The sequence below is a fragment of the Komagataeibacter xylinus genome (genome assembly GCF_009834365.1).
Lineage (GTDB): Bacteria > Pseudomonadota > Alphaproteobacteria > Acetobacterales > Acetobacteraceae > Komagataeibacter > Komagataeibacter xylinus_D.
Genome location: NZ_CP041348.1, coordinates 2,118,955 through 2,232,630 on the forward strand (window position 1 = coordinate 2,118,955; position 113,676 = coordinate 2,232,630).

General features: G+C 65.0%; 102 protein-coding genes and 1 pseudogene (1 of these 103 only partly in view). 57 read left to right on the plus strand and 46 right to left on the minus strand.

What is annotated here, in order from left to right:
- Positions 1–2 precede the first annotated feature (2 nt).
- From FMA36_RS10100 to FMA36_RS10110, 3 genes are all read left to right on the plus strand, one after another.
- Positions 3–818, plus strand: coding sequence for an ABC transporter ATP-binding protein (locus tag FMA36_RS10100; RefSeq protein ID WP_408885614.1), 816 nt, complete (start codon positions 3–5; stop codon positions 816–818).
- Between the two features lie 99 nt (positions 819–917).
- On the plus strand, positions 918–1,178 hold the full coding sequence (locus FMA36_RS10105; protein ID WP_078524547.1) for a hypothetical protein: 261 nt from the start codon (positions 918–920) through the stop codon (positions 1,176–1,178).
- A gap of 61 nt (positions 1,179–1,239) precedes the next feature.
- The gene (locus FMA36_RS10110) at positions 1,240–1,416 is read left to right on the plus strand and encodes a DUF1328 domain-containing protein (RefSeq protein ID WP_159262194.1); all 177 of its coding nucleotides are present in this window, start codon (positions 1,240–1,242) and stop codon (positions 1,414–1,416) included.
- Between the two features lie 63 nt (positions 1,417–1,479).
- On the opposite strand, the gene FMA36_RS10115 is transcribed toward FMA36_RS10110, so the two are convergent.
- The 5 genes from FMA36_RS10115 to FMA36_RS10135 form a co-directional block, all read right to left on the minus strand.
- Complete coding sequence (locus FMA36_RS10115) at positions 1,480–3,048, minus strand: efflux transporter outer membrane subunit (RefSeq protein ID WP_159262195.1); 1,569 nt, start codon at positions 3,046–3,048, stop codon at positions 1,480–1,482.
- 5 nt (positions 3,049–3,053) lie between these two features.
- On the minus strand, positions 3,054–6,353 hold the full coding sequence (locus tag FMA36_RS10120; RefSeq protein WP_159262196.1) for an efflux RND transporter permease subunit: 3,300 nt from the start codon (positions 6,351–6,353) through the stop codon (positions 3,054–3,056).
- Positions 6,350–9,526, minus strand: coding sequence for an efflux RND transporter permease subunit (locus tag FMA36_RS10125; RefSeq protein WP_159262197.1), 3,177 nt, complete (start codon positions 9,524–9,526; stop codon positions 6,350–6,352). Before FMA36_RS10125 ends, FMA36_RS10120 begins: the two co-directional genes overlap by 4 nt.
- Before the next feature lie 63 nt (positions 9,527–9,589).
- Positions 9,590–10,813, minus strand: a complete 1,224-nt coding sequence (locus FMA36_RS10130; RefSeq protein WP_159262198.1) for an efflux RND transporter periplasmic adaptor subunit — start codon at positions 10,811–10,813, stop codon at positions 9,590–9,592.
- A 181-nt stretch (positions 10,814–10,994) separates the two neighbouring features.
- Positions 10,995–12,383, minus strand: a complete 1,389-nt coding sequence (locus FMA36_RS10135; protein WP_159262199.1) for an MFS transporter — start codon at positions 12,381–12,383, stop codon at positions 10,995–10,997.
- Between the two features lie 178 nt (positions 12,384–12,561).
- On the opposite strand from FMA36_RS10135, the gene FMA36_RS10140 reads away from it, so the two are divergent.
- The 4 genes from FMA36_RS10140 to FMA36_RS10155 all read left to right on the plus strand — a co-directional run bounded on the left by FMA36_RS10140 (position 12,562) and on the right by FMA36_RS10155 (position 16,082).
- Positions 12,562–12,864, plus strand: coding sequence for a CsbD family protein (locus FMA36_RS10140; RefSeq protein WP_159263844.1), 303 nt, complete (start codon positions 12,562–12,564; stop codon positions 12,862–12,864).
- Positions 12,865–13,020: 156 nt separating this feature from the next.
- Positions 13,021–13,674 (plus strand): ribonuclease HII, encoded by a 654-nt coding sequence (locus FMA36_RS10145; protein ID WP_159262200.1) that lies wholly within the window; start codon positions 13,021–13,023, stop codon positions 13,672–13,674.
- 7 nt (positions 13,675–13,681) lie between these two features.
- A complete protein-coding gene (locus FMA36_RS10150) occupies positions 13,682–14,785 on the plus strand; it encodes a site-specific DNA-methyltransferase (protein ID WP_159262201.1) in 1,104 nt (367 codons plus the stop codon).
- Between the two features lie 22 nt (positions 14,786–14,807).
- A complete protein-coding gene (locus FMA36_RS10155; protein ID WP_159262202.1) occupies positions 14,808–16,082 on the plus strand; it encodes a DNA adenine methylase in 1,275 nt (424 codons plus the stop codon).
- An 82-nt stretch (positions 16,083–16,164) separates the two neighbouring features.
- On the opposite strand, the gene FMA36_RS10160 is transcribed toward FMA36_RS10155, so the two are convergent.
- Positions 16,165–16,761, minus strand: a complete 597-nt coding sequence (locus FMA36_RS10160) for an ankyrin repeat domain-containing protein (protein ID WP_159262203.1) — start codon at positions 16,759–16,761, stop codon at positions 16,165–16,167.
- Positions 16,762–16,839: 78 nt separating this feature from the next.
- On the opposite strand from FMA36_RS10160, the gene FMA36_RS10165 reads away from it, so the two are divergent.
- Entirely contained in the window at positions 16,840–17,052 is a 213-nt protein-coding gene (locus tag FMA36_RS10165) for a hypothetical protein (protein ID WP_159262204.1), read from the plus strand.
- On the opposite strand, the gene FMA36_RS10170 is transcribed toward FMA36_RS10165, so the two are convergent.
- From FMA36_RS10170 to FMA36_RS10185, 4 genes are read right to left on the minus strand one after another with little or no spacing between them, the layout of a single operon-like run.
- Positions 17,021–19,156, minus strand: coding sequence for a VWA domain-containing protein (locus tag FMA36_RS10170; RefSeq protein ID WP_159262205.1), 2,136 nt, complete (start codon positions 19,154–19,156; stop codon positions 17,021–17,023). The two genes, FMA36_RS10165 and FMA36_RS10170, sit on opposite strands and share 32 nt — an antisense overlap.
- A 5-nt stretch (positions 19,157–19,161) precedes the next feature.
- On the minus strand, positions 19,162–21,903 hold the full coding sequence (locus FMA36_RS10175) for a DUF4159 domain-containing protein (protein WP_159262206.1): 2,742 nt from the start codon (positions 21,901–21,903) through the stop codon (positions 19,162–19,164).
- On the minus strand, positions 21,900–22,901 hold the full coding sequence (locus tag FMA36_RS10180; protein WP_159262207.1) for a DUF58 domain-containing protein: 1,002 nt from the start codon (positions 22,899–22,901) through the stop codon (positions 21,900–21,902). The genes FMA36_RS10175 and FMA36_RS10180 overlap by 4 nt, the downstream gene beginning before the upstream one ends.
- 2 nt (positions 22,902–22,903) lie before the next feature.
- Positions 22,904–23,956 (minus strand): AAA family ATPase, encoded by a 1,053-nt coding sequence (locus FMA36_RS10185; protein WP_159262208.1) that lies wholly within the window; start codon positions 23,954–23,956, stop codon positions 22,904–22,906.
- A gap of 94 nt (positions 23,957–24,050) precedes the next feature.
- Here FMA36_RS10185 and FMA36_RS10190 point away from each other — a divergent pair, with 94 nt between their 5' ends.
- The 6 genes from FMA36_RS10190 to FMA36_RS10215 all read left to right on the plus strand — a co-directional run bounded on the left by FMA36_RS10190 (position 24,051) and on the right by FMA36_RS10215 (position 31,016).
- Positions 24,051–24,620: a DUF1285 domain-containing protein gene (locus tag FMA36_RS10190; RefSeq protein ID WP_159262209.1), complete on the plus strand. Its 570-nt coding sequence runs from the start codon at positions 24,051–24,053 to the stop codon at positions 24,618–24,620.
- Positions 24,617–25,840, plus strand: coding sequence for a CCA tRNA nucleotidyltransferase (locus FMA36_RS10195; RefSeq protein WP_159262210.1), 1,224 nt, complete (start codon positions 24,617–24,619; stop codon positions 25,838–25,840). Before FMA36_RS10190 ends, FMA36_RS10195 begins: the two co-directional genes overlap by 4 nt.
- A gap of 59 nt (positions 25,841–25,899) precedes the next feature.
- Positions 25,900–27,684 (plus strand): ABC transporter ATP-binding protein, encoded by a 1,785-nt coding sequence (locus tag FMA36_RS10200; protein WP_408885615.1) that lies wholly within the window; start codon positions 25,900–25,902, stop codon positions 27,682–27,684.
- Positions 27,685–27,826: 142 nt separating this feature from the next.
- Positions 27,827–28,915: an HlyD family secretion protein gene (locus FMA36_RS10205; protein WP_159262212.1), complete on the plus strand. Its 1,089-nt coding sequence runs from the start codon at positions 27,827–27,829 to the stop codon at positions 28,913–28,915.
- A complete protein-coding gene (locus FMA36_RS10210; RefSeq protein WP_159262213.1) occupies positions 28,912–30,486 on the plus strand; it encodes a DHA2 family efflux MFS transporter permease subunit in 1,575 nt (524 codons plus the stop codon). Before FMA36_RS10205 ends, FMA36_RS10210 begins: the two co-directional genes overlap by 4 nt.
- 110 nt (positions 30,487–30,596) lie before the next feature.
- A complete protein-coding gene (locus FMA36_RS10215; RefSeq protein ID WP_159262214.1) occupies positions 30,597–31,016 on the plus strand; it encodes an NUDIX hydrolase in 420 nt (139 codons plus the stop codon).
- Here the strand turns inward: FMA36_RS10215 and FMA36_RS10220 are convergent.
- From FMA36_RS10220 to gpmI, 4 genes are all read right to left on the minus strand, one after another.
- Positions 30,998–31,501: an RNA pyrophosphohydrolase gene (locus FMA36_RS10220; protein WP_159262215.1), complete on the minus strand. Its 504-nt coding sequence runs from the start codon at positions 31,499–31,501 to the stop codon at positions 30,998–31,000. The two genes, FMA36_RS10215 and FMA36_RS10220, sit on opposite strands and share 19 nt — an antisense overlap.
- A 22-nt stretch (positions 31,502–31,523) precedes the next feature.
- Positions 31,524–33,134 carry a S41 family peptidase gene (locus tag FMA36_RS10225; RefSeq protein WP_159262216.1) on the minus strand — a complete coding sequence of 537 codons (1,611 nt, stop codon included), beginning with the start codon at positions 33,132–33,134 and terminating at the stop codon, positions 31,524–31,526.
- Between the two features lie 148 nt (positions 33,135–33,282).
- Entirely contained in the window at positions 33,283–34,608 is a 1,326-nt protein-coding gene (locus FMA36_RS10230; RefSeq protein ID WP_475704534.1) for a peptidoglycan DD-metalloendopeptidase family protein, read from the minus strand.
- 38 nt (positions 34,609–34,646) lie between these two features.
- Complete coding sequence (gene gpmI / locus FMA36_RS10235; RefSeq protein ID WP_159262217.1) at positions 34,647–36,203, minus strand: 2,3-bisphosphoglycerate-independent phosphoglycerate mutase; 1,557 nt, start codon at positions 36,201–36,203, stop codon at positions 34,647–34,649.
- Between the two features lie 92 nt (positions 36,204–36,295).
- Here gpmI and msrB point away from each other — a divergent pair, with 92 nt between their 5' ends.
- From msrB to FMA36_RS10250, 3 genes are all read left to right on the plus strand, one after another.
- A complete protein-coding gene (msrB, locus tag FMA36_RS10240) occupies positions 36,296–36,697 on the plus strand; it encodes a peptide-methionine (R)-S-oxide reductase MsrB (protein ID WP_159262218.1) in 402 nt (133 codons plus the stop codon).
- 98 nt (positions 36,698–36,795) lie between these two features.
- Positions 36,796–37,449: a uracil phosphoribosyltransferase gene (upp, locus tag FMA36_RS10245; RefSeq protein ID WP_159262219.1), complete on the plus strand. Its 654-nt coding sequence runs from the start codon at positions 36,796–36,798 to the stop codon at positions 37,447–37,449.
- A gap of 146 nt (positions 37,450–37,595) precedes the next feature.
- A protein-coding gene (locus FMA36_RS10250) for an IS630 family transposase (protein WP_159260215.1) occupies positions 37,596–38,544 on the plus strand; the annotation gives its coding sequence in 2 pieces (ribosomal slippage) (positions 37,596–37,958 and positions 37,960–38,544; 948 coding nt in all).
- A gap of 62 nt (positions 38,545–38,606) precedes the next feature.
- Here FMA36_RS10250 and FMA36_RS10255 read toward each other — a convergent pair.
- The 4 genes from FMA36_RS10255 to carA form a co-directional block, all read right to left on the minus strand.
- On the minus strand, positions 38,607–39,803 hold the full coding sequence (locus FMA36_RS10255) for a threonine ammonia-lyase (protein WP_159262220.1): 1,197 nt from the start codon (positions 39,801–39,803) through the stop codon (positions 38,607–38,609).
- Positions 39,804–39,814: 11 nt separating this feature from the next.
- Complete coding sequence (gene greA, locus FMA36_RS10260; protein ID WP_061271302.1) at positions 39,815–40,288, minus strand: transcription elongation factor GreA; 474 nt, start codon at positions 40,286–40,288, stop codon at positions 39,815–39,817.
- 135 nt (positions 40,289–40,423) lie between these two features.
- On the minus strand, positions 40,424–43,678 hold the full coding sequence (carB, locus tag FMA36_RS10265) for a carbamoyl-phosphate synthase large subunit (protein WP_159262221.1): 3,255 nt from the start codon (positions 43,676–43,678) through the stop codon (positions 40,424–40,426).
- Between the two features lie 13 nt (positions 43,679–43,691).
- The gene (gene carA / locus FMA36_RS10270; protein ID WP_159262222.1) at positions 43,692–45,089 is read right to left on the minus strand and encodes a glutamine-hydrolyzing carbamoyl-phosphate synthase small subunit; all 1,398 of its coding nucleotides are present in this window, start codon (positions 45,087–45,089) and stop codon (positions 43,692–43,694) included.
- A 153-nt stretch (positions 45,090–45,242) separates the two neighbouring features.
- Here carA and FMA36_RS10275 point away from each other — a divergent pair, with 153 nt between their 5' ends.
- The 9 genes from FMA36_RS10275 to FMA36_RS10315 all read left to right on the plus strand — a co-directional run bounded on the left by FMA36_RS10275 (position 45,243) and on the right by FMA36_RS10315 (position 53,830).
- On the plus strand, positions 45,243–45,701 hold the full coding sequence (locus tag FMA36_RS10275) for a GatB/YqeY domain-containing protein (protein WP_159262223.1): 459 nt from the start codon (positions 45,243–45,245) through the stop codon (positions 45,699–45,701).
- A gap of 21 nt (positions 45,702–45,722) precedes the next feature.
- A complete protein-coding gene (gene dnaG / locus FMA36_RS10280) occupies positions 45,723–47,516 on the plus strand; it encodes a DNA primase (RefSeq protein WP_159262224.1) in 1,794 nt (597 codons plus the stop codon).
- Between the two features lie 220 nt (positions 47,517–47,736).
- Positions 47,737–49,716, plus strand: a complete 1,980-nt coding sequence (gene rpoD, locus FMA36_RS10285; protein ID WP_159262225.1) for an RNA polymerase sigma factor RpoD — start codon at positions 47,737–47,739, stop codon at positions 49,714–49,716.
- Positions 49,706–50,308 carry a GNAT family N-acetyltransferase gene (locus FMA36_RS10290; RefSeq protein ID WP_159263848.1) on the plus strand — a complete coding sequence of 201 codons (603 nt, stop codon included), beginning with the start codon at positions 49,706–49,708 and terminating at the stop codon, positions 50,306–50,308. Before rpoD ends, FMA36_RS10290 begins: the two co-directional genes overlap by 11 nt.
- A 92-nt stretch (positions 50,309–50,400) precedes the next feature.
- Positions 50,401–50,955: a hypothetical protein gene (locus tag FMA36_RS10295; protein ID WP_159262226.1), complete on the plus strand. Its 555-nt coding sequence runs from the start codon at positions 50,401–50,403 to the stop codon at positions 50,953–50,955.
- Positions 50,956–51,114: 159 nt separating this feature from the next.
- On the plus strand, positions 51,115–51,600 hold the full coding sequence (rpsF, locus tag FMA36_RS10300; RefSeq protein WP_110567293.1) for a 30S ribosomal protein S6: 486 nt from the start codon (positions 51,115–51,117) through the stop codon (positions 51,598–51,600).
- A gap of 6 nt (positions 51,601–51,606) precedes the next feature.
- A complete protein-coding gene (gene rpsR, locus FMA36_RS10305; protein WP_061271282.1) occupies positions 51,607–51,882 on the plus strand; it encodes a 30S ribosomal protein S18 in 276 nt (91 codons plus the stop codon).
- 13 nt (positions 51,883–51,895) lie between these two features.
- Complete coding sequence (gene rplI / locus FMA36_RS10310; RefSeq protein ID WP_159262227.1) at positions 51,896–52,486, plus strand: 50S ribosomal protein L9; 591 nt, start codon at positions 51,896–51,898, stop codon at positions 52,484–52,486.
- 120 nt (positions 52,487–52,606) lie between these two features.
- On the plus strand, positions 52,607–53,830 hold the full coding sequence (locus tag FMA36_RS10315; protein WP_159262228.1) for an SAM-dependent methyltransferase: 1,224 nt from the start codon (positions 52,607–52,609) through the stop codon (positions 53,828–53,830).
- Positions 53,831–53,911: 81 nt separating this feature from the next.
- Here FMA36_RS10315 and rsmA read toward each other — a convergent pair whose 3' ends face one another.
- The 9 genes from rsmA to cysQ all read right to left on the minus strand — a co-directional run bounded on the left by rsmA (position 53,912) and on the right by cysQ (position 64,850).
- Positions 53,912–54,763, minus strand: a complete 852-nt coding sequence (gene rsmA, locus FMA36_RS10320; RefSeq protein ID WP_159262229.1) for a 16S rRNA (adenine(1518)-N(6)/adenine(1519)-N(6))-dimethyltransferase RsmA — start codon at positions 54,761–54,763, stop codon at positions 53,912–53,914.
- A gap of 8 nt (positions 54,764–54,771) precedes the next feature.
- Entirely contained in the window at positions 54,772–56,148 is a 1,377-nt protein-coding gene (locus FMA36_RS10325) for a peptidylprolyl isomerase (protein ID WP_206065077.1), read from the minus strand.
- A gap of 25 nt (positions 56,149–56,173) precedes the next feature.
- Positions 56,174–58,552, minus strand: coding sequence for an LPS-assembly protein LptD (locus FMA36_RS10330; RefSeq protein WP_240906327.1), 2,379 nt, complete (start codon positions 58,550–58,552; stop codon positions 56,174–56,176).
- Positions 58,552–59,667 carry an LPS export ABC transporter permease LptG gene (gene lptG / locus FMA36_RS10335; protein WP_159262231.1) on the minus strand — a complete coding sequence of 372 codons (1,116 nt, stop codon included), beginning with the start codon at positions 59,665–59,667 and terminating at the stop codon, positions 58,552–58,554. The genes FMA36_RS10330 and lptG overlap by 1 nt, the downstream gene beginning before the upstream one ends.
- Positions 59,664–60,830 (minus strand): LPS export ABC transporter permease LptF, encoded by a 1,167-nt coding sequence (gene lptF, locus FMA36_RS10340; protein WP_159262232.1) that lies wholly within the window; start codon positions 60,828–60,830, stop codon positions 59,664–59,666. Before lptF ends, lptG begins: the two co-directional genes overlap by 4 nt.
- A 100-nt stretch (positions 60,831–60,930) precedes the next feature.
- Positions 60,931–62,388, minus strand: a complete 1,458-nt coding sequence (locus tag FMA36_RS10345) for an FAD-binding oxidoreductase (RefSeq protein WP_159262233.1) — start codon at positions 62,386–62,388, stop codon at positions 60,931–60,933.
- Positions 62,385–63,038: a hypothetical protein gene (locus tag FMA36_RS10350; protein WP_159262234.1), complete on the minus strand. Its 654-nt coding sequence runs from the start codon at positions 63,036–63,038 to the stop codon at positions 62,385–62,387. The genes FMA36_RS10345 and FMA36_RS10350 overlap by 4 nt, the downstream gene beginning before the upstream one ends.
- A gap of 38 nt (positions 63,039–63,076) precedes the next feature.
- Positions 63,077–64,054, minus strand: coding sequence for an L-threonylcarbamoyladenylate synthase (locus FMA36_RS10355; protein WP_159262235.1), 978 nt, complete (start codon positions 64,052–64,054; stop codon positions 63,077–63,079).
- Positions 64,055–64,064: 10 nt separating this feature from the next.
- The gene (gene cysQ, locus FMA36_RS10360) at positions 64,065–64,850 is read right to left on the minus strand and encodes a 3'(2'),5'-bisphosphate nucleotidase CysQ (RefSeq protein ID WP_159262236.1); all 786 of its coding nucleotides are present in this window, start codon (positions 64,848–64,850) and stop codon (positions 64,065–64,067) included.
- Between the two features lie 153 nt (positions 64,851–65,003).
- On the opposite strand from cysQ, the gene FMA36_RS10365 reads away from it, so the two are divergent.
- Genes FMA36_RS10365 through FMA36_RS10375 form a run of 3 tightly spaced genes read left to right on the plus strand, consistent with a single transcriptional unit; the run spans position 65,004 to position 67,865 of the window.
- Complete coding sequence (locus FMA36_RS10365) at positions 65,004–66,473, plus strand: leucyl aminopeptidase (RefSeq protein ID WP_167518057.1); 1,470 nt, start codon at positions 65,004–65,006, stop codon at positions 66,471–66,473.
- A gap of 42 nt (positions 66,474–66,515) precedes the next feature.
- Positions 66,516–66,962 (plus strand): DNA polymerase III subunit chi, encoded by a 447-nt coding sequence (locus FMA36_RS10370; RefSeq protein WP_159262238.1) that lies wholly within the window; start codon positions 66,516–66,518, stop codon positions 66,960–66,962.
- A gap of 51 nt (positions 66,963–67,013) precedes the next feature.
- Complete coding sequence (locus FMA36_RS10375; RefSeq protein ID WP_159262239.1) at positions 67,014–67,865, plus strand: aldo/keto reductase; 852 nt, start codon at positions 67,014–67,016, stop codon at positions 67,863–67,865.
- Positions 67,866–67,983: 118 nt separating this feature from the next.
- Here the strand turns inward: FMA36_RS10375 and FMA36_RS10380 are convergent.
- Positions 67,984–68,596 (minus strand): annotated as a pseudogene (locus tag FMA36_RS10380) (IS5 family transposase); the annotation flags it as partial.
- Between the two features lie 273 nt (positions 68,597–68,869).
- Here FMA36_RS10380 and FMA36_RS10385 point away from each other — a divergent pair.
- From FMA36_RS10385 to FMA36_RS10410, 6 genes are read left to right on the plus strand one after another with little or no spacing between them, the layout of a single operon-like run.
- Complete coding sequence (locus FMA36_RS10385) at positions 68,870–70,609, plus strand: proton-conducting transporter transmembrane domain-containing protein (RefSeq protein ID WP_240906328.1); 1,740 nt, start codon at positions 68,870–68,872, stop codon at positions 70,607–70,609.
- 4 nt (positions 70,610–70,613) lie between these two features.
- On the plus strand, positions 70,614–71,579 hold the full coding sequence (locus tag FMA36_RS10390; protein WP_159262240.1) for a hypothetical protein: 966 nt from the start codon (positions 70,614–70,616) through the stop codon (positions 71,577–71,579).
- 2 nt (positions 71,580–71,581) lie between these two features.
- Positions 71,582–72,127, plus strand: a complete 546-nt coding sequence (locus FMA36_RS10395) for a hypothetical protein (protein ID WP_159262241.1) — start codon at positions 71,582–71,584, stop codon at positions 72,125–72,127.
- On the plus strand, positions 72,124–73,179 hold the full coding sequence (locus FMA36_RS10400; RefSeq protein WP_159262242.1) for a hypothetical protein: 1,056 nt from the start codon (positions 72,124–72,126) through the stop codon (positions 73,177–73,179). Before FMA36_RS10395 ends, FMA36_RS10400 begins: the two co-directional genes overlap by 4 nt.
- Complete coding sequence (locus tag FMA36_RS10405) at positions 73,176–74,576, plus strand: NADH-quinone oxidoreductase (protein WP_159262243.1); 1,401 nt, start codon at positions 73,176–73,178, stop codon at positions 74,574–74,576. Before FMA36_RS10400 ends, FMA36_RS10405 begins: the two co-directional genes overlap by 4 nt.
- The gene (locus tag FMA36_RS10410; protein ID WP_159262244.1) at positions 74,576–75,019 is read left to right on the plus strand and encodes an NADH-quinone oxidoreductase subunit B family protein; all 444 of its coding nucleotides are present in this window, start codon (positions 74,576–74,578) and stop codon (positions 75,017–75,019) included. Before FMA36_RS10405 ends, FMA36_RS10410 begins: the two co-directional genes overlap by 1 nt.
- A 58-nt stretch (positions 75,020–75,077) precedes the next feature.
- Here FMA36_RS10410 and FMA36_RS10415 read toward each other — a convergent pair whose 3' ends face one another.
- From FMA36_RS10415 to FMA36_RS10425, 3 genes are read right to left on the minus strand one after another with little or no spacing between them, the layout of a single operon-like run.
- The gene (locus FMA36_RS10415) at positions 75,078–75,944 is read right to left on the minus strand and encodes a CDP-alcohol phosphatidyltransferase family protein (RefSeq protein WP_206065079.1); all 867 of its coding nucleotides are present in this window, start codon (positions 75,942–75,944) and stop codon (positions 75,078–75,080) included.
- Between the two features lie 6 nt (positions 75,945–75,950).
- Positions 75,951–76,628: a phosphatidylserine decarboxylase gene (locus FMA36_RS10420; RefSeq protein ID WP_159262245.1), complete on the minus strand. Its 678-nt coding sequence runs from the start codon at positions 76,626–76,628 to the stop codon at positions 75,951–75,953.
- A 34-nt stretch (positions 76,629–76,662) separates the two neighbouring features.
- Positions 76,663–77,415, minus strand: coding sequence for a methyltransferase domain-containing protein (locus FMA36_RS10425; RefSeq protein WP_159263856.1), 753 nt, complete (start codon positions 77,413–77,415; stop codon positions 76,663–76,665).
- Between the two features lie 93 nt (positions 77,416–77,508).
- Here FMA36_RS10425 and gloB point away from each other — a divergent pair, with 93 nt between their 5' ends.
- Complete coding sequence (gloB, locus tag FMA36_RS10430; protein ID WP_159262246.1) at positions 77,509–78,240, plus strand: hydroxyacylglutathione hydrolase; 732 nt, start codon at positions 77,509–77,511, stop codon at positions 78,238–78,240.
- A gap of 230 nt (positions 78,241–78,470) precedes the next feature.
- Positions 78,471–79,004: a polyhydroxyalkanoate synthesis repressor PhaR gene (phaR, locus tag FMA36_RS10435; RefSeq protein WP_159262247.1), complete on the plus strand. Its 534-nt coding sequence runs from the start codon at positions 78,471–78,473 to the stop codon at positions 79,002–79,004.
- A gap of 12 nt (positions 79,005–79,016) precedes the next feature.
- Here phaR and pdxR read toward each other — a convergent pair whose 3' ends face one another.
- Positions 79,017–80,567, minus strand: coding sequence for a MocR-like pyridoxine biosynthesis transcription factor PdxR (pdxR, locus tag FMA36_RS10440; protein WP_159262248.1), 1,551 nt, complete (start codon positions 80,565–80,567; stop codon positions 79,017–79,019).
- 94 nt (positions 80,568–80,661) lie between these two features.
- Between pdxR and FMA36_RS10445 the strand changes: the two genes are divergently transcribed.
- Positions 80,662–81,402 carry a pyridoxamine 5'-phosphate oxidase family protein gene (locus FMA36_RS10445; RefSeq protein WP_240906330.1) on the plus strand — a complete coding sequence of 247 codons (741 nt, stop codon included), beginning with the start codon at positions 80,662–80,664 and terminating at the stop codon, positions 81,400–81,402.
- 148 nt (positions 81,403–81,550) lie between these two features.
- Here FMA36_RS10445 and FMA36_RS10450 read toward each other — a convergent pair whose 3' ends face one another.
- The 5 genes from FMA36_RS10450 to FMA36_RS10470 form a co-directional block, all read right to left on the minus strand.
- The gene (locus FMA36_RS10450) at positions 81,551–82,300 is read right to left on the minus strand and encodes a lysophospholipid acyltransferase family protein (RefSeq protein ID WP_159262249.1); all 750 of its coding nucleotides are present in this window, start codon (positions 82,298–82,300) and stop codon (positions 81,551–81,553) included.
- 75 nt (positions 82,301–82,375) lie between these two features.
- On the minus strand, positions 82,376–83,008 hold the full coding sequence (locus FMA36_RS10455; protein WP_159262250.1) for a YdcF family protein: 633 nt from the start codon (positions 83,006–83,008) through the stop codon (positions 82,376–82,378).
- Positions 83,005–83,949, minus strand: a complete 945-nt coding sequence (locus tag FMA36_RS10460) for a cell division protein FtsX (protein WP_159262251.1) — start codon at positions 83,947–83,949, stop codon at positions 83,005–83,007. Before FMA36_RS10460 ends, FMA36_RS10455 begins: the two co-directional genes overlap by 4 nt.
- The gene (locus tag FMA36_RS10465) at positions 83,949–84,620 is read right to left on the minus strand and encodes a cell division ATP-binding protein FtsE (RefSeq protein WP_159262252.1); all 672 of its coding nucleotides are present in this window, start codon (positions 84,618–84,620) and stop codon (positions 83,949–83,951) included. The genes FMA36_RS10460 and FMA36_RS10465 overlap by 1 nt, the downstream gene beginning before the upstream one ends.
- A 23-nt stretch (positions 84,621–84,643) precedes the next feature.
- Positions 84,644–85,051 carry a hypothetical protein gene (locus tag FMA36_RS10470; RefSeq protein WP_159262253.1) on the minus strand — a complete coding sequence of 136 codons (408 nt, stop codon included), beginning with the start codon at positions 85,049–85,051 and terminating at the stop codon, positions 84,644–84,646.
- Positions 85,052–85,184: 133 nt separating this feature from the next.
- Between FMA36_RS10470 and FMA36_RS10475 the strand changes: the two genes are divergently transcribed.
- From FMA36_RS10475 to FMA36_RS10525, 11 genes are all read left to right on the plus strand, one after another.
- On the plus strand, positions 85,185–85,778 hold the full coding sequence (locus tag FMA36_RS10475) for a chemotaxis protein CheW (protein ID WP_159262254.1): 594 nt from the start codon (positions 85,185–85,187) through the stop codon (positions 85,776–85,778).
- Entirely contained in the window at positions 85,775–87,157 is a 1,383-nt protein-coding gene (locus tag FMA36_RS10480; RefSeq protein ID WP_159262255.1) for a CheR family methyltransferase, read from the plus strand. Before FMA36_RS10475 ends, FMA36_RS10480 begins: the two co-directional genes overlap by 4 nt.
- Complete coding sequence (locus tag FMA36_RS10485; protein WP_159262256.1) at positions 87,157–87,708, plus strand: chemotaxis protein CheW; 552 nt, start codon at positions 87,157–87,159, stop codon at positions 87,706–87,708. Before FMA36_RS10480 ends, FMA36_RS10485 begins: the two co-directional genes overlap by 1 nt.
- A 6-nt stretch (positions 87,709–87,714) precedes the next feature.
- A complete protein-coding gene (locus FMA36_RS10490; protein ID WP_159262257.1) occupies positions 87,715–89,397 on the plus strand; it encodes a methyl-accepting chemotaxis protein in 1,683 nt (560 codons plus the stop codon).
- Positions 89,398–89,407: 10 nt separating this feature from the next.
- The gene (locus FMA36_RS10495) at positions 89,408–91,510 is read left to right on the plus strand and encodes a hybrid sensor histidine kinase/response regulator (RefSeq protein ID WP_159262258.1); all 2,103 of its coding nucleotides are present in this window, start codon (positions 89,408–89,410) and stop codon (positions 91,508–91,510) included.
- On the plus strand, positions 91,507–92,607 hold the full coding sequence (gene cheB / locus FMA36_RS10500; RefSeq protein WP_276612578.1) for a chemotaxis-specific protein-glutamate methyltransferase CheB: 1,101 nt from the start codon (positions 91,507–91,509) through the stop codon (positions 92,605–92,607). The genes FMA36_RS10495 and cheB overlap by 4 nt, the downstream gene beginning before the upstream one ends.
- A 9-nt stretch (positions 92,608–92,616) precedes the next feature.
- On the plus strand, positions 92,617–94,491 hold the full coding sequence (locus FMA36_RS10505) for a response regulator (RefSeq protein ID WP_159262259.1): 1,875 nt from the start codon (positions 92,617–92,619) through the stop codon (positions 94,489–94,491).
- Positions 94,488–96,449: a response regulator gene (locus FMA36_RS10510; RefSeq protein ID WP_159262260.1), complete on the plus strand. Its 1,962-nt coding sequence runs from the start codon at positions 94,488–94,490 to the stop codon at positions 96,447–96,449. The genes FMA36_RS10505 and FMA36_RS10510 overlap by 4 nt, the downstream gene beginning before the upstream one ends.
- A gap of 71 nt (positions 96,450–96,520) precedes the next feature.
- A complete protein-coding gene (hslV, locus tag FMA36_RS10515; RefSeq protein ID WP_110568921.1) occupies positions 96,521–97,114 on the plus strand; it encodes an ATP-dependent protease subunit HslV in 594 nt (197 codons plus the stop codon).
- A complete protein-coding gene (gene hslU / locus FMA36_RS10520; RefSeq protein WP_159262261.1) occupies positions 97,114–98,427 on the plus strand; it encodes an ATP-dependent protease ATPase subunit HslU in 1,314 nt (437 codons plus the stop codon). The genes hslV and hslU overlap by 1 nt, the downstream gene beginning before the upstream one ends.
- A gap of 88 nt (positions 98,428–98,515) precedes the next feature.
- Positions 98,516–98,959, plus strand: a complete 444-nt coding sequence (locus FMA36_RS10525) for a SufE family protein (RefSeq protein ID WP_159262262.1) — start codon at positions 98,516–98,518, stop codon at positions 98,957–98,959.
- A gap of 69 nt (positions 98,960–99,028) precedes the next feature.
- Here FMA36_RS10525 and FMA36_RS10530 read toward each other — a convergent pair whose 3' ends face one another.
- Positions 99,029–99,238 (minus strand): heavy-metal-associated domain-containing protein, encoded by a 210-nt coding sequence (locus FMA36_RS10530; RefSeq protein ID WP_159262263.1) that lies wholly within the window; start codon positions 99,236–99,238, stop codon positions 99,029–99,031.
- 235 nt (positions 99,239–99,473) lie between these two features.
- On the opposite strand from FMA36_RS10530, the gene FMA36_RS10535 reads away from it, so the two are divergent.
- A complete protein-coding gene (locus tag FMA36_RS10535; RefSeq protein WP_159262264.1) occupies positions 99,474–99,827 on the plus strand; it encodes a hypothetical protein in 354 nt (117 codons plus the stop codon).
- 474 nt (positions 99,828–100,301) lie between these two features.
- Here the strand turns inward: FMA36_RS10535 and hpnR are convergent, their stop codons facing one another.
- Positions 100,302–101,846 (minus strand): hopanoid C-3 methylase HpnR, encoded by a 1,545-nt coding sequence (gene hpnR / locus FMA36_RS10540; protein WP_159262265.1) that lies wholly within the window; start codon positions 101,844–101,846, stop codon positions 100,302–100,304.
- Positions 101,847–102,230: 384 nt separating this feature from the next.
- On the opposite strand from hpnR, the gene FMA36_RS10545 reads away from it, so the two are divergent.
- Positions 102,231–102,545 (plus strand): hypothetical protein, encoded by a 315-nt coding sequence (locus tag FMA36_RS10545; protein ID WP_078524471.1) that lies wholly within the window; start codon positions 102,231–102,233, stop codon positions 102,543–102,545.
- A gap of 60 nt (positions 102,546–102,605) precedes the next feature.
- Here FMA36_RS10545 and FMA36_RS10550 read toward each other — a convergent pair whose 3' ends face one another.
- Complete coding sequence (locus tag FMA36_RS10550; protein WP_078524470.1) at positions 102,606–103,166, minus strand: HNH endonuclease; 561 nt, start codon at positions 103,164–103,166, stop codon at positions 102,606–102,608.
- A 223-nt stretch (positions 103,167–103,389) separates the two neighbouring features.
- Here FMA36_RS10550 and gluQRS point away from each other — a divergent pair, with 223 nt between their 5' ends.
- The 3 genes from gluQRS (at position 103,390) to FMA36_RS10565 (ending at position 106,772) form a co-directional block, all read left to right on the plus strand.
- Positions 103,390–104,268, plus strand: coding sequence for a tRNA glutamyl-Q(34) synthetase GluQRS (gluQRS, locus tag FMA36_RS10555; RefSeq protein WP_159262266.1), 879 nt, complete (start codon positions 103,390–103,392; stop codon positions 104,266–104,268).
- 61 nt (positions 104,269–104,329) lie between these two features.
- Complete coding sequence (locus FMA36_RS10560; protein ID WP_159262267.1) at positions 104,330–105,532, plus strand: pyridoxal phosphate-dependent aminotransferase; 1,203 nt, start codon at positions 104,330–104,332, stop codon at positions 105,530–105,532.
- 13 nt (positions 105,533–105,545) lie between these two features.
- The gene (locus tag FMA36_RS10565) at positions 105,546–106,772 is read left to right on the plus strand and encodes a pyridoxal phosphate-dependent aminotransferase (protein WP_159262268.1); all 1,227 of its coding nucleotides are present in this window, start codon (positions 105,546–105,548) and stop codon (positions 106,770–106,772) included.
- 107 nt (positions 106,773–106,879) lie between these two features.
- Here FMA36_RS10565 and FMA36_RS10570 read toward each other — a convergent pair whose 3' ends face one another.
- Positions 106,880–107,362 (minus strand): hypothetical protein, encoded by a 483-nt coding sequence (locus tag FMA36_RS10570; RefSeq protein WP_159262269.1) that lies wholly within the window; start codon positions 107,360–107,362, stop codon positions 106,880–106,882.
- Between the two features lie 24 nt (positions 107,363–107,386).
- Positions 107,387–108,037, minus strand: a complete 651-nt coding sequence (locus FMA36_RS10575; protein WP_159262270.1) for a DUF334 domain-containing protein — start codon at positions 108,035–108,037, stop codon at positions 107,387–107,389.
- A 404-nt stretch (positions 108,038–108,441) separates the two neighbouring features.
- Between FMA36_RS10575 and FMA36_RS10580 the strand changes: the two genes are divergently transcribed.
- Positions 108,442–109,017 carry a gluconokinase gene (locus FMA36_RS10580; RefSeq protein WP_159262271.1) on the plus strand — a complete coding sequence of 192 codons (576 nt, stop codon included), beginning with the start codon at positions 108,442–108,444 and terminating at the stop codon, positions 109,015–109,017.
- A gap of 6 nt (positions 109,018–109,023) precedes the next feature.
- Here FMA36_RS10580 and FMA36_RS10585 read toward each other — a convergent pair whose 3' ends face one another.
- Both FMA36_RS10585 and FMA36_RS10590 read right to left on the minus strand, forming a co-directional pair.
- On the minus strand, positions 109,024–109,596 hold the full coding sequence (locus FMA36_RS10585) for a cob(I)yrinic acid a,c-diamide adenosyltransferase (protein WP_159262272.1): 573 nt from the start codon (positions 109,594–109,596) through the stop codon (positions 109,024–109,026).
- Between the two features lie 207 nt (positions 109,597–109,803).
- Positions 109,804–110,376: a DUF4142 domain-containing protein gene (locus FMA36_RS10590; RefSeq protein WP_159262273.1), complete on the minus strand. Its 573-nt coding sequence runs from the start codon at positions 110,374–110,376 to the stop codon at positions 109,804–109,806.
- A 287-nt stretch (positions 110,377–110,663) separates the two neighbouring features.
- On the opposite strand from FMA36_RS10590, the gene FMA36_RS10595 reads away from it, so the two are divergent.
- Both FMA36_RS10595 and FMA36_RS10600 read left to right on the plus strand, forming a co-directional pair.
- Positions 110,664–111,041, plus strand: a complete 378-nt coding sequence (locus FMA36_RS10595) for a DUF423 domain-containing protein (protein WP_159262274.1) — start codon at positions 110,664–110,666, stop codon at positions 111,039–111,041.
- Entirely contained in the window at positions 111,038–111,994 is a 957-nt protein-coding gene (locus tag FMA36_RS10600; protein WP_159262275.1) for an SAM-dependent methyltransferase, read from the plus strand. The genes FMA36_RS10595 and FMA36_RS10600 overlap by 4 nt, the downstream gene beginning before the upstream one ends.
- Here FMA36_RS10600 and FMA36_RS10605 read toward each other — a convergent pair.
- Both FMA36_RS10605 and FMA36_RS10610 read right to left on the minus strand, forming a co-directional pair.
- On the minus strand, positions 111,963–112,262 hold the full coding sequence (locus FMA36_RS10605; RefSeq protein WP_159262276.1) for a hypothetical protein: 300 nt from the start codon (positions 112,260–112,262) through the stop codon (positions 111,963–111,965). The two genes, FMA36_RS10600 and FMA36_RS10605, sit on opposite strands and share 32 nt — an antisense overlap.
- A 102-nt stretch (positions 112,263–112,364) precedes the next feature.
- A protein-coding gene (locus FMA36_RS10610; RefSeq protein ID WP_159262277.1) for a M3 family oligoendopeptidase crosses the window boundary here: on the minus strand, positions 112,365–113,676 show its 3' portion. The gene runs 362 nt beyond the window's last position; 1,312 of the gene's 1,674 nt are visible here — the last part of the coding sequence; the start codon falls outside the window, past its right edge — the gene reads right to left on this strand; it ends in the stop codon at positions 112,365–112,367.

The following is a 113,676-nucleotide window of genomic DNA, read 5'->3' on the forward strand; positions in this document are numbered from 1 at the left end:
CGATGCCAATACGCGAGACAGATCCCGCCAGTGCCGCGGACGTTGTGGTGCGGCTGGAGAATATCGGCCTGTCACACGACCACGGGCGCAGTTTCATCCTGCGCCATGTCGATCTTGAAATCCGCTCAGGCGAGTTCGTGGCGCTGCTCGGCCCCTCGGGCGTGGGTAAGTCCACGCTGCTGCGCGTCATCATGGGGCTTGTGCCGCCCAGCGAGGGGCAGGTGACGCTGCAATCGCGCCCGGTACAGGCGCACCGGCCCGCGGCCATGGTGTTTCAGGATGCCAAGCTCATGCCGTGGCGCAGCGTGCGGCGCAATGTGGCACTCGGGCTTGAGGGGCTGGGGCTGAACCGTGCCGAGCGGCAGGCCCGCGCCATGGCCGCTCTTGAACTGGTGGGACTGGCCGACCGGGCGCAGCGCTGGCCACGCCAGCTTTCGGGCGGGCAACGTCAGCGCGTGGGAGTTGCGCGCGCGCTGACGGTGGAGCCTGACCTGCTGCTGATGGATGAGCCCTTTGGCGCGCTCGATGCCATTACACGTGCCAGCCTGCAGCGCGAACTGCTCGACATTCATGCCCGCAGGCAGGGCACGGTGCTGTTCGTGACCCATGACCTTGACGAGGCCCTGCTGCTGGCTGACCGGATCATCATCCTGCAGGGTCACCCGGCAGGCGTGAAGGGTGACTTCATGGTGGGGCCGCGCCCGCGCGAGCACGAGAGTGCTGCCATGCGCGCCATGGCCGGGCGGATGAAGCGGCTCATCGCCGGTGAAGCCGACCCCGGCGCGGATGCGGCCTATTGGCAGGCATCGGAGATATGATAAGTCTCGGCACTCACCCTGCCTGGCGCAGGTGGGCATGAAGGCATGGGGGCAGGGCGGTCGGGCCTGTGCCCCTGGCAAGCATAGGGAAGACAGAACATGACAAATCCCCCCAATCTTGAAGCGCATCTCGAGGAAGGCATTGGCCGCCTTCAGGATGGGCTGGATGGTTTTGTCGGTGATTCCGGCATGCCGCTGTCAGCCCGCATGCAGGGTGCGGGAGGTGCCGCACAGCAGGGCATGGGCGAGATCTGCGACAGCCTGCGCGACGTGACCGCCGACCGTCCGCTCGTGGCGCTGCTCGGCGCATCCTTTCTGGGCTTTATCGTAACCGCGTTCCTGCGCCGCAGGCGCGGTTGAGGCAACATATGCAGTGCTGCCGCGTTGAATGTGGCATGACTGATTTGCAAGGAAATAAGCCATGCTGAAACTGGCGCTGTTTTTTCTTATTGTCTCGCTGGTGGCCGGCGTGTTCGGCTTCAGTGGCATTTCCGCCGTTTCGGCAGGGATGGCGAAGATCCTGTTTTTCATCGCCATTATCTGCTTCGTGGTCGTGGTGCTGCTGGTGCTGTTCTCGGCCAATACATTATTCCGGTAGCAACCTGCCCGGCTCTATTGCAAAAACCCCCTGCGGCACGTGGCGCAGGGGGTTTTTTCATGCTTACTGGTTGGTGTCCTTCTGGATGAAGGCGGGCAGGAGCGGGTTGTCCTTCTGCAGCGAGTGCTTGCTGGGCAGGCGGGAAGTGTCCCACCCGCCGCCAAGCGCCTGCACCAGGCTCACGCTGTCGACCATGCGCTGCTGCTGGATGCCAAGCAGCGTCTCGGCATCGCTCAGGGCCGAATTCTCGTTGGTGATGACGGTGGTATAGATCGCGGTTCCGGCCTGGTACTGGTTGAGCGAGACCTCGACCGTGCGGTTGGCCAGGTCGAGTGCCTTCTGCTGCTGGGCGCCCTGCTCGGCCAGAATGCGCAGGTTAGAGAGCTGATCTTCCGTATTCTGCAGCGCCGTCAGCACGGTCTGGCGGTAGGTGGCCACCGCGCTGTCATACTGGGCGTTGGCCTCATGCACGGCGGCCGTGCGCGAGCCACCTTCAAACAGCACTTCGGTGGCCGAGGCGCCGAGCGACCACACCCGGTTCATGGCCTGCATCAGCGAGGTCACCGGGTCGCCGCCACTTTGTGAATAGCTGGCATTGATGGTGATGTCGGGGAAGAAGGCCGCCATGTCGGCACCGATCATGGCGTTGTATTCCTCCATCGTGCGCTCGGCGGCGGCAATGTCGGGGCGGCGTTGCAGCAGGTCGGCCGGCACGCTGACCGGAATAGGCGGCACGGTGCGCGACAGTTCAGCCGGGGCGATCGTGACATCGGCAGGCGGCTTGCCCACCAGCACGGCAATGGCGTGCTCATACTGCGCGCGGTTGATGCCTGCCTGCACCAGCGAGGCCCGGTTCTGCTCCAGCGTGGTGCGGGCCTGCAGCACGGCGGTGGGGTCTGCCGTGCCCGCCTCGAACTGGTTCTGGGTAATCTGCAGTGCCTGTTCATTGAAGTGGACATAGCGCCGCAAGAGGTCGGTCAGGCTGTCCTGATAGCGCAGGTTGAAATAGGCCGTGGCCAACTGCGCCTGATAGGACAGCGTGGCATTGGCAAGGTCGGCCGCACTTGCCTGCGCTGCTGTCACCTGTTCTTGCACCTGCCGGCGGATCTTGCCCCAGATGTCGAGATCCCAGCTGGCGCTGGGGCCGATATCATAGGTGTTGTAGGTCGAACCTTCCTTGGCGTAATTGCTGCCGGTGGACGAAAGCGACCCCGCCCCATGCCCCGCGCGGTTGAAGCCAAGGCTGCCGCTGATGGTGGGGAAAAGCTGGGCGCGCACGCTGTCGATCATGGCGCGCGCGTTACGGTAATTGGCCTCGTACTGCTTCACGTTCTGGTTGGAGATCGCAACCTGCGCCTCCAGCGCGTTCAGCACGGGGTCGTTATAGATTGTCCACCAGTCATGCTTGGGCAGTTCCGCAAGCTTGGGGTTGGCGGTTTCCCAACCGGGTTCGGGCCGCAATTCCTTGAAGTGGGCCGAGACGATGGCGGCGGGGCGATGGTATTTCGGCCCGATCATGCACCCGCTCAGCGCCGCGAGCGGCACGATGGCCCAGGCAAGGCGCCCTGCGCGGCGCATGCGGCGGACAGGCGCGTGGCTGGCATGGATGGGGGATGGCGAGGGACGTGTCATCCGGTTCAGGAATCCTGCTGGTGGGAAAGACGATGGCGTCGGGACAGCCGTCCATACAGCCGGTTGAAAAGGTCGCGGCAGGCTACCCCCATATGGTCGAGATAGAGATAGACAACCGGCGTGGTATAAAGCGTGAGCGCCTGGCTGACGAGCAGCCCCCCCACGATGGCGATGCCCAGCGGGCGGCGCAGTTCCGAGCCATATCCATGCCCGAAGATGAGTGGCAGCGCGCCCAGGGCTGCGGCAAACGTGGTCATCATGATCGGGCGGAAGCGCAGCAGGCAGGCGGTGCGGATGGCCTCGAGCGCAGTATGGCCTTCATCGCGCTCGGCGGTGATGGCGAAATCGACCAGCATGATGGCGTTCTTCTTCACGATGCCGATCAGAAGGATCACCCCGATCATGGCAATCAGCGAGAACGCCTCGCCAAACACCTGCAGCGCCAGCAGCGCCCCTACCCCGGCGGAGGGCAGGGTGGAGAGAATGGTTAGCGGGTGCACGTAGCTTTCATACAGAATGCCCAGCACCATGTACACCGCCGCCAGCGCCGCCAGGATCAGCAGCGGCTCGTTATTGACCGATTTCTGGAACTGCGCGGCATTGCCTGCAAACGCGCCCTGTATGTTATCGGGCATGTGCAGGCGCACCATTTCCTCATTGATGATCTGCACGGCCTGGCTGAGCGAGACGCCATTGCTCAGGTTGAACGAGACCGTGCTCGAGACCGTCTGCCCGTCATGATTGATGCTGAGCGCGGTCTTGGTGGGCTTGAGGGTGGAGACCAGCGTGAGCGGTACCATGGATTCCGAACTGGTGGAAACCGCCGACCCGGTCGAGGCGCTGTTGCCCCCCGCAAGCTTGTTGGCAACCTGGTTGCGGAAGGACTGGGCACTGAGCTGCGAGGCGGTGGTGCCAGTATCGGTCTTGACACGGATGGTGTTGGACTGCGTGCCACCACCCGCCGTGCCGCCCGCAACACTGACCCAGACCTGCTTGAGCGTGGTCGGGTCCGCCCAGAAGCGGGGCTCGATCTCCATCACCACGCGGTACTGGTTCAGCGCGTTATAGATGACCGAGGCCGAGCGCTGGCCATACGCATCGTATAGCGTGTTCGATACAAGTTGCGGCGTGATGTTGAGGCGGCTTGCCGTGTCGCGGTCGATCTGTACGTCAAGCGCCGAGCCGCCCTGGAGCACATCCGATGAAATATCGGACAGCTCATGATGTTTCTGCAACGCCGAGACGAGCAGCGGCGTCCATTTGTACAGATCCTTCGAGGAATCGGAATGCAGCGAATACTGGTAGGCCGCATTGCTCTGCCGCCCGCCAATGCGTAGCTGGCCCGGAGCCGAGGCATAGAATGTTGCCCCCACCATGTTGCGCAGCCGGCGCGAGATGCGGGCGATGGTCTGGGCGGGTGTATCGTTACGCTCCGATTTGTCCTTGAGGGTTACGAACATGTTGGCCTGGTTGGAGCTGCCGCGCCCGCCCATGAAGCCCATGACATGCGCCACGTCCCGGTCCGCCATGATGGCGGACTGCACGGTATGCACCTGCGCCTGCATGGCCTGGAACGAAATCGACTGATCGCCCATCAGGTGGCCCATCAGCATGCCGGTATCCGATTCAGGGAACAGGCTCTTGGGCATCTTGATGAACAGCCCCACCATGATGGCAATGGTGACGGGCAGCGACAGGATGGTGATGCGCCGGTGCGTGATCGCCCATTCCAGCGAGTGGGCATAACCCTGCTGGGCAGCGTTCAGCCCGGCTTCCAGCCACAGGCCGACTCGCCCGAACATGCCCTTGCCTGTGGTGGGTTTTTCATACTGCCTGAGCAGGCGCGAGGTCATCATGGGGGTGAGCGAGAGCGACAGCACCATGGAGATGACGATGGTGAGCGACATCGTCATGGCAAATTCATGGAACAGACGCCCCGCCACTCCGCTGAGCAGAAGGATGGGCAGGAACACCGCAATCAGCGACACCGTGATCGACAGCACCGTAAACGCCACCTCGCGCGTGCCGAGAAGTGTGGCCTGCAGCCGGTCCATGCCCGCCTCCATGTGGCGGCTGATGTTCTCCACCACCACGATGGCGTCATCCACCACGAAGCCGGTGGAAATGGTCAGCGCCATGAGCGAGAGGTTGTCGATCGAATACCCCATCAGCTTCATTGCGCCGAAGGTGGTGATGATGGATGTGGGCACGACAATGGCGGGGATGACGGTGATGCGCGGCGAGCGCAGGAACAAAAGCACCACCAGCACGACGAGCACCACCGACAGCACCAGCGTGAACTGCGTATCGGCCAGGGCGGCGCGGATGGTGGTGGAGCGGTCCATGAAGTTGCCAAGATCCACATCCGCGGGCAGGGCCGCGCGCAGCATGGGCAGTTGCGCGCGGATCTGGTCGTTGGTGTTGATGATGTTGGCCCCGGCCTGCGCGAAGATGATGGCCAGCACGCCGGACTTGCCATCCACATAGCCCGCGTTGCGCACGTCCTCCACGCTGTCATGCACGTAGGCCACGTCCTCGAGCCGCACGGGGCGGCTGTCATGGTAGGCCACGATCAGGTCGCGATAGGCCTGGGCGTTATGCGCCTGATCATTGGTGGACAGCACGAAGCGGCTGTCGCCCTGGTCGATGAAGCCCTTGGGCGTATGCGCGTTGGCCGAGGCGAGGGCTGCGCGGATATCTTCAAACCCGATGCCGAATTTGTACAGCGCCAGCGGGTTCATCTCCACCCGCACGGCGGGCAGCGAGCTGCCGCCGATCTCGACCTGGCCTACGCCCTGAATCTGCGAAAGGTGCTGCTGCAGCACGTTCGAGGCCAGGTCATAAAGCTGCGGCGGCGTGCGCGTGCGTGAGGTCAGCGCCAGGATCATGACCGGCGCGCCGTTGGGGTTGGCCTTGAAGTAGCTCGGGTTCTGCCGCAGCGAGGAGGGCAGGTCGGCATGGGCGGCCTGCAACGCCGCCTCCACGTCGCGCGCGGCGCCGTTGATGTCGCGGTCAAGTGAGAACTGTAGCGTGATCCGCGCCTGATTGGCCGATGACTGCGAAGTCATTTCCGTCAGGTCGGCAATGGCGCCGAGATGCCGCTCGAGCGGGGCGGCCACCGAGCTTGCAATTTCCTCGGGCGAGCCACCAGCCTGCTGCGCCTGCACCTGTATGACCGGAAAGTCCACATTGGGCATGTCCGCCACCGGCAGGGTGGTATAGCCGATAACGCCGCCCAGGATCAGCGCCACCGTCAGCAATACGGTGGCGACCGGCCTGCGCACGAAGATGGCAAGCGGGTTCATGCAGAAGCCTGCGGGCCGGGCTGGCCGTCAGGTTTGGCTGCATCCGTTGTGCCAAAGCGGCGGCCGAGCTTCTGGCTGATCCCGTCCATGAGCAGGTAGATGACCGGGGTGGTGAACAGCGTGAGCAGCTGGCTCACCGCAAGCCCGCCCACGATGGCGATGCCCAGCGGGCGGCGCAGTTCCGAGCCGGTGCCGGTGCCCAGCATCATCGGCACGGCACCCAGCATGGCGGCCAGCGTGGTCATGAGGATGGGGCGGAAGCGCAGCAGGGCGGCATGGCGGATGGAATGGATCGGGCTCATGCCCTCCACCCGCTCGGCCTCAAGCGCGAAGTCGATCATCATGATGGCGTTTTTCTTGACAATGCCGATCAGCAGCACCAGCCCGATGATGCCCATCACATCCAGTCCCGACCCCGTCAGCCACAGCGCCAGCAGCGCGCCGATGCCAGCCGAGGGCAGGGTGGAGAGAATGGTGATGGGATGGACAAAGCTTTCATACAGAATGCCCAGCACGATATACACCGCAACCAGCGCCGCCAGCACCAGCCACGCCTCGTTTGACAGCGAACTGCGGAAGGCGGCCGCCGTGCCCTGGAACGAGGTCTGGAAGCTTGAGGGCAGGTGGATGTCCTTCGCCGCGCGTTCGATCGCATCCGTCGCATCGCCCAGCGCATAACCGGGCCTGACGTTGAACGAGACGGTCGTGGCCGGGAACTGCCCCACATGCGTGATCAGCAGCGGCGCGGTATCCTGCGTGACCGTGGTGACAGAGGAGAGCGGCACCAGCCCCGAGGTGGGCGAGCGGGTGGGGCCCGAGGTGCTCTCGCCCGCATTGCCGCTGATGCCCGGCAGGTAGATCTGGCTCAGCGAGCCCATGTCCTGCTGGAAGGTGGGGGTGGCCTCAAGGATCACGCGGTACTGGTTGGACTGGGTGAAGATGGTCGAGATCTGGCGCTGGCCAAAACTGTCATACAGCACGTTGTCGATGGTCTGCGGCGTAATCGAGTAGCGCGCGCCTGTGGTGCGGTCGAGATCGACATGCGCCACAAGCCCCGATGCCTGCAGGTCCGATGTCACGTCGGACAGCGCCTTTTCCTGCTGCAGCCGGGCAATGAATTTCGGCACCCAGGTGGTGAACTGGCTGTAGTCGGGGTTTTCGAGCAGGAACTGGTACTGCGTGGCGGCGACCGAGGTATCGAGCGAGAGGTCCTGCACCGGCTGCACGTACAGTTCAGCCCCGGGTATGTCGGCGGTTTCCGCGCGCAGGCGGGTCGCGACCTGCTGCGCGGTGGAGGAGCGCTTGTCCACCGGCTTGAGGTTGATGAGGAAGCGCCCCTGATTGAGAGTGACGTTCTGCCCGTCCACCCCCACGAAGGAGGACAGGCTGGCTACGTCCTCATCATGCAAAATCCGGTCGGCGAGTTCCTGCTGGTGGCGCTTCATGGCGGTAAACGAGGTGGACTGCGCCATGACCGATATGCCCTGGATCACGCCCGTATCCTGCACGGGGAAGAACCCCTTGGGAATGATCACCGCCAGCACGCCGGTCAGCATCAGCGTTGCGCCAAACACGCCCAGCGTGAGCCTGCGGTGGCGCAGCACCACATCGAGCGCGCGGCCATAGCCCTCGATCGTGGCTACCGTCCAGCGCTCGATGGCGGCCGACCACGCGGGCTCGGCATGCTTGGTGTCGTGTTCATGCAAAAGGCGGGCGCACATCATGGGCACCAGCGTGAGCGAGACCACGGCGGAGAGAATGATGGTGACCGCCAGCGTCATGGCGAATTCATGGAACAGGCGGCCCACCACATCCCCCATGAACAGGAGCGGGATCAGCACCGCGATCAGCGATACGGTCAGCGAGATGATGGTGAACCCAATCTCGCCCGCGCCCTTCAGCGCCGCCTGCATGCGTGTGTCGCCCATCTCGATATAGCGGGCGATGTTCTCGATCATGACGATGGCGTCATCCACCACGAAGCCCGTGGCGATGGTGAGCGACATGAGCGAGAGGTTGTCGAGCGAGAAGCCGAACAGGTACATCACCGCCAGTGTGCCCACCAGCGACAGCGGCACCGACAGGCTGGGGATCAGCGTTGCGGGCACGTTGCGCAGGAACACGAAGATCACGCCCACAACCAGCACCAGTGCCAGGCCAAGTTCGAACTCCACATCCTCCACCGAGGCGCGGATGGTCGTGGTCCGGTCGGTCAGCGGCGTGATGGTGATGCCCGGCGGCAGCGCCTCCTGCAGGCGGGGCAGGGCGTATTTGATGTTGTCCACCACCGCAATCACGTTGGCACCCGGCTGGCGCTGCACGTTCATGACCAGGGCTGGCGTGCGGTTGGCCCAGGCGGCAAGCTCCGTGTTTTCGGGGCCGATCACTACGCTGGCTACGTCGCGGATGCGCACGGGGCCGTTGTTCTGGTAGGCGATGACCTGGTCAAGCAACTGCTGCACCCCGGTGATCTGGCCATCAATGCGCAGCGTGGTCGCGCGCTTGGGGCCATCGAACGTGCCGGTGGGAGAGTTGATGTTCACATTGCCAATGGTGGTGCGCAGCGTATCAAGATCGATGCCGAACGAGGTCAGCTTGGGGATGTTGACGCGCACCCGCAGCGCCTTGCGGTTGCCGCCCGAAAGCGTCACCAGCCCCACGCCCGAGATCTGGCTGATCTTCTCGGCCAGGCGGGTATCGACGTAATCCTCCACCTCCGTCAGCGGCATGGTCTTTGACGAGATGCCAAGGGTCACGACCGGCGTATCGGCGGGGTTGACCTTGGCATAGACCGGGGGCGCGGGCAGGTCGGTTGGCAGCAGGGAATTGGCCTGGTTGATCGCGGCCTGCACTTCCTGCTCGGCAATGTCCATGGTCATGGTCAGGCCAAAGCGCAGGGTAATGACCGATGAGCCGCCCGATGAGCGCGATGTCATCTGCTCCAGCCCCGACATCTCGCCCAGTTGTGTTTCAAGCGGGGCGGTGACGGAGGTGGCCATTACATCGGGGCTGGCGCCGGGGTAGAAGGTCTGCACCGTGATGGTGGGGTATTCCACCTCCGGCAGGGCCGATACGGGCAGGAAGTGATAGCCCAGCAGCCCCGCCAGCAGGATGGCCAGCATGAGCAGCGTGGTCGCGACCGGACGGTGTATGAAAAGGCGGGAGGGATTCACGCGGCAATCTCCGGCAACGCGCAGGGCAGGTCAGGCAGGGGGGCGGGCAGGCGGGCGCGCACCCTACTCCTTGCCCTTCTGCGGGGCAGTGGTGCTGTCGGTGGCCTGGGGAATGCTGACCTTTACGCCATCACGCAGGTGGTCCACGCCATCGGTCACCACGCGCTCGCCTTCCTTCACGCCATCACTCACCACGGTCATGGTGTTGTTGGCATGGCCGGTCTTGACGTTGCGTACTTCCACCGTGCTGTCCGCCTTCACAACGTAAACGAACTGGCCGTTGGGGCCATTCTGCAGGGCATTGGTGGGCACGAGCAGGGCATCATGGTCGGTGCTGACCAGCATGCGGGCGTTGACGAACTGGTTGGGGAAAAGCTCTTCCTGCGTGTTGGGGAAGATCGCGCGCATGCGCACCGTGCCGGTCGAGGTATCGATCTGGCTGTCGAGCACGCTGGCCTGGCCGGCCGCGATCTTGTTGAGGTTGGCGCTGTCCCATGCATCGACCTCGAGCGGCGTGCCTTCGCGCAGGCGGGTGGCCACGGGGCCGATATCGTTTTCGGGCAGGGTGAAGATGACCGAGATCGGCTGCATCTGTGTCAGGATCACGAGGCCATTGGTCTGGCCTGCGGTGATGTAGTTGCCCATGTCCACTTCACGGATGCCCACGCGCCCGTCAACGGGGGCCAGGATATGGCAGTAGGTGATCTGGAGCTTCTCGTTATCGACGAGCGCCTGGTCGGCTTTCACCGTGCCTTCGAGCTGCTCGACCTTGTACTGCTGGTCCTTGGCCGTCATGGCGGCAACGCTGTTCTGCTGGATCAGGCGCTGGTAGCGGGCGTTATCCACCTGGGCGGCCTTGAGCTGGGCCACATCCTGCGCCAGCTGGCCTTCGTACTGCGCCAGCAGCACCTCATAGGGGCGGGTATCGATCAGGGCCAGCAGGTCGCCCTTGTGCACATGCTGCCCCTCGGTAAAGAGCACCTGCATCAGGTAGCCATCAATGCGTGACTGCACCGTAACGTTGGTGATGGGCACCACCGTGCCCAGCTCCGTCAGCACCACGGGCATGTCGCCCCGGCTTACGGCGGTGACCGCCACGGGCTGGTCGCCGCTTGCGGCGTGCTTCTTGCTGGTGCTGGCATGGGGGCGCAGGAAAGCGACCGCAAGGACCACCGCCAGCGCCCCGCCCGCCAGGTAGAGCATGCGCCGCCCACGGCGCGGCCGGTCGGTCGGGGGCGTAGGTGTGGGTGTGGCGGCGGCGCGGGGCGGGGGGGGCGTTGTATCCATGCGGTCGGGTTTCTGCCTGTTTGCTGTCGGATGGGGGCCAGTGTGAATAACCGGGCCGTTATGAAAAAAGCGTAAGGTCGAACCGGGGAGCGCCCCAGTATTAACATGGCGCGTGAATGGAATAAGTTAGGGAATGTAACATCCTGTGCGGCGGGTGGAAGGGCCAAAACCTTCCCATGTTTCATGGCCGGTTCTTTTGTGCGGCGGTGTGGTCATGACCACTCACTGCCGCTCCTGCATTGGGTGAAAGCCGTAGCAGCACGGGCAGCGCGATCATGGCGACAAGGCCGCACAGGATAAAGGTCAGGCGGTAGTCCTGTATCTGCAGCGATGGCGGGAGCACCAGCCGCGCGGAGGTCAGCACGCCTGCCGAAAAGCATATGCCCAGAGTGAGCATGACCTGCTGGATGGTTGAATACAGGCTTGTCGCCGCCCCCATGCGCGCGGGCGGCATGTCGGCATAGGCGATGGTGTTGTAGCCGGTATAGACCGTGGTCTGCCCCACGCCATGCCCGGCCAGCAGCGCGAGCAGCGCAACCGTGCCCATGGCAGGGTTGTACAGCGCCAGCAGCAGGCACACGCCTGGCACGCTCAGGCTGCTCGCGCACATGACGGCACGGTAGCCCCGGGCGCGGTACAGCCGGGGTGCTGCAAAGCGCATGGCCAGCGCGCCTATGGGGGCGATGAAGGTGATCAGCCCGCTCTGCACGGCGCTCGCGCCAAAGCGGGTCTGGAGCATGGAGGGCACGAGAAAGATGATGCTCCCGGTGGCGATGCGCGTGCAGGCACCCGCAATGACCGAGATGCGAAAGGTGTTCACCCGCAGCAGCGACAGGTCAAGCAACGGGTGCGTCACCCGGCCCGCGTGGCGGATATAAGCCACGCTGCATACCAGCGGCAGGACAAGCAGCGCGCAGGCCACGATGCGGGCCGTGCCGGAATGGGTCAGCAGTTCCAGCCCGAAGATCAGCCCCGCCAGCCCCAGCGCGCACCACACGTTGCCCTTGAGGTCAAACGGTGGGGGATGGGACACGCGTACCTGCGGAATGAACCGCCCGATCAACCCGATGGCCAGAAGCCCGAGCGGTATGTTGATGTAGAAGACCCATCGCCACGACAGCAGCGAGGTCAGCACGCCGCCCAGCACGGGGCCAACCATGGGGCCGATGGTGGCGGTGAGCATGACCCACGCCATGGCCGACATCAGCTCCGACTTGGGCACGTTCTGCAGGATCACGAGCCGGCCCACCGGCACCATCATCGCCCCGCCCAGCCCCTGCACCAGCCGTGCGAGCGCCAGCACGGGCAGGTTGGGCGCAAGCCCGCCAAGCAGCGAGCCGCCAAGGAACACAATGATGGCCCAGCACAGCGTGACCCGGTTGCCAAACCGCTCGGCAATGCGGCCCGAGGCCGGGATCAGGGCCGCAAGCCCCAGCATGTAGACCGTAAGCGTGATGCTGGTCTGGGGAATATCGACATGGAAGTCCGTTGCCATGGCAGGCAGCGCCGTGGTCAGCGCCGTGCCATCGATCTGTTCCATCATCATCAGGCTCGATACGATCATCGCCATGAGCCTTTTGCGCCTGGGCGAAAGAGCAGGCGGGTGGGAAGCGGGCGCAGGCTGTTTGGTCTGGGTTGTCGTCAAGGGCGGCATCATCATGCATGATAGTATGGAGTACGGAACTGCAAGCGCCATCGCGGCGTTATGGGTTCACGCTACAGAGCAGCGATATTACGGAGTGTGAATGATGTCGGAAGACAAGGCAAAAAACATCGAGACCAAGGGCGAAGGCATGGTTGATGAAGGCATTGGCCGCCTGAAGGACGCCGCCGGCGGCCTTACGGGCAATCTGGGCATGCAGGCCGAAGGCAAGGTTGACCAGCTTTCGGGCATGGCGCGGCAGGAATTTGCCGATCTTTATGATGAAGGCGAAGGCAAGCTTGAGCGCGCCGTGACCTTCGTGCGCGAACGCCCGCTGTTTTCCCTCGGTATCGCGGCGGTGCTCGGCACCATCATGGGGCTGATTTTCATCCCCCGCCGCAAGGGCTGATCACGGGTCGAGTCGTTTTTTTTTCATTTTAAGGGACTCGATGAGTCCACAGCATCTTGCACAACCGTGCATAAAAATGGTTTCCATCCTTCCAGAACATGAATCTGGTGCGAATCGGGCCTGAACCCCGATTCGCACCATGACGGGAAGGACTGGATGCCGGATTACACGCTTGAGCATGCCCATGGGGGACGGGTCGCCGGTGTCGATGAAGTCGGTCGCGGCCCGCTTGCGGGTCCGGTCGTGGCAGCGGCGGTCATGTTCCTCTCGGGCGTGCCGGGCAATCTGGCCGACACGCTTGATGATTCAAAAAAGCTCAGGCCAAAGGTCCGGCAGCAGCTTTACGATACGCTGCACGCCACCCCCGACGTCCTGATCGGGGTGGGGGCGGCCTCCGTGGCCGAAATCGAACAGCACAACATCCTGCGCGCGTCATGGATCGCCATGCAGCGTGCGGTCGGCCGCCTGCCGCAATGGCCCGAACTGGTTCTGGTTGATGGTAACGCCGCGCCCGATTTCGGGTGCCCGGCGCAATGCGTCGTGGGTGGCGATGCGGTCAGCCTGTCCATTGCCGCGGCATCGGTCGTAGCCAAGGTCGTGCGCGACCGGGCCATGGAGCGGCTGGCCCAGCGCTGGCCCGCCTATGGCTGGGAGCGCAATGCCGGTTACGGCACCCCCATCCACCGCGCGGGCCTGATGGCCCACGGTGTCAGCCCCCATCATCGGGCAGCGTTCGGCACGGTGCGCCGCATCATGCAGGCTTCCGGTCCTTCTTCCTTACATTCAAGCGCGGAGCAGCCATCATGCTGAACAATTCATGAGCGGTGCGGTAATGATGGAATTGCCCCTTGACCAGGTGTTGCGTGGCGACTGTGTCGAGATGATGCAGACCCTGCCCACGGGGTCGATCGACTGCGTGTTCGCCGATCCGCCATACAACCTCCAGCTCAAGGGCGAACTGCGCCGCCCGGATGACAGTGTGGTCGATGGCGTGGATGACGACTGGGACAAATTTGCCGACCTGCGGGCCTATGACGAGTTCACCCGCGCCTGGCTGACCGAGGCGCGGCGCGTGCTGCGCAAGGATGGCACGATCTGGGTCATCGGATCGTATCACAACATCTTCCGCATCGGGGCGATCCTGCAGGATCTGGGGTTCTGGATCCTCAATGACGTGATCTGGCGCAAGTCCAACCCCATGCCCAACTTCCGTGGGCGGCGCTTCACCAACGCGCATGAAACGCTGATCTGGGCGGCGCGGGGGCCGGACAGCCGCTACCGCTTCAACTACCAGGCCATGAAGGCACTCAATGACGATGTGCAGATGCGCTCGGACTGGTACCTGCCGCTATGCACCGGCGGCGAGCGGCTGCGTAACGAACATGGCCTTAAACTGCACCCCACCCAGAAGCCCGAAAGCCTGCTGCACCGCGTGCTCGTGGCCTCGACCAATGTGGATGACGTGGTGCTCGACCCCTTTACCGGCACCGGTACCACCACGGCCATGGCGCGCAGGCTGCGCCGCCGCTTTATCGGCATCGAGCGCCACCCCGATTATGCCGAGGCCGCGATTGGCCGCGCCCGCCGCGAAAAACCCGTGCCGCTGGACAGCGTGCTGACCACGCCTGCCCGGCGTGAAAGCCCGCGCGTGCCCTTTGGCGTGCTGGTCGAGCGTGGCATGGTGCCTGCGGGCACCGTGCTCATGGATCGGCAGAAGCGGGTGCGCGCCACCGTCTCGCCCGATGGCACGCTGGTCAGCGGGCGGCACCGGGGCTCCATTCACAAGATGGGGGCAACGCTGACCAACGCGCCCTCGTGTAATGGCTGGACATTCTGGTATTTCGAGCACGAAGGCGAACTGGTGCAACTCGATACGCTGCGCAGCGAGATCCGGGCGGAGCAGGCAGCCGTCGCGTCCTGATGGCGGGGGAAGGCAGGGTGGCATGAACCGGCGCCCCGATCCAGACGGACCATATGGCCCGTCTGGCATGGAATGGAGCCCGAACCGCCATTCGGCGCTATTGACCGGGGATTACCTGTTCAGCCAGCTCATTCCCTATATCGGCAACAAGCGCAAGCTGCTCGGCCTGATAGCGCAGGCCATCGCGGCCACGGGCGAGGCGCCGCAGCGTACCGACTTCATCGACCTGTTTGCCGGCACCGGCGTGGTCTCAAGGCTGGCCAAGCGGCTTGGCTTTCGCGTGTTGTGCAATGACTGGGAGCCCTATAGCGAGCAGATCAATCGGTGTTATGTGGCCCAGTCTCGCGCGCCGGTCTTTCATGGCGGGCGCGATTACGCGCAGGTCATGGCGGAACTCAACGCCCTGCCGCCGCTTGAGGGCTGGATCACCCGCCATCTGTGCCCCGATGATGACGTGCATTACGATACCACGCGCGACCGGATGTTCTACATGCGCAAGAACGGCATGCGCATCGACGCCATCCGCGCCCAGATCGCCCGGTGGGAGCATGACGGCCTGCTGGATGCAGGACAGAAAGCCTGCCTGCTGGCACCGCTGCTGTACAGCGCCAGTTACAACAGCAATACCAGCGGGCTGTTCAAGGGGTTTCACCGTGGCTGGGGCGGGCGCACGGGCACCGCGTTGTATCGCATTGCGGCTGACCTGACGCTGCGCCCGGCGAGTTTTATTGATAACGGGCATGAGCACAGGGTGCTGCGCATGGATGCCCACGCCCTGGCTGCCAACCTGGCAGGAGAGGTGGGGGAGGCGGCCATCGCCTATATCGATCCGCCCTACAACCAGCACCCCTACGGCGCCAATTACCACGTGCTCAACACCATTGCCCTGTGGGACAGCCCGCCCGTTGCCCCCAAGATTACCGGGCGCGACAAGTCGGCCATACGCCAGGACTGGCGCACCGAGCGGCGCAGCCCCTACAACCACCGCAGGCAGGCGCTTGCGGCCTACCGGCACCTGCTATCAGTGCTCGATACGCGGTGGATCGCCACGAGCTACAGTACCGATGGCTTCATTGCGCTGAAAGACATGCTGCGGGCCAATTGCGAGCGCGGGGCGGTGCAGGTCTTTACCCGCCCCTACAAGCGCTACCGCGTCAGCCGCCAGCGCTATTCCGCCCGCCCCATGACGCTGGAATTCGTCGTGCTGACCAATACCCATCGCCCGCCGCAGCGCACGGCCGATGAGATCTGGCACGAGATCATGACCCTTGAGGCCAGCCTGAACAAGGCACCCTGAATAAAGAAGGTTTTGGTGAAGCTCTTTTCACAAAGCTTCGGAAGGGCTGCCGTGACTTAAAATAAAGACAGCCCCGATGGGTCTAGCTGCCGCCAAAGCCCAGGAACCCGATCGACGGATCAGCATGGCCGCCGGAGGCGTCGTAGCGCCGGTCAGGCGAGGCAGTGGTCGAGGCATGCTGGGGCATGGTGAGCGGCGGGGTGTCGTCCTCGCCGCTTTCAAGGTTGTTGGAGGCGAAATGCGGGTCGGCATCCGAGAAAGTGCGCATCGACAGCAGCAGGAAGGTGATGTCGTTGCGGTTGAGGTCGATCGCCATGTCAAGCGGCGTCTGGCCAAGCTGGTTCTGGGCCGTCATGTCAGCGCCGCGGTTCAGCGCTTCCTTCGCCGCGCCAAGGCTGCCACGGTTGATGGCATCGAACAGCGCATTGGTCGGGTTCATGTCGGAATTGGCGTGGCCGTGCTCTTCCTCGCGCGATTCAGCGCCAGGCAGGGCGGCTGGAGGCGCTGCAGCCTTGGCTGCGCGGCGGGCTTCGGCCTTTTTGGCTGCTTCAGCGGCTTCGGCCTCGGCTTCAGGGTCTTCGGCATCCTGCGCATGCGCCACGTGCAGCGGCATGCACACGGCAGGAAGGCCCGCAAACAGGGCGGCGACAAGAAGATATATACCGGATCTGGAAATCATGTCCTGTCCCGAGAGTGAGCGTTCAGCCAGCCGCGCAACAGCCCTACGCCGCCTGCCGGTTCTGCTGATTACCGCAAAATGATGGTTGATGCGACGATTAATCCACTTTCCCGTCACGGCGGCCTGAAAAGCCAGCCTGCTCAACATCGTGCAGCCATGAAGGTGCTGTATGGACGAAGCGTATGCCAGAACGCCGACTTTTTGAAAAAAGGCGGCCCCCCAAAGCCTTTATTCTTTTTTATCAATTATTTGCATGATTTCAGGATCGACTCTCCCGCCACCATGCCATGAACACCATCAGCAGCACGAACAGCCCCATGGCCCAGGCCGGGAGCATGGCACTTGCCTGCTGCCCCGATACGCTGTGGGCATTGCGGGCGGGGAAGGCAAAGCGGTTGGCTGATGACGCGTGGCTCCCGCCTGCCATCACCATCTCCGGCAGGGATGGCGCCTGCGCATCCGCGCCCAGCCAGTGCACGCCGCCGCCGGTCGCCGCCGCCATGGGGTCAAGCACGGATGAAGTGGCGCGCAGATCGGCAAACTCCAGCGGGTCTTCCGCGCGCGGGGCTGCGAAGGCTTCATGCCCGGCATCATCGCGCACGGTCCATATGCCTTCCTGTGTTGCGGGCAGGCGGGCGCGGGCGAGGCCGGTATTGCCGGCGGGCTCGAGTGTGACCTGCTGGCTGGTGCCATCAGGTGCCGTGACATGCACCACCGGCGCGGGCCCGGTGGTGACCGAGCGGCGGGTGATGGTCATCTGCCCTGCCGTAATGCTGGCCTCAAGCTGGTTTTCCTCAAGTTCCGGCTCTTTCATCAGCCAGTGCGAGATGCGGCGCAGCAACTCGGATTGCGGGCCGCCACCGCCTTCGCCATGCGACCACAGCCAGGCCTGATCGGACATGAGAAAGGCCACGCGCCCCTTGTCCGCATGGTCGAGCACCAGCAGGGGCTGGTGATCGGGGCCGGTCATCAGCACCTGACCCCGGGCGGAATCGCTGCGCAGGCTGCGATACCACGGCCCCCAGCCCGGCTTGCTCCCCGCATGATCGGGCGCGCCCGGCAGGCCGGAGGTGACCGGGTGGCGCATGCCGGTCTCGGTCAGGTCGGGCTGGAAGCGCTGGATGGCCATGCCATCGGCCGTGGTCACATGCGCGGGCAGGATATCGGAAAGCGGGGTATCCTGCAGCGATCCGGCGGTGAGGAATTCCGGCCCGCCAATCAGCAGCAGCCCGCCGCCTTCACGGATGTGATTGACGATGTTGCGCAGATAGGCCTCGGGCAGGATACCGCGATTTTCAAACCCGTCGAGAATGATGAGGTCGAACTGCCCCACCTTCTGCTGGAACAGTTCATTGACGGGGAAGGCGATCAGCGCCAGATCGGAAAGCGGGGTGCCGTCATCGCGGTCGGGTGGCCGCAGGATGGTAAAGTGCACGAGGTCAACCGAAGGGTCGGCCTTGAGCAGCCGCCGCCACACGCGCTCGCCCTGGTTGGGCGTGCCTGACACCAGCAGCACGCGCAGCCGGTCGCGCACGCCGTTGATGCGGATGACATCGCGGTTGTTGCGCGTCGAGACCTCGCCGGGCAGTTCCGGAGCCGACAGGCCGATAAGCATCTCGCCCGGATGGGTGACGGGCAGGGTAATGTCCTGCGGCTCGCCAATCTTTACGGGTCGGGTAAAGGTCGCGCCATCGCCCTGCGTGAGCGTGAGCTGGGTGGTCCCGCCCGGCTGGGGGGACGCGCCCTGGTCATCGATCTGCACGCGGATGGTCACGTCCTTGCCCACGATGGCAAAAGGCGGGGCCTGCAGCACGCGCAGGTGGCGGTCGGTTTCCTCGCCCTTGCCGGTCAGCAGTACATGCAGTGGCAGGAGCGTGCGGTGGCCGTGGCCATCATCGGGGTTGAGCGTGTCGGGCACGGTGGCGGGCACGTCATGGTCCTCGCCATCGGTGATCAGCACCGCACCCGCCAGGCGGGAGGGGGGAATGTCAGCCGCCGCCTGCTGCAATGCCGCAAACAGGCGCGTGCCGCCATGGGCGGCTTCGCGCACGGTCACGATGCGTGGCACAAGGCCGGGCACACGGTTCATGTCGGCCTGCACGCGGGCCGCCGCATTGCGCGCCATCTCGCCCCGGTTGCGCTCGTTCATCGAGGCCGACTGGTCCACCACCACAAGTGCTGTTTCAGGCAGGGGGTGCCATGTCTCGGTAATGCGCTGGGGGTTGTACAGCCACGCGGCAACACCCAGCCCGGCCAGCAGCCGCCACACGCTGCCGCGCACCCGGCGGGCAAGGCCCCACAGGGCGAGTACGGCGCAGGCGGCCACCAGCAGGTTGATGCACCACGGCGGCACAAGCGGGCTGAGCGCCATCATGTGGCGCGACAGGTCAGGCATGCCGCTTACTCCCCAAGCCGTTTGAGCAGCGCAGGCACATGCACCTGGTCCGCCTTGTAGTTGCCGGTCAGGGCATAGATCACGGCATTCACGCCAAAACGGTAGGCCGTGACGCGCTGCTCCGCTCCGTCGGGCACGGGGGCGTAGGGCGTATTGCCCGCTTCATCCACCGCCCAGGCATGTGCCCAGTCATTGCTGCCGATAATGACCGGGCTGACCCCGTCATTGGTGCTGTCGCCCTCCTGCGCCACCCAGACGGGCATGCCATCGTACCGGCCGGGAAAATCATGCAGCAGGTAGAAGGTGTGCGAGAGCACATGGTGGCTGTCGAGCCGTGTGAGCGGCGGAATGTCCAGTCCCGCCGTCATGCGCCTGAGTGCTGCTGCCGTGCCCGGCGCCGAGCCGGTATAGCTGCTGGCGTTTTCGGGGGCCGTGGCCGGGTCCTGGCCCTGCGTGTCGATCAGCAGGATGCCGCCGTGGCGCATATAGGTGTTCAGTGCTGCCGTGCGGGCGGGACTGGTGGGGGCATCGGCCGTTACGGGCCAGTAGATGAGCGGGTAATAGGACAGGTCATCACGCTCCGGCGTTACGCCATCGGGGTGGCCCAGCATGGCGGATGTGCGGGCATTGACGTAGTCCGACAGGCCCTGAAGCCCCTCTTTCGATACGTCATCGATCTCCGGATGGCCGGTTACGATATAGGCCAGCCGGGTTTCGAGTGCGGCACGCGGCACGTCAGGCGGTATGTCGGCCGCCTGTGCGTGAGCACCCGCCATGCCCATGCCGCAGCACAGGGCCAAGGCCGCAAGCCTGCGCCACGGCCGCCCGCGCTGCAGGATGCTGACCAGTCCGTCGGCCAGCAGCAGCATGGCGGCCAGCACGAGCAGTGCCGGCCCGATAGACAGGTCCGCCACCTGCCCGCGCAGGTCGGACACGGTGCCGATGGGGGCCTGGGCTGCTAGCGCTGCCGGGTCATCGCCCACATTGAGCGCGCGGCGGCTGTTGCGTGGACCATACAGCCCCGGCGGGTGTTCGGGGGTGGGTGCGGTGCGGCCAAACGCATCGGCCCGCAGCGCCTGCGCGCCCGCAGGGGGCGCGACCAGCGTGCCGTCGCCATCAAGCGCCATGTAGGGGGCGAGCAGGGTGCTGCCAGCGGGTGTTTCGATGCCCGAGGCCTGATCGATCAGATGCTGGAGCATGCCCACGAACAGCCCCGAAAGCGGCAGGTTCGACCATTCTGCCGTGCTGGTCACATGGAACAGCACGACCTGCCCCGCGCCCAGTGCGGCGTGGGTGACCAGCGGCGTGCCATCATCCAGCCGTGCCCAGCTATGACTGTCCAGATCGGTGGAAGGCTGGGCCAGTACCTGCCGTGATACCGTAACATCGGCCGGGATATCCAGATCATGGAATGGCGACGCGGCGGGGAAGGGGGCCAGATGTTCAGGTTTGCTCCATGACATGGCGCCGCCCAGTTCGCGCGTGCCAGCCATGAGCGGCACGGGCAGGAGCGGGTCGACCTGCGGTTGTGGCGTATCGCCACCGCCGTCCGTGGCATCTGTTCCCTGAATGAGCAGCGGGCCGGCAAAGCGGATCAGCGTGCCGCCCGCGCGCACCCAGGCTGCGACTTTCTTGCGGGTTTCGGGGCTGCCCAATGTGCCATCTGGCGCGATGATGACCGAAAGCGGGCGCGCGAGCAGCGTATCAAGGTCGCCCTCGCGCAGTTCGGCGGCGGGTTGCAGCACGCGGCGGAGGTAGAACAGGCTGCCCATGAGCGGCGTATCGGAACTGCCGGTTGCAATCAGCCCTACGGGGTGCTGGCGCTCGCGCTCGTCAAGCAGCCGGATGCCCGCAGGCCCAGCCATGCCCTCAAGGGAGAGGTGATCGACCTTGTTGCGTAGCTCGGCGGGCAGGTCGGGGGCGAGATCGGCATGGTCGGCGCCCGCGGGCAGGTTGACCGGCAGCAGGCCGAGCGTGCCGCCGGTTGCGGTTTCAAGGCGGAGCTGGCCTGTGCGCGGATGATCGCGCGGAACGGTGCGCAGGCGCGTGGCCAGACTGCCCTGCCCACTGGCAGGCGGGGCCAGCAGCATGATGTCGGATTGCGGTACCTGCATGTCATGCACCGGGCCAATGGCGGCAAGGGCTGCGGCAAAACCGGTGTCGCCGCCGGTGGCCAGTCCGTCGGCCATGTAGATGACCGGCCCGCGCCAGCCCTGGCCTGCAAGGGCTGTGAGCGCATGGGTGGCCGCGATCCGGTCGGTGGGCCAGGCACGGGGCAGCATCGGGTCGATCTGGCTGCGCAGCAGGTCGGCCTGCGTGGCAGGCTGGACCACAATCGGGTCGAGCGCATCAGTGCGGGCGGTGAGCAGCAGGCGCGCGGTGTGGCCGGTGCGGGCCAGATGGTCAAGCAGGCCATCAAGCGCGTGGATGCGCTGCGACCACGTGCCTGCCGCAGCCCAGCCGTTATCGAGCACGATCAGGCAGTCGGCATCGGGCAGGGCGCCCTGCCCGCGCGGAAAGACCGGCTGCGCCAGCCCCAGCACAAGCCCCAGTACGGCCAGGCAGCGCAGCAGCACGCGCCACAGCGGCGCGGAGGTTGCATCGGGCGGTGGAGCCGCAAGTGCGGCCAGCAGCCGCATGGGCGGGAAGGACTGCGTGCGCGGCGCGGGCGGGCGGGCATGCAGCAGCCACCACACGGCAGGCAGGGCCAGCAGGCCCAGCAGCATCCACGGTGCCAGCAGGATCATGCCCGTCCTCCCGCCCCGAGCAGGGTATGCAGCGCCATCAGCGCCGCAAGCGGCGGCTGGTCAGTCATGTGCACTACGGGCGGGCTGCCTGCGGCGGTGCATAGCGTGCGTAGCTGCGCCTGATGGCGCTGCCAGATCACGGCATAGTCCTGTTGCAGCGTGGGGCTGCCATAAAGCAGGCGGTCCGCGTCCTCCTCCATCCCGGTGAAGCGCGTTGGACCGGCATAGGGCAGGGTGGTCTCCGCCGGGTCTATGGTCTCCACCAGCGTGGCGGTGGCCTGACACGCGGCAAGCTGGCGCAGGAAAGCCTCAAGCTGCCCGGGTGGGTACAGCCCGTCGCCAAACAGCAGCACGTGGCTGCGGGCGGGGATGGCTGTGGTCAGCGGCAGGTCTGGCGCATCGGGCGCCTGGCGCAGGGCGGCCAGCAGCGCATGGGCCATCTGTTCCAGTGCGCGATGGCCGTGCAGGCGCAGCGGCGCAGTTGTTGGGTTGGTGGCCAGCAGGCGGATCTGCTCGCCCTGGCGTAACATCATGGCCGCACTGGCCAGTGCCAGCAAAAAGGCCCGCTCGGCCTTGGGCGGCAGGGCGGGATCGGAATGCCAGCGCATGGAGGCACTATTATCGCACCAGATGCATATGGTGTGCGGGGTCTGTGCTTCGCGCTCACGAACGAAGGCCCGGTCGCTCCGTGCCGACTGCCGCCAGTCAATGGCACTGGCCGCCTCGCCCTGTGTGGCGGGACGGTATTGCCAGAATTCGTCGCCCTGGCCTGCCCTGCGCCGCGCATGGCTGCCCTGGCCCACGGTGCGGGCAAGGCGTTCGGCGGCAACAAGCAGGGCGGGCAGCCTGCCTGCCAGGTCATCGGCCAGCGCGGTGGCGGTGATGGCGTTGCGCGGCAGGAACGCAGCTTCCGCCGCCTCCGGCGCGGGGCGTGACGTGCCGGGCGCACGGGCGGCATTCGGGATCAGCCGCGACAGGAAGGAGGGAAGGGCGGCCAATGTCAGCCGATCCGTCCGACCAGCGTATCGATCAGCGTGGACAGGCGCAGGTTTTCCGCCCGTGCGGTAAAGGAGAGTGCCATGCGGTGGGCCAGGATTGGCTGGGCCAGCGCCGACACGTCCTCAATGGTGGGGGAAAGCCTGCCATCAAGCAGGGCGCGGGCACGGGTGGCCAGCATCAGTGCCTGTGCTGCGCGCGGGCCGGGACCCCAGGCCACGGCCTCGCGGATGGTGGGGTCATCGCTGGTTTCGGGCCGTGCCGCGCGCACAAGGCGCACGATCGCATCGACCACCTGCTCGCCCACCGGCAGGGCGCGCACCAGCGCCTGCGCCTCGATCACGTCGGCCGCCGTGAGCACGGGGCTGGCGGTGGCGGTGGTGGTGCCGGTGGTGGCCAGCAGCATGGCGCGCTCGGCCTCCGCTGTGGGGAAGTCGAGCGTGACCTGCATCAGGAACCGGTCAAGCTGTGCTTCGGGCAGGGGGTAGGTGCCTTCCTGCTCGATGGGGTTCTGGGTAGCCAGCACATGGAAGGGGCGGGGCAGTGGATGGTTGGTGCCCGCAATCGCCACCTCGCGCTCCTGCATGGCCTGCAGCAGGGCCGACTGCGTGCGGGGGCTTGCGCGGTTGATCTCGTCCGCCATGAGCAACTGGCAGAACACCGGCCCCGCCACGAAGCGGAAGCTGCGGCGGCCGGCCTCGTCCTCATCAAGGATTTCGCTGCCAAGGATATCGGCGGGCATGAGGTCGGGCGTGAACTGCACGCGGCGTGCGTCCATGCCCAGCACGTGACCCAGCGTTGTCACCAGCAGCGTCTTGCCCAGCCCCGGCGCACCGACCAGAAGCGCGTGCCCGCCCGCTACGATGGTGGTCAGCACCAGGTCGATCACCCGGTCCTGCCCCAGTATGACACGGCCGATTTCCGCCTGTGCTGCGCGCAGGCGCGCGCCCATGCTCTCGGCCCGGGCCGCGATCTGCTCGGCGGTCAGGGTGGGGGGGGATGTCATGCCCGCCTGCGGCGCCGCATGGAGGGGGGAGGTATCATCCATGGTCATCATTCCAACAGTCTGACAGGTCCGGGGGTTTCATCAAGCCGGTGTTGATCCCTATATCAAGTCCAGCAGCTTCCATAGTGTCGGGTTAACGCAATTGATGGACGATTTCGAGACAGGACAGAACCCGCCGGCCCGCGCGCCGGGGCAGGCGGGAACATGCGGCGCGCTGCCGTTCGTGATCAGGCGTGACGGAACGTGGCTGTACCGTGGCTCCCCCATCCGTCGCAAGCCGATGGTCTGCCTGTTCGCCTCCACCCTGCGGCGCGACGCGCAGGGTGGCTTCAGGCTCCAGACCCCGGTGGAGCAGGGCACGATCGAGGTGGAGGATGCCCCGTTTGTGGCCAACCACCTTGAGTGGCATGGCTGCGGGCGGGGGCAGGTGCTCTCGTTTCGCACCAATGTTGATCAGGTAATCTGCGCAGGCCCCGACCACCCGATTCGATGTGACTGGAACGTGCCGTGCGAAGGTTGCGGCACCGGCCCCGTGCCCTACCTGCATGTGCGCGATGGCGATGGTGTGCTACCCATCGAGGCCCGCATCGCCCGGCCCGTCTATTACGAGCTCGCCGCCCTTGCGGTGGAGGGGCACTGCCAGGGCGTGCCCTGCCTTGGCGTGTGGAGCCAGCATGTGTTCTTCCCGCTTTCCGCCATGGAGGCGGCTTCATGACCAGCCCGCTCGCCACGCTGGCCCACGCCATGCCCGATGTGCTGGAACAGCTTGGCCGGATCTGGACCATCATCCCCGATGCAAGACTGGTGGGCGGCGCCGTGCGCGACCTGCTGCGCGGGCAGGCGGTGGCCGATATCGACCTGGCCTGCGCGGCCCCCCCCGATGTGGTGATGGCGAAGCTGAAGGCTGCTGGCGTGAAAGTGGTGCCCACGGGTCTTGCGCATGGCACGGTCACCGCCGTCATCGACCGCCGCCCCTTCGAGATCACGACCCTGCGGCGCGATGAGGAAACCGATGGCCGCCACGCCACCGTAGCCTGGACACAGGACTGGCGCGAGGATGCGGCAAGGCGTGACTTCACCATCAACGCCATGTCGTGTGACAGCGCGGGCGTGGTGCATGACTATTTTGGCGGGCAGGCTGATCTGGCGGCAGGGCGGGTGCGTTTTGTGGGCGATGCCCGCCTGCGCATTACCGAGGATGCGTTGCGGATCCTGCGCTTCTTCCGCTTTCAGGCCCGTTATGGTCGCGCAGAGCCTGACCCGCAGGCAATCAACGCCATAACGGCTCTCGCTGGCCTGATCGGCCGCCTCTCGGTCGAGCGGATATGGTCGGAGCTGCGGCGCATCCTGACAGGCCCTGAAGTGGTGCGTACCTTGCAGCAGATGCATGATTGCGGCGTGCTGGCGCATGTTTTGCCCGAAGGCTGCGCCATTGCCCGCCTTGAGCGCCTGCTGGCCTGCGGCGCGCCTCATGATGAGGCAGTGCTGCTTCTGGCAGCGCTGCTGGCGGGTGACGGGCGTGAGGTGGCGCGGCGGCTGAAGCTGTCGCGTGCGGAGGGCGGGGCGCTGGCCCGTACGCGCGGTATGCCTGTGCCGTGTCCCGGCCTTGATGGCGCTGCCACCCTGCGCCTGCTGGCCGACCATGCCCCGCGCGACCTGATCTGGCGCGCATGGCTGCGGCAGGCGGACGTGCTGGGCCACCCCGATACCGCATGGGACGCCCTGCGCCACCAGCTTGCGCACACGCAGCCCCCGGTCTTTCCGCTCAATGGTGGTGACGTGATGAATGCTGGCTGCCCGCCCGGTGCCGCGGTGGGGCAGGTGCTGGGGCAGGTGCGGCACTGGTGGCTGGAAAACGGCTGTGCGCCGGACCATGCCGCCTGCATCGCACGGCTGCGCGCCGTGCTGGCTGAAGGTGGCGTACGCGCGACATAATTTGTAACCGCATGTCGCGGCGCTTTGTTTTGCGCCGGCTTGCGGCTATAGGCCGATTGATGAACGCAATAAAAATGACCGCGCCGGATCGTGCGGCGGCGCCTGATGCAACGGTGTCGTCACGCCGCCTCATGCGGCGGCTGTGGCGCGAGGAGCTGGCCTGCCACAAGCTGCGTATTCTGGCGGTCATGGTGCTGACGGCGCTCATGGCCATATTCAGCGCGCTCTACCCGCTGGTGATCCAGCGCGCGCTCGACATGTTTGCCGATCATGATCCCCGCATCCTCTATCAGGTGCCCATTCTTGTGGTGGTGATTACGGTGGCCAAGGCCATCTCGCAGTACGGGCAGTCGATTGCGGTGCAGTCGCTGGTGCTGCTGGTGATCCGGGGCCTGCAGGGGCGCATGTTCCATCATCTGGTCAAGGCCGATATCTCGCGCATCGAAACCGAGGCTCCGGCCCAGATCGCGGCCCGCTTCACCACCGATGCCGTCTCGATTCGCGAGGCCATGGTCCGCGCCACCAATGCGCTGGGCGATGCGGTGACCGTGGTGGGGCTGATCGCCTCCATGCTGTACATGGACTGGGAACTCAGCCTGATCGCCGCCGTGCTCTACCCCATCGCCGCCCTGCCGGTACGCAGGCTTGGCAAGCGGCTGCGGCGGGAATCCGGCGGCGTGAATGAACAGATTGGCGAGACCAGCGCCATGCTGGCCGAAAGTTTTGGCCAGTCGCGCACCATCCGCGTCTACCGGCTTGAAACCGAGGAGGAAGGCCGCGCCGCCCGCACGCTCGACATCCTGCATGACCGCCTGCTGCGCATTGCGCGGGGGCGTGCGCGCGTGGACCCGATGCTTGAGGTGCTTGGCGGCGTAGCGGTGGCTGCCGTGCTGGGCTTTGCGGGCTGGCGGGCTACGCAGGGCGGCGCCACGCTGGGCGATTTTTCAGGCTTTGTGGCCGCCCTGCTGCTTGCCGCCCGCCCGCTGCGCGCGCTCGGCACGCTCAACATCGCCCTGCAGGAAGGGCTTGGCGGCCTGCAGCGCGTATTTGACGTGATTGACGAGCCCGTGGCCGTGGCCGAGGCACCCGATGCGGTGGGGCTGCCCGCAGGCGGCGGCGACCTGCGCTTCGAGCAGGTGGCCTTTCGCTACCCCGATGGGCGCATGGGGCTGAACGGGCTGGATTTTGTGGCCGCCCCTGGCCTGACCGTGGCTCTTGTCGGCCCATCAGGGGCGGGCAAGTCGACCGCGCTTTCGCTCATTCCACGCCTGCATGATGTCACCAGCGGGCGCATCACGCTTGACGGGGTGGACCTGCGCCGCCTGATCCTGGCCGACCTGCGCGATGCCATTGCCTATGTCAGCCAGGATACGCTCCTGTTCGACCTGCCGGTGATCGACAATATCCGCATGGGCAACCCCAGGGCTACTGATGCGCAGGTGCATGAAGCAGCCCGGGCGGCTGCGGCCGATACATTCATTCAGGCCCTGCCACAGGGTTATGCCACCGTGGTCGGCCCCGGCGGGCAGCGGCTTTCGGGCGGGCAGCGGCAGCGCGTGGCGCTGGCCCGCGCCCTGCTGCGCAACCCGCGCGTGCTGCTGCTTGATGAGGCGACCAGCGCGCTCGATAGCGAAAGCGAGGCCATCGTGCAGCAGGCGCTCACCCATCTGCGCCAAGGGCGCACGACCATTGTGGTGGCGCATAGGCTTTCCACCGTGCGCTCGGCGGATCTGGTGGTGGTGGTCGCGCAGGGGCAGGCGGTGGAATGCGGCACGCATGATGCGCTGATGGAGCACGATGGCCTGTACGCCCGCATGGTACGCAATCAGGCCTTCACGCTCTGACATGACAGGCGAATGTGCACTTGGGCCGGGGTTGGCGGTTGAAGTGTGGCAAGCTTCGTGCAATGGATTGACCGACCCGTTCGGTCAATGCGCGAAATGACAGGATCAGGGGCTGCAATCAAGTTGATGATGAGGAAAGCTGATGGCCGCGGACGAAGGCAACGCACCTGAAGACGGACAGGACAAAAAGAAAAAGGAAGTATCGCCGCGCCGCAAGCTGATCCTGATCGGTATTGCCGTGGCGGTTGTGGTGCTTGGCGCGCTCTACTGGTTCCTGCACCGCAACGAGGTGGAAACCGATGACGCCTTTACCGCAGGCCGCGCCGTGGCGGTGGCCCCCCATGTGTCCGGCTACGTGACCGAACTGCTGGTCAATGACAACCAGTTCGTTCATCAGGGTGATATCATTGCCCGTATCGATGACCGCAACTGGCGCGCCCAGCGCGACCAGGCGGCGGCCGCCGTCGATATCGCGCGCGCGCAGGTGCAGAATTATACCCTGCTGACCGAGGTGGCCAAAAAGAACTTCCCCGGTCACCTCATGGTGGCCCAGGGCCAGTTGCAGCAGGCACAGGCGCAGGAGTTCAGGGCCGAGACCGATTACCGCCGCCAGCATGGTGTCACCCGTGAGGCGACATCGCAGCAGAACATCGACTACGCCACGGCGGCGCTGAACGCAGCCAGGGCGCAGGTGCTCGAAGCGCAGGGCAACCTTGAAACCGCGCTGCCCGTCATCCCCAACATTGCCAGCACCGAGGCCCGCGTGAGCGAGCAGCAGGCTACCCTGACACAGGCCGAGGCGAAGCTGCGCGAGGCGGAACTGAACGTGGAATGGACCACCATCCGCGCGCCCCATGATGGCTGGATCTCGCAGCGCAACATCGAGCGTGGCACGTATGTCACCGCAGGCCAGACGGTCGTGTCCGTGGTGGAACCGGAAGTGTGGGTCGTGGCCAACTACAAGGAAACGCAGCTCACCCACATGCGTCCGGGCCAGAAGGTGGATATCGCGATCGATGCCTACCCGTTCCTCAGGCTCAGGGGCCATGTTGATTCACTGCAGCTTGGCACGGGGGCGACCTTCAGCGCCTTCCCGCCAGAGAATGCCACGGGCAACTACGTGAAGATCGTGCAGCGCGTGCCGGTCAAGATCCTGATCGACGAGGGGCTGCGCGCCGACCTGCCGCTCTCCATCGGGCTGTCGGTTGAACCTACGGTCCATACGGAATGAGCGCACAGGCAGCGCCCGCGGCCCCGGCGGATGGCGCGGGCTGGAAACCGAAGCACAACCCATGGCTGATCGCCGTGGTTGTGACGGTGGCCGCCTTCATGGAAATTCTCGATACCACCATCGTCAACGTGGCGCTGCCGCATATCGCGGGCAGCCTGTCCTCAACCTATGACGATGCGACCTGGACGCTCACCTCCTATCTGGTGGCCAACGGCATCGTGCTCACCATATCGGGCTGGCTGGGCAAGCTGTTCGGGCGCAAGCGCTATTTCCTGATCTGCATTGCCATGTTCTCGCTCTCGTCGTTCCTGTGCGGCATTGCGACGAGCCTGCCCGAGCTGATCCTGTTCCGCCTGATGCAGGGCTTTTTTGGCGGTGGGCTGCAGCCCAACCAGCAATCCATCATTCTGGACACCTTCCCGCCCGACAAGCGTGCCGCCGCCTTTGGCCTGACGGCCATCGCCACCGTGGTGGCCCCCGTGCTCGGCCCGTCGCTCGGCGGGTGGATTACGGATAACTATTCGTGGCGGTGGGTGTTCTTCATCAACGTGCCGGTGGGCATCCTTGCCACCATCGCGGTCTCGATCATGGTTGATGATCCGCCATGGGCGCGCAAGCAGCACGCGCCGCTCGATTTCGTTGGCATCGGGCTGATCACCATCGGCTTTGGCTGCCTTGAAGTAGCGGTTGACCGTGGCGAGGACGAGGACTGGTTCGGCTCGCGCATTATCGTCACCATGGCCATCCTTGCCTTTCTCGGCATAGGGGGGGCCATTATCTGGCTGTTGCGGGCGAAAAACCCGGCGGTGGACCTGCGGGTGTTCAAGGACCGCAACTTCGCCGTGGGCACCGGGCTGATGGGCGCGGTAGGCGCACTGCTCTATTCCTCGGCCATTATCGTGCCGCAGTTCTCGCAGCAGATCATGGGCTATACCGCCACGCTGTCGGGGCTGATCCTTTCGCCCGGCGGTATTGTGGTGATCATGCTGATTCCGCTGGTGGGCATTGCGATGAAGTATGTGCAGTTGCGCTACATCATCGCGTTGGGCTTTTTCCTGATGGGCCTGTCCATGATCTGGTCGGCGCAACTGGTGCCCGACCTTGATTTCCGGCATCTGGTGCTGTTCCGCATGAGCCAGACAGGCACGATGGCCTTCCTGTTCGTGCCGATCTCGACCATTACCTACGCCACCTTGCCACGCAACCTGAACGCCGATGGCTCGGCGCTGTTCAGCATGGCGCGTAACGTGCTGGGTTCGCTCAGTATTTCAGGTGCTACGGCCATGGTGACGGAACTGCGCCAGGCGCACCAGAACCAGATGGTGCACTGGATGACACCCTACCATCAGCCCTTCAACGAATATCTGGCCCACAGCCGGGGCGTTGCGGTGATGCGTGGCTACGCGCAGGGCGCGCTCAATAACGTGGCGATGGGGCGGCTGTACAAGGAGTTCCAGCGGCAGGTCGCGATCCTGGCCTATAACGAGGTCTTCATGATCCTTGGTATCGGGTGCATGCTGGTTGTGCCGTTCTGCTTTCTCATGTCGCCGCTCAAGGGCGGGGATAAGTAAGATATAAAAGTTCTTGGTGAAGCTTTTTTCAAAAAGCTTTGAAGAATGTCGCCTTTGTGAAAAAAGGCGGCATCCCAAAACTTTTGTCAGTTTAAGGCAGGAGCAAGGTCATGACAGGGGTGATCCGGGTTGTCTGTGCGGCAGTGATTGAACATGAGCGTCTGCTCGTCGTGCGCAAGCGCGGCACCACGGCCTTCATGCTGCCCGGCGGCAAGCCGGAGGCGGGCGAAAGCCCGGAACAGGCGTTATTGCGTGAAATTGATGAGGAACTGGGCTGCGCCCTCACATTGAGGGCGGAACTGGCAGGTGATTTTTCAGCCCCCGCCGCCAATGAGCCGGGTTATACCGTGCAGGCCCGCATCTGGACCGGGCAACTTGACGGCACGCCCGCCATTGCCGCTGAAATTGCTGAACTGCGCTGGATCACGGCAGCCGATGCAGCAGGGCTGTGCCTTGCTCCGCTGCTCAGTGGCAAAACGTGGACGGCCCTGGCGCGCGCTGGCCTCATGCCTCAGCTGGCAGTGGCGTAAGGCGCGAAATAGGCGGCAAGCCTAGCGTAAATATCTTTTTTTATGCCGACATTGAGGTGGGGCAACTGCGCAAGCTCCACCCATTTCCATAAATCGAATTCGGCGGGCTGGTGCGTATCCAGCCGTATGTCGGCATCCTGCCCGGTAAAGCGCAGGGCGAACCACTGCTGCGTCTGCCCCCGGTAGCGGCCACCAAGCGCCTTGCCAATCAGGTGGGCAGGCAGGTCGTAGCTGAGCCATTCGGGGTAGGCAGCCAGGATCTCGGCTCTGTCAGTGCCAATTTCCTCATGCAGTTCGCGCAATACGGCAACCTGCGGGGTTTCGCCTTCATCAATGCCGCCCTGCGGGCACTGCCACACGCCTTCATCCGGTGGGCCACCCGCGCCCGGCATGTCGGTGCGGCGGGCGACAAGTACCTGCCCGCGCAGGTTGAACACGAGCGCACCCACATTGGGGCGGTAGGGCAGGACGGTCTGGCTGGTCATGAAGACTGGTCTTCCGGCACGATCAGGGGTGAGCCGGCGCTGCGGGCACCGCAGGCGTTGCCGGGGCCGCGGGGGCCTGCTTTTCCGCCGGTGCGGGCGGAGGGGCAGGAGTTGCGGGCGGCGGTGCATCCGGCGTGGTGGCAGGTGCCGCGGGCAATGTGGCGGCAGGCGGCGCGACCTTGGGGGCCGGTGTCGCGGCAGCAGGCGCAGGGGCCGCTGCCTTATCCGCATGGGGTGCGGGTGGCTCGGGCGACACCGGCAGCCCGGCCATGGAGCGCACGACCCGCAGCCCTTCCTGCAACTGGAAGTCGGTCGTGGGCTTGGTCGGGTCATATTCCGGCCAGCTTGCGGGCGGCTGGGCCGGGATGGTCTTGGCTATGGCGGGCAGATCGGTGCGCGTGGGCGCCTGGGCCGTATTGCCGCCCCGGTTCTTGATGATGTGCGCAAGATCGGCTTCGTGAATGCTGTAGCCGCTATCATCATGCGCCTCGCGCACGGGAATGTCGGGGATGATGCCCAGACCCTGGATGGACCGGCCTGATGGCGTGTAGTAGCGCGCCGTGGTCAGGCGGATCGCACCCTCGCCGGGAATGGGCAGGATGGTCTGCACCGAGCCCTTGCCAAAGGTCTTCTCGCCAAGCAGTACGGCACGCTGATGGTCCTGCAGCGCACCGGCCACGATTTCACTGGCCGAGGCCGAGCCACCATTGATCAGCACCACAATGGGCAGACCGCCGGTAATGTCGGTATTATGCGCATCCCAGCGCTGGCTGTCCTGCGGGTGGCGGGCGCGGGTGGAAACGATCTCGCCACTGCGGACAAAGTCGGAGCCCACATCGATCGCCTGGGTGAGCAGGCCGCCGGGGTCGGAGCGCAGGTCGATGATCAGGCCCGCCATCTTGTTATGGGTCTGGGCCTGCAGTTTCTTGTAGGCCGCCATCAGGCCGGACTGCGTTTCCTCGTTGAACTGCGCGATTCGGATATAGCCGATAGTGTCATACAGCGCGGACTTGATGACCTGCAGCGGAATGATGGCGCGTGTGAGGGTGACGATGACGGGCTTGGGCGTCTTTTCACGGATCAGGGTCAGGGTGATGCGCGTATCGGGTTTGCCGCGCATGCGGGTCACGACCTGATCGAGCGGCTGTCCATCGATGTTCTTGCCATCGATCGCCACGATGAAGTCACCGGGCTTGATGCCAGCGCGGGCGGCAGGCGTATCATCGATGGGGGAGACCACGCGCACGTGCCCGTCCTCGCCCTGCACCTCCAGGCCGAGGCCGCCAAACGAGCCCTTGGTCTGGACCTGCAGGTCGGAGAACTGCTTCTCGGTCATGTAGGAGGAGTGCGGGTCCAGCCCGCTCAGCATGCCGTTGAGCGCGTTGGTGATGAGGTCGCGCGTCGAGACCGGCTCGACGTAATTGGCCTTCACCTTCTCCAGCACGTAACCGAACAGGAACATGAGCTGTTCGATTTCCTGAGGGGAATTGTCATCCTTCGAGACTGTATCCGCCGCATGGGCCATGGGGGCGAAGCCGCCCCACCTGCTGGCTGAATAGTGGGCAATCTGCGGGGCCGCCACGATCCCTGCAAGAAAGGCGCAACCGATCAGCAGGCCATTACGGAATTTCATGCGTCGTTGTCTCCTGGGTGCCCGCCGCCATGCTCCGGCAGGCCTGCACGTAATCTTCGCGTTGCGTTGTAACGTGGTCTTGCCCATCCGTCACGGGTCGGTACCATATACCGAACCTTTGCCGGGGACAAAACCGCCTTGCGCGCCATTACAGGTATGGCGCCGGATTGACCGTGCTCCCCCCGTGGCGCAACTGCACGAACAGGGTTGGCCGCGAGCCGCCGCCGCTCCATTGCGGCATCTGCCCCACCGCCGCCCCACGGCTGACCTGCTGGCCCGCGGCTACCGCAATCTCGCCTAGTCCCGCCAGCACGAAGCGGTAATGCTTGCCACAGTCAAGGATCATCATCTGACCATAGGTACGGAACGGCCCGGCAAAATCAATGCGCCCCGTGCATGGCGCGCGCACGCTTGCGCGTGAGGGCGGCGCGTAGGTAATGCCGGTGGCGGGTCCGCTTTCGGTCGGGTGGCCCCAGCCGGTCAGCACCGTGCCCGCCACGGGCGCGCCCGCGCTGGCGTTGGCGGTGCTGATGCCGGGGCCCGCGCCATCGGCCATTTCATGCGCCTGGCGGCGGGCTGCGGTGGCGGCCTGCATGTTATGCGCGCGCTCGGCGGCGCGGGCGGCCTGTTCAAGATTTTTTTCGGCCTGTTCCTCGGTTTCCTCGATGCGGGTGATGGCGTCCTGCACGTCTGATGCGCGGCGGGCGGCCTCTTCCACTGCCTGCGTGGCGCTTTGCGCTGCGGCATTCGAGCGCTGCTGGGCCTCAAGGGCGGCGTGGGCGGCGCGGTTGACCGCATCGCGCTGGCTTTCGCGCTGGGTTACGACCTGACGCATCTGCTGCTGCTGGCGGCCGAGTTCATCATCAAGGGCGAGCAGGCGGGCGCGGCGGTCATGTATGGCGCGGGCCTGCCGGGCGATGTCGGTCATCATGCCGTGCACCACCAGCAGGCCGGTCACGGCGCGGTCAGCGGGAAGTGGCACGGCCAGCAATGTGTCGGCGGGGTAGAGCGACAGGCGCTCGGCCAGCGGAAGCAGGGGGGCGAGGCGGGCGACCTGGGTTGCAAGCTGCTGGCGGAGTGCCGCCTGCTCGGCATGCAGGTCGCCAATACGGTCGTCAATATCGGCGGCCTGCTGCTCGGTCTGTTGCAGCCGGGCCGTGGCGTCCACCGTGGCGGCGGAGAGGCTGGCGGCTTTTTCGGCATCGGCGCGGGCCTGCTCGCGGGCCTCCTGCTGCTCCTTGCGGCGGGTCTCGAGGTCGTGGGCCTGCTGCTGCTCGCGTGCCAGCAGGTTTTCATGTGCGGTACGGGCGGCCTCAAGCTGCTGGCGGATGCGCTGCTCGCTGGCCGTGGAGGCATGGGGGGCAGTGTGCGTGGCATGGCCCGTGCGGGCATGGGGCGTGCTGCCCCCCGCATGGGTGGATACGGCCCCGGCAGGTGCGTGTGTCGCGCATAGAAGCAGGAACCCGCTGGCCAGGCAGACCGGCCAGCGGGCTTTGGAATGCAGGCTTGGTGTCAGGATGGCGTGGGCCCATCCAGCAGTGAGTGCCCGGTCATGGCGGCGGGCTGGGGCAGGTGCATGAGCTGCAGCAGCGTGGGGGCCAGATCGGCCAGGCGGCCATCATGCAGCCCGATGCCCTGCGGCCCACCCGCGAGCACCACGGGCACCACATTGAGCGTGTGCGCGGTGTGGGGGCCGTTGGTTTCGGGGTCGAACATGGTTTCCGCATTACCGTGATCGGCGGTGACCAGCAATGCGCCGCCTGCATGTTCGATGGCGTGGGCAATGCGGCCCAGCCCCGTATCCACCGCCTCGACCGCCTTGATGGCGGCAGAGAGCACGCCGGTATGGCCCACCATGTCGGCATTGGCGAAGTTGAGCACGATCAGGTCGTATTTGCCGCTGCCGATCGCCTCCACCGCGCGGTCGGTCAGTTCGGGGGCCGACATTTCGGGCTGGAGGTCATAGGTCGCGACCTTGGGGGAGGGCACCATGATCCGGTCCTCGCCCGCAAGCTGTGCTTCACGCCCGCCATTGAGGAAGTAGGTCACGTGCGGGTATTTTTCCGTCTCGGCCATGCGCAGCTGTTTCAGCCCGGCAGCACTCACCACATCACCCAGCAGGTCATGCAGGGACTGCGGCGGGAACAGCACGGTAATCAGCTCGGCCAGCCGGTCGCTGTAGCGGGTCATGCCGGTGACAGCGGCGAAGTTGACCAGTTTCGTGCGCGTAAAACCCTCAAAATCCGGCTCGAGCAGCGCATCGAGCAACTGGCGGATGCGGTCGGCGCGGAAGTTGAAGCTCAGCACCCCATCGCCATCGCGCATGCCGCCATATTCGCCGATGACGGTGGGGATGACGAACTCATCGGTGGTGCCAGCCTCATAGGCCTTGTCGAGCACATCGAGGGCATCACCCGCATGTGGGCCTTCACCGGCTACGATGGCGTTGTAGGTCTTCTCCACCCGGTCCCAGCGGCGGTCGCGGTCCATGGCGTAATAGCGGCCTGACACGGTGCCGATGCGCACGCCCTCGGGCAGGGCCGAGAGCAGTTTGCACACATAGCCGTGCCCGGATTGCGGGGCGGTGTCGCGGCCATCGGTAAAGATGTGCATGGTCACCGGCACGCCGGCTGCGCGCACGATACGGGCAAGCGCCACGGCATGATCCTGATGCGCATGCACGCCACCGGGCGAGACAAGGCCCATGAGGTGGCAGGTACCGCCGGTTTTTTTCAGCGCGGCAATGAAATCGCGCATCACGGCGCTGTCTGCCACCGTGCCATCGGCCAGGCCCGTGCTGATGCGCGGCAGTTCCTGCATGACCACGCGGCCCGCGCCGATATTGAGGTGGCCGACCTCGGAATTGCCCATCTGCCCACCCGGCAGGCCCACGTCCTCGCCACACGTTTTCAGGAAGGCGCGGGGGCCGGTCGCCCATAATTTATCAAAAGCGGGGGTACGGGCGGCCCTGACCGCGTTATTGGCTTCATCCTCGCGCCAGCCGAATCCATCCAGCACCACCAGCATGACGGGGCGGGGCGGGGTGTTCACCGTTTCATGGTCGTTCATGGGGTTATTTTCTCCCTGTTTTATTTTGTGTGGCATGATGCCCTAAAAGCGTTCAGCGTCAAATGCCTCTGTAGCCAAGGAAGGAAGCAGCCATGTCTGATCCCGCAAGCAGGGGAGGTGCCGCATGCGGCTGCCTGAGCCCCGAGCAGTTGCGCATATTGCGCGAACACGGCACCGAGCGCCCCGGCTCCAGCCCGCTGAATAACGAAAAGCGTGCTGGGGAATATCGTTGCGCGGGCTGTGGCACGCCGCTGTTTTATTCTGGCACGAAATATGAAAGTGGCAGCGGCTGGCCTTCGTTTTTCGAGGCCATTCCCGGCGCGGTCGGCACCACCACCGATACCACCCACGGCATGACCCGCACGGAGGTGCACTGCGCGCAGTGCCACGGGCATCTGGGCCATGTGTTTCCCGATGGGCCGCCGCCTACCGGCCTGCGCTATTGCATGAACGGGCTGGCCCTGACATTCGTGCCGCGTGACGGTGCTGGCTGAAACACGCACCGGAAGAAAGTTTTTGGTGAAGCTTTTTTCAGGATGCTTTGAAAAACGCGGCATCCGAAAACTTTCATGACCTTTTAGAAGGAATAAAGATGACCGAGCCTGCCACCCCGCATGATGCGGGTGTTGTTGTTGTCGATCACCCGCTGGTGCAGCACAAGCTGACGCTGATGCGCGAACGCCAGACCTCGACCGGGGAATTCCGCAGGCTTGCGCGTGAACTCAGCCTGCTGCTGGGCTATGAGGCAATGCGTGACCTGCCGCTCGAGCCGGTGGAAATCAACACCCCCATGGAGCGCATGGAGGCCCGGCGGCTGGCGGGCAAGAAGCTGTGCCTTGTTTCGATCCTGCGCGCTGGCAATGGCATTCTTGACGGGCTGCTCGACCTTGTGCCCTCGGCGCGTATTGGTCATGTCGGGCTGTACCGCGACCCTGAAACGCTGGAGCCGGTCGAATATTACCTCAAACTGCCCGATGATGTCGGCAACCGGATCTGCCTTGTGGTTGACCCCATGCTGGCCACAGGCCACAGCGCCGTGGCCGCCATTGACCGGCTGAAGCAGGCTGGCTGCAACAGGATGGTGTTCGTATGCCTGCTCGCCTCGCCCGAAGGGGTGGCCTGCCTGCGCAGGGCGCACCCCGATGTGCGGATCGTGACCTGCGCGATTGATCGCGGGCTGGATGAGCACGGCTATATCCGCCCCGGTCTGGGCGATGCGGGAGACCGGCTGTTCGGTACGAAATAAGCAGAAGTTTTTGGTGAAGCTTTTTTCAAAAAGCTTCGAAAAATGCCGTTTTTCTTAGAGCACGCTGCGAATAGATTGAATCATAGGATTCCAAAAGGGCGTCTGATGTGATTCAAGATGAAGACTGGTGAAGGAGGCCAGCCTTCATGCCAAAAGCTTACTCGCAGGATTTACGAGACCGCGTGATTGATGCGGTGGAGAAAGACGGCATGAGTTGCCGGGCAGCGGCGCGGCGTTTCGGCGTGAGTGATTCTTCAGCGATCAAATGGGTGCAGCGCGCAAGACGCATCGGAGATCGGTGCTGCGCCGGCACGGGCGGGCATCGTCCCTCGAAAACCAGACCTGAACGGGCCTGGCTGCTGGCCATCATTGATGCCGAACCTGATATCACCCTTGCGGCGCTGTCGATCCGACTGCGCGAGGAGCGTGGCGTTCAGGCCGACACAGGCATGCTCTCGCGCTTTTTCCAATCCGAAGGGATCAGCTTCAAAAAAAAGCGTGCTGCCCTGCGAGCAGGATCGGCCTGACGTCGCGCGCAAGCGTAAATTCTGGAAGCGCTATCAGGCCGATATAGATCCCACGCATCTGGTCTTTATCGACGAAACCTGGGCCAAGACCAACATGACGCGCACGCACGGCCGTTGCCGCAAAGGTGAGAGACTGAGAGCCAGAGTCCCTCATGGCCACTGGAAGACACTGACCTTTCTGGCTGCCTTGCGTCATGACCGGATCACCGCACCCTGCGTTCTCGACGGACCGATCAACGGGCGCAGTTTTTTGGCCTATGTCGAGCAGTTTCTGGTTCCAACACTCAAGCCGGGCGATATCGTCGTGCTCGACAATCTCGGCAGTCACAAGGGCGATGCGGTTCGCAAGGCCATTCGGGCTGTCGGGGCGAGGATGATCTTCCTGCCGCCCTACAGTCCCGATCTCAATCCGATCGAACAGGCCTTCGCCAAACTCAAGACTTTGCTGCGAAAAGCCGCAGAGAGATCCGTTGAGACAACATGGAAACGCATCGGCGAACTCATCAAATGCTTCTCTCCACGGGAATGCGCCAATTATCTCAAGAACTCAGGATACGCATCAATCTAATCACAGAATGCTCTAAAAGACGGCACCCGGAAACGTTTATGTTCTGTTTCTGGGTGCCAGCGTCAGGCCCGGCGAACGATATAGGTCTTGGCCAGTTCGGCTTCGAGTGCCCGGGCATGTTCGGGGTCACGCGCCTCGATCATCACTTCAAGCTCGGCGGCCTGCACGCTTGGCGTGGTGAACAGGCGCTGGTGCGAGACCTCGATGATGTTGCCGCCCTCATCGCCAATCTTGCGCGAGATGTCGGCCAGCACGCCGGGGCGGTCGGGTATTTCCATTTTCAGGCACAACAGCCGCCCGTCGCGCAGCAGCGAGCGCAGCAGGGTGTTGGCCAGGATGCGGCTGTCGATATTGCCACCCGTAATGGGCAGCGCCACGCGCTTGCCCCGGAACAGTTCGGGGTAGGTCAGCACGGCGGCAAGGGCCGTGGCCCCCGCGCCCTCGCTCACCTGCTTGGCGCCTTCGGCCAGCATGGTAATTGCGGTCTCGATCGCGCTTTCCGGCACGACCAGTACGCTGGAGACGAGTTCGCGAATGACCTCGAGCGGCTGGCGGCCGATCTGCAGCACCGCGATGCCCTCGGCAATGGTGGCCCCGCCCGGTGGCATGACCTCATCACCGGGGAAACCCGCGAGCGAGGAAAAGTTTTCCACCTGCACGCCAATAATGTCCATGCCCGGCTGGAGCGCCCGCCCGGCCACGGCGCAGCCCGAGAGCAGGCCACCACCGCCAATGGGGCAGACGAAGGTGTCAAGCGGGCCAGCATCCTCGAACAGTTCGAGCGCGAACGTGCCCTGTCCGGCCATGACCTCGGGGTCATCATAGGGGTGCACGAACACGCGCCCCTCGCGCTGGCACAGCATGTTGGCATGTGCCGTGGCCTCGGCGAAGTTGTTGCCTTCAAGCACCACGGTGGCCCCCCACGCAGCAGTGCGCGTGACCTTGGCGGCAGGGGTAAAGCGCGGCATGACAATCACCGCGTCAATACCAAGCAGTGAGGCATGGCGGGCCACACCCTGCGCATGGTTGCCCGCTGATACGGTAATCACGCCGCGCTCGCGCTCGCGCGGGGTGAGCAGGGCGAGCTTGTTGGCTGCCCCGCGCTCCTTGAACGAGCCCACCGCCTGCAGGTTATCGAGCTTGAGCACGATATCCGCGCCGGTCGCGCGTGAGAGGGTCTGGCACGGGATGGTGGGCGTGTGCAGCACGCGCCCCTTTATCCGCTTTGCGGCTGCGGTGATATCTTCAAGCGTGATCACGGGTTTATGGCCTAGCCGTAGGTAACTTCCAGGATTTCGTAGGTCCGGTCGCCGCCGGGGGCGGGCACGGACACGCTGTCGCCCACGCTCTTGCCAATCAGCGACTTGGCCAGCGGCGAGGAAATGGACAGAAGCCCCTGCTTGATGTCGGCCTCGTACACGCCCACGATCTGGTAGGTGGCTTCCCTGTCGGTTTCCTCATCGACGAGCTTGACGCGCGCGCCAAACTTGACCTGATCGCCCGAGAGCGAGGCGGGATCGATCACCTCCACGGAGGAGACGATTTCCTCAAGTTCCTGAATGCGGCCTTCGGTAAAGGACTGGCGCTCACGCGCGGCATGGTATTCTGCGTTTTCCGAAAGGTCGCCATGGCTCCGCGCTTCGGCAATGGCGCGTATGATCGCGGGGCGTTCTTCACTCTTGAGCTTGCGCAGTTCGTCTTCAAGCCGTTCGAGCCCGGGGGCTGTCATCGGAAATTTCTGCAAGGTTTGTCCCCGAGGTGAAGGTCAGTTTCCGCAACTGACGGTTGGTTGCTGTGTCCGGGCGTATTGCCTGTAATACGACACGGGCAGCCTGCCAGCCCAAGGAGCCAGCAGACCGCCCGCGTCGTGGCGATGCGCTCAGAATGATCCCTTAAAATAGGATTGAAGCGGCGCGACTTCAAGAACCCCCTCGCGCATGGCCGAAATGGCATGCGTTGCGGCCCGTGCCCCCGCAATGGTGGTGTAGTGCGGAATGCCATGGGTGAGCGCCGAGCGGCGGATGTCAAAGCTGTCGCTGACCGCCTGCGCGCCCTGTGCGGTGTTGATGACCATCTGGATCTCGCCCGAGCGGATGGCATCGACACAGTTGGGGCGGCCTTCGAGCACCTTGTTGATCACGTCCACCGCAACACCGGCTTCGCGCAGGTATTTGGCGGTGCCGCGCGTGGCTACGACCCTGAAGCCCATCTCGACAAGCAGGCGGCCAATCGACTTGACCGCGGCCTTGTCGCTATCGCGCACCGACAGGAACACCGTGCCCGAAAGCGGCAGCTTCACGCCTGCCGCAAGCTGTGATTTGGCAAATGCGCGCTCGAACGAGGCATCAAGCCCCATGACCTCACCGGTCGAGCGCATCTCGGGGCCGAGGATCGTATCCACGTCGGGGAAGCGGTTGAAGGGGAACACCGCCTCCTTCACCGCCACATGCGGGGCCACGGCACGGTCATCAAGCCGGAACTCGGCCAGTTTCGCGCCGGCCATGACGCGTGCGCCGATCTTGGCCACCGGCACGCCGGTCGCCTTGGCCACGAAGGGCACGGTGCGCGAGGCGCGGGGATTGACCTCGAGCACGAAGATCTCCTGCCCCTTGATCGCGTACTGCACGTTCATCAGGCCCACAATGCCTAGTTCACGTGCCATGGCCTCGGTCTGGGCCTTGAGCTCGGTCACGATGGCGGGCGAGAGCGTGTAGGGTGGCAGCGAGCAGGCGCTGTCACCCGAATGGATGCCTGCCTCCTCGATGTGTTCCATCACGCCAGCCACATAGACTTCCCTGCCATCGGCAATGCAGTCCACGTCGGCCTCGATCGCATCGTTCAGGTAGTGGTCGATCAGCACCGGGCCGTTGGCGACTTCCGCACCTGCAAGCTGGAGGGCCACGCGCATGTAGCGCTGCAGGCTCGCGCGGTCATGCACGATCTCCATCGCCCGACCACCGAGCACGTAGGACGGGCGGACCACCACCGGGTAGCCGATCTTCTCGGCCACGGCCTCGGCTTCCGTCGGGCTGCGGGCAATACCGTTGGCAGGCTGGCGCAGGCCAAGCCTGTGCAGCATGGCCTGGAAGCGCTCGCGGTCTTCCGCGCGGTCGATTGCATCGGCAGGCGTGCCGAGCAGCGGAATGCCAGCACCCTCAAGCGCGTGCGAAAGCTTGAGCGGAGTCTGGCCGCCATACTGCACGATGCAGCCCAGAACCGTGCCGTTCTCCTGCTCGCGGCGGATCAGGGCGATCACATCCTCGGCTGTCAGCGGCTCGAAATACAGGCGGTCCGAGGTGTCATAGTCGGTCGAGACGGTCTCGGGGTTGCAGTTGACCATGATTGTCTCGAAACCGGCCTCGCGCAGGGCGTAGGCGGCATGGACGCAGCAATAGTCGAACTCGATGCCCTGGCCGATGCGGTTCGGCCCACCGCCAAGAATGACAATCTTCTTGCGGTCCGTCGGCCTGCTTTCGCATTCCGGCACGCCGTACCCGCCTTCATAGGTGGAATACATGTAGGGCGTGGGGGAGGCGAACTCACCGGCACAGGTGTCGATGCGCTTGTAAACCGGGGTTACGCCACGGCCTTCGCGCAGCTTGGCCACTTCCGCGGCCTGCGTGCCAGAAAGGCGGGCAAGCTGGATGTCGGAGAAGCCCATGGCCTTGAGGGCGCGCAGGCTGTCTGCATCCTCGGGCAGGCCGTCACGCACCACCGCATGCTCGGCGGCCACGATCTTGGCAAGCTCACGCAGGAACCACGGCTCGAAGCGGCAGGCATCATGGATGTCTTCCACGCTCAGCCCCGCGCGCAGGGCCTGGGCCGCCATGAGGATGCGCTCGGGGCGCGGCTGCGACAGGGCTGCGCGGAACGCATCCGGGCCGCCATCGCCAGGCGCCTCGACCGGGTCCAGCCCCGCCAGCCCGATTTCCATCGAGCGCAGGCCCTTCTGCATGGCCTCGGGGAAGGAGCGGCCAATGGCCATCGCCTCGCCAACCGACTTCATGCTCGTTGACAGCAGCGCAGGCGTGCCGGGGAACTTCTCGAACGTAAAGCGCGGGATCTTGACCACCACGTAGTCGATCGTGGGTTCAAACGAGGCAGGCGTGCTGCCGGTAATGTCGTTGGTCAGTTCATCCAGCGTGTAGCCCACTGCCAGCTTGGCCGCGATCTTGGCAATGGGGAAGCCCGTGGCCTTGGAGGCAAGTGCGGAAGAACGCGACACGCGCGGGTTCATCTCGATCACCACAACGCGGCCATCGACCGGGTTGATGCCGAACTGCACGTTCGAGCCGCCGGTCTCTACCCCGATCTTGCGCAGGCAGGCCAGCGACATGTCGCGCAGGCGCTGGTATTCCTTGTCCGTAAGCGTCAGTGCGGGGGCGACGGTGATCGAGTCACCGGTATGCACGCCCATCGGGTCGATGTTCTCGATGGAGCAGATGATGATGCAGTTATCAGCCGTGTCGCGCACGACCTCCATCTCATACTCCTTCCAGCCCAGCACGGATTCCTCGATCAGGACTTCCGTGGTGGGGGAGGCATCAAGCCCGGAGGAGACGATGCGGTCGAACTCCTCCTTGTTGTAGGCAATGCCGCCGCCCGAACCGCCCATGGTGAACGAGGGGCGGATGACCGAAGGCAGGCCCACGGTGGCAAGGGCTGCGCGGGCTTCATCAAGCGTGTGGGCGATCAGGCTGCGCGGGCTCTCGATGCCGATCTCGTCCATCGCCTCGCGGAATTTCTGGCGGTCCTCGGCGCGGTCGATCACCTCGGCATTGGCACCAATCAGCTCGACATTGTGCTTTTTGAGGAAGCCGGACTTGTCGAGCGCCATGGCCGTGTTGAGCGCCGTCTGGCCGCCCATGGTGGGCAGGACCGCATCGGGCTTTTCACGCAGTATGATGCGCTCGACGAATTCCGGGGTGATCGGCTCGATATAGGTCGCATCCGCCAGCCCCGGATCGGTCATGATCGTGGCAGGGTTGGAGTTGACGAGAATGACGCGGTAGCCCTCTTCCTTCAGGGCCTTGCACGCCTGCGCGCCGGAATAGTCGAATTCGCACGCCTGGCCGATCACGATCGGGCCGGCGCCAATAATCAGGATGGAGCTGATGTCTGTCCGTTTGGGCATGTCGGGTCGGCTTTCACGCGGTCTTGGTTGTGGTGTCGATCAGGTCGACAAAACGGCGGAACAGGTAGTGGCTGTCTGACGGGCCGGGGCTGGCCTCGGGGTGGTACTGCACCGAAAACGCCGGGTAGCGGCTGGTGGCGATCCCCTCGTTCGAGCCGTCAAACAGGCTGGTATGGGTGGTGCGCACATCGGCGGGCAGCGATTTGTCATCCACCGCGAAGCCATGGTTCTGGCTGGTGATCTCCACCTTGCCGGTCTCAAGGTCCTTGACCGGCTGGTTCGCGCCCCGGTGGCCGCGCGCCAGCTTGTAGGTTTTTGCGCCGAGTGCAAGGGCGAGAAGCTGGTGGCCGAGGCAGATGCCAAAGACCGGCTTGCCTGCCTCGAGCACGCCCCTGATGGCGGGCACGGCATAGCTGGCGGTTGCCGCCGGGTCGCCCGGCCCGTTGGACAGGAACACGCCCGCGGGGTCGAGTGCCAGGATTTCCTCCGCCGTGGCGGTGGCGGGCACAACGGTCACGTCACAGCCAGCCGAGGCCAGGCAGCGCAGGATGTTGCGCTTGGCCCCGTAATCAACAGCCACCACCTTGCGGCGCTTCTCGGGCAGGGGAACAGTGCCATGCGGCCACTGCCACACGCCTTCGCTCCAGCCGTAAGGCTTGGCACAGGTCACTTCACGCGCAAGGTCCATGCCTTCCAGCCCCGGCCAGGCGCGGGCCTGGGCGAGCAGGGCGGGGAGGTCGAATTTGCCATCGGCCGGGTAGGCCACGATGGCCGTCTGCGGCCCGCCTTCGCGGATGCGGCTTGTGATGGCGCGGGTGTCGATGCCGCAGATGCCCGGCACGTTCTGCGCCTTGAGCCATGCATCGAGCGATTCGGTCGCGCGCCAGTTGGCAGGCGCGGTCAGGTCTTCCTTTACCACCAGCGCGCGGGCGTTGATGGCGGTGGCCTCATCATCTTCCGGCGTGGTGCCGGTATTGCCGATATGGGGGAAAGTGAACGTAATGATCTGCCCTGCGAAGGACGGGTCGGTCAGCGTTTCCTGGTAGCCGGTCATGCCGGTGGAAAAGCAGATCTCGCCCAGCGCGCGCTCCGTGCTGTACGCGCCGAATCCGCGCCCCCACAGGATGGTGCCATCGGCCAGGATCAGGGCGGCTGTCGCAGCTTTGGGCCTGTCGGCCGGTGCGATCGGGTTTGACGTGCTCATCGGGGGCTCCGGTCGGTCGGATTCTGTAGCGGGTTGCAGGTCGGACAGTGACAGGCCGGTGGCGCGCAGCACGGTGGTCCAGTGCTTGGGCGGAATGGCGCGGGCCTGCCGCCATTTGCGAATGGCCTCGGTGCTGACGCCAGCCAGCTTCGCGGCCTGTTCGGCCCCGCCAAGGCGTTCGATAATACTTTCTATCGTCATCGGCATTGGATGATGTCCCTTCCGGGAGTATTGCCTAACAGCGTCTCTGGTAATTGGGAAGAAAATTCCTACATACCCTTACATCGAGACATTGGGAAAATTATTCCCGGCATGCAAGGGGGCATCGTGCCCTCCCGCCGGGCAGAGGAGTTGACAGTCATGTCCCTGCGCGCACGTTTCATGGATGACCTGAAAACCGCCATGAAGGCTGGCCAGAGCGAAAAGGTCGGCACCATCCGCATGATTACGGCAAAGCTGAAGGATGTCGATATCGCAGGCCGCGCCAAGGGCGAGGACCAGGTGAGCGATGAGGCGGTGATTTCCATGCTGCGCGGCATGATCAAGTCCCGCACGGAATCGGCGGCGATGTACATCAAGGGCGGCCGCCCCGAACTGGCGGAGAAGGAAGAGGCCGAGATCGCGATCATCCGCGATTATCTGCCGCCTGATCTGGATGACGCCACCATCGAGGCTGCCGTGCGCGAAGCCATCGAGCGCACCGATGCCACCTCCATGAAGGACATGGGCAAGGTCATGGCGGCGCTGAAGGAGCAGTTTGGCGCAGCCCTGAACCCGGCCAGTGCATCGGCGGTCGTGCGCGCGCGGCTTTCGGCCTGATCACGCCGGAGCCCGGTTACGATGGCGCTTGACCCCGCATTCCTTGACGAGCTGCGTGCCCGCACGCCCATCGCCCCCGTGATCGGGCGGCGCACCAAGCTGGTGCGCTCGGGGAAATACTGGAAGGCGTGCTGCCCCTTCCATGGGGAAAAGACGCCATCATTCTACGTTTATGATGACCACTACCACTGCTTTGGCTGTCAGGCGCATGGCGATGTCATTACCTTCGTCATGCAGAGCGAGGGCCGCTCCTTCCCTGAGGCGGTGGAGGAGCTGGCCACGGCAGCGGGCATGGAAATGCCAAAGCCCGATCCGGTGCAGCGCGAACGCGCAGACCGGGCCCGCACGCTGGGCGATGTGCTCGAGGCCGTGCAGCAGTCATGGCAGCGCAGGCTGTATGAGCCGGAGGGGCGCGAGGGGCTGGCCTACCTGCAGGGCCGTGGCCTGACCGAGGAGACCATCGCTGCCTTTGGTTTGGGCTGGTCAGGTGCGGGGCGGGGCGATCTGGTGGCCGAAATGGCCAAGCTCGACATTACGCCCGCCATACTGCGTGATGCGGGTGTCATGCGCGCTGATGAGAGCGGCGCGCCGCAGCGTGAACTGTTTTTCAACCGCGTGACCTTTCCCATCCGCGACCGGCGCGGGCGGCTGGTCTCGTTTGGCGGGCGCATTCTGGGCGATGGCCAGCCCAAATACCTCAACGGGCCGGAGACCGCGATTTTCTCCAAGCGCCGGGTGCTGTTTGGCCTCGACCGCGCGCGCGAGGGCGTGCGTGGCAGCGGGGCAGGGGCCGAACTGCTGGTGGTTGAAGGCTACATGGATGTCATCGCGCTGCATCAGGCAGGCTTTGCGGGTGCCGTCGCCCCGCTGGGCACGGCACTCACCGCCGAGCAGCTCGAGGCGCTGTGGCAGGTCGCCCCTGCACCCGTGCTGTGCTTCGATGGCGATAATGCGGGCCAGCGTGCGGCGGTGAAGGCGGCGGAAACCGCGCTGCCGCTGCTCAATGTCGAGCGCACCCTGCGCTTTTGCACCCTGCCCGAAGGCGAAGACCCCGACAGCCTCGTGCGCCGCCATGGCAGTTCTGCCATGGCCGCCATGATCGAGGGCGCGCGCCCGATGGGGCAGGTGCTGTTCGGGTTGATGAGCGAGGGCGTGCGCGACCCCGGCCCCGAGCAGCGCGCGGCCCTGCGGCGCAAGCTCGTGGCGGTGGCGGCCCTCATCCCCGACAAGACGCTGGCCGCCGAATACCGCTCGACCCTGCTCGACAGCTTTTTCCAGACCTTCCGCCGCGATGGGCGCGGTGGCGCGAAACGGGTGCCCGTGGCCACGGCGCCGGTCGCCCCTATGGCCGCCGACCTGCAGCGCCAGTGCATTCTCAGCGCCATCCTGCTTGAACAGCCCCAGGTGCTTGACGCGGTGCAGGATGCCTATTGCAGCCTCGAACTGCCCCCCGATCTCGCCGCCCTGCGCGAGGAACTGCTCGACCTGTATGACCGCAATGGTGAACTGCCCGATAAGGATGAACTTGCCGCCCGGCTGGCCGCCGCTGGCCTTGCCGATGTGCGCCAGCGCGTGGATGCCACGCGCGGGCGGCGGGGCCAGGCCGCCGATGCCGACCTGTTCGACACCGACCCCGAGCAGGAGTGGTGGCATTTCTACGGGCTGCTGGATGTGGAGCGCTTCGCCGCCGAACTGCGTGCCGATACCGAGCGCCTGTGCGCGGGCACGCCGGACGAGGCGGAATGGAACAGCCTGCGCACCCGCCTGCTGGCCCTCGATGCCCTGCGCCGGGGCGATGACGAGGAAGAGGAATGAGGCGGAAAATGGGCCGATTGAATGAAATGGGGCGCGCGTGCCCTTGACTTCGACCATGTTATCGACCACCTGCACCAGACAAATGCAGATGAAAACGGTATGATTGGCCGTATCCTGTCCCGGAGCGCGAAGGGGACGGGAACAAGGGCGCGGCCCCTGTGCGCGGGCTGGTTTGGGCGCACGCGTGTAAACGGATTTGCTGGGTAGGGATTGATCGGGCATGGCGACAAAGACAGCCACGGGTACGGACACGGCTTCAGGGGATCAGGACAACGATACAACCCTGCTGGACACCCGGTCCGGCGCCGTAAAGAAACTGATCGCGCGCGGCAAGGAACGCGGCTACATCACGTTTGACGAACTCAACGCCGTCCTGCCGCAGGACCAGATGTCCTCCGAGCAGATCGAGGATGTGATGGCCGCCCTGTCCGAGATGGGCATGCAGGTGGTCGAGAACGAGGATAACGACGACACCGAGGCTGCTCCCGCCGCTGAAACCAAGAGCGACGACACCGCCGAGGAAGAGACCGAGAGCGAGGAACCCGCCGCCGGTAACGTCGATACCGAAAGCCTTGGCCGCACCGATGACCCGGTGCGCATGTACCTGCGCGAGATGGGCTCGGTCGAGCTACTCTCGCGTGAGGGCGAGATCGCGATTGCCAAGCGCATCGAGGCGGGCCGCGACGAGATGATCGGTGGCCTGTGTGAAAGCCCGCTGACCTTCCGCGCCATCATTTCATGGCATGAGCGGCTCAAGGCCGGTGAGATGCTGCTGCGCGACATCGTTGACCTCGAAGCCATGCAGGCAGGTGGCAACGACCCCGCCGAGGCTGCCGAGGGCGAGGATGCCTTTGCCGAGAACGAGGGCAACGAGACCGAAGAGGCCGAGGAAAGCGAGAGCGAAGGCGAGGGTGAGGGCGAAGGCGCCGGCCTGTCGCTTTCCGCGCTGGAGGAAAAGCTCAAGCCCGAGATCCTCGAGCAGTTTCAGGAAGTCGAGGCGCTGTACGAGGCGCTGCACAAGGTGCAGGCCGAGCGGCTGGAAAAATTCACCGCCGGTGCCGAAATTTCCGCCGATGAGGAAGCCCGCTACGAGCAGCTGCGCCTGGAACTGGTGGGCAAGGTGCAGCAGGTTCACCTGCACAATGCCCGCATCGAGGTTCTGGTCGAGCACCTCAAGGAAATCTTCCAGCGTCTCAACGGCCTTGAAGGCCGCATGCTGCGTCTGGCCGAGAGCACCCGCGTCTCGCGTGATGACTTCCTGCTCAAATACCGTGGCCGCGAACTCGATCCGGGCTGGATGGACATGGTCGCCACCCTGCCTGCCAAGTCGTGGAAGAACTTCCTCGCCAAGCATGCCGAGACGGTCATCCGCCTGCGCAACCAGGTGGCGGAACTGACACAGGAAACCGGGCTGCCGGTAGGCGAGTTCCGTCGCGTCTATGCCACCGTCTCGCGCGGTGAGCGGGATTCGGCGCGCGCCAAGAAGGAAATGATCGAGGCCAACCTGCGCCTCGTGATCTCGATTGCCAAGAAATACACCAATCGCGGCCTGCAGTTCCTTGACCTGATTCAGGAAGGCAATATCGGCCTGATGAAGGCGGTGGACAAATTCGAATACCGCCGTGGCTACAAGTTCTCCACCTACGCCACATGGTGGATCAGGCAGGCCATCACCCGCTCGATTGCCGATCAGGCGCGCACCATCCGCATTCCCGTGCACATGATCGAGACGATCAACAAGCTCGTGCGCACCTCGCGCCAGATGCTGCACGAGATCGGGCGCGAACCCGCGCCAGAGGAACTGGCCGAGAAGCTGGGTATGCCGCTTGAAAAGGTGCGCAAGGTGCTCAAGATCGCCAAGGAACCGATCTCACTCGAGACCCCGATCGGTGATGAGGAAGACAGCCACCTTGGTGATTTCATCGAGGACAAGGCCGCTGTCATTCCGCTTGATGCCGCCATCCAGACCAACCTGCGCGAGGCAACGACGCGGGTACTGTCCTCGCTTACCCCGCGTGAGGAGCGCGTGCTGCGCATGCGCTTTGGCATCGGCATGAACACCGACCATACGCTTGAGGAAGTGGGCCAGCAGTTCAACGTGACCCGCGAGCGTATCCGCCAGATCGAGGCCAAGGCGCTGCGCAAGCTCAAGCACCCGAGCCGGAGCCGCAAGCTGCGCTCGTTCCTTGATGATAACTGAGGTTCCATGTACCCCCAGCCGCGATGAACCGGATGGGGGTGGAACACGGATCGGGGTGGATGTGACGTTCCTGTGCATGGATCGTCCACCCCCCGGGATCCCTCCGGCGCTGCCGCCGGGCTACACCATCCGCCAGACCTTCCGCCCCGGCGTTGCGTGGTACCGTGCCCTGTATGATGCAGTCGGGCAGGATTACTGCTGGTGGCTGCGCCGCGTCATGCCCGATGCCGAGCTTGCCCGCCTGCTTTCAGGCCCCGGCATTGCCGTGCATGTGCTTTATGATGGAAACGAGCCTGCCGGTTTCTGCGAACTCGACAGCCGCTACGGGCCGGACGTGAACATCGCCTATTTCGGCCTGCTGCCCGCATGGATCGGGCGCGGGGTGGGGCAGGCCTTCCTGCACAATATGGTGGCGCGTGCGTGGGGGCTGCGGCCTGCCGTGGTCAGGGTCAATACCTGTTCGGCGGATCATCCACGCGCTTTGCCCAATTATCTGCGGGCGGGTTTTCGCAAGGTGCGCACCCTGCATGAGGTCTGGACCATTCCGCATGCGCTCGGCCTTGTGCCGCCCGCAAGGCTGCGGCTGGCCTGAATGTGGGCATGCGCATAAAAATAGTATCTCAGATATTGTTATAACACAAACCGTTACCATTTCCTCTCTGTTGCATAATTGGAGAGAGGGCAATGGAGTTCGACGTATCCTACTATAAATTCCACGGCGTAGATCGGGCTGCCCTGCTCGATGCGCTCGGCCTGCGTGACACCGGCACGCCCGATCCGGGTGGTGAGGCACCTTATGCCATAGCCGACCTGCCCAACGGGTGGTTTGTCATCCGCGTCGATAACGATAGCGGGCTGCTGGCCGATTACGACCGCAAGACCCTGGTGCGCGAGGGCAGGCTGGTGACGTGCGATGTCGGGAGCGTCGACCCCGTAAGCCAGGCGCAGGGCTACGAGGCGGGCGAGGAACGCTGGAGCGTGGTGCATGACGGGCGCGGAGGGGAAATGCTTGCGCTCGATATCCGTGGCGAGGCGCCACCCGCCGTGCCCGCGCTGCACAAGGAGGCCTTTGCCGCCACCCGCGCCATGATGACGCAGGGCGAGATCCGTGGTCCCGGCCCGATGCTTGACGTGCCGCTTGCGGTGGTCAAGTCGGTCACGGGGTTCCGCCATGATGAGCCGCAGATGGTCTCGCCCGAGCCGGTCTTCACATGGCTGGCGCCGAAAGATCCGAAGTAAACCGTACTTTTTCCTTGTGCAGGGGCGGGGTTTGTGTTTCAACCCGCTCCTTCCCTGCCGGGTGCGTGGCATCGCCCCCGGCTATACCCGTGCCCTATGGGCAACATGGCGGACCGTGTCTGTCCATGCGGGGGTTGAAGTGATCCGAAGGGAGTACCAATGCCGTTGTATGAAACCGTGCTGATCGCACGTAATGACGTGTCGCAGCAGCAGGTCGAAGCCATTGCTGATGGCATCGCCACCTATCTGGAAGCCGAATCCGGCTCCATCAAGAAGCGCGAATACTGGGGCCTGCGCACGCTGGCTTACCGTATCAAGAAGAACCGCAAGGGCCACTACATGCTCCTCGGCCTTGATGCGCCTGCTGCCGCGGTCAAGGAAATCGAGCGCCAGCTCGGCCTGAACGAAGATATCCTGCGCGTTCTGACCCTGCGTATCGACGAGATTGACGAGGCTCCCTCGGTCATCCTGTCGCGCAAGGGTGACGAGCGTGAGCGTGGCTTCCGTGGGCCCAAGCCCACCGGCCGTTTCGAGAGCGGTCGTGGCACGCGCCGCAATTTCGATGACCGCGAGGAGTTCCGCGCCCGTAACGAGCGTGAAGAACAGCAGCGCGCCAACGCCACTGCCAGCGCCGAAGCGGAGTAAGAGCTGATGTCTGAAACCACCGAGATCAACCCCGCCGCCCGCCGCGTTGCGGTTGGCGCGCGCCGTCCGTTCTACCGTCGCCGCAAGTCCTGCCCGTTCTCCGGCCCCAACGCGCCGAAGATCGACTACAAGGACGTGCGCCTGCTGAGCCGCTTCCTGTCCGAGCGTGGCAAGATCGTTCCCAGCCGCATCACGGCAGTCTCCGCCAAGAAGCAGCGTGAACTGGCCCAGGCCATCAAGCGTGCGCGTTTCCTGGCTTTGCTGCCCTACATTGTAAGCTGAGGGAGGCAGAATCATGTCCGCAGTAGAACTCATCCTGCTCCAGCGCGTGGAGAAGCTGGGCCAGATGGGCGAGATCGTCACGGTGAAGCCGGGCTATGCCCGTAACTTCCTGCTGCCCCAGGGCAAGGCGATCCGCGCCAACGCACACAACCGCGAGCGCTTCGAGCGTGAGCGCGTGCAGCTTGAGGCCCAGAACCTCAAGAACCGCGAGGAGGCCGAGCGCCTGTCCGAGCGCATGCACGGCCTGTCGGTCATCCTGATCCGTCAGGCGGGTGATAGCGGCAGCCTGTATGGCTCGGTCACGACCCGTGACATCGCTGAAGCGGCGACCAAGGCTGGCCTGACCATCACCCGTAACCAGGTGATCCTGCCCGAGCCGATCAAGCAGCTTGGCCTGTATGACGTAAGCGTTGCCCTGCACCCGGAAGTGTCCATGCAGGTGACCGTGAACGTTGCCCGCTCTGAGGAAGAAGCAGAGCGTCAGGCCCGTGGCGAGGAAATCGGCGTTGATCTGGACGACGAACCCACACTGGCTGATGAAGGCGTGGTAACCGAAGGCGAAGTTTCGGAAGAAACCGCCATCGAGGAAACCCCGGCTGTCTGACTGACCTGACCCGCAGCCCGCCTGGCGGGGGGCTGGACTGGTTGTGAAAGCCCGGAAGAGGAAACTCTTCCGGGCTTTTGCCGTTCGGGCTGCAGCATAAGGCATGCGGGGAGAAGACCGATGGCGCCTGTACTGCTGGATCGGGCTTTTGCCCATTTCATTACATCAGGCCGGCTTGAGGTCTATTACCCTGATGGAGACCGGCGTAGCTACGTGGGCAGGCCCGGCCCGCAGGCGGCCATGCGCCTTGCCGATGCGGCTACCGCGCGTGCCCTGCTGCTCGATCCCGCGCTGAAGGTAGGCGAGGCCTATATGGCGGGCACGCTGCACCCCGTGGGCTGCACGCTGTATGAGCTGATGCATGTGCTCATGCGCAACGTGATGGAGCGCAGCCCGGCGGGCGAGCGCGTGTTTTCCACCCTGCGCTACATGGCGCGGTCGTGGCTGCAGAATAACACCCGAGGGCGCGCCCGGCGCAATGTCGCCCATCATTATGACCTCGACAGCACGCTGTACCGGCATTTTCTTGATGAGGACATGCAGTATTCCTGCGGCTACTTCCCCACCGGGCACGAAACGCTGGCCGAGGCGCAGGCTGCCAAAAAGCATCATCTCGCTGCCAAGCTGCACCTGCACCGCCCCGGCATGAGCGTGCTGGATGTGGGCTGTGGCTGGGGTGGCCTGGGGCTGACGCTGGCGCGTGATTATGGCGCGTATGTCACCGGCATCACGCTGTCGAGCGAGCAGTTGCATATTGCCCAGGGCCGGGCGCGGGCTGCGGGGCTGGAGGGGAGAGTGCGCTTCGAGCTGCTCGATTACCGCACTGTTGCCCGGCAGTATGACCGGATCATTTCAGTCGGCATGTTCGAGCATGTGGGGGTGGCGCATTACCCTGCCTTTTTTGCCGCCATGCGCCGCGCGCTCCGGCCGGATGGCGTAATGGTGCTGCACGCCATAGGCCGCAGGGAAGGGCCGGGTGTGACCAATCCGTGGATCGACCGCTACATCTTTCCCGGTGGCTATTCCCCCGCCGTGAGCGAGGTGGTGGGAGCTGTGGAGCATGCAGGGCTATGGCTGGCCGATTGCGAGATCTGGCGCCTGCATTATGCCCGCACCATTGCCCACTGGCGCACCCGCTTCAATGCGCGGCGCGCCCAGATCGCCCGGCTGTATGATGAGCGTTTCTGCCGCATGTTCGAGTTCTATCTGGTGGTGTCAGAACTGGCGTTTCGCGTGCAGGGGCACATGAACTTCCAGCTCACGCTCTCGCGTGAAATCGATGCCCTGCCTCTGGCGCGTGACTACATGCTGGCGCGCGGCCAGCGGGTGGAAAGCGCTGCCTGAGTAGAGAAATAACCCTAAAGAATAAATGTTTCTGGATGCTGCCTTTTTTCAAAAAAAGCTTCACCAAAAACTTTTCTCTCTTCAGGCCATGGCCGCGCTGCGGCGGGCATGCAGGCGGGCGAGGCGGTCGAAATCCGCGATCTCGAGCGTTTCTGCCCGGCGGCTGCCCTCAATCCCCGCTTCGGCCAGAAGCGCTTCGCCGCCGATGGATTTCAGCGCCCCACGCAGCATCTTGCGCCGCTGCCCGAAGGCTGCGGCCGTGACCTGCTCCATGGCACGGAACAGGGCGGTATCGGGCTGCTCGGCATGCGGGATCAGCCCCACCACGGCGGAATGAACCTTGGGCGGCGGCGAGAACGCACCGGGGGGAATATGCATCATGACCCCGCACCGGCATGTCCACTGCGCCAGCACGCCCAGCCGGCCATAATGGTCGGAGCCGGGGGCGGCACAGATGCGCTCGGCTACCTCCTGCTGGAACATGAGCGTCAGCCGCGACCATGCGCTCGCCTGCCGCAGCCAGCCCACGAGCAGTGGCGTACCCACATTGTAGGGCAGGTTGGCAATGATCTGGCGCGGGGCAGGGCACAGCGTGGCAAGATCTTGGCGCATGGCATCCGCCTCGATGATCTGCAGGCGGTCCGGCGCGTGTGCCGCAAGCTCGGTAATGACCGCCACCGCGCGCGGATCGACCTCAACGGCGATGATGCTGGTGGCCTGTGTGTCAAGCAGCGCGCGGGTCAGGCCACCGGGGCCGGGGCCGACCTCGACCACATGTTGCCCCGCAAGATCGCCCGCCAGGCCTGCTATCCGCGCTGTAATGCCCGGATCAAGCAGGAAGTGCTGCCCAAGCGCCTTGCGTGCATCCAGCCCATGCCGCGCAATGGTGTCGCGCAGCGGCTCAAGCCCGTGGGGGCGTTCTGGCAGGGTCATGACAGCACTCAGGTCTTGGAGCGCATGTCGATGATGGCGCGGCGCTGCAGGTCGCGGTTGAGCTGGCGCGAGGTCTGCTCCACGCGCTCGCTCAGCAGGTGATCGGCAATCTGGCTGGGTGTCTGGATGGCGATGTTGCGCTCCTCACGCGAGCAGACCATCAGCACCAGAATCCCATCGACCGAAACCAGCGGATGGCTTGGCTTGCCAGGCGGAAGCGGCTCGAGCACTTCGCGCATCTGCGGGTTGAGGTGGTTGAGCATCAGGTCGCCGGGGTCAGACGGATGCTTTTCGCCGTTTTTCTTGTTCTGCGCTTCCACCTGGTCGCAACTCTTGGCGTTGGCGGAAAAGGTATTGGCGGCATCGAGCGTCTGCTTCTGCTGGTCCGTCGGGTTCTCGGGATCGAGCGGCGCATCGAAGGGGAAGAAGGCCTGCCGGATGGACAGTATGGTCACCATCTGGTGGCCCACCGTGCGGCGCTCGGCAATGGTGGCGATCACGTAACCACCCGCTACCCGGATGGGGTTGGATATGGCGCCATCGGGCATCTGGCGGGCCACAGCCACCACCTGCGGATCAAGCCCGTCTTCCTGCGTCCAGCCCATCATGCCGCCGTCAAGCGCGCTCTGCCCCTGCGAGAACTGGGCCGCGACAATGGGGAAGGGCGCACCCTCGCGCAGTTCCTGAATGATGGTTTCGGTAAATTTCAGCTCGCCTTCGGGGTGGCGCTGATCCTCGACGGGAATGAAGATCTCGCTGATCATGTATTCCGGCTTGCCGTCCTCGCGCTTGAGCGCGGCCATGCGCTGCTCGATCTCGGCTGCGGTAATGCGCCCGTGTTCCGCCGTTTCCTGCCGCAGCACCTGCGACCAGCCAAGCTGCACACGGATCTGGTCGATCAGCGTGGTCAGCGACACGCCGTCTTCCGCCAGCTTGTTGCGCAGCGCGTTCTCGGGCATGCCATTGCGCTGCTCGATGCCCGAAATGGCTCCCGCGATCTGCTGGATGGGCACGTTGATGTGGCGGTCGAGCATTTCCTGCATGCGAAGCTTTTCATCGATCAGCTGGCGCACGATCTGCGGGCGCAGGCGCTGCATCACGTCGTCGCTCACATCCAGCCCCGAGGAGAGCGCAAAAAGCCGCCCGCGCGTGTCGATATCGCGCTTGGTCAGCACCGCGCCGTTGACGGTGGCGACAATGGAATCCTGATCTTCCGCCGCCTGGGCCTGCTGGGCAATGGCATGGGCGCTGCGGGCACTGGCCGCGTGCGGCTGCCCCGTCAGCGCCAGGCAGGCCAGCAGGGCTGTAGCCAGCATGCGGCGCGGGCCACGGCTGCAGGGTGCGGGGGGGAAGGCTGTGCCACGGGTGGCAGGGAAGAGGGACATCCGGCTCGGTCTTTCGCGCATCAGGTCAGCCATTTATACCAAACGTGCCGATGGTTTTGAACGTAAGGGAGAACATTACGGTCGAATTGCTCTGTTGGCCACCAATCGTGGTGTACTGCTTGAGATACATGACATCGAGCCCGAAGCAGTCATTCTGGTAGCCTGCATCGCCACCCACCGCCACGCTTTCCTTGCGCGACAGGCTGCGGCGCAGATAGGCGGCGATGTGCCAGTTATCCCAGTTGGAGGCGGCGCCAAGCGTCAGTTCGCTGACCGGCTTGTAGTAAATGGCCGGCGGCGCCGTGGCGTAGGAGCGCTGGGCGTAATAGTAATACGGCGTTACCGGCTCGAACAGGTAGCCACCCGTTACGCGGAAATGGCGGAACCCGGCACTGCCCAGCGCATCGGCAAAGTCTACCTTGCCCGCATAGGGGTCGAGCCGCATCTTGCCATCAAAATCGAAATACTGGTTGGGCACCATGTGCGTGCCCATCACCACATCCGACAGGTGATGGTTCAGCCCCGAATAGGGGATGCGGTTGTGGTCGATATGCTCCTGGAAGCTCTCGCCGATCAGCACGTCGATCTGGTGTCCGTTCCATGTCCAGTTGTTGTGCAGGCCCACATTGGCGCGCAGCCCGCCGTCAAGCCTGTCGGTGCCCGCGTAGCGGTTGATGGCGAACAGCGTGGAATCGGTGAACTCGTAGGTCAGGCTGTCCTCGTTGGGGATGTTGCGCGAACTACTGTTGCCGGTATTGGGGGCGGCGATGAACTGTACGATCGGCTCAAGGATCTGGGTGCCGGTATTGTGGTTGAAGCTGCGCAGGAAGGGCCAGTTCATTTTCAGCGCGACCGTGGGTTCCACCTGGCCCTGCACCTGCGCGCGCGCCGTGCGGCCAAAATTGGGCTGGGCGTTGAGGTCGGTCGCGCGGTGGACGGCGGACTCGACATGCAGTGTCAGGTTCCAGATCTGCCCCAGCGAATTATGGAAGGGACGGTCCCAGTTGAGCGAAAGCTGGCCACGCTGGTCGGATGTGCCGTTCTCGCGGTAGACATAGAAATCCGTCGTATCAAGCGCGAAGCGCCCGCCCAGCGCATCGGGCTGGCCAAAGTAGCTGTAGGTGTAGCGCGGCAGCACCCACGGCAGGTCCTTGTTGTTGATGATGCCCTGGTTCATGCCCTGATAGCCCTCGGCATCAATGCGCGAATACGAGCCGGTGCCAAAGCCTTCAAGGTAGAGGTTGGAATTGAGCGTGTCCTGCCCGTAGCCGCTGACGCGGTAGTCACGCATGTAGTTGGGCGAGCTGGCCCAGCGGATGTTGCCGCCCGCGCGCCAGGTCTTGTTGATGTTTACCTGCCCGCTGGCCGAAATGTAGCCCTGCACGCCGTGGTTGTTCGAACTGTCCACCGTATCGCCAAACGTATTGACGTATGTGCTGTCGTGGTGGGTGTCATAGGCAATGTTGCCACTGACATTGAGGCGCGCGGCATTGAAATACCGGCGGAAATTCATCATGAGTTCCGGCCCGGTGCGCGTGGCGAACAGCCCGGTTGCCGTAAGGTCGGAGAAGCGGTCGATCACCCAGTAATACGGGATGGTGACATAGGTGCCCAGATAGCGGTCATGCGGGGTGAAGCCGGGAGTCAGGAACCCGCTCTGCCGCCGCACGGACGGGTCGGTCATGGAGAAAGCGGGCAGGTAGAAAACCGGCACGCCAAAGAAGTCGAAGAACACATCGCGGAATTCAAGCCGCTTGTGCTGCAGGTCATGCGTGGCGTCATACGAGCGGAACTGCCAGAACGGTGCGCGCTCGGGGTGGCGGGCACAGATCTCGCACGCGGTATAGACCACGCGCGTGAGATCATTGACCTTGCTGTTGGTGCGGCGCAGGCCGTTGGCGGCAAGGCGGGCATTGTCATACATCTGGGCGTACATGCGCGTCATGATGCCATCGCGCATGCCGTTGCTCAGTTCGGCATATTCGGTAAACAGCACGGTACCGTCAGGCTCGACAAGGGCCACGTTGCCCCGTGCCGCGGCAATGCCGGTATTGCGGTCATAGACGACCTTGTCGGCGCGCATGATCTGGTCATTCTGCCACAGCTGCACGTTGCCGGTCCATGTGGCGATGCCGTTCTTGCTGTCATAGGCCACATGGTCTGCCTGGAAGGTCATCGGGTCGGTATTCGACACCGTGCCGGTAAACGAGGCCGGGGCTTCGGGCTGGCTCTTGGGGGCATGAATGGGCATGGCGCGTACCGGCCCGTCCGCCCGCGCATCTGCTCCAAACACGATCCCGCCCAGCGCCGTGGCCGCAAGCAGCAGCCCGCGCGAAAACCGCCGCATGGCGACGGGGGGCCGTACGGGTGACGGCGCGCGCGGGGAAGGGGCGGGACGGGACATTAACCGTCCTCTAGATGAAGAAGTAGCGTGACTGCAAGACAAAGCCCGGCCACGGTGGGCGCCCAAGCCGCCAGAAGGGGCGGCAGTGTTCCCGTTTCACCAAACTGCGCCGCGATCTTGGAGATGGCGAACAGCGCGAAACCGGCGGCCACGCCAAAGCTGATCATGCGCACCACGCCGCCGCGGCGCGCGGGCCGCATGGAAAAACCGGCGGCCACCAGCGCCATCGTGCCCGACAGCACCGGCAGCGTGAGCAGGGTCTGGAAATGCAGCCGGTGGCGAATGGTGGAAAAGCCAGAGCGCCTGAGCTGGCGGATAAAGCCGGGCAGCGCCCAGACCGACAGCGTATCGGGCGAGGCGAAGCTTTCCTCCACCCCGGCCAGTGTCAGGTCGGCGGGGAGCGTGATCTCGCCCATCGTCTCGGGCATCTCGTCGGGGCGCAGCAGGCGGGCTGTGGTCAGGATCCACCGCCCCTTGCCCAGATAGCCGTTCTCGGCCTCGATGCGGGTGATCAGGTCATCATCGGGCCCCATGCGGAAGACGGTGATCCCCCCTACATGCAGCACCCCGCCACTGAGCCTGACCTTGCGGGCGTGGATGATGGCCATGCCGTGGCTGACCAGCCCGTTATCGCTCTGGCGCAGCCACAGCGTGCCGCCGGTCATGTTGAGCGACTTGCCGTTATTGTCGCGCAGATACTGCCGGTCGAGCGCCTCCGCGCGGCGATACATGACAGACGAAAGCGGCGAGACGGCGGTGGTGGCCACCGTGCCGATCAGCATGGCGCAGATGACCGGACCGGCCAGGAACTGCCATGCCGAGATGCCCGCCGCCCGTGCCACCACCAGCTCCGACGTGCGCGCAAGCCGCCAGAAGCAGATGATGCCGCCGAGCAGCACGCCAAAAGGCAGGATCTCGAGGCAGGCGAAGGGAATGTGCAAGAACGCGATCTCGCTGACCAGCGATGTCGGTACGTTGGGGCGCGTCGAGACCCGGCGCAGCAGGTCGATGAAGTCGAACATCGTGATCAGCCCGGTCAGGAAGGCGATCACGGCCAGCGTGGCATAGGTGAACTGCCGCGCGATGTAGAGCGAGAGCGTAAAGGCCATGTTCATGGGCGTGGGCTGCCTGCCGGGGCAGGCTTTTCGCGGTCGGCACGGATTTCGGGCCAGAACAGGATCGCGGCACAGATCAGGCCGGGGGTCAGCGTGCAGATCCACATCAGCGGCATGAGCTGCAGGTTGCGCGAGGCGAGGTTCTGCACCGCAAGCGTGAGCGCCTGCACCGCCACCACGCCGAGTATGGCAAGCACCGGGCGGATGATGCTGGCCTGGCGGGAATAATTGCTCCCCATGGCCCCAAGCAGCCCGATCATGGCAAACGAGAAGGCGCAGAACGGCGTGCTGAGCCGGCGCCAGGCCTCAATGACCATCTTGCTTTCATCACGGCGGGAATACAGGTGCATGTCCGGGTGCAGCAGTTGTGCTATCGGCAGCTCATTGGCATCGGGCTGGCGGGTATGGTTGCCGTGCGGGCTGGACAGGTCGATGGTGTTGCGCGTGAAGGTCAGCACGTTCAGCCGGCCGGTATGGGCATCGATTTCCTGCCGCGAGCCGTTGAACAGCACCACGCGCGGCTGGTCGCCCACAATCACGAGGTTGCCTTCCTCGGCCAGGATGGTGGCCTCGGCACCGGGTGTGCGGTCATCTTCCACCATGATGCCATGCAGCGTGCCGTCCTTGTCGCGCGTGCGGATATAGACCGTCATGCTGTCCGACACCTGCGTGAACACGCCATCCTGAATCAGGAAGGCGGCCATGCGGTTGCGGATCTGGAATTCATACTGCCGGAAGGCGTGGTACGATACCGGCACCACCCATACATTGAGCAGCAGGCACGCCCCCGTGGCAATGGCCGCGCATATCAGCCCCGGCCGTGCCATCATGAAAGGCGAGAGGCCTGCCGCCTGCATTACGGTCAGTTCGCGGTCGGTGCCGAAGCGCTGGTAGATGAACTGCACCACGACAAAGGTGGTGATGGGCAGGATCACCGCCACGAAGGACGGAATGAGCAGGCTGGTCAGTTCAAGGAACACGCGCAACGACAGTCCGCGCCCCACCACCAGCGAGACGAAATGCAGCGACTGCGTCAGCCAGATCAGCGTGGCCAGCGCGCCCGTGCTGGCTGCCAGCGCCAGCAGGAGCTGGCGCAGCATGTAACGATCCAGAATCGACAGGCGCGGCGCGAGGCGATCGGGACCAGGGCGGAGGGCAGGCATGCCCCTGTCTACCCCTGTTCGCGCCGGGGCAAAAGGGGTGAACCCCGCCCGGATGGGGGGGTGGAACAGTCTGTTACGCGGGGCACGGCGGGGCGTGAGCTCATGCGTCCGGCTGGGCGGGCGGCAGGACCTTGCCGGGGTTCATCAGGTTTTTGGGGTCGAGGGCGGTCTTGATGTGGCGCATGGCCGCAAGTTCCGCGCCACCGCGCCATGCGGGCATCATGTAGGGCTTGAGCTGACCGACCCCGTGCTCGGCAGAGAACGAGCCATCAAGATCTTTCACGATATCGGCCACCGTATCCATGATGTCATGGCTGCGGGCGAGGAAGGCTGCGGGGTCCATGCCCTCGGGCTGGACAAGGTTGAAGTGGATGTTGCCATCACCCATGTGGCCAAACGGCGCAGGGCGGATGCCCGGTATCAGCGCCTCGCACGCCTTTGTTGCGCGGCGGATCAGTTCAGGCACGTGCGTGACCGGCACCGAGACGTCGTTCTTGACGCTGGCCCCCGCGCGGCGCTGGGCCTCGGCATGTTCCTCGCGCAGTTTCCACAGCCCCGCGCGCTGGCCTTCACTCTCGGCAATCACGGCATCGGTGATGATGCCTTCCTCAAGGGCCTCGCCCAGCACTTCCTCGGTGTATTCACGCAGGTCGGCATCGGGGCGGGGGGTGGCGAGTTCAACCAGCACATAGGCAGGTGCGCGTTCACCAAGCGGCACGGTGGTGCCCGCAATCAGGCTGGTCACGAGGTCCATGCCGGTGCCGGACATGAACTCGAACGCCTGCACCAGTGCGGGGTCGCGCGCGCGCAGCAGGCCCAGCAGCTTCAGCGCCGCATCGGCGTCATCCACCGCGCACAGGGCGGCCTCGATGGCGCGGGGCTGGGGGTGGAGCTGGATGATGGCAGTGGTGATGATGCCCAGCGTGCCTTCCGAGCCGATGAGCAACTGGCGCAGCGCGTAGCCGGTATTGTCCTTGCGCAGGCGGCGCAGGCCATGAAACACGCTGCCATCGGGCATGACCGCCTCGACGCCAAGCGTGAGTTCACGCGCATTGCCATAGCGCAGCGTGTTGTTGCCGCCAGCATTGGTGGCCAGCACGCCGCCCATCTGCGCCGACCCTTCCGAGGAGATGGAAAGCGGCAGCATGAAGCCCGCCTCACGGGCTGCGTCCTGCGCGGCCTTCAGCGTCACGCCCGCCTCGACCTCCATGGTCAGGTCGGCGGGGTCAATGCCGCGCACGCGGTTCATGCGCGACAGGCAGATCACCACCTCGCGCCCGCTGTCATCAGGCGTTGCGCCACCGACCATGCTGGTATTGCCGCCCTGCGGCACCATGGGCACGCCGTGTTCGTTGCACAGGCGCACGATGGCGGCGAGTTCCGCCGTATTGGCGGGCCTGAGCACGGCCAGAGCGCGGCCATGGTACAGGTCGCGCCAGTCGGTGCAGAAACTGGCAGTATCCGTCGCATCCACCAGCACGCCAACCGGGCCGAGCAGATCGGTAAAGCGCGCGATCAGGTCAGGGCGCGTGAGCGCGGGCGAGGGGGATACGGTCATGACAGCATGTGTCCTGTATGGGAGGGGAAGGAAGAGGGCATGAGCCATGCCTGCCCATGGTGGCGCACCGGCGGGTAAGTAGCGCTGGCCTCTGCCGGGCTGGGCTGGGCCAGCAGGTGAAAGGCCTCGGTCAGCGCGAAGCCGGTCAGCGCGCCTACGGCTGCGGCCACGATCAGGCCTGATGAGCGGCGACCGGCCGGGCGGCTGCTGTTCTGCGCGACCGACAGGGCAGCCTGTGTCTCGGCGCGGGCCTGCTGGGTCTGGCGCAGCTCTGCGGTCAGGGCATCGTTGCGGGCAAGGGAGGCGCGCAGTTCAACCCGCGTGTCGCGCAGCGCCGCATCGAGCGTGCGAATGCTTTCCGCCATCTCGGCAATGCGGGCATGCGACTCCGCGATCTCTTTCTTGGCGGCAGCACTGGCCTTGGTGGTGCGCGGCGCGCGGGGCTTGGGGGCTGCCTTGGGCGGCGGATTGGGGGCGATGGCGGTGAACAGGTTCTTGAGCGCGCCGCCCGTGACCTGATTCTTGCCCGCGCGCGCGCGGATGGCCGCAAGCGCCGTTTCCGACTGGCCAGCATTCTCATCCAGCACCAGGGCGAGAATATCCGAAAGGATTCTCAGTTCCCTGGGGTCGATTGTCTGTGTATCGCTCATGTCAGCTGCACCAGGGTCGGATCATGCGGTTGAAATCATTACGAACGCGGACAGGCCGCACGGGTCAGCCGGTCGCGGATGGCCCGCCCCAGCGCGTGCCGGGGCACGGGCTGCACGGCAATCCCGACCAGCCCCCGGCGCTGCCCCTCCATATCAAGAAACCGCAGCCCCGCGAAGAGGCGGGCTGCCGCTTCGTGCAAATCACCGCTTTCGCTCAGGTTCCACACCAGCGGGCTGCCCGGCAGGGGGGCGCCAAAGGCCAGCAGGGCTTCATCCGCGCCCACGCCCGTGGCGTCAAGCCGCACGGGCAGGCCGGGCGCGTAATGCGATGAAAGCTGGCCGGGGGCGGAAGGGCGGGCATCATTGCTCGCGGCCTGCGGCAGGGTAATGGGCATGCCGCAGGCGTCCTCCAGCGCTTCAAGCGTGATGCCGCCGGGGCGCAGCAGCACGGGCACGGGGCCGCTGAGGTCGATGATCGTGCTCTCCACCCCCACGGGGCAGGGGCCACAATCGAGCACCGCGTCAATCCGGCCTGCAAGCCCCGCCATCACATGCTGCGCATCTGAAGGGCTGACCTTGCCTGACGGATTGGCCGAAGGGGCCACGACGGGAAAGCCGCACGCTTTCAGCAGCGCCAGCGTGGTGGCCCCTGCGGGCACCCGCACGGCGGCGGTGTCTAGCCCCGCCGTGGCGATGGGCGAGATGGCGCAGCCAGCCTTTTGCGGCAGCACCATGGTCAGCGGGCCGGGCCAGAACCGCGCGGCCAGCAGATGGGCGAGTGGCGTTGCCTTGACCTGCGCAAAAGCAGCCTCAGCACTGGCAAAGTGACTGATGAGCGGGTTGCGCCCCGGCCTGCCCTTGGCGGCGTAGATGGCGGCGACCGCCCGGTCATTGCCGGCATCCGCGCCAAGGCCGTAGACCGTCTCGGTGCCGAAGGCCACAAGCCCGCCCGCGCGCAGGATCGCGCCTGCGGTCTCGATCCCGGCAGGGGTGTCAGGGAGCAGGCGGGTCTGCATGCGCTCTCGCCTACCGTGCCCCGCGACACACGAAGTGCGGATTGCGCCACGTGGGCTTGCCATAGGCCAGCGGCTTGCCATCGGGCGTGAGGATGGCGCCACCGGCGGCCTCGACCACGGCCTGCGGGGCGGCGGTGTCCCACTCCATGGTGGTGCCGAGGCGGGGGTAGAGATCAGCCAGCCCTTCCGCCACGCGGATGAACTTGGCCGCCGAGCCGATATTGCCCAGATGGGCGACGGGATGCCCGCCCAGAAATTCCTTGAGCCGCGGATCATCGGCATAATGGCGCGAGGCCAGCACGGTCAGCCCTTCGGCCGGGGGCTTGCGCACATGAATTGCCTGCTCGCCATTTTTGTCGATGCGAAAGGCCCCGCGCCCCGCGCCCGCGCCATAAAGCTGGTGGTAGGCGGGCAGGGCCACGGCACCAAGCACGGGCCGGGTGTTGCGGATCAGGCCGATATTGACGGTAAAATCATCACGCCCTGCGGCAAATTCGCGCGTGCCATCAAGCGGGTCGACCAGCCAGAATTCGCTGCCGGCATCGATGCGGATGCCCGCAGCCATCTCCTCCTCCGCCACGACGGGAATGGCGGGCGCATGGGCGCGCAGGCCCTTGAGGATATGCGCCTCCGCCGCGTGGTCAGCCTCGGTTACGGGGGAGCTGTCGGTCTTGACCGTGGTGGCGAAGCCGCGCGCGCGGATGGCGCGGATCAGTTCGGCTGCCTCATCGGCAAGGCGCAGGGCCAGATCCAGAAGGAATCTGTCCTCATAAGCTGGCATGGATGGCGTATTCATGCTGTTCGCATTAGCTTACTCGTGCCGCGCCGTCATGCCTTTATCGGCCCTGATGGTGCCCGGCGGCGAAAAACCGGCCCTTATCGCGCATGTGGGGGCAGGATTTCACGCCGTTCATCCACCCTTTAGTCCAAGCGGAGCCCCGTGACCCCCATGCTCGATATTGCCTTTTCCGATGCCACGGCGCCTGCCGGCGGCACGATCGCCATCCTTGCGCCCTCCGGCACGGCACCCGCAGGCGTATTTGCCCAGATCGATGCGGCCACCGGCGGAGCATTGGCCCGTGCCGCCAGGGCCGATCACTTCGGCTTCGAGGTCGCCAAGACCTGCGTGGTGCTGGCACCCGGCGCAGGTTATGACCGTGTGATCCTTGTCGGGCTGGGGGCGATGGACACGCTGTGCGCAACGCAGGCCGAACGCGCGGGCGTTGCTGCAGCGCGCGCCCTGGCGCAGGGCGGCGAGCAGGGCACGATCGTGGCAGACAGCCTTACCCCCGGTCTTGCCGGCCATGTGGCGCTGGGTGCCGTGCTGGGCAGCTACCGTTTCGATTCGTATCGCACCACCCCGCGCAAGGGCGAGACGGGCAAGCTGGCGACAGTGAGCGTGCTGGCCGCCGATCCGGCGGCAGCACAGGCGGCATGGCAGCCGCTGCTGGCGGTGGCGCGGGGCGTGTTCCTGTGCCGTGACCTCGTATCCGAGCCCGCCAACATGCTGCGTCCGCCCGAATTCGAGCAGCGCATCCTGGCCCTGCGCGACCTTGGCGTGGAAGTGGAAGTGCTCGACCGTGACGCCATGCACAAGCTGGGCTTTGGCGCGCTGCTTGGCGTGGCCCAGGGCAGTGACGCGCCGCCGCGCACGGTCATCATGCGCTGGAATGGCGGGACCAAAGGCGAGGCCCCGGTGGCTTTCGTGGGCAAGGGGGTTACGTTTGATTCCGGCGGCATCTCGATCAAGCCCGCCGCTGGCATGGACGAGATGAAAACCGACATGGGTGGTGCCGCCGCCGTTGTCGGCACCATGGCGGCGCTGGCCGGGCGCAAGGCGAAGGTCAATGCCGTGGGCGTGGTGGGCCTTGTCGAGAACATGCTGTCCGGCAACGCCCAGCGCCCCGGTGATGTGGTGCGCACGGCGGCAGGCCAGACGGTGGAAGTGCTCAACACCGATGCCGAAGGCCGCCTCGTGCTGGCCGATGTGCTGTGGTACACGCAGGACCGCTTCAAGCCGCGCTTCATGGTCAACCTCGCCACGCTCACCGGCGCGATCGTGGTCAGCCTTGGCGTGGAACGCGCGGGCCTGTTCTCGAACAATGATGAACTGGCAGGCCACCTGTCCGGCACGGGCGAGACCACGGGCGAGAAGCTGTGGCGCATGCCGCTTGATGCCGCCTACCTTGAACTGCTGCGCTCGGACATTGCCGACCTCAAGAACATCGGGGGGCGCCCCGGCGGGTCGATTACGGCGGCCAAGTTCCTTGAATGCTTTGTCAATGACGTGCCATGGGCGCATCTCGACATCGCGGGCACGGTGTTCTCCTCACGCGCCACGTCGCATGCGCCCAAAGGGGCGACCGGCTTTGGCGTGCGCCTGCTCGACCGCCTGGTCAGCACGCATTACGAGGGGTAATGCCTGCCCCGCGTGGCAGGACAGGGCAGGACAGGGAACTCCATGGCGCAGATCGGCTTCTATCACCTGACGCGTTCCAAGGCGGTGGAAGTACTGCCCGCGCTGCTTGGCCGCACGCTTGCGGCGGGCAAACGCGCGGTCATCCGCTGCGGCGCGGCCGAGCGGGTGGCCGAACTCGATGACGGGCTATGGCGCTCCACCAACCCGCTGTGGCTCCCCCATGGCACCAGGGCCATGGGGCACGCGGAATGGCAGCCCATCTGGCTGACGGAGGGCGAGGACGTGCCCAATGGCGCGACCTTCGCCTTTCTGCTCGATGGCGTGGAAATGCCCGATCTTGCTGCCTTCGAGCGGGTGTTCGACCTGTTCGATGGCCATGACGAGGCCGCCGTGGCGCGTGCGCGTGCACGCTGGGTGGCGTGGCGCGAGGCCGGGCATGAACTGAGCTACTGGCAACAGCAGCCAAAAGGCTGGGCGCGTCGCAAATAGGCACCATCGCGCGGGTAGACCCGCGCGGCATGGACGAAAGGCAGGTTGCGTATGAAAACGGTCACTTTCCCCAACGGCACCACGGTCCCGGCCCTTGGCATGGGCACATGGAACATGGGGGACAGCGACAGCCGCCGCGCGGATGAAATAAAAAGCATCCATGCAGGGCTTGAGGCCGGTATCCGCGTGGTTGATACCGCCGAGATGTATGGCTCGGGCCGATCGGAAAAACTGGTGGGCGAGGCAATACGCGGGCGGCGTGATGATGTGTTCCTGGTCAGCAAGGTGCTGCCCTCAAACGCATCGCGCAAGGGCGTGCGCCGCGCGTGCGAGGCCTCGCTCAGGCGGCTGGGCACCGAATATCTTGACCTGTACCTGCTGCACTGGGAGGGGAGCGAGCCGCTGGAGGAAACCATAGCAGGCTTTGATGATCTGGTGGCGGCGGACCTGATCGGTAGCTGGGGTGTATCGAACTTCGATACCGACGGCATGCGCGAGGTGGAAAGCATTACCGCCACCACGCCGTGTGCTGCCAATCAGGTGCTGTACAGCCTCGACTACCGTGGCGCGGAATTCGACCTGCTGGCGCGTGACCGTGAAGCGGGCATCGTGACCATGGCCTACTCGCCATTAGGGCAGGGCGGCGACCTGCTGCGCGCGCCGGTGCTCAAGCAGGTGGCGGCACGACACAAGACCTCGCTCGGACCGGCCAGCCCCGCCCAGATCGCGCTGGCCTGGGTGCTGCGGCAGGATAATGTGCTGGCCATACCCAAGGCAGGCAGCCCGAAGCACCAGCACGAAAACTTTGCCGCAACCGAGATTACCCTGACGCGCGATGACCTTGCCGAGATCGACGCCGCCATCGCTCCGCCGCGCCGCAAGGAGCCGCTGGCCATGATCTGATGGGTCATGCAGCCTGTATAAATAAAAAAGTGCCGCCTTTATTTAAAAAGGCGGCACCCGGCCGTTTTTACCTGTCATGCCGCTCTGCGGGCGGGAGGGTGGTGCTTAGGCTCAGGACTCATAGCCAGAAGATGACGGTTGCAGCGAGGCAGATGGCTGAGAAGAAGACGGTCGGGCATCTGTCATAGCGTGTTGCGACCCGCCGCCAGCCCTTGAGGCGGCCGAACATGATTTCGATGCGGTTGCGTCTTTTGTATTTTCGCTTGTCGTATTTGACTGGTTTTCCGCGGGACCTTCTTCCCGGAATGCAGGGCCTGATCCCTTTTTCCTTCAGGGCATCCCGGAACCAGTCAGCATCATAACCCCGATCCGCCAGCAACCACTGTGTTATGGGAAGGCTGTCCAGCAGAGCAGAGGCTCCGGTGTAATCACTGATCTGTCCGGCTGTCATAAAGAAGCTCAGCGGTCGTCCGTTCTGATCGGTGACCGCATGCAGCCTGGTGTTCATGCCCCCTTTAGTGCGTCCGATCAGGCGGCCTGGATCCCTTTTTTAACCGCAGGCCTGAAGCCGTGCGGTGTGCCCTGAGATAGGTCGCATCAATCATAATAGTCTGAGGCTCAGCCTTCGCGGCAGACAGGCCATCCATCATCTGCATGAAAATGCCCATGTCGCCCCAACGCTTCCAACGGTTGTAGAGCGTCTTGTGCGGACCGTATTCCCGGGGCGCATCAGGTTTTACGGTGTCCCGATTGCCGCCTTTAACCGGTATGACGCGTGCAACAGGTTACACGTATTGCCTGTCTTCCATCATGCTGTCCTGCCAGATCAGGTGCCCGTTGCGGCATGCCGCCCGGGGAGCAGGACCGGCCCTATCTTGACGCGCACGGATCAGGCGCGGATTGATGAAGCCATGGGTGCCGTAACACCCCAATGCGGCGGCCCATGATCTGACGAGCCCGGCTTGCCGGGCGCATGCGGGAGGGCTGTCATTATTCCTGTCATCGTGCTCGTGGCCCTGCTTGTAGCAGCCCTGCTTACGGCTCTACTGGCTTTCGTGCCGGAACGGGCGGGCCGGGTGCAGCCCGTGCTCACGGCCTGCTGGCTGGCGGTGAGCCTGCTGCAGGGCATGGAACTTGCAGGCTTTACCCTGTCCGGTGGGGTAGTGGCGTGGCCGGGCGTTTTTACCACCCGGCCCGATCTGGCCCTGCTGCTGCCGCTTGGGCTCGTGGGCGCTACTGCCTGCAACCCGCGTGATCTTGCGGCCTGCATTGCGGCAGCGCTTGCGGTTACGGGCGCGCCGGTGTCGGCCTGCATGGGGGCAGGCTGGGTGCTGCTGGCGCTTGGCCGTGCCCCGTGCCACGGGGCAGAGCGCATCGCCCTGCTTTTACTGGCGGCGGGCTGCGTTTTCCCCGCGCAGGCGGGGGGGCTGCTGCCGGGGCTGTGCGCGGTGGGCACGGGCGGCCTGCTGGGGCTTTCGCTTTCCGTGCGGGTGGCCTCGCGCGGATTGCGGGCTTTCCACATGGCCGATATTGCCGCGATGATTGCTGCCATGAGCCTGTGGGCGCGCCTGCCCGCAGGCACGGCGGTGGCCGACATGCGCTGGGGCGGTGTGCTGATCGTGGCGGGGTGCCTGTTTTACATGACGGCCTCATGGCGGGCGCTGCGGGCACCTGATGCACGCCGGGTCCTGACCGGGTTGGCAGGGGGCACGGGGGCGATCATCATCATGCTTGCGGGCCTCATGCTGCTGGCACGGGCCGATGACCTGCCCGGCATGGCCAGTTGCGCCGAACGTACCTTCCTTCTGGTGGCGGGGTTGCTGCTTGCTGGCGTGCTGGCCGCCCGGGTGCTTGATGTGATGGAGCGCGAGGCCGGCACGCTCTCGCTGCTCCGACTGGGCGGTCTGGGCGTGCTCATGCCACGCCTGTCCGCGCTGTTTGCACTGGCGCTGCTGGCCGAGAGCGGGTTGCCGCCGCTGCTGGGTTTTTCTGTTATATGGATGCTGCTGCGCCTGCTGGCGTCCATGCCGCATGCAGGCGGGCTGGCGGGTGAGGTGCCGCTGCTGCTGGCGCTGGCCGTGCTGGGTGTGGGCTGGGCGGTGCGCATGCTCGCCCTTGTGCGTATTGTCGCGGTCATGCTGTGTGGCAGGCCGCGCATACCGCGCAGCGCGGGGGCGGCTGACCCGTCCATGCGTGAGCAATGGGGCGTGCTGGGGGCGGGGTTGCCGATCATGCTCGTTTCCATCTGGCCGGGATACTGGCTGGCATTGATGGCAGGCTCTTCCCCGCAGGGAGGGGCCGGGTGGTCGGGCCTTGCGGCGGTCGCCCTGACATCGCCCGATGGGGGTGCCGTGCTGCATCCCGCCCGCCTGTGCCTGTTTGTAGCCCTGGTGGGGGCCGTGGTGGCGGTGGTGCGTTGGCTGGCCTGCCGCAGGCCTGCGCGGCAGGTGGCGGGGTGGCAGCAGGGTGCCCCTGTCGTGCCGCCATGGATGGTGTTTGGCGATCCGCTGACGCAGGTGGGGCCGGGCAATCCCGCGCGCATGGTGCTCGATATGGTTGTGGCGGCACGGGCGCGGCAACGTTTCGTGCGTGATTACGCGCGTGGCCTGCAACTGGCGCGCAGGTTCGTGCGGGCGTGCGCAGGCCGGATAGCGGGGGCAGGCTACTGGCGCCGGGTGCCGGGGCCGGTGGCGCTGGTGGTGGCCTGCGTGGGGGCGCTCATGTTCATTGCGTGGCAGGGTTAGGGAGATGGCACCGTTCCTTGTGGCACGCATGCAGGCGCTGTTGCTGGCGGGCTGGCATATGGCGCTGGTTGCACTGATGGCGCCGGTCTGGGTTGCCCTGCTGCGCTGGATGGCTACCTGCATGCAGGGCGAGCGTCGGCCGCCCGCTCCGCTGGCCCACTGGCGCGTGCTGCGCCATGCCTGGCGGCAGGCGGGGGTGCGCTCGGCAGCAGGCGGGCAGGTTACGGCGGTCGCCCCCTGGCTTGGCCTTGCGGCAGGCCTGGCTGCGGCAGGGCTGGTGCCCTCATTCTGCATCGGCCTGCCCGGCAGCGACCTGTCGGACCTGCTGATCGTGGGTGGCCTGCTGGAAATGGCGTTTCTGGCCCTTGTGGTCACGGCCCTTGCCGCAGGTCTGGCCCGGCCCGGCCATGCGGGGCTGAAGGCGGCTTGCATGGGCATCATGATCCAGCCCGTGCTGCTGCTGGTGTGCGTGGTGCTGGGGTTGTGCCTGCCCGATGGCACGCTGGCGGGGCTGGTGCGGCAGGCACATGTGGCGGATATGAATGTGGTGCGCGTGCCGCTGGCGCTGGTGGCGGCAGCACTGGTGCTGGCGGGGGTGGAGGAAAGCGATGGCGCGGCGTTACGGCTGTTTGCCACCATGCTGGAGGATCTGGCAGGCCCCGACCGCGCGGTGGCGCTCTATGCGCGTGACCTGCTGGCGGTGGTGTGGATGATGGTGGCGCGTGAGCTGGTCTGGCCCGAAGGGATTGTCGAGCCCGATCTCATGGCCCGCTCATGGCGGGGCGTGTCGCTGCTGGGGGCGATGGGATTGTGGGCTGTGCATATGCTGCTGGCGTGCGGGTGCGTTGCGGGGCTGCGGGTGTTTGTGGTCTCGGCGGGCAGGCAGCATGCGGGCTGGCGGGCCGGGCTAGCCCTGTTGTGCGCCCTGATGGCCGGGGTGCTGCTGTTTGCGGGCCGGGGAGCGGATTGAGCATGCTGGTACTGTTGCTGGGCATGATGGTGATCCTGTCGCTTTCCGGCTCCGGGGGGCGGGGCGGCGGGCTGGCCTGGCATGCGGGCCTGACTGCGGCATGCGTGTGGCTGTGGCAATGGGCGCAGGGCAGTGTGGGGATCACGTGCCTGCTGGCGGCGGCGCAGGCAGGGCTGGTCGGGCTGCTGGGTTTGCAGATGCTGTATGGGCAGGCTGGCCCGCGTGAGCGCAGTGGCCTGCGCCTTGCCGGTGGGCTGGTTTGTGTTGCAGTGCTGGCGCAGGTGATCGTGCCGGGCATGCCCGGCGGCATGACGGCGCGGCTCATGGGGCTGGCGGGATTATCCGCCATTATATGTGGCGTGTGGGGCGCGTGCATTGCGCGTGCGGCCCCCGCCCTGTGCGCCGGGCTGGCCTGCGGGCTCGATGGCGTGATGCTGCTCGCGGGGCTGGCCGGGAGCCCGCTGGTCATGACCGAAACACTCGTGGCGGCAGCAGCCCTGAACCTCATGCTGCTGCGTGCGCGCCGGTCTGGTGGGGTGGCGCCATGATGTCACCCGCACTTTTCATCAGTCTGGTGGCGGGCTGGATGATGCTGGCGGTCATGGCCCTGCTGGCAACTGGCGGCCCAAAGCCATTGCGGGGCCTGCTGGCCGTGCTGCTGCTGGGGCTGTGCGCCGTGGGCTGTCAGTCCGCCCATTCTATGGCCCGGGCGCTGATGCTGGCTGGCCCGGCGCTGGCGCTGTGTGTGCGCATTTTCATGCCGGGCGCTACGGCGCGGGAAGAAGGGCGCATGGCGGGGCCCGAGCCCTTCATCCTGTCGGCCAATGCCACGCTGGCCATGGCATGCGGGCGGTGCGACCTGCTGGTCATGTTCATCGGGCTGGGGCTGGGGCTGCATCTGGCTTTTGGCAGGCGGGGCGACTGGGCCGCGCTGCGCGTGGGGCTGGGGGGGCTGGTCATGGCGCAGGGCGGGCTGTTCGTGCTGCAGGCCGGGTGGGGCGAGCGGCAGGAACAGGCCGGTGCCGTGCTGCTGGCAGGTGGGCTGCTGCTGGCCTGTGGCGTGCTGTCGGACAGGCCGCGCCCGTCGCTGCCGCCGGATGAGCAGATGGCTCTGCTGGCCACGCTGCCGGTACTGTCACAGGCGGCGATAGTGTGGCCTGCCCTTCGCGCCGCGCTGACCTTTCTGGGCTGCGTGTGCCTGCTGTGGTCGCTCCTGCCCCGGTTCCGTGCCCTCCCGGGTGGCATGGACTGGTCAGGCTGGGTGGTGCTGGCGGCAGGGTTGCCCCCCGCCGCGGCGTCCCTGCCGCTTGCGGCGAGCCTGCTGGCACTGGCCTGTGGTGGCAGGGCAGGGCGTTTGAATTCGTTGTGGCCGCCCTTTCTGCCGGGTGTGGCGCTGGCCCTCGTGCTGCTGGCCGAGATGGAGGTCGCGCCGGGGGTGGTCCTGCTGGCCGGAGCCTGCCTGTGGCCTGTGTTTACCGGCGCAGCCCCTGCCGGGGCAGAACCGGCCTCGGTTGCACGGGCGCGGGCCGCTCTGGCGCTGGCACTGGGCTGCATCGTGCTGGCCCTGGCCCTGAGGGGAGGAGGGATGGTGCTGGCATGAGCGCGGATGTCGTGGCCCTTATCCGGCAGGGCACTCCCACGCCCTGCGCCGGGCGCTTTGTGCTGGATGTTGATGCGTGGCAGGCCATGACCGCCGGGTTGCGCGATGCCGACCTGCCTTTGCTGGGGCTATGGGCTGATGGCGTGCAGGTGCATGCCCTGTTCTGCCATGGCCCGACACTGCTGGTTGCCAGCGTTGGGGTGTTGCCTGAGGGCTATTCCGCCCTGTCGCCCGTGCGCGTGGGGGCACAGGGGCCAGAGCGCATCATCCATGATTTGTGGGGCATTCCGGCCATTGGTGGCAGGCGTGATCCGTGGCTGGATCAGGGCCGGTGGCCGGTCGCCATGCCCCTTGCGGCCCATCCCGTCCCCACGCCCGGCCTGCCGGAGGGGCGGGAGTTCATTGATGGGCCGATGGTGATTCAGGCAGGCGGCACGGTGCTGGGTTATGGTCCGGCGGAGGGGAATTTTCGTGCCCCGTTCCATCTGCGGCTCGGCCTGCCGGGCGAACGCATCGATGAGGTGCAGCCCTGCATGGGCTACGCGCATCGGGGGTTGGCCGCGCGCCTGCGGGGGCTTGCGCCACAGCAGGCAGTACGGCTGGTTGCCCGGATTGATGCAACCGCAACCGTGGCACACCAGCTGGCCTTTGCCCGCGCCCTGCACAACGCCACAGGTACGGCCATGCCCGCGCAGGGCGTGGCAGCAGGTGTGATGCTGGGCGCCATGGAACGGATTGCCACCCATCTTGATGTGCTGGCGCAGGTGAGTGCGATGCTGGGCGATGGACGCAGCGCTACCCTGGCCGCCACCATGCTGGAGCAGGTGCGGCAGGCCTGCAGGGCTGCGTGCGGACGCCGCCTGCTGTTTGATGTCATCCCGCCTGCTGCCCCCCTGCCGCTGCGTGTGGATGACACGCAACTGGCCATGCTGGCAGCGGAGCACGCGACCCTGCACCGGCTGTTCTGGCGCCCCCGTGGCCTTGCGGCGCTGGCGCGTGGCAGGGGCGTGTTATCAGCGGCAATGGCGGCCCGCTGGGGCATTGTGGGCTGTAACGCGCGGGCTGCACAAAAGGGGCAGGGCGATATGACCGACCGGCTTGATGTCCGCCTGAGCGAGATCGGGGAAAGCCTGTCCGTGCTTGCTGCCCCGCCCGAGTGTTCTGTCATGAAGGCCGAAGGCGGAGGTGGGGAAGGTCTGGGCTGGGCCGAAGGCCCGGCAGGCCCGGTCTGGCACTGGCTGCGCCTTGAGGCGGGGCATGTTGCCGCCTGGTGGTGTGGCGATCCGTCACTGGCGCAGGTGCAGGCATTGCCCGCGATCCTGTCTGGCGCGGTTTATGAGGATGTGGGCCTGATTCTGGTCTCGCTGGGCCTGTCAGCCACCGGGGCGGATCTGTAATGGCGCAGCTGCACCTGTTCTGGCCCGAAGGTAAGCCGTTGCCGCGGCTTGAGGCGCTGGACATCTTCCATATCGAAAGCGGTGGTTGCACCGGTTGCGCGCTTGAACTGGCCAGCCTGTCACGCGCCCTGCTGGCGGGCAATCATCCCATCCGCTTCGTGCCCACGCCCCGGCAGGCGGCCATGCTGCTGTTGACCGGCAGCCTGACGGTGGGCATGGCGCCCGTGGTGGAACTGGCCTGGCAGGCCATGCCCGGCCCGCGTGTGCTGGCCGTGGTGGGAGACTGCGCCGTGAATGGGGGGCTGTTTGGCGGCAATTACGCCGTGCTGGGCGGCGTGGGCGTACGGGCGCGCAGCAGTGTGTCGCTTCCCGGGTGCCCACCCGCGCCGGATGAAATCCTGGCCGCCCTCGTGCGCTGGCAGGCGCGTGCTGAAGAAGCATAAGGATAAAAGTTTTCAGGCGCCCCCTTTTTTCAAAAAGGCGGCGTTTTCCCAGGTTTTCTCAGCCCGGACTGTGGGGTGCGGGCTCGTCACTTTCCTGCAGATCTTCCGCCGCGCGGCGCAGGCGGTGAAAGCTGCGCCGGCTGATGGGCAGGAGCATCAGGTAGATCACGCCCGCCGCCGCGAGCGCGCCCCACGGCTCGGCAATCATGATGGCGGCATAGGCTCCCGTGCCCAGCATGGTGGGCAGGATGAGTGGCGAAGGCACCTTGAAGTTCTTGAACGACCACACCGGCAGGGTCGACACCAGCAGGAAAGCCGTGCCGCTGAGCGTTAGCGCGGGCATGAGCGGGTCGCGGGTGAGGTCATACAGCCAGTCAAGGTGCAGGCGCTGCGCCTCCAGCCCTAAAAAGAGCGGAAACAGCGCCAGCCCCGCCCCTGCGGGCGCAGGCACGCCGGTAAAGAAATTGGCGGCGTATTTGGGCTGGTTCTCGTCATCATCAAGGCTGGCATTGAAGCGGGCAAGCCGCAGCGCCATGCATACCGTGAACATGATGCACGGAATGTAGCCAAACCGCCCGCCTTCGTGCAGTGCCCACAGGTACAGCACGAAGGCAGGCGCCACCCCGAAGCACAGGAAGTCGGACAGGCTGTCGAACTCCGCGCCAAAGCGGCTGGTGCCGCGCAGCAGGCGTGCGATGCGGCCATCAAGCCCGTCGATGCACGCGGCAATGAGAAGGGCCGTAGCCGCATCACCAAACCGTCCCTCCAGCCCGAATCGCATGCCCGTCAGGCCTGCGCACAGGCCGAGCATGGTCAGGAGGTTGGGGATCATCCGGTTGAACGACAGACCCCGCACGCGGGGGCGCTGGCGTTTTTTCAGCCTGCGGATGCGGCGCGACCGGTTGGCGGGGGGAGGAACTGCCATAACCGCTTACAGCCGCGCCATCACGGTCTCGCCGCCGATCATGGTCTGGCCCACCTCGACAAGCGGGGCCACATCGGCGGGCAGGTACAGATCGGTGCGCGAGCCAAAGCGGATCAGGCCAAAGCGCTCGCCGGTTTCGTACTGCATGCCTTCTTCCGCATCGCACAGGATGCGGCGCGCGATCAGGCCCGCGATCTGCACCACGGCAAGCTGCCGCCCGTCCTTGAGCGTGAGCCGCAGGGCATTGCGTTCATTGAGTTCCGATGCCTTGTCGAGGCTGGCATTGAGGAACTGCCCCGCATGGTACGATACGCGCGTGACCGTGCCCGCGATGGGCATGCGGTTCACATGCACGTCGAGCACCGACAGGAAAGTGGCGATGCGCCAGACCGGGGTGTCGCCCATGTCGAGTTCCGGCGGCGGGGCCACTTTCTCGATCGAGACGATATGCCCATCCGCCGGGGCCACGGCCACGTTGGCTTCGGCCGGGGTGACGCGCTCGGGGTCACGGAAGAAATACAGGCAGAACCCGAAGAACAGGCCACTGGCCGTACCAAGCAGCCTGGTTGCCCGCCACGGCAGCAGCCGCCCGATCACGGCGCCCGCGCCTGAGGCGAGCAGGAAGGGGCGCGCGGCCGGGTGCGGCGGGGCAAGGACAAGCTTGAGGGATTGAATTAGCGACATGGGACAATGTTCATGGAGATTCCCGCAAAATTGGTCAAGTATCCTGCGCGTTTCCATCCTGCTGGCGGTGGGTGAGGCTGCGCGAAAACAGCCGCGCGGGCCGCAGCCTCAGCCCGGCTGGCATGATCGTGGCCGGGCGGGCAGGCACGCCTGCATAGATGTCCTTCACCGCCTCGATCATGCACACGCCGCCCAGGCGGGGGAAGAGGGTTCGCCCCGTCCATTCCGCCAAGGTGGCAGGGCCCGCGGGGCAGGGGCCGGCAGGGGGAATGTAGAGGGCATCTTCATGGCGCTCGGCGCGGAAGCAGGCATTAGCCAGCCAGCGGTCGATCTGGCGGCGCGAAAAGGGCGTGCCCTGCCCGAAGGGTGAATTGTCGGCATGTGCCCACAGCCCGGCCCGGTTGGGCACGATGAGCAGCAGCACGCCGTCATCTTTGAGAATTTTCCAGACCTGGCGCAGCAGCGTGTTCTTGTCCTCGCTGGTTTCAAGCGCGTGGATCATCACGATCCGGTCGAATTTCAGGTCATCGAAGGGCAGGCTGTCGCCACGGACCACGCAGTCGCGCCCCTGCCACGGCCCGCCCTCACGCGTGACCGGCGTGTCGAGCCGTGCTGAAAAGCAGGGCTGTCCGGGCCGGTCCCATAGTGGCAGGAAGGGCAGGGCATAACCAAGCCCGAGCATGTGGCCACGCGATCCCTCCGGCCAGAATCCGGCCATGCGCTGGCCAAGCAGCCGGGCGGCCATCTGGCCCCGGCGGGAAGCATAAAAGCTTGCGGCGGTGTGCATGTTGGCGCCCATGGGTGTTACACTAACAGGCTGCAGGCGGGCATGCCATGCCCATGGTGTGGCAGGAACCCAGGTTACTATGGAGGGACAGTCATGACACGGAAGCTCTTGATCGAGGCGATTCCCATCCTGTCAGACAATTACGCCTGGTTCGTGCATGATGGCCCGGCAGGCCCCGCTGCCATGATCGACCCCGCCGAGGAGGCGCCGCTTGTCGCCGCCATTGATGAAGCAGGCGGGCGGCTGGACATGATTTTCCTCACCCATCACCATGCCGACCATATTGCCGCAGCCGAAGCGCTGCGCCAGCATTATGGTGCCCGGATCGTGGGAGCGGCGGCGGATGCGTACCGCCTGCCGCCGCTCGATATCGCGGTGCGCGATGGCGATGTGGTGGCGTTTGGCACGCAGCAGGTGCAGGTGATGGCAACCCCGGGCCATACATCGGGCGAGGTATCGTATTATTTTCCCTCGGGGCCTGCGCTGTTCTGTGGTGATACGCTGTTCAGCATGGGCTGCGGGCGGCTGTTCGAGGGCACGCCGGCCGACATGTTCGCCTCGCTCCGCCGCATCGATGCCCTGCCCGGCGCAACGCTGCTGTGCTGCGGGCATGAATATACGCAGTCAAACGTGCGTTTCGCCCTGCATGTCGATCCGGATAATGCCGCCCTGCAGGCGCGCGCGGCCGAGGTTGCCAGCCTGCGGGCGCGTGGCCTGCCCACCCTGCCAGTCAGGCTCGATGTGGAGCGCGCGACCAATCCCTTCCTGCGCACGCCGGATGTGGCGACGCTGGGCAGGTTGCGAAAAGAGAAGGACAGCTTCTGACATAATACGTCATGAACGCATTGCGCCGGGTGCGAAAAGCCTGAGCATGGCCCTGTGCTGGTGCAGGATAAGCTGTTTTACCAGAGTGGAAAATGAAGGTTTGATGATACGGCTCATGGTCGGGGCGCGGGTTATGCCCTAAAGGGAGAGGACACGCCTCACGCCAGGGCGTCCGCGCGGGGCGTTCCGGCCCTTCGGCCCGCTTCCCGCGCCATGTGAAAGGAAGGCATGTGTCGGTCTCTTCTGCTCCCGTCGTCATCAAGAAATATGCCAACCGGCGGCTGTACGATACCGAACTGTCGGCATACATCACGCTTGAGAACCTGATGGACATGGTCAAGCTCGACCGTGCCTTTGTCATTCTCGATGCCCGCACCGGCGATGACATTACCCGTGGCGTGCTCGCCCAGGTCATGCTTGAGGAGGAAACACGCGGCCGCGCCATACTGCCGGTCGCCTTCCTGCGCCAGCTCATCCGCTGTTATGGCGACAGCAGGCAGGGCGAGGTGTCCGACTACCTCGAACGCATGATGGGCGAATTCATGGACCGTCAGGCCCCCGATGCGGGCGACGGGCTTGAGGCGCTGGGCCAGGAGCAGGCCGCCGTGGTGCGGCAGGCCATGTCGCTGTTCACCTCGCTTTACGCGGTGGAGCGCGCGGGCAACCGCACGGTGGAGAACCTGCTGCAGGAAATCATGGACCTGCGCCAGCAGGTGGAAACACTGCAGGGCCAGCTTGCGGGCACGCCGCGCGCGACTGACTGAGGGGTACCCTCTTCACGTCCGCCCAGCCGGGCAACCTGCACCGGCATCATGGGGCATGAAAGCTTCAAGGGCATGGGCCAGTCTGCGCATGGCGGGATCAATCTCATGGTGCGGCGTACCGGCATATCCCAGCAGCAACCCGTGCTGCTTGCGCGGACCGGCATAACACTCTGAAAGAGGCGCAACCCGCACGCCTGCCTTCAGGGCGGCCGCCGTGGCCGCGTGGTCATCAAAGCCGGGGGCCAGGGCTGGGGCGGGGCAGGCGACGACATGCATGCCGCCTGAATCGGGAGTGATATGCATGAGACCTGTAAGGGAGCGGGCTGCGACCTCCATCAGGCTGTTCTGGCGGGCGGCATAGAGCAGGCGCGTGCGCCGCAGGTGCGAGACCAGATGCCCCTCCGCGATGAAACGTGCCAGCGCGCCCTGCCCCATGAGCGGGGCGGGGGTGAAAACCTGCGGCAGGACCACCTGCGCCGCAGGCACAAGGGCGGGCGGCAGCACGATGTAACTCAGCCGCAGGGCAGGAAAGAGCAGTTTGGAAAAGCTGCCCAGATAGGCGACGCGTCCCGCGCGGTCGAGGGCGCGCAGGGGTGCCAGCGGGCGGCCCGAATAGCGGTATTCGCCATCAAAATCATCTTCGATGATCCAGCCCTGCCTCCGTTGTGCCCAGCTGAGCAGGGCCAGACGGCGCTGCAGGCCCAGCACCGTGCCCAGCGGGTAGTGATGTGATGGGGCAACAATCGCCAGCCGGGCATCTGGCGCCATGGCAAGGGCGGTTGCGGGGGCAAATCCCGATTCATCAATGGCAACCGGCACGGCGCGGATACCGGATGCAGCCAGTGCGGCCCTGATGCCGGGATAGCCCGGCTCCTCCACCCAGGCCGGTTCGCCTGCTTCAAGGGCGATGCGGGCAAACAGCGATACGCTCTGCCTGACACCGGCAGTGATGACGATACTCTCCGGCGCGCAACTGAAACCGCGGGCAGTGCGCAGATGGGCGGCGATGGCCTGCTGCAGGGCAGGATGGCCGAATGGAGGCGGCGTGCCAGCAATAGGCCATGCGGGTCTGCGCCAGTCCTGCTCAAGCAGTTTTGCCCATAGCGCAAAGGGAAAGGCCTGCCTGTCCGGCTGCCCGAGGGGAAAGGCGATGGGCGGCTCGCCGGGTGTTGCATGCCCTGGCGCGTGCTGCGCGTGCCTGAGCAGCACCCTTGTCCGCTCCGGCAGCAGGGGAGGCGGCATGGGGGCATGGGGCGCGCTCTGGGTGGGGGCGGGGGCAAGCATGTCATCGGGCAGGTCCTGCGCCACCGATACGCCCGAGGAGCTGCGTGCCACCAGATACCCTTCAGCCTGAAGCTGATCGAGGGCCGCGAGCACGGTGCCCCGCGCGCAGCCAAGCTCAGCGGCCAGCAGCCGTGAGGAGGGCAGTTTCGTGCCACAGGCCAGCCGGCCTTCCAGTATTGCGCGGCGGATCTGTTCGCGGATCTGGGCCTGCAGCGTCTGGCCGCCGTCTGTCTCCAGCACGATGCCCAGCAGCACGGCCCGGCGTGCCTGTCGTCCCATAACTGGTCCAGTCCGTTTTTCGCTATCTGGTTCTTTTCTTTGGGCCACTTTACCACAATCGTGGGTGGGCAACCACATCACGGGATCAGTCACCATGACGAGACAGACGCCAGCGGAGCCGGGCGGGATGCCTGACAGCTTTCCCGTAACACCGGTCAACCGGGTGAAGCGCCAGCCCGGTCGCGGCCATTACGACAGGGCCACGGTCCATGCCATTCTTGATGCGGCCCTGCTGTGCCACATTGCTTATGTCATTGACGGGCGGCCCTATTGCACGCCCACCAGTTTCTGGCGCGAGGGGGAGCATCTTTACTGGCATGGCTCATCGGCAAGCCGGATGATCCGCACGCAGGCTCAGGGCATTGACCTGTGCCTGACCGTAACCCACCTCGATGCGCTGGTCATGGCGCGTTCGGGCTTTCATCACTCGGTCAATTACCGTTCCGCCATGGTTTTCGGGCAAGCGCGTGTTGTTGAGGACATGGAGGAAAAGCGTGCGTTGATGGACCGTCTGGTCGACCGTATCTATCCGGGCCGCTCCAGTCTCATCCGACCACCCAATGCGAGCGAGATCAGGGCGACATCCGTCCTGTGCATGGAAATCGAGACCGCCTCGGCCAAGATCCGCGAAAAACACGTATCTGATGACGAGGCGGATTATGCAGATGTGCCAGCATGGACGGCGCTTTACCCCGTGACACAGGTGCTGGGCGCGCCTTCCCTGTGCCCCCGGCAGCAGGCGGGGCTGGAGCGCCCGGCCGGGATGGCCGATTTCACGCCTGGTGCCCGGCTTGATGCGGTCATGACCTCAGCCTACCGGCGTATTTTCGGGTAGCGCTGCCTGAGCGGGAGCGGGATGGTTACGGGGCCGCAGGTGCGGACTGCCACGGGCAGACTTCAAACGGGGAACACCCATACGCGTCATAAGCCGGTTCACTCAGGTCAGGATAGCCACAGACCGGGCAGGTATGGATGCGCGTGTGTCATGCGTGCGCGGGTTCCGCTGGTGCTGCGGGGGCCTGCGGCACGGGCAGGCCGTTGCCCGTGCACAGCTCGCGCCACGCGTTGCCAATGGCGGGCAGCAGCTGCGCGCGCTTCAGCCCCGCGGGCAGGGGCCTGCCCACCACGATGTGAATGGTGCCCGGCGTCTTGACCAGCGCGTTGGGCCCCCAGTGCAGCCCCGCATCGGTTGCGACCGGAATGACCGGCAGGCCGGTATGGGCCGAAAGGGCGGCAATGCCCGGCTGCAGCTTTATCGCAGCACCAGGGGGCGTGCGCGTGCCTTCGGGGAAGATGATGATCTGCCGCCCCTCCTTCGCCGCCCGGTCGGCATCGGCCAGCAGGGTGCGCAGCGCCTTGGCTCCACCATCGCGGTCCACGCCGATCATGCCGGTCAGGCGCAGCATGGGGCCAACGAGCGGAATGCGCTCAAGCTCGCGTTTCATGACATAGGTGGGCAGGGGCACGATGTTCATCCACGCGAATGTGTCGAACATGGACTGGTGCTGGCATGCCAGCAGGCAGGGGCCGGGGGGCAGGTGTTCAAGCCCGCTCACCTGTATGTTGATGCGGCAGATGCGTTCCAGCCCGCGCAGGGTCAGCCCTGTCCACAGCTTGGCATAGGCCAGCGCGTATTTTTTGCCAAACAGCCGGATGGCGAAGGCCGCGATGCCCATCATCAGGGTCAGCACGACAAAATACAGGTTGAACACGAAGGCGCGCAGTACGGTCATGGGGCTAACAGGTCCATCCGGGTGGTTCAGCGCTATCCTAACACCAGAAAACGCGGCCTGCGACAAGCCGCCCGCTCACCCCATGGGGGCGACGGGGCGCGTATCGGCATGGTTGAGCAGCCCGTGCAGCGGGCGGGTCAGGCGGGCGACATCAAGGCACGCGAGCAGCCATTTGTCATATTCCACAACCATGAGCCGGATTGTGCCGGGGTGCAGCGGGTAGCGCAGGGCAGGCGAACGGATGGGGTAGCCATACAGATGCACCTCCGGGATGGTGCGCGCGATCTCGAGCATGGCGCGGCGGATATGATAGCCCGCGGTCACCACGATCACGCTCTTCATGCCGTATTCATGCACCCATGTGGCGGTTTCATCCGCATTGCCCAGCGTGGAGGCGGCCCGGTGGCCCAGTGTCGTGTGGGTCCACAGCGCCAGGGGCACGGGAGGGGGCTGGTGGCGCAGGAAATCACCCAGCGTTGCATGCCGGTCCACGCCCGAAATCAGCAGCCGGTCGCCATAACCCTGCGCCAGTAACGCGAGCGACTGCTCGATCCGGCCCTGCCCGCCGGTCAGCGCCACGATGCCATCGGCATGCGGAGGCACGGCGGGCGGGCGGCGGGCATCGACGATGAACCAGCCCAGCCCGGCACTCCACGCCACAAGGCCCAGCAGGCACAGGCCCGCCAGCAGGCAGCGCAGGCGTGTCATGGCAGGCGGCGCAGCCAGGCCCGCACGGTCAGCTGCGTGGTGGCCCAGCCGGTCAGCCCGGCAGCGGGCGGCAGGATTACGAGCATCCACAGCAGGGCCGGGGGCAGCAGGCCGGTCCAGGCCTGCACGTCGTGCCAGTCGGGTGCGGTGGCGGGGGCATCGCCCATGGCGGTAAAGGGGGCGGCAAGGTGCGACAGCGCCAGCAGCATGGGCAGCGCCAGCACGCTGCCCCACACGCCGCCCCACAGCGCCAGCAGCCCCACGCGCGTGGCGAAACGGCCCGAGATGTAGCTGTCGGTCGCCCCCAGCGCATGGATCAGCCCGATGGCCTGCCGCCGCGTGAGCAGACCCGCCCGCGTCGCGGCCATGACCACGCATACCGCTACTGTCATCACCACCAGCACCGCCAGCCCGGCGCAGGCCTGCAGGCTGCCCGCAAGGGCCGCCAGCCGGTCGCTCCAAATGCTGTCATGCTCCATCAGTAGGCCCGGCGCCTGCGCCTGCAGCCGGGGCAGAAGGCTGGCTGCCACGTCCTGCCCCGGCGCGGTGTGCAGTTCGATCACGGCGGGCAGCGGCAGGCTGGGGTCGCCGGTCTGCTCGATCCACGGGGCGAGTAGCGCGCGCAGTTCGGCATCACTCAGGCGATGGGTGTCGGTAATGCCGGGGGTAGCAGCCAGGATGGCCAGCACCGCATCGATGCGGGTTGGGGGCATCTGGCCCATGGCGGCGGTAGCCGTGGCGGGATCGGTGGGTCCGGGCACCTGCACCGTGGTCACCGCACCCGCCCCGTGCGTCCAGCGTTGCGAGAGGCTGTGCGCTGCAATGCCGCCCGCGAGCGCGAGGGCTGCAAGAAAAGCCATGCTGCCCACAAGGAACGGCAGGAACCGCCCCGGCAGTGCCTGCCGCAGGGCCAGACCGTCATGATAGCGCTGGCGGGCCATCAGCCGTGATCCCGCACGAGATGACCGTGGACCAGCTCGATGGTCGGGGCGGGGTATTTCGCCACGATGGCATCGTTATGGGTCGCGACCACGATGGTGGTGCCCAGTTCGGCCAGGCGGTGGAACATGCGCATCAGGCGGCCGGCCTGGCGTTCGTCAAGGGCATTGGTCGGCTCATCGGCCACCAGCAGGGCCGGGCGGTAGATCACGGCGCGCGCAATGGCCACGCGCTGCTGCTCGCCACCCGAAAGCTGCGGCGGCAGGGCATCGAGCCGGTGCTCAAGCCCCACCCATTTCATGATGGCGTGTACTTCATGCGCAATCTCGGCCTCGGCGCGGTGCTGCAGGCGCAGCGGCAGGGCCACGTTGTCGAACACGCTCATGTCAGGCAGCAGGCCGAAATCCTGCTTCACAGCCCCGATGCGCCGCCGCAGCCGGGCAAGCCCCGCGCGCCGCGTCTGCATGACCGGCACGCCCAGAATCTCGACCATGCCCGAACTGGCCTGCACCTCAAGCGACAGGATGGACAGCAGCGACGACTTGCCAGCCCCCGATGGCCCCAGCAGCCAGCGGAATTCGCCCTGCGCCACATCAAGGCTGACATGCGACAGCGCGGCAACACCGGTCTGGCTGCCACCATAGGCGTAGCTGACATCATGCAGGCGGAACATAGGGGCGGGTCCGTCCGTTTTGGTTACATGGTGCGCGCGGCGATGGTGGAGAGCGTGGCGCACAGGGCTGCCAGCGCCATGAGCATCAGCCCGTCAAACACCAGCGAGGACGGCGTAAGGAAATGCGACCCCACCTCAAGATGGTCAGGAATGGAGTGGGCCACATGAGCGATCATGTCGCGGGCCTGCGGGTCGCTGCCCGCCGCTCCGTTGATGATGCCGATCACATGCGGCAGCGCGCTCCAGCCAATACCCAGCACCAGTACCAGCGGCGCCACCAGTTCGGAAACCTGCTGCACGAGATAGAACGCGAAATAGAACACCGCCCACACGCCAACCCGCACGATGCGCGACCCGTTCAGCCTGCCGGAGGGGGCGGAATCAGGTGGCAGCGTGCGGTCCTGGGAATGGTTGGAAAAGGAACTGTCCATCAAATCAAGACTCCGGCAAGGGGCGGCTTCCCCGGATTGTAGGAAATGCATTCCTGCCCGAGGTAGCGATGGCTTGTATTAAATGCAAACTTCTGCCTTGTGCATATGGCAAACAGCGAAGGTCGCCGGAGCAATGGATCACGCCAGCCCACAGCAGGCCGCGTCATGCGGGCAGCCCCGCCCTGAAGCCCCGCCGGTCATGATCTTTCGGGTAGGGGAGCGGCAGTACGGCCTGCCGGCAGGGCTGGTGGTGCGCGAGTGTATGCCCGTGCCCGCCCTGCGCGCGCCCATGGTCATGGTGCCGCATGTTTCGGGCTGGTTCCGGCTCGGGGGGACCATGGTGGCGGTGCTTGACCTGGGGGTGCTACTTGGCGTGCGTGCCCATGCCGTGCGCGCACCGGTCGAACTGCTCTATCGCCCGCTGCTTTTGTGCAACCAGCCCGGCGGCGGCTGTGTCGCGCTGCTCGTCGATGCGGCCCTTGATGTCATTCACCCGCAAAAGGGCATGCCCGCCATGGTTGACGCAAGGACCCGGGAAGCCGAGGGTGCGGGGCAGGAACTTGAACTGGGGGATGGCAGCATTGCCTACATGTTGCGCATGACCGACATCCTGGATGATGATGAACGCATGCGGCTTGACAGCCTGCTCGAGCGCACCCGCGCGCGCGCGGCCCTGTGGGCGCAGACGGGCCCCGCTGCCACCCCCACGGCGGATGGCGCGCCGTGAGCGGGTCGGCCGCCTTTCCGCCAGCGGGGTTGCGCAGGCTGCTCAATGCCGTGACCCGGCGCACCGGCCTGCATTATTATGTCGACAAGGCCGACCTGCTTGAAGAAGTGGTGGGCGCGCGCATGCGCCTGCATGGCTGCCACACCTGCCATGACTACCTGGCCCTGCTGGCCGACGGCGCGCGCGGCGATGCGGAATGGCGCGAACTGGAATCGGTCATCACCATCGGGGAGACCTTCTTCTTCCGCTATGCCGAGCAGTTCGCGGCCCTTGAGCGCACCATCCTGCCCCGGCTGATCCGCCAGGCGGAGGCCACGCGCCATCTGCGCATCTGGAGCGTGGGCTGCGCCAACGGGGCCGAGCCCTATTCCATCGCCATCCTGCTGACACGCCTGCTTGATGAGGCGGGCCAGAAACTGGCGGACTGGCGCATCGACATCCTGGGCACCGACATCAGCACCCGCGCCCTAGATCAGGCGCGTGAGGCCGCGTTCAGCGCGTGGAGCCTGCGTGATATCGCGCCCACGCAGCGCGCGGAATGGTTTACCCCGGTCAGCGCGCGCCTCTGGCGGCTGCATGAGGGGTACCGGCGCATGGTCACCTTCCGCTACAGCAACATTCTTGACCTGCTGCGCCCTGATGGCGGCCCCGCCGGTCCGTTTGACCTCATCCTGTGCCGCAACGTGCTGATCTATTTCGCGCAGGCGCAGGCGGTGGGACTGGTCCACGCCATGGCGCGGCGCCTCGTGCCCGAGGGCTGGCTGCTGCTGGGGCATTCGGAGCCGGTTTCCGATTTCAGGCCCTTTCTCGAGACCGTGCGCCTGCCTGGCACGCTGGCCTTCCGCGCGCCCTCCGCAGCGGGTGCGCAGGCTGCGCTTGCAGCAGTAAAGCCGCTGCCCGCACGCCGCGCGCAGCGTGCCGCAGCACCCGTGCCGTTGCCCGACAGCACGCCCGTAGCCAGCGCGATCCGCCGCGTGGCCGATGGCGGGCAGGTGGCGCGCGCCATGCAGATGTGCCGCGACCATCTGGCCCGGCATCCGGTTGACGTGCGCATCCATTTCCTGTTCGCCGTGCTGGCATGGGGCCACGGGAACCTGCTGCAGGCCGAGGAATCGTTCCGCCGGGTCATTTACCTGTGCCGCGACCATGTCATGGCGCGCTGCTATCTCGCCCGGCTGCTTGAAGATGCGGGCGGCCATGCACAGGCAGCCCGCATCCGCGCGCAGATGACCGAACTCGCCAGCCGCTGCCCGCCCGATGCTCCCCTGCCTGATGGCGATGGCCTGACCGCGGGCGGCCTGCTGCGGCTGGTGCGCCAGCTTGATGAGCCGTCCGGTGCCGCCTCAGCCGTGGCAGGCACCCAGCAGGTGCCTTCCTGATGGCGCGTTTTTTCGGCCCTCCGCCTGCCGTTCCCCCCCTTGCGGGGCGCGAGGCCTTTGCGCAGCGCGTGCTGGCTGACCGCGCGCGCATCATGGCCGCCCGCGCCGACACCGAAGGCCCCCGCGCGCCCGCGCGCCCGCTGGTTCTGCTCGATCTTGCAGGCCAGTGCTGCGGGGTGGACCTGCATGCCGTGCTGCGCGTGACCGACCCGGTCTGGAGCGACATGCCGCGCAGGCCCGACTGCCCGCCCGGCGTGCGCGGCGTGCATGGCTATCAGGGTGATCTGTATACCGTGTTCGACCTGTCGGTGCTGCTGGGCGGCACTGCGCTGGCGCAGCCCGGTGTCATGCTGCTGCTGCGCTCGGTCTCGAGCATTCCGCTCGGGCGCATCGCCCTGCTGGCCAGTGGGGCGGGCGGCACGGTGGACATTACCGCAACGCCTGCCCCGCTTACGCCTTCGGGTTTTCCGCAGGCCAGGCTGGCCGATGGGCGCAGCATGACGGTCATTGATCCCGCGCGCCTGTTTTCTTCCCGTTATGTCGGAGTGTGAAGTCCCGTGACTATCGCCAATCGCCTGCTGTTCGGTTTCATGGTCGGTGTCCTGCTCATGGTTTCGCTGGGCATCTATGCGCTGGGGCAGATCCGCGAGGTGCGCGACGAGATGACCATCATCGTCACGCGCGACCTGTCGGTCTATCGTGAACTGACCCATATCCGCGCCAATGAGAACGACCTCGTCGCCCGCAGGCTCGCCATTCTGGCGCATTACTACGCCCATGATTTCGAGACCGCTCCCGCCGTGCTCGAAGATGCCATTGCCAGTTGGGATGAAAAGGCCCGCGAGGCCGACAGCCTGCTTGCGGGCGTGCTGTCGCGCGCCGAGGAAGGCGGGCGGCTTGCGCGCAGCAACGACCAGCGCGAGATGTTCAATACCGTAGCCAGCCAGTTGCGTGACATTTCCAGCCAGTTCCAGATGGATACGCGCGGTGCCGGGCTTCTGTTCCAGGCCATTCGCGCGGGCAATGACCCCAGCGTGCGCGAACAGGCCTCGCGCATAGACAGCCGCGAGCAGTCGATCGACCTGCTCGTGGGCCGCGCCGCCTCGCTGCTCGACCATGGGGTGCAGGTGGCCGAAACCCAGGGTGCCGCATCGTATGACTACAGCCGCCGCTCGCTGGCCATTGGCATGGTGGTGGCCGTGGTGGTGGCGCTGATCGTGACCTTCTGGACGCGGCGCTCGATCATGGAGCCGATCTCGTCCATCATGCACGTGATGGAGCGGGTGGGGCAGGGCGACCTTGCCACCCGCGCCAAGGTGGGCGGCATGGGCGAGGAACGCGATGAAGTTGCCCGCCTTGCAGCAGGGCTGAACCGCATGATCGACGGCCTGCGCGAGATCGCCCGCCAGAGCGGCGAGGTGACGCAGAATCTCGATGCCGCCGTGGCCGAGATCCGCGCCTCCACCCAGCAGCAGGCCGCAAGCGTTGAAGAGCAGTTTGCCGCCGTGCAGGAAACGGCGGCCACGGTGGACGAGATCACCCATTCCGGTGCCCAGATCAGTAAGCGCGCGCGTGAGGTGATTTCATCAGCGGAGGTGATCGTGCACAGCTCGGCCAGCGGGCTTGAAGCGGTGGAGGAAACCGCGCGCGCCATGGCCCACACCCATGATGGCGCCGAGGCCGTGGCCTCGAACATCGTGGCCCTGTCCGAGCGCACGGAGGCGATCAGCGAGATCATCGCCTCGGTCAATGACCTGTCGGAGCGTTCGCACCTGCTGGCACTCAATGCCGCCATCGAGGCGGCGGCGGCAGGCGAGCATGGCCGCTCGTTCGCCGTGGTGGCCGCCGAGATGAAGATCCTCGCCGACCAGTCGCGCGATGCCACCCAGAACGTGCGCGCCATACTGGGTGACATCCAGCGCGGCATCAACACGTCGGTCATGCTGACGGAGGAGGCGGTCAAGCGCGTCTCGGCGGGCAAGGAGCGCACCGATATCGCCTACCGCACCATCGAGCGCATGACCGGCGGCATCGAGGAAGGGGTGCATGCCTTCCAGCAGATCGTGGCCTCGACCAACCAGCAGCAGATCGGCATCGAGCAGGTCATGACCGCGCTGCAGAGCATCCGCCAGGCCAGCCAGCAGACATCAGGCGGCACGCGCAACCTTGAGGTCTCGGCCAGCAACCTTGGCAAGCTGTCCAAGCAGCTGCTCACCATTTCCGCGCGTTACCGGACCTGACGGCCGGCCCGTGGATAACCTGAGGGATGAATTGCTGGCGGTGTTCGATGCCGAATACCGCGACCATCTGCGCTCCATCCGCGCCATCGTGGCCGCCGGCTGCCCTGATGCGCAGGGCCTTGCGGAAATCTTCCGCCGCGTCCATTCGCTCAAGGGTGCGGCGCGCGCGGTTGAACTGCCGGTGGTCGAGGGCGTGGCCCATGCGCTGGAGAACCGCCTTTCCGCATTGCTCTCGGCCCGTGCGCTGCCCGATGGGGCCGATCTCGCCGCCATTACCGATACGCTTGACGAGATCGACCTGCTCATGACCGCAACGCCCCCGGATGCGCCCGCCGCACCCGATGAAGGGGCGGCGCAGGTGGAAAATCCGGCCTATGTGCAGGTGCCCGTGGCCCGGCTCGATGCGCTGGCCGCAGCCGTGCATGACCTCATGGCGGTCGCCGACCGGCATGAGCGGCTATGGGCGCAGGTGATGGACCTGCTTGGCGATGCGCGGGCCGTCATGCACGCGCCCGAGCGCATGCGCGCCGACCCGGTGGCCGAGTTCGCGCGCATGACGCGCAGGCTGATGGGGGTGGGGCGCGAGCGCGAACTCATGGCGGGCCAGATCGACCGCGCCCTGCTGCGACTGGGCGAGGAAGTGCATGCCGTAACCCTCGTGCCCGCCGAGAGCGTGTTTGGCTCGCTCGCCGCTATGGCCCGGCGTATTGCGCGCGAGCATGGCGGCCCGGAGGCAGGCGTGGAAGTGCACATGACCGGCATGGACGTGCAGACCGAACGCCGCGTGATGCAGGCGCTGCGCGACCCGGTCATTCACCTTGTGCGCAACGCCATCGTGCATGGGCATGAAACCCGCGCCGAGCGGCTGGCGGCAGGCAAGTCGGAAGATCTCAACATCACCATCGCCGTGACCATGACCGGGGTGCGCCTGCAGGTGGCGGTGAGCGATGACGGGCGCGGTCCTGACCTGCGTGCCATCGCCGCCCGCGCGGCAGGGCAGGGGCTGGTCCATGCCGATGCCCCGCTTGATGCGCGGCAGTTGCTCGCGCGCGTGTTCGAGCCGGGTTTTTCCACCCGCGGCGAGGCCGACAGCCTGGCCGGGCGCGGGGTGGGGCTTTCCGTTGTGGCCGAAGCCGCGCGCGCACTCCATGGCAGCGTGCGCATGGAGCAGCGCCAGCCCGCGGGCACCACCGTCATCCTGACCGTACCGGTCTCGCAGCGCCAGCGTACCGTGCTGCTGGTTGAAAACGCGGGTCAGTCCCTCGGCCTGCCGGGTCGGGTGATCCGCCACCTGCTGCGCGTGCGGCGTGACGAGATCCGCCTGGTGGGCGGCATGCCCTTCGCCGTGGTGCCCCATCCGCCCGATAGCGCGGGCGTTACCCGCGAACGGCGCGAGGAGGAGCGGGTGCCGCTCGTGCCGCTGCGGGCCTTTGTGGGCGATGAAAACGCGCCGCTCCCGGTGCGCGATGGCGCGGTGAGCGTGGTGGTGATGGAGGTTGATGGCGTGCGTTGCGGCTTTGCCGTCGAGCGCATGCTCGATGTGCGCACGCTTCTGGTGTCGGACGCCACCGCCGTGGGGCTGGACAGCGAACTCGTGCCCGGCATTGCCTGGCCGCGCGAGGACCAGCCGGTATTCGTGCTCAGCCCCGACCGGCTGTTTGCGCGCTGGCGCGAGCGCGGCAATGGCGGGGGGGCCCGTTTCAGCGATGTGGACAGCGCCGCCCCCGTGGTGGCCGTGCGTCACGCGCCGCTGGTGATGGTGGTTGATGACTCGATCACGACCCGGACATTGCAGAAAACGATCCTCCAGTCCCACGGTTATGACGTGTGCCTTGCGGTGGATGGGGAGGAGGCGCTTGGCATGCTCCAGCAATCCTCGCGGCATGTGGATGTGGTGGTGACGGATGTCGAAATGCCGCGCATGGATGGCCTGGCGCTGCTCGCGGCCATGCAGGGGGATGCGCATCTGGCCCATATTCCCGTCGTGCTCATGACCTCGCGTGATGATGGCGAGGATATCCGTCGCGGCATGGAAGGTGGCGCACGGGCCTACCTGACCAAGCAGCGCTTCGATCAGGGCGAACTGATCGACACCATAAGGGGGCTTTTGTGAAAGCAGCCATCCCCCAGCCCGCCCAGCCGCCAAGGCGCGTGCTGATTGTTGAGGATTCGGCGGTATTGCGCCACCTGCTCATGCGCGTGGTGGCCGATGACCCGCGCCTTGAACTGGCCGAGGCAGTGGAAACGGCGGAGGAGGCCCTGCGCCTCGTGCCGCGCCTGCGGCCGGATGTAATCTCGATGGATATCTGCCTGCCGGGCATGGATGGGCTTGAGGCCACGCGGCAGATCATGGCGCATTTTCCCACCCCCATCGTTATCGTAAGCGATAGGCCGGGCGGGCAGGCTACGCATGTCTCGATGAACGCGCTGCGTTCGGGGGCGCTGTCGGTGATCGAGAAGCCGCAGGGTCTCACGGGCAGCGCGGGTGCTGCCGTGGCACAGGGCATTGCCACCCAGCTCTACATCATGAGCCAGGTGCCGGTCATCCGGCGCAGGCTCATGCAGGCGGAACCCTTTCGCCACAAGGGCATGTGGTCGCGCCCGCTTGCCATTCACCCCCGCATCCTGGCCATGGCCGCCTCTACTGGCGGGCCGACCGCCTTTGCCCGCGTGCTTGGCGACCTGCCGCCCGATTTCGCGCTGCCGGTCGTGCTGGTGCAGCATATGGGGCAGAGCTTCATGGAAGGCTTTGCCCAGTGGCTTGATCAGCAGGTGGCGCTGCCGGTCAGGCTGGCGCAGCATGGCATGCTGCTTGAACGCGGGCAGGTGCTCGTGGCGCCGGGTAACCGGCACATGACGGTTGGCCCGCGCGGCGAGGTGCTGCTGCATGATGCGCCGCCCGTGCAGGGGCAGCGGCCCTCGGCTGACGTGCTGTTTTCCTCCGTGGCAAGGGTTTTTGGCGCTGACGGGCTTGGCGTGCTGCTGACCGGCATGGGCGAGGATGGCGTGGAGGGGCTTGGCCGCATCCGCGCGCGTGGCGGCTACACGGTGGTGGAGGACCGCAGCACCGCCGTCATTCACGGCATGCCCGGCGCGGCCGAGCGCGCGGGGGCTGCTTGCATCAGCCTGCCGGTGCATGAAATCGCCCCCCATATCCTCCGGGCCATGGCGGGCGGCCCGGTTCCCTCCCAAGACCCTCTGGCTGGATAAGACAACCCCATGGTGCTGACCGACCGCGAAGACATTCCCGATACCCTGCTGCTGGTGGAGGATTCGGACACGCAGGCCCTGCGCATCCGCCGCATGCTGGAAAGCCACGGCTTTCACGTCCATCGCGTAGCCAGCGGGGAGGAGGCGCTCGATACGCTCGATGTGCGTCTGCCGGGACTGGTGATTGCCGATTATCACCTGCCGGGCATGAATGGCGGCCAGCTCGCCCGCCAACTGCGCATGAACGCGGTCACGCGCACCATACCGGTGCTGATCCTGACCGAGGGGATCGAGCCGGGGCTGGAGCGCGAAGGGCTGGAAAGCGGGGCGGATGCGTATATCCCCAAATCCTCCGACCCAGCGCTGATCGTCTTTCGCATCCGCGCGCTTTTGCGCGAGCACGCGGCGCATGCGCCCTCGCTTGTGCCGCAGCGCGTGTTCCGCCGCGCGCGCATCATGGTCATTGCCCCCGAGCCCGAACACCGGCGCGCCGTGCCCGAACTGCTCGACCAGCTCCGGCGCGACGGGCATATCGTTACCCTGTGGCATGACCCATCCCGCCTCGTGCCCGCCCTTCTGCACGACCCCGAGCACATGCCTGACTGCGTGGTGATCGACCTCGCGTGCCGCGAGTTTGACGGGCTGGAAGTGTGCCGCAAGCTTGATGAATGGCGGCAGGAGGACCTGCTCTCGGGCAACGTGCCGCCGCGCATACTCGGCGTGGATGGCGCGCCCCGGCCCGATGCGAAGGAGTTCTCGGCCCGCGTGTTCGAGGCGGGGATTGATGATCTCGTCTCGCGCGATGTAGGGCCTGCGGCGCTGGCGCTGCGCATTCGCGTGCTGGTGCGGCGCAAGCTTTTGCAGGATGACGTGCGCCGCATCGAGGTGGAGCGGCAGGCGCGCGAGATCGCGGTCAAGAGCGCGCGCGCGGAGGCGGCGGCCATTGCATCCAAGGCCTCGCTGGCCGAAGCGCTGGAGCAGGCCAACCGCGAACTGGCCGATGCCAACCGCAAGCTGATCGAAACCCAGGGCAAGCTGGTGCAGACCGCCAAAATGGCTTCCTTGGGTGAACTCGTGGCGGGCATCGCGCACGAGATCAACAACCCGCTGGCCTTCATCCTGGCGCACAAGGACACGGTGGCGCGTGGGCTGGACCGGCTCGCAGCGATGGAAGACACCACGACTGACGCCGATCACGACCAGCGCGGCGTCATTCTGGCAAAGTGCCGCGACCGGGTGGGGTCGATGAACATGGGGCTGCGGCGCATCCAGAACCTTGTGCTCAATCTGCGCAAATTCTCGCGGCTTGATGAAGGGCTGTTCCAGATCATCGACGTGCCCGAGGCGCTGGAAACGGTCATGGCGCTGCTGACCCAGAAGCTGGGCAGCGGCATTGCGGTCAAGAGGCAGTATGAGGCGCCTGACCGGCTGTACTGCCAGGCGGCGCTGCTCAATCAGGTCATCATGAATATTATCAGCAATGCGGCGGATGCAATCCTTGCCGCCCAGCATGATGATATGTCTGGTCAGGGCGGCATGGCGGTGGGCGAGATCGGGATCCACACCTACCTCGCCCATAATGACAGCGGGCCTGACAGTTACGTCTTTGTCATTACCGATAGCGGCCCCGGCATAGCACCCGATGTGCAGGAGCGCATTTTCGAGCCGTTCTTCACCACCAAGCCCGTGGGGGCGGGCACGGGGCTGGGGCTGGCCATCGCCTACAGCGTGGTGCAGGCGCATCAGGGCAGCCTGTCGGTGGGGCGGGCGCCGGAGGGTGGGGCGCGCTTCACCATTTCCATACCGTGGCATCCGGAGCAGGGGAGTGAAAGCCTGCCACCAGCCGCCACATCATCCGCGCACAGGGAGAAAACAGGCTCATGAAAACAGATCCCGCCGCGCAGGTGCGCCCCGTTGTACTGCTGGTGGATGACGAGGCGGAAATTCTCGTTGCCCTGACCGACCTGCTGGAAGACACGTTTACCGTCCTGTCCACCACCTCGCCCACCGAGGCGCTGGAGATCCTCTCCACCCGCAACGACGTGGACGTGATCGTGTCCGACCAGCGCATGCCCGAGATGGGCGGCGACGTGATGCTGGCCCGCGCCCGCGCCCATAGCGATGCGCAGGCCATACTGCTTACCGGCTATGCCGATATCGGCGCGGTGGCTGCGGCGCTGAACCAGGGGCGCATCTCGTTCTATTCCCACAAGCCATGGGACCCCGACGCCCTGCGCGCCATGATCGTGCAGGCGGCGGATTACCACCGCCTCGAGCGCGAGCTGCGCACCGAGCGCATGCTGCTGCACGGGCTGCTCGACAACCTGCGCTCGGGCCTTGGCTTCAAGGATGCGCAGGGGCGCTTCATCCGCATCAACCAGCAGGCGGCCGATTTCTATGGCCGCGACATCAATGCCTGCCTTGGCCACACGGAGGAGGAACTGTGCGATGCCGACCTCCTGCCCATCATCCGCGCGGCCAGCGCGCGACTGCGCGCGGAGGGGCGGGATGAGGAAACGCTGGAACTGCCCGCCCATATCCAGGGGGCGGCGCAGGGGCGGTGGCGCGAGATCACGCGCGTGGTGCTTGGCGCGTTGGGCGATGGCTCGGCCAGCTCGGTCGTGATCAACCGCGACATCACCCGCCAGCAGGAAATGGCGGCCCGCCTGCGCCAGGCGGAAAAGATGCAGGCGCTCGGCACGCTGGCAGGCGGCATTGCGCATGACTTCAACAACCTGCTCACCGCCGTTCTCGGCTCGCTCGAACTCGTGCGCGACATGGGACCGGAGGAAGGGCCGATGGCCCGCCTGCTTGATAACGCCGCCGCCGCCGCCCAGCGTGGTGCGTCGCTCACGCGCAGGCTGCTCAATTTCAGTCGCCCGCGCGACCTGAGCCTCGAGCCGGTGGATGTCAACGCCCTGCTACACGGCATGAAGGACCTTCTGGCCCAGACCGTGGTGTCGCGTCAGGGCAAGGGAGCCAACGGGCATCCCTGTTCCATCGTGGTCGATACTGCTGCCTCCGACGGGGTGCTGCCGCCAGTGTGCACCGATGCGGGCCAGCTTGAACTCGCCGTGCTCAACCTGTGCATCAACGCGGTCGATGCCATGCCCGGTGGCGGCATGATCGTGGTTTCCACGGCGCTCAAGCAGGTGAAGGAGATCGTGGCGGGCACCAACCTCGTGCCGGGCAATTACGTGATGGTTTCGGTCACCGATCAGGGGGTGGGCATGTCGCCCGATACGCTGGCGCGGGTGTTCGAGCCGTTCTTCACCACCAAGGATGTGGGGCGCGGCACGGGGCTGGGTCTGTCGATGATCTATGGGTTCATCCGCCATGTGGGCGGCGAGGTGCAGGTGCGCAGCCAGCCCGGCGAGGGCACGCGCGTGGATCTGTGCCTGCCGGTGCAGGGCGGGATCAGGGCGCAGGGCCAGATCCCGCCCGCGGCCAGCCCCCGGCAGGGCAACGAAAGCAGCCGCGCACTGCATGTGATGGTGGTGGATGACGAACCGGGCGTGCGCGCGGTTACAGTGGGTTTTCTGCGCGCGCGGGGGCATGAGGTGCTTGAATATTCCTCCGGCACGGCGGCGGTAAACGCCATGGAGGAAGGGCTCGGCCCGATTGACCTCGTGATCATGGATGTGATGATGCCCGGCATGGGCGGGCTCGAGACGGTGCACCACCTCCAGGCCCTGCGCCCCGGGCTGCGCGTGCTGTACCTGACCGGCTATGCCAGCGCGGGCGCCCTGCCTGCGGGCAGCGCCAATGTCATGCACAAGCCGTTCACGCAGGCGGATCTTGCCGCCCATATCGACCGGATCATGCAGCGCCCGGCTGACTGAAATGCGGCGCGCGCCCGGCGGCGGGCGTGTTGCCCCTTGTTCTGGCGCAGGAAGGTTTTATCTGTAGGATCATGCAAGATCATCATTCCTCATCCCATGACCCGGTCGGGTGGCATGGTACGACCATTCTATGTGTGCGCCGCGGTGGCCGTGTTGCCATGGCGGGCGACGGGCAGGTGACGCTGGGGGCCACCGTGATCAAGGGCAATGCCCGCAAGGTGCGCCGCATCGGGCCGACGGGGCAGATTCTGGCAGGCTTCGCGGGAGCGACGGCAGATGCCTTCACTCTGCTGGAGCGGCTGGAAAACAAGCTCGAGCGCTACCCCAACCAGCTTGAGCGCGCCTGCGTGGAACTGGCCAAGGACTGGCGCACCGACCGCTACCTGCGCCGGCTGGAAGCCATGATGGCCGTGGCCGATGCCGAGCGCTCCTTCACGCTTACGGGCAATGGCGATGTGCTCGAACCCGAGGATGGCATCATCGCCATTGGCTCGGGTGGCAATTACGCGCTCTCGGCCGCGCGCGCCCTGCTGGGCATTGACGGGCTGGGTGCAGAGGAAATTGCCCGCCGGTCGATGAAGATTGCCGGTGATATCTGTGTCTATACCAACCATTCCGTCATTGTGGAGACACTGGGCGCGGATGCGCATGAAGGGGCAGCCTGATGGAAATACCCAATCATACTCCGCGTGAGATTGTCTCCGAACTTGACCGCTTCATCATCGGGCAGGGCGATGCCAAGCGTGCCGTGGCCATTGCGCTGCGTAACCGCTGGCGCCGCGCGCAACTGCCTGATGCCCTGCGCGAGGAGGTGGTGCCCAAGAACATCCTGATGATCGGGCCGACCGGCTGCGGCAAGACCGAGATCGCCCGTCGCCTCGCCAAACTGGCGCAGGCGCCGTTCCTCAAGGTCGAGGCCACCAAATTCACCGAAGTGGGTTATGTGGGCCGCGATGTGGAGAGCATCATCCGTGACCTGATCGAGGTCTCGATCAACATGCTGCGCGACCTGCGGCGCAGGGATGTCGAGGCCAATGCCGGGGAAGCCGCCGAAAAGCTCCTGCTTGATGCGCTGGTGGGCGAGGGCGCATCAGCCGAAACGCGCAACAAGTTCCGCCGCATGCTGCGCGCGGGCGAGCTTGAGCACAAGGAAGTCGAGATATCGATTGCCGAGGGCGGCAGCCCGACCCAGTCCGACATGCCGAACATGACGCCGGGCACCGTCATCAACTTCTCGGACATGATGAAGGGCTTCATGAACCGCGTGCCGCAGCAAAAGCGCATGACGGTCGCCGCCGCCCGTGCGGCCCTGATCCGGCAGGAAGCGGACCGGATGCTCGATACCGAGGCCCTGACGCGTGAGGCCGTGGCCCATGCGCAGGACCACGGCATCGTCTTTCTCGACGAGATCGACAAGGTCTGCGCCCGTGCATCCGAAGGGGGTGCGCGGGGCGGCGATGTCTCGCGTGAAGGTGTGCAGCGCGACCTGCTGCCGCTGATCGAGGGCACCACCGTCTCGACCAAATACGGCCCGGTGCGCACGGATCATATCCTGTTCATCGCATCCGGCGCGTTCCATATTGCCAAGCCGTCCGACCTGCTGCCCGAACTGCAGGGGCGGCTGCCCATCAGGGTGGAACTCGCATCGCTCACGCGCGAGGATCTGCGCCGCATCCTGACCGAGCCGGAGCATTCGCTGCTCAAGCAGTATGTCGCCCTGCTGGGCACGGAGGATGTAACCCTGTCGTTCAGCGATGGCGCAATTGACGCGCTGGCGGAACTGGCGGCGGATATTAACGAGCGGGTGGAGAATATCGGCGCGCGGCGTCTGGCAACCGTGCTTGAGCGCCTTTTGGAGGATGTGTCGTTTACCGCGGCCGACCGCAAGGGCGAGACTGTGGTGATCGAGGCTGCCGACGTGCAGGCCAAGGTGGCCCCACTGGCCCGCAAGGGTGATCTGAGCCGCTTTATCCTGTAGGGCATGACCCGACCCGCAGGGGCCGTGCCGCAGGGCGCGGCCTTTTGCATTCTGACCGATTTGATGGCCACCGCCGCTGGAAAGATTGATGACTGACCCGTTTGTAAAGCCCGAGGACGATACCGCCGCTGACGCCATTGCCGAGATTGGCGAGGAACTGGCCCTGTTTGATGACTGGATGCAGCGCTACCAGTACATCATTGAACTGGGGCGCAAGCTGCCGGCTTTTCCCGCCGTATGGCAGGATGATGCCCATCGCGTACCGGGTTGCCAGAGCCAGGTCTGGATGGAGGTGCAGCCGCGCGATGGCGCACTCTACCTTGCCGGCGCGTCGGATGCGGCCATCGTGTCGGGGCTGGTGGCGCTGCTGCTACGGGTCTATTCCGGCCGCAGTCGGCAGGAGATACTCGACACTGACCCTGCCTTCCTGCGCGAACTGGGGCTAGTGCAGGCGCTCTCCACCAATCGTGGCAACGGGGTGGAGGCCATGGCGCAGGCCATTCGCAAGGCTGCCGCCGCCATGCCTGCCTGAAAACAGGAAAAAAGCCTGAAAACCGCCGCCTTTTGGGAAACAGGGCGGCGCGTGGCCTTATTTCAGCGTTCAGTAGCCTGCATCAAACCCTGCGTCGTCCACGGCGGCGTACAGGTCTTCCGGGTTGGTGGAACGGGCATCATAGGTAATGAAGGCCTTGCCCTGTTCGAGCGAGACTTCCACCATCGAGACGCCATCCACCCCTTCGAGTGCGCGCTTCACCTTGGCGGCGCAGCCATCACAGGTCATGCCCTGTACGTTCAGTGTTATTTTTTCCATGAATCTGGTTACCTTCTGCTGTCGCGCGCCCGCCGTGGCTGCGTTGGGTTGATCAGTCGAATCATTACAACGGAAAAGGGGGCTGCGCCATGACCTCTTCCGCAGCACTCCCTCCGCGCGCGGGATAAACGCCACATTGTCGCAGACCTGATAAAAGCATCATCTCATTATAGGATATATTGTATATATTGGGGCGTCGTGAAAATGGAGGCCGGACGTCTCGAGTTACGATCTTATGGTTTTTGATCCTGCTGCCGCCCCGCGTGACAGGACGGAATTCCTTGCCTGGTATCGCCAGCAGATGAAAGACGCGGGTGACGGCAGTGCGACAACCCCGGCGCTGAACGCATGGTACGGGGATATGTGCCGCACATTCCCGGATATGGACAGCGTAGAACTCGAGGCATCAGATGATGCCGGTTCTTATATGACTGATTATTCATCAACTACGCCGCACATGATCTACGCAGCGTTTGCATGGTCGGTGGCCGAGGAGGCGCATGCCCTGATGCGTGAACTGGCAATCCGGCATCAGGTCGGTTTTTTTGATGTCAGTGCAACGGATGGGGAAATCCTGTTTCCCGCCTGATACCCTGGCGGCGGCCTGAAAAGGCAGCCTCCATAATAGCCTGAAATCATAAAAGTTTTTGGTGAAGCTTTTTTCAAAAAGCTTCAGAAAGCATCATTATCAGAAAAAGATATTATCGATCATAATAAAAATGAAATCGTTCCTGTCCCATGCACAGGCAGAATGTTGTCGCGATCCTGGCACGTTCATTCGGCGGCGTGGAACGGAAAACTGTCGGCATCACGCACAGCATGCACGCAATGACGATAAAAATAGTGCTTTGATAAAAAAGAATAAAAGTTTTTGAGTGCTGCCTTTTTTCAAAAAGGCGGCACTCTTTAAAGCATTTTGAAAAAGCGTGACCTCAAGATCGCAGGCGTGTGCCTGAGGCGCTTTTCTGGCAACCGTGCTGCAAGGCGGAGGGGCCCATACAAAAAGGGCCGGTGCTTGCGCAACCGGCCCTTGCATGACGGGATGATTGACGCGGCGCGCGCGTCAGTCAACCGTGCTCATGCGGGTCTCATCAACGAACTTTTCGGTATCGTCATCGATCTTGCGTGATTTGCGACCAGCGGGGCCGTGCACGTACAGCGTCTTGCGGTCCACCTTCTGGTCAGAACCCTGCGGCTTGAGCGGCATTTCATATTCCGCCTTCTGCGCATGATCGGCCATCTGCAACTCGGGGTTGAACACTGAGTTGAACTTCCAGATCATGGTCAGGAAGTTGGTCTGCCCGCGCAGGGCCAGGCGCAGGGCAATGCCCAGCGTGTCCTTGATCGCGCTCCAGCCCAGATGCTTGTTGTTGAGGATCTGCTGGGTCTTGACCAACTCCTCATAGAACTCGCGCAGCGGCAGGGTGGTGGGCATGACCGCGTGCTGGATGTCGAACAGGCGGTAGTCGCGCGTGGTCAGCTTGCGGGACTCGCTCTCCCAGATCTCGGTGCCGGGGTAGGGCGTCGTGACCGAGATGTTCACGATATCCGGGATCTCGAGGCACCACTGGCGGATGACCTCAAAGCGCTCACGGTCCCATGACGGGTCGGCAATCAGGTTGATGGCCACGATCAGATCGAGCGAGCGGGCGTATTCCAGCGCCTCGAAGTTGCGGTCCATCGACACGCGCTTGCGGAAGCGCTTCAGCCCTTCGGCATCCACTGCCTCAAGCCCGATGAAGATGTAGCTCAGCCCGATCTCTTTCCAGACCGCGAACACTTCCTTGTTGCGCATCAGCACGTCGGCGCGCGTCTCGAGGTAGTATTCTTTCTGGATGTTGCGGCGCTTGATTTCATCGGCAATGGCCATGCCGTGCTCGGCATGCACGAAGGCCACGTCATCGACGATGAAGATGCCGGGCTCCTTGATCTCCTGCAGTTCCTCGCCAATCACCTTGGCGCTCGCCGTGCGGTAGGAGCGGCCATAGAAGGTCCATGCACTGCAGAAGGTACAGTCCCACGGGCAGCCACGGGCGAACTCGATGGAGGCGGCGGGGTCGAGTGTTCCGATGAAGTATTTGCGGCGGTGGCGCAGCAGGTCGCGCGCGGGACGCACCTCATCAAGCGATTCGATAAAGATGGGCGGCGGGCCATCGCCATCCATTGTCACCACGCCGGGTACGGTGGTCAGGTCCTTGCCCTGCTCCCATGCCTCGAGCAGCAGGCCGACAGTGGCATCGCCCTCGCCCTTGAGCACGCAGTTGATGGCGCCATCGGACAGGGCCAGCACGTCACGCGCGATGAACGAGATGGAGTGCCCGCCAATGAACAGGAACACGTTGGGCAGGCGCTTGCGCGTTTCCTTGCACAGGTCGATGATCTCGGGAACATTGGCCAGGTAATTGCCCGAGAAGCAGATGGCATGCGGGCGGAATTCCTCAATGCGCTGCCAGTAATCGGGGTGCTTCTCGACCTGCAGGTCGATGATCTGCACGTCATGCCCCTTGTTGCGCGCGGCACCGGCAACCAGTTCAAGCCCCAGCGGTTCAAGACGCAGGAAGACCTTCGTGTACATGAGCGAGCTTGGATGAACGGCCAGTAATCTCATTCTTTTACCTCAGGCATCGATGGGGACGGTGACAACGCGCGACAGCCATACGCAATCTGGTAACAAATTTACAGCCGGTCCGGTGCTGTATTTGTAATTTTTATATATCACGTATGATTTAAAAAAAATCAGAATAATGACAGAGGGTGACAATATAAGGCCCGCCTGTCATCAAGATCACGGTAATATCACCTATGCATTCAGATGATACCACCATCCGGCTTCATCATATCTTCTTGGCAGGTATGCTTTGTGTTCATGTCCGGCATTGCAGGTAGGGCACCTATGCATTGCCCACGCGGCACCGGCTGCCCGGCGTCTTGTCCCCTATCGCGGGGAGCACTTTCGTGGCAGTCTTGCCAGCGCTTAAGCGACGGGGTCGAAATGAAGCTGAAGATTGTGGAAAAACTGCCTGCCCGCCTCGGGCTGCTGGCATGTGGGCTGGTAGTTCTTGGTGGCTGCACGGCCGAGATCGGGCGCAAGCCGTTCGAGAGTGATGTAAAATGCCTGCGCGAGCAGTTGGGCACCACCATGCAGCTCAGCTTTCCCATCGCGGCGAATACCTGCCAGCGCATGAGCGACCACAACTTCATCTTCGGTTCAAAGAAGAAGAAGGCCCAGCCGCTGCCGCTCAACCTGCGTGGCGCGCCCGACCTGCAGAAGATGGCCGATGAATACGGCTACAGCTACACAAAATAGCGTGTCCGCCCGGTAAGGGAACCCTGGCCGCTCCGATGTGTTGCGGCCGGCAGGGCGGTTTCAGTTTTCGAGTTCGGTATCCCAGTACAGATAGTCGCGCCAGCTTTCGTGCAGGTAGTTGGGGGGAAAGGCGCGGCCATTTTCCTGCAGCCTGCGGCTTGAGGGCCGCGCAGGCGTGCGGGCGGGATACATGCGGATCTGATGCGGCATGTAGGAGCCCTTGATCAGGTTGCACGGGCTGCAGGCGGTCACCACGTTCTCCCAGCTCGTGCGGCCCCCCTTGCTGCGGGGAATGACGTGGTCGAAGGTCAGTTCCTGCGTGGGGAAGCGGGTATTGCAGTACTGGCAGGAGAAATTGTCGCGCAAAAAGACATTGAACCGCGTGAAGGCGGGCTTGCGGGCGGTGGGGATATAGTCCTTGAGCGCAATCACGCTGGGCAGGCGCAGGCTCTGGGTGGGGGAGTGGACGACCGTATCATATTCGCTCAGCACTGATACGCGGTCGAGCCACACGGCGCGGATGGCATCCTGCCATGACCACAGCGAAAGCGGAAAATAGGAGAGCGGCCTGAAATCGGCATTCAGGACGAGAGCGGGCAGGTATTGACTGTCACAGGGCACGGACGCATTCCTTTCCGAATGCCGCCGCACAAAGTTCAGGCGTACTCTGTTCCGAAGCGAACGCCTTATGGATGTGCGTCGTCGTCAGGTAACTGTCGAATCTATTGCAGACCCCGCATGGCGTGGCAACCCCATGCCCACGTGGCCGCAGGCACCGACCTATCAACGCAGCAGGGCAGGGTCGTGGCGCATTTTTTCGCCATCGCTCTGATTTAAATGGATAATGGCTGAAATTACCCGTTTTGCCCCCAGCCCCACGGGGCACCTGCATCTGGGGCATGTGGCCTCGGTGCTGCACGCCTGGCGCGTGGCCAAGGAGTCGGGGGGGCGCTTTATCCTGCGGGTGGAGGATATCGACACCACGCGCTGCCGCCCTCAATTCATTACCGACCTGTATGCCGACCTCGGCTGGCTTGGCCTGTCCTGGCCGCAGCCGGTGCGCCGCCAGTCAGAGCACATGGCGCAATATCGCGCCGTGCTCGACCATCTGGCGGCGCATGGGCTGCTCTATCCCTGCTTCTGCACCCGGCGCGATATTGCCGAGGCCGCGGGCGCGCCCCATCATGCGCCCGATGGTGCCCTGGTCTATCCCGGCACCTGCCGCCACATGGAGCCGGGCCTGCGGGCAGAAAAACTAGCGGCGGATGCCCCTCATGCCCTGCGGCTGGACATGGCGCGCGCGCTGCAATGGCCGGGGGCGGATACGCTGACATGGCACGAATGCGGCGAAGGCCCGCAGCCCGCCTGTGCTGCGGCATTTGGCGATGTGGTGCTCGCGCGGCGCGATGTGCCTGCCTCCTATCATTTATGTGTCACGCATGATGATGCCCTGCAGGGCGTCACCCTTGTCACGCGCGGGGTGGACCTGCGGCCAGCAACCGGCCTGCACCGCCTGCTGCAGCACATCATGGGCTGGCCCGCGCCGCGCTACAGCCATCATGCGCTGCTGTGCGACGGCGAGGGCAGGCGGCTGGCCAAGCGTGATGGCGCGCCCTCCATCCGCGCCATGCGCGCGGCGGGCATGACACCGCAACAGGTGCTTCAGGCCGCCGGGGCAGGAGATCATATATCTGCTGTTTCCTCGAGCACGGGTTCGCTCTAGGCTACGCCCGCCCGGTCGCGTGCCGGATGTGTTTTTTTCACTGTTAATGGATCTTGATACCATGGATCTTACCGCCGCCCGACTGGCCCGGATCAGCCCGAGCCAGACGATTGCCATCTCAACCAAGGCGCGTGAACTCAAGGCGGCGGGGAAGGACATCATCAGCCTTTCCGCCGGTGAGCCGGATTTCGATACGCCAGACAGCATCAAGAAAGCCGCCATCCGCGCCATCGAGGCAGGCGAGACCAAATATACCGATGTTGCGGGCACGCCCGCCCTGCGCCGGGCCATTGCCGAGCGCTTCCGCGCCGATAGCGGGCTGGATTACACCTGGGATGAAGTGATCGTTGCCAATGGCGGCAAGCAGATCATCTATAACGCCATGGTTGCCACCATCAATCCGGGTGATGAGGCCATCATTCCCGCGCCGTGCTGGGTGTCGTATCCCGATATCGTGTCGCTGGCCGAGGGCACGCCCGTTATCGTGCCGTGCAGCGTAGAGAACGGCTTCAAGCTCCAGCCGGCCGAACTTGAGGCCGCGATCACGCCGCGCACCAGGTGGCTGCTGCTCAACTCGCCCAACAACCCCACCGGGGCGGCCTATTCCTTCGAGGAGATGCGCGGCCTGTGCGACGTGCTGCTGCGCCACCCCGATGTGTGGATCCTGACCGACGATATCTATAACAAGCTGGTCTATGATGGCTTTCGCGCGCCCACCGTGGTCGAGGTCGAGCCCCGCCTGCGTGACCGGACCGTCACCATGAATGGCGTGTCGAAGGCCTATGCCATGACCGGCTGGCGCATTGGCTATTCCGCCGCCCCCGTGCAGATGACGCGGGCGATGAACAAGCTGCAGAGCCAGTCCACCTCCGGCCCCGGCTCGATCAGTCAGGCCGCGGCAGTGGCGGCGCTGACCGGCCCGCAGGACTTCATCGGCACCATGGTCAGCACCTATCAGGCGCGGCGTGACCTCGTGGTGGGCATGCTCAACGAGGCGAAAGGCCTGCACTGCCCGGTGCCTGAGGGCGCGTTCTATGTGTTTCCCTCGCTCGTCGGCTGCCTGGGCAAGACCAGCGCGGGCGGCACGCTGATCGATACCGATGAAGCCTTTGTCACGGCCCTGCTTGATGAGGAAGGCGTTGCCGCCGTGCATGGCAGCGCGTTCATGTTCGCCGGGCATTTCCGCATCTCCTACGCCACCGACACGGCCAGCCTGAAGGAAGCCTGCCTGCGCATCCAGCGTTTCTGCGCAGCCCTGCGTTAAGGAACGCACGGCCATGAACAGAAATGAAGGACTTGCCTATCCGCTGTTCGCGCAGCGGATGGAGCGCCTGAGCGTGCCCGCCACCATCGCCATGGCGCAGCGCGCGCGTGAATTGCGCGCGAAAGGGGAGAAAGTGCTCTCGCTCGCATTGGGCGAGCCCGACTTCGCAACGCCCCCCGCCGTGATCGAGGCGGCTCACCGCGCAGCGCTGGACGGGCAGACCAAATACCCCCCCGTTGATGGTACGCCTGCACTCAAGGCCGCGATCGCGCGCAAGTTTGCGCGCGAGAACGCGCTGGACTACGCGCCGGGGGAGATCATGGTCTCGAACGGGGGCAAGCAGGTCATCTTCAATGCGTTCATGGCCACCGTGCAGCCGGGCGATGAAGTGGTCATTCCGCGCCCGTACTGGGTGAGCTACCCGCTGATTGTCGAGATGTTTGGCGGCACGCCTGTCTATGCCGACTGCCATGAGGCCGATGATTTCCGCCTCAGGCCCGAGGCGCTGGAGGCCGCGATCACGCCACGCACCAAATGGCTGGTGCTCAACTTTCCCAACAACCCCACGGGCGGCACCATGGGGGAGGCGGATCTCGAAGCCGTGGCCGAGGTGCTGCGGCGCCATCCGCATGTGCATGTGCTCTCTGACGAAATATATGAGCACCTGCTTTATGACGGGCTGCGCCATGCCTCGCTTGCTGCCGTCGCCCCCGACCTCAAGGGCCGTATCCTGACCCTGAACGGTGTGTCAAAGGCCTATGCCATGACCGGCTGGCGGGTGGGTTACGTGGGTGGCCCCACGCCGCTCATCCGTGCCATGACCGCCATACAGGGCAGCGCCACATCGGGCATCTGTTCCATCAGCCAGGCCGCTGCCGCCGCCGCCCTTGACGGGCCGCCCGACATTATTGCGCAGATGTGCGCGGTCTATGCCCGCCGGCGCGAGATGGTGGTGTCAACCCTGCGCACCATTCCCGGCCTGACCTGTGCCATGCCGCACGGGGCGTTTTATGCCTATCCCGGCATTGCTGGCTGCATCGGGCGCAGGACAGCGGGCGGGCGGATGCTCAATACGGACGAGGATTTCGCTATCGCCCTGTTAGCCGAGCAGCATGTGGCCGTGGTGCATGGCTCGGCCTTCGGGCAGGGGCCTTACCTGCGCCTGTCCTATGCCACGAGTGATGACATTCTCACGGAATGCTGCACGCGCCTTGCGCGGTTTGTCGACGGGTTGTCCTGAAGGAATCATCAAGGCATCCGGGTGCCGCCTTTTCTTACGAAAGGCGGCATTTTGTTTGAATCTGTCTGGAAAAGCTTTCCCAGGAACGTCTTTATGTTCTGCTGTTTTCAGTCCGGATCAGGTGAGGGCGGGTTGAGCAGGAAAACCCCCTCGGTCAGGATGGCGGGCAGAAGTGGGGTTGCCAGCGGCAGGCCCGACAGCACGATCGCCCCTGCCGAAGCCGCGCAGGCTCCCACATAGCCGGTGCGTCCGCCCAGACGCTCGGCAATGACAAACAGAAAGACCGCCACAAGTTCCAGCACCGCAGCACCCCCAAGCCGGAGCGGGTGCAACTGTGTCTGCAGTCCCATATCCGACAGCAGGCGCAGCAGCGCGGGCGACTGTTCCTGCGTGTCACCCCCGAGCCCGAACATGAAAGAAAAGGGCAGGATCAGCACGCCAAGTATGTCGCGCAGCAGGTTGATCAACCCGCTGACCAGCGGCAATAGCACCAGAATGGCGAGGCTCATGCTGGTGCAGGTGGCGACAATGATCAGCCCGACCTGCCTCTGCCGTGCCGCCGGGTTGTGTGGCGGCTCATCGGGTTCCATTGGCACAGCGACTTGCGGCGGGCGTTACCACCATTTTACGGGTTCGGGTTCATTGGGGTCAGCCTCGTCGTTACCTGCCTGCGGGGTGCGGGCTGGCATGACCCGGTTTTCTGCCACGCGGCTGCGTGCCCTGTGTCGGCTGGCTTCCTCGCGCAGGCGGTCGGCTTCTTCGCGGGCTGCATAGATTTCGGCGCGCAGGCTCAGTATTTCAGCATCGCGTGCGGCGAGTCTGGTCTTGTTCTCGGCAGCGATGACATCGGCATGACCGATGCGGGTGGTCAGGGAGCGGATCTGCGCCTGCGCTTCTGAAAGGCGGAGTTCGGCCTCCTCGCGCAGCTTCTGCTCGAACTGGATCTTGTGGCGCAGTTGCTCCGTCTCGCCCCGGTCTTCGGGCTGGGCATGCAGCACGCGTGGTGAGGCGCGGCCGGTGGTCAGCGAATGATGTTCTACACGTACATCGCCATCCTGCACGAATTTGCGGCGGCGCTGGGTCGGATCAGCTTGGCGCACGGGGCGTGCCTTGGCCTGTGCAGCCTTGGGTGCGGCGGGACCGCGCGGCTTGCCCTTGCCAAGGCGCTCAAGCGCCTGGCGGAAGGCGGTTTCATTGACTTCGTCGCGTTGGGGGCTCTGGTCTTCTTCCTTCGAAAAGGAAAGAAAATCGTTATAAGGTGACACAGCAGAACTCTCGATAACTCAATGCACCATGCGAGATGTTGGGAAAGGCCATATTTAGGAAATTATTCCTCTGACCGGGATGCCGATGGTGCCGATTTTTAAGTGATTGATCGAGTATATAACGCCTTTGGGACGGCTTGCGCAAGAGGTATGAAGATAAATATAATAATGGATGACACAATTATTATGTCAAAATATTTTTAACAAAATTCAAATAAATTAAACGGAAATAACAATATAAATTAACAATATTTCTTCATTTTAAAACAAAAAAACAACAGATTTCATAATGAAATTTGCTGTATTGGCATTCCTGCATGGCAGCAGTCACTTGCGTTTTGAAGGGTGGTTGGGCCAGATAAGGCGCGATAACGTCTTTTCCGTAATATCCGGCAGGATACAGTATGTGTGACAATGGGCAAAACGCCGTTGCGGTCTCTCTCTCGCGCAGGCTCGGGCAGGCGGCGCGCCCGCGCGTGCTGGTGGTGATGGGGGTGTCAGGGTGTGGCAAGAGCACCGTGGCCCAGCTTATGGCCGAGCGCATGGGCTGGCCTGTCATCGAAGGCGACGACCTGCATCCGCCCGCCAATATCGCGCGCATGAGCAACGGCATTCCCCTGACCGATGAGGATCGTGCCCCCTGGCTCGACCGCATTGCCGCCGCGATCCTGGCCTGGCGTGAGCAGGGGCAGTGCGGCATCGTGACCTGTTCATCGCTGCGGCGCGCCTATCGCGAGCGGATCGGCGCGGGCCATGCGGAGGTGTGCTTTGTCTACCTCAAGGGCAGCAGGGAAGACATTGCCCCGCGCCTGCGCCAGCGCACGGGACATTTCATGCCGGTTGGCATGCTCGACAGCCAGTTCGCAACCCTGGAAGAACCCGACATGCACCATGAGGTGGTCATGACGCTCGATGTCAACGCTCCGCAGGCCCATCTGGCCGAGCAGGCCTGCCTGCATCTGGACCGCCTGCCGGGCTGAAAGCCCTCATTCAGCCGTGGGTGGCGGGGAGGCCGGGGCCCATGTCAGGTCACTGGCCCCGTTATCATTGAGGTGACGCCCCAGCACGAACAGGTAATCGGACAGGCGGTTCATGCAGGCGGGAATGGCGGGGCCAATATCTTCGCTGCGCGCCAGCGTGGCCAGCCGTCGCTCCGCCCGCCGCACCACGGTGCGCGCCAGATGGGCGTGGGCTGCGGCCATCGTGCCGCCGGGCAGGACAAAGCTGGTCAGCGGCGGGATATGCGCGCGCAGGTGCTCCACCTCGTCTTCCATGGCCTTGACCGCAGCGGCACCCTGCGCCAGTGGGCGGGGCGGGTTGCCGGGCATGCACACCACGCCGCCGATATCGAACAGAAGCCCCTGCAGCCAGGCAATGAAACGGGCGTTCCGGCCTGCAGGCAGGGTCGCGCGCAGCAGCCCGATCACGGCATTGGCTTCGTCAAGGGCGCCAAGGGCCTCGATGCGCACCGAGTCCTTGGCGACACGCGCGCCATTGCCCAGCGCAGTCTGCCCGGTGTCGCCGCCACGGGTCACGACCCGGTCGATACGAATGCTCATGGATTTATCCGCCTGTCATGAGTAAAAGTAATAGTAATGTATTTTTTAATAAATATAATCCCGCATATTTCAAGTAAAACCCGGAAGATATTCTTCCATAAATAAAAATCTTTTGGTGAAGCTTTTTTTAAAAATCTTCAAGGAACGCTGCCTTTTTGCAAAAAGGCAGCACCCGGAAACGTCTATCAGTCATCATGGCGGCAGTCTTCAGCGTGAAGGCTTGGCCGCACCGAGCTTCAGGGAATCATTGAGCAGGGTCTGCAATGTATCCGCCGTGGTGGAGGCATAGGCCTTGAGTTCGGGGTCGGAGGCGGATTCCGCCTCGTTTTGGAACATGGCCAGCGCATCGCTTGCCGCCTGCGCCTGCAGGTCGAGGTAATCGCGCTCGAATTTGGCGCCGGTTTCGGTCTTTAGCTGGGCTGCAACTTCATCCTCATCCGGGCTCATTTCCTTGTGCAGGGTCAGTCCGTGCTTGAGGGCAATGGCGGAGAGGGCGGTCTCGTTGGTGGTGTGCAGCTTGACCGAGCGCGTGGCGAATTCCTGCACTTTCCGCCGCTTGGCTTCTGTCGTGGCCATTTTGGAGATGGTGATCTCGAATGCGTTCAGGGCCGACACGTTTTCAGCAAAGGTGGAATCGGATTCTGTCAGCGGCGGCAGGCTCGGCGCGGACGCAGGAGGCGCCGCAGGCGCGGCGGGCGGCGTGGCAGGACGGGCCGCAAGACCTGCTGCAGGAAGAAGGCTGACAGATGCGCAAAGAAACCAGACGGCGTAATTTTTCATGCTTTCATCTTCCCAACGTGTAAAATTCAGGCGGTTTTACTGAACGCCCTCACGGTTTATCAGTTTTGGCCCGGCATACAAAGCCAGCAGGCCACAAGAGTGGTCCATTGCGGCAGGCGAAAGCGACTGGGCAGGGTAGAGGAAAACTTTCCTACCGCCCCGGGCTGATCTGCTGGCACGTGGCCTCCCTTCACGTCGGGCTGGCCTATACGATGCGCCCATGCCGGGAGTAGGGTGTGGCCGCCCGCTACGTGTGCGGGTCGTCACCCTGTTTGCGGATATGCTGAATGCCTACTGTTGTCCGGTTCCTGTTGTGTTTTGCGGCGCTGGCCGCGTTCTGTGCCGTCATGGGCGGGGCGCTTACCGCCCATCTGCCCGATCATTTCTTTGCCGAGGGCGGGCGTGATATGGCCCGGCAGGCCATACAGATGCAGATGTGGCATGCGCTGGCCATGATCGGGATTGCGGTGCTGATGATCCAGCAGGGGTGCCGTGCGCTTATTTCCCTGTCCGGCTGCCTCATGGCGGTGGGCACCGTCCTGTTCAGCGTGGGCGTGGCGCTGACGGCGTTCTGGGGTATCCATCCCGGCCCGGTGGCGCCAACGGGGGGCAGCATCCTTATGGGAGCGTGGCTTTTGCTGGCGGTGGGAGTGATGCGCGCATGAACGCCCAGCCCGAAGCCAACACGCAGCCCGCATGGCCCGTGCGCAGCGCCTATCTGGCCGCACCGGGATTTGAGGATGTTCTGGAGCAGGAACTGACACGCAAGGGGGCAGGGGAGTTGTGCTGGCATGGCCGACTGGCGCTGTCAGCCGCGCCGCCCGTGGCCAGCCTGTGGGCGATTGACATATGGGATGCACCCGAGCATCACGCGGTGCCCTCCATCAAGGGCGCGGCGCGGATCATGCGCGGCCTGCAACGCAACTGGGCCGGTTACACGCCCATACTCCACCGCCGCAGTGCCCTGATTACCGATGCCCTGCCACCGGTGCGGCCGAAGCCGGTGAGCTTTCCCTCCTCCCCGCCCGATGCCCATCTGGGCGGCTGGACGCTGCTGGCCCCGGACCGGCTGCTGCTCTCGCCCACCAAGTCCTCGCCGTTCATCAATGGCGAGGTGGCTTTTGTCGAGAACCGCACCGATCCGCCTTCACGCGCCTATCTCAAGTTATGGGAGGCACTGTTCCGCCTTGGCCGGTGGCCTGTGGCGGGCGAGACCTGCATCGACCTCGGCGCCTGCCCGGGTGGGTGGACATGGGTTGCGGCCAGCCAGGGCGCGCATGTCACGGCCATTGACCGCGCGCCTTTGGATGAACGTATTGCCGCCCTGCCGAACGTGACATGCCGCTATGAAAGCGCTTTCGGGCTGGATCCTGCTTCCTGCGAACCGGTGGACTGGCTGTTTTCGGACATCATCGCCTATCCCGCCCGCCTGCTCACGCTGGCGCAGCGGTGGATTGCCTCAGGCAGGGCTGCGCGGGTTGTCATGACCATCAAATTCCAGGGCGAGACCGATCATGACACGGCCGAGGCTTTCGCCGCCATTCCCGGTGGGCGGGTGCTGCATCTGTGGCACAACAAGCATGAACTCACCTTTTTCTGGCAGCGCGACGGCGCATGAGCAGCCGGTCAGCGATCTCGACCACGCCGATGGCAAGCAGGCAGCATACAAGGGCCACTGCCATTACGATCAGCCGTTCCTGCTCGGTCTCATCGGTCGCCCCCGCAAGGCGGTAGACGGACAGCCACAGATCGGTGCCCGCAATGCGGTCGACCAGACCGGCAACGGTGGTGCTCAGGCGCAGGCTGAGCATGAACAGCGCCGTCAGCCCAAGCACGGCCAGCGTCTTGTACAGCGTGTGGGCAACCGTGGGCGTATTGGTGGGCATGCATTCCCCTCAGCCAAGAGCGCGCTTGTGCAAGGAATTGATAAAAATAAAAGTTTTTGGTGAAGCTTTTTTCAAAAAGCGCCCAAAAACAATTTCCGGTTTTCAGTCATCCAGCAGCGCGCGCGCAGTACGCACCACATCGGCCAGCGTGCCGGGCTGGAAGGGGGACTGAAGTCCGGCCGAACGCACGAGCCGGGTAAAGGGTTGCGCCCCACCCTGTGCGCACAGGTCGACATAGGCTTTAAGGGTGCCCGGGGCATCGTCACGGCTGCGAATCCAGAACTGCATGGCGCAGCACAGGGCGAGCGCATAATCGATGTAATAGAACGGCGAACGGTAGATATGCCCCTGCGCCTGCCATCTTCCGCCCATGGTGGGGTGGGGCAGGCCGCCATAATTGCGCCAGGGCAGGTAGCGCTGCTCAAGCTCGTGCCACACGCCATGGCGCTCGGCGGGGGTCATGTCGGGGCGGGCATAGACCTCGTGCTGGAAGTGATCGACGCACACGCCATAAGGCAGGAAGGCGAGTGACGAGATGAGGTGCATGCGCCGGTAACGCGCGCCCTGCCCGGGCTCGACCATCAGGTCGATATGCGGCCAGGTAAGGAATTCCAGCGCCATCGAATTGATCTCGGCGGCGTCCATGGTCGGCCATAGCAGGTCGATGGCGGGCAGGTTGCGGCTTTTCCAGTTCTGGTAGGCATGGCCCATCTCGTGCGTGAACACGTTGATGTCGTGCTGCGTGCCATTGAAGTTGGCGAAGATGAACGGCATGCCCACCGTGGGGAAGGACGTGCAGAACCCGCCCCCCGCCTTGCCGGGCCGGTTGATGAGGTCGAGATAGCCGTTCTCGCGCATCTGGGCAAAGAAGGGGCCAAGGTCGCCCCCCATGCGGTCGAACATGGTCTGTGCGCGGGCCATCAGCACGTCATGGCCGCCGGCGGGGCGGGGGTTGCCCAGCGGGTCGATCAGCGGTTCATCCCATGAATACAGCACCTCCCACCCCATGGTGTCGGCGCGTTTGCGCAGGATGTCATGCACCAGCGGCACGACATGCTCCTGCACGTCATTGCGAAAACGCGCGACATCGGCAGGCCCGTAATCCACGCGGCGCATGCGGCGGTAGGCCAGCGGAATGTAGCTGTCATAACCCAGCGTGCGCGCCATGCCATCGCGCAGGTGCACCATGTCATCAAACAGGGTGTCGAGCCGGGTCGCGTTTTTGGCAAAGAACGCCCAGCGCAGTTGTTCGGCCTGCTGGCGCACGGCGCGGTCGGTGCTCTCGGCATAGGGTGCCAGGCCGGACAGGTTGACCCGCTGCCCACCAATCTCCACCCGCGCGCTGGCCAGCAGGGCGGTGTATTCACCGCTCAGCCGGGCTTCTTCTTCCAGCGCATCGGCAATGCGGGGGTCG

What these genes read in the sequence shown, in the direction of transcription:
- gluQRS (WP_159262266.1), top strand. Translation starts at nt 103,390, where the DNA reads ATGGCTGAAATTACCCGTTTTGCCCCCAGCCCCACGGGGCACCTGCAT.
- FMA36_RS10405 (WP_159262243.1), top strand. Translation starts at nt 73,176, where the DNA reads ATGAGCGCGGATGTCGTGGCCCTTATCCGGCAGGGCACTCCCACGCCC.
- lptF (WP_159262232.1), bottom strand. Translation starts at nt 60,830, where the DNA reads ATGCCTGCCCTCCGCCCTGGTCCCGATCGCCTCGCGCCGCGCCTGTCG.
- FMA36_RS10525 (WP_159262262.1), top strand. Translation starts at nt 98,516, where the DNA reads ATGACTGACCCGTTTGTAAAGCCCGAGGACGATACCGCCGCTGACGCC.
- FMA36_RS10350 (WP_159262234.1), bottom strand. Translation starts at nt 63,038, where the DNA reads ATGAGCGATACACAGACAATCGACCCCAGGGAACTGAGAATCCTTTCG.
- FMA36_RS10190 (WP_159262209.1), top strand. Translation starts at nt 24,051, where the DNA reads ATGGACGATTTCGAGACAGGACAGAACCCGCCGGCCCGCGCGCCGGGG.
- FMA36_RS10395 (WP_159262241.1), top strand. Translation starts at nt 71,582, where the DNA reads ATGCTGGTACTGTTGCTGGGCATGATGGTGATCCTGTCGCTTTCCGGC.
- FMA36_RS10315 (WP_159262228.1), top strand. Translation starts at nt 52,607, where the DNA reads ATGGCGCCTGTACTGCTGGATCGGGCTTTTGCCCATTTCATTACATCA.
- FMA36_RS10585 (WP_159262272.1), bottom strand. Translation starts at nt 109,596, where the DNA reads ATGAGCATTCGTATCGACCGGGTCGTGACCCGTGGCGGCGACACCGGG.
- FMA36_RS10510 (WP_159262260.1), top strand. Translation starts at nt 94,488, where the DNA reads ATGAAAACAGATCCCGCCGCGCAGGTGCGCCCCGTTGTACTGCTGGTG.
- FMA36_RS10275 (WP_159262223.1), top strand. Translation starts at nt 45,243, where the DNA reads ATGTCCCTGCGCGCACGTTTCATGGATGACCTGAAAACCGCCATGAAG.
- FMA36_RS10410 (WP_159262244.1), top strand. Translation starts at nt 74,576, where the DNA reads ATGGCGCAGCTGCACCTGTTCTGGCCCGAAGGTAAGCCGTTGCCGCGG.
- FMA36_RS10600 (WP_159262275.1), top strand. Translation starts at nt 111,038, where the DNA reads ATGAACGCCCAGCCCGAAGCCAACACGCAGCCCGCATGGCCCGTGCGC.
- FMA36_RS10200 (WP_408885615.1), top strand. Translation starts at nt 25,900, where the DNA reads ATGAACGCAATAAAAATGACCGCGCCGGATCGTGCGGCGGCGCCTGAT.
- FMA36_RS10590 (WP_159262273.1), bottom strand. Translation starts at nt 110,376, where the DNA reads ATGAAAAATTACGCCGTCTGGTTTCTTTGCGCATCTGTCAGCCTTCTT.
- FMA36_RS10195 (WP_159262210.1), top strand. Translation starts at nt 24,617, where the DNA reads ATGACCAGCCCGCTCGCCACGCTGGCCCACGCCATGCCCGATGTGCTG.
- FMA36_RS10465 (WP_159262252.1), bottom strand. Translation starts at nt 84,620, where the DNA reads ATGTTCCGCCTGCATGATGTCAGCTACGCCTATGGTGGCAGCCAGACC.
- FMA36_RS10210 (WP_159262213.1), top strand. Translation starts at nt 28,912, where the DNA reads ATGAGCGCACAGGCAGCGCCCGCGGCCCCGGCGGATGGCGCGGGCTGG.
- hslV (WP_110568921.1), top strand. Translation starts at nt 96,521, where the DNA reads ATGCAAGATCATCATTCCTCATCCCATGACCCGGTCGGGTGGCATGGT.
- FMA36_RS10425 (WP_159263856.1), bottom strand. Translation starts at nt 77,415, where the DNA reads ATGCACACCGCCGCAAGCTTTTATGCTTCCCGCCGGGGCCAGATGGCC.
- FMA36_RS10475 (WP_159262254.1), top strand. Translation starts at nt 85,185, where the DNA reads ATGGATCACGCCAGCCCACAGCAGGCCGCGTCATGCGGGCAGCCCCGC.
- rplI (WP_159262227.1), top strand. Translation starts at nt 51,896, where the DNA reads ATGTCCGCAGTAGAACTCATCCTGCTCCAGCGCGTGGAGAAGCTGGGC.
- msrB (WP_159262218.1), top strand. Translation starts at nt 36,296, where the DNA reads ATGTCTGATCCCGCAAGCAGGGGAGGTGCCGCATGCGGCTGCCTGAGC.
- FMA36_RS10415 (WP_206065079.1), bottom strand. Translation starts at nt 75,944, where the DNA reads ATGGCAGTTCCTCCCCCCGCCAACCGGTCGCGCCGCATCCGCAGGCTG.
- FMA36_RS10115 (WP_159262195.1), bottom strand. Translation starts at nt 3,048, where the DNA reads ATGACACGTCCCTCGCCATCCCCCATCCATGCCAGCCACGCGCCTGTC.
- FMA36_RS10595 (WP_159262274.1), top strand. Translation starts at nt 110,664, where the DNA reads ATGCCTACTGTTGTCCGGTTCCTGTTGTGTTTTGCGGCGCTGGCCGCG.
- carA (WP_159262222.1), bottom strand. Translation starts at nt 45,089, where the DNA reads ATGCCGATGACGATAGAAAGTATTATCGAACGCCTTGGCGGGGCCGAA.
- FMA36_RS10455 (WP_159262250.1), bottom strand. Translation starts at nt 83,008, where the DNA reads ATGACACGCCTGCGCTGCCTGCTGGCGGGCCTGTGCCTGCTGGGCCTT.
- FMA36_RS10505 (WP_159262259.1), top strand. Translation starts at nt 92,617, where the DNA reads ATGGTGCTGACCGACCGCGAAGACATTCCCGATACCCTGCTGCTGGTG.
- hslU (WP_159262261.1), top strand. Translation starts at nt 97,114, where the DNA reads ATGGAAATACCCAATCATACTCCGCGTGAGATTGTCTCCGAACTTGAC.
- FMA36_RS10155 (WP_159262202.1), top strand. Translation starts at nt 14,808, where the DNA reads ATGAACCGGCGCCCCGATCCAGACGGACCATATGGCCCGTCTGGCATG.
- FMA36_RS10145 (WP_159262200.1), top strand. Translation starts at nt 13,021, where the DNA reads ATGCCGGATTACACGCTTGAGCATGCCCATGGGGGACGGGTCGCCGGT.
- dnaG (WP_159262224.1), top strand. Translation starts at nt 45,723, where the DNA reads ATGGCGCTTGACCCCGCATTCCTTGACGAGCTGCGTGCCCGCACGCCC.
- FMA36_RS10120 (WP_159262196.1), bottom strand. Translation starts at nt 6,353, where the DNA reads ATGAACCCGCTTGCCATCTTCGTGCGCAGGCCGGTCGCCACCGTATTG.
- FMA36_RS10400 (WP_159262242.1), top strand. Translation starts at nt 72,124, where the DNA reads ATGATGTCACCCGCACTTTTCATCAGTCTGGTGGCGGGCTGGATGATG.
- gloB (WP_159262246.1), top strand. Translation starts at nt 77,509, where the DNA reads ATGACACGGAAGCTCTTGATCGAGGCGATTCCCATCCTGTCAGACAAT.
- FMA36_RS10445 (WP_240906330.1), top strand. Translation starts at nt 80,662, where the DNA reads ATGACGAGACAGACGCCAGCGGAGCCGGGCGGGATGCCTGACAGCTTT.
- rpsF (WP_110567293.1), top strand. Translation starts at nt 51,115, where the DNA reads ATGCCGTTGTATGAAACCGTGCTGATCGCACGTAATGACGTGTCGCAG.
- lptG (WP_159262231.1), bottom strand. Translation starts at nt 59,667, where the DNA reads ATGAACATGGCCTTTACGCTCTCGCTCTACATCGCGCGGCAGTTCACC.
- hpnR (WP_159262265.1), bottom strand. Translation starts at nt 101,846, where the DNA reads ATGAGATTACTGGCCGTTCATCCAAGCTCGCTCATGTACACGAAGGTC.
- FMA36_RS10160 (WP_159262203.1), bottom strand. Translation starts at nt 16,761, where the DNA reads ATGATTTCCAGATCCGGTATATATCTTCTTGTCGCCGCCCTGTTTGCG.
- pdxR (WP_159262248.1), bottom strand. Translation starts at nt 80,567, where the DNA reads ATGGGACGACAGGCACGCCGGGCCGTGCTGCTGGGCATCGTGCTGGAG.
- FMA36_RS10290 (WP_159263848.1), top strand. Translation starts at nt 49,706, where the DNA reads ATGATAACTGAGGTTCCATGTACCCCCAGCCGCGATGAACCGGATGGG.
- FMA36_RS10460 (WP_159262251.1), bottom strand. Translation starts at nt 83,949, where the DNA reads ATGGCCCGCCAGCGCTATCATGACGGTCTGGCCCTGCGGCAGGCACTG.
- FMA36_RS10205 (WP_159262212.1), top strand. Translation starts at nt 27,827, where the DNA reads ATGGCCGCGGACGAAGGCAACGCACCTGAAGACGGACAGGACAAAAAG.
- FMA36_RS10130 (WP_159262198.1), bottom strand. Translation starts at nt 10,813, where the DNA reads ATGGATACAACGCCCCCCCCGCCCCGCGCCGCCGCCACACCCACACCT.
- FMA36_RS10220 (WP_159262215.1), bottom strand. Translation starts at nt 31,501, where the DNA reads ATGACCAGCCAGACCGTCCTGCCCTACCGCCCCAATGTGGGTGCGCTC.
- FMA36_RS10545 (WP_078524471.1), top strand. Translation starts at nt 102,231, where the DNA reads ATGAAGCTGAAGATTGTGGAAAAACTGCCTGCCCGCCTCGGGCTGCTG.
- FMA36_RS10225 (WP_159262216.1), bottom strand. Translation starts at nt 33,134, where the DNA reads ATGAAATTCCGTAATGGCCTGCTGATCGGTTGCGCCTTTCTTGCAGGG.
- FMA36_RS10605 (WP_159262276.1), bottom strand. Translation starts at nt 112,262, where the DNA reads ATGCCCACCAATACGCCCACGGTTGCCCACACGCTGTACAAGACGCTG.
- FMA36_RS10175 (WP_159262206.1), bottom strand. Translation starts at nt 21,903, where the DNA reads ATGATCCTGCTGGCACCGTGGATGCTGCTGGGCCTGCTGGCCCTGCCT.
- FMA36_RS10355 (WP_159262235.1), bottom strand. Translation starts at nt 64,054, where the DNA reads ATGCAGACCCGCCTGCTCCCTGACACCCCTGCCGGGATCGAGACCGCA.
- FMA36_RS10370 (WP_159262238.1), top strand. Translation starts at nt 66,516, where the DNA reads ATGGCGCAGATCGGCTTCTATCACCTGACGCGTTCCAAGGCGGTGGAA.
- rsmA (WP_159262229.1), bottom strand. Translation starts at nt 54,763, where the DNA reads ATGACCCTGCCAGAACGCCCCCACGGGCTTGAGCCGCTGCGCGACACC.
- FMA36_RS10365 (WP_167518057.1), top strand. Translation starts at nt 65,004, where the DNA reads ATGCTCGATATTGCCTTTTCCGATGCCACGGCGCCTGCCGGCGGCACG.
- FMA36_RS10470 (WP_159262253.1), bottom strand. Translation starts at nt 85,051, where the DNA reads ATGGACAGTTCCTTTTCCAACCATTCCCAGGACCGCACGCTGCCACCT.
- FMA36_RS10580 (WP_159262271.1), top strand. Translation starts at nt 108,442, where the DNA reads ATGTGTGACAATGGGCAAAACGCCGTTGCGGTCTCTCTCTCGCGCAGG.
- cysQ (WP_159262236.1), bottom strand. Translation starts at nt 64,850, where the DNA reads ATGAATACGCCATCCATGCCAGCTTATGAGGACAGATTCCTTCTGGAT.
- FMA36_RS10135 (WP_159262199.1), bottom strand. Translation starts at nt 12,383, where the DNA reads ATGGCGATGATCGTATCGAGCCTGATGATGATGGAACAGATCGATGGC.
- FMA36_RS10165 (WP_159262204.1), top strand. Translation starts at nt 16,840, where the DNA reads ATGATGGTTGATGCGACGATTAATCCACTTTCCCGTCACGGCGGCCTG.
- FMA36_RS10105 (WP_078524547.1), top strand. Translation starts at nt 918, where the DNA reads ATGACAAATCCCCCCAATCTTGAAGCGCATCTCGAGGAAGGCATTGGC.
- FMA36_RS10295 (WP_159262226.1), top strand. Translation starts at nt 50,401, where the DNA reads ATGGAGTTCGACGTATCCTACTATAAATTCCACGGCGTAGATCGGGCT.
- FMA36_RS10140 (WP_159263844.1), top strand. Translation starts at nt 12,562, where the DNA reads ATGTCGGAAGACAAGGCAAAAAACATCGAGACCAAGGGCGAAGGCATG.
- FMA36_RS10150 (WP_159262201.1), top strand. Translation starts at nt 13,682, where the DNA reads ATGAGCGGTGCGGTAATGATGGAATTGCCCCTTGACCAGGTGTTGCGT.
- FMA36_RS10215 (WP_159262214.1), top strand. Translation starts at nt 30,597, where the DNA reads ATGACAGGGGTGATCCGGGTTGTCTGTGCGGCAGTGATTGAACATGAG.
- rpoD (WP_159262225.1), top strand. Translation starts at nt 47,737, where the DNA reads ATGGCGACAAAGACAGCCACGGGTACGGACACGGCTTCAGGGGATCAG.
- FMA36_RS10100 (WP_408885614.1), top strand. Translation starts at nt 3, where the DNA reads ATGCCAATACGCGAGACAGATCCCGCCAGTGCCGCGGACGTTGTGGTG.
- FMA36_RS10565 (WP_159262268.1), top strand. Translation starts at nt 105,546, where the DNA reads ATGAACAGAAATGAAGGACTTGCCTATCCGCTGTTCGCGCAGCGGATG.
- FMA36_RS10390 (WP_159262240.1), top strand. Translation starts at nt 70,614, where the DNA reads ATGGCACCGTTCCTTGTGGCACGCATGCAGGCGCTGTTGCTGGCGGGC.
- FMA36_RS10110 (WP_159262194.1), top strand. Translation starts at nt 1,240, where the DNA reads ATGCTGAAACTGGCGCTGTTTTTTCTTATTGTCTCGCTGGTGGCCGGC.
- upp (WP_159262219.1), top strand. Translation starts at nt 36,796, where the DNA reads ATGACCGAGCCTGCCACCCCGCATGATGCGGGTGTTGTTGTTGTCGAT.
- rpsR (WP_061271282.1), top strand. Translation starts at nt 51,607, where the DNA reads ATGTCTGAAACCACCGAGATCAACCCCGCCGCCCGCCGCGTTGCGGTT.
- FMA36_RS10185 (WP_159262208.1), bottom strand. Translation starts at nt 23,956, where the DNA reads ATGATGACCATGGATGATACCTCCCCCCTCCATGCGGCGCCGCAGGCG.
- gpmI (WP_159262217.1), bottom strand. Translation starts at nt 36,203, where the DNA reads ATGAACGACCATGAAACGGTGAACACCCCGCCCCGCCCCGTCATGCTG.
- FMA36_RS10420 (WP_159262245.1), bottom strand. Translation starts at nt 76,628, where the DNA reads ATGTCGCTAATTCAATCCCTCAAGCTTGTCCTTGCCCCGCCGCACCCG.
- FMA36_RS10535 (WP_159262264.1), top strand. Translation starts at nt 99,474, where the DNA reads ATGGTTTTTGATCCTGCTGCCGCCCCGCGTGACAGGACGGAATTCCTT.
- FMA36_RS10530 (WP_159262263.1), bottom strand. Translation starts at nt 99,238, where the DNA reads ATGGAAAAAATAACACTGAACGTACAGGGCATGACCTGTGATGGCTGC.
- FMA36_RS10325 (WP_206065077.1), bottom strand. Translation starts at nt 56,148, where the DNA reads ATGTCCCTCTTCCCTGCCACCCGTGGCACAGCCTTCCCCCCCGCACCC.
- FMA36_RS10330 (WP_240906327.1), bottom strand. Translation starts at nt 58,552, where the DNA reads ATGTCCCGTCCCGCCCCTTCCCCGCGCGCGCCGTCACCCGTACGGCCC.
- carB (WP_159262221.1), bottom strand. Translation starts at nt 43,678, where the DNA reads ATGCCCAAACGGACAGACATCAGCTCCATCCTGATTATTGGCGCCGGC.
- FMA36_RS10560 (WP_159262267.1), top strand. Translation starts at nt 104,330, where the DNA reads ATGGATCTTACCGCCGCCCGACTGGCCCGGATCAGCCCGAGCCAGACG.
- FMA36_RS10570 (WP_159262269.1), bottom strand. Translation starts at nt 107,362, where the DNA reads ATGGAACCCGATGAGCCGCCACACAACCCGGCGGCACGGCAGAGGCAG.
- FMA36_RS10170 (WP_159262205.1), bottom strand. Translation starts at nt 19,156, where the DNA reads ATGCCTGACCTGTCGCGCCACATGATGGCGCTCAGCCCGCTTGTGCCG.
- FMA36_RS10485 (WP_159262256.1), top strand. Translation starts at nt 87,157, where the DNA reads ATGGCGCGTTTTTTCGGCCCTCCGCCTGCCGTTCCCCCCCTTGCGGGG.
- FMA36_RS10375 (WP_159262239.1), top strand. Translation starts at nt 67,014, where the DNA reads ATGAAAACGGTCACTTTCCCCAACGGCACCACGGTCCCGGCCCTTGGC.
- FMA36_RS10345 (WP_159262233.1), bottom strand. Translation starts at nt 62,388, where the DNA reads ATGACCGTATCCCCCTCGCCCGCGCTCACGCGCCCTGACCTGATCGCG.
- FMA36_RS10450 (WP_159262249.1), bottom strand. Translation starts at nt 82,300, where the DNA reads ATGACCGTACTGCGCGCCTTCGTGTTCAACCTGTATTTTGTCGTGCTG.